The organism is Thermococcus cleftensis (assembly GCF_000265525.1).
GTDB classification, from domain to species: domain Archaea; phylum Methanobacteriota_B; class Thermococci; order Thermococcales; family Thermococcaceae; genus Thermococcus; species Thermococcus cleftensis.
Genome location: NC_018015.1, coordinates 215,242 through 324,455, shown reverse-complemented (window position 1 = coordinate 324,455; position 109,214 = coordinate 215,242). Strand labels below are relative to the sequence as shown.

Below are 109,214 nucleotides of genomic sequence, written 5' to 3'. Positions count from 1 at the left end.
CGAGGAGAAGATCTTCAAGCTCAAGGATTTGATGTACACCGAAACCGCCAGGAGGATTGCCGAGGAGAGACACGTCTTTACCCTTGAATTCATTGAGAGGATAAGGCGCGAGATAGAGGGCGAAATCTGAACCCTTTTCCGGCTTTTTAATTCCATAATAACCTTTTTAAAGGACTTCCAGAATTAAGGGTTAGCCCCTTTAAGGTCATTCTCAGGCGAGGAGGTGAGAAGATGAAGGCGCCAATCTGTGAGGTGTGCTTGAAGACCGACGACATTCTGTGTCCGGCTGACGAGAAAAAGCTCCAAGAGGGGATTATCTCCGAACTGGACGTTAAGGTCGCGAGGCTTCTCTACAGGCTCATCGGGGACGTTGATATGGAGTTCAAGAAGGCCGTTGAGGCCGGCGATCTCATAGTCATCGTTGTTGGTGAGGGCGACGTCCCCGTAACAATCGGCAAAGGCGGAAAGAACATCAAGGCCCTCATGAGGGAGCTTGGAAAGAGGATACGTGTTATCGAGGCCGTTGAGGTCAAAGGTACCGAGGACATCAAGAAGCTCGCCACCGACCTCCTCTACCCGGCGGGAGTCTTTGGCGTGAACATCGTTTACAAGCCCGGAGGGGGAACCTACTACAAGGTTCTCGTCCTTGGCAGGGACAGGAAGAAGCTCCCGGAGAAGGCTGAGGTGCTGGAGAGCATACTCTCCCAGATAACCGGATCCGAGGTAAAGATAAACTTTATTTGAACTTCCTTTTCTCTCCTACAGGTTTCACAACCGGAGGTAGATGGTATGTATCGGACGCACTACTCGAGCGAGATAACTGAGGAGCTGAACGGCCAGAAGGTTAAGGTGGCCGGCTGGGTATGGGAAATCAAGGATTTGGGCGGAATAAAGTTCCTCTGGCTCAGGGACAGGGAAGGCATAGTCCAGATAACCGCCCCCAAGAAGAAGGTCGAGCCGGAGCTCTTCAAGCTCATTCCGAAGCTCAACGCCGAGGACGTAGTGGCGGTTGAGGGAACTGTGAACTTCACGCCCAAGGCAAAGCTCGGCTTCGAGATTCTCCCTGAGAGGCTCGAAATCCTCAGCAGGGCCGAGAGCCCGCTCCCCCTTGACCCTACCGGCAAGGTAAAGGCCGAGCTCGACACGAGGCTCGACAACCGCTTCATAGACGTTAGAAGGCCGGAAGTGATGGCGATTTTCAAGATACGCTCAAGCGTCTTCAAGGCAATCAGGGATTTCTTCCACGAGAACGGCTTCATCGAAATCCACACGCCCAAGATTATAGCGACTGCCACCGAGGGCGGAACCGAGCTCTTCCCCATGAAGTACTTCGAGAAGGACGCTTTCCTTGCCCAGAGCCCCCAGCTCTACAAGCAAATCATGATGGCTTCAGGTTTGGACAGGGTCTACGAGATAGCCCCAATCTTCCGCGCCGAGGAGCACAACACCACCAGACACCTCAACGAGGCCTGGAGCGTCGATGCGGAGATGGCGTTCATCGAGAACGAGGAAGAGGTGATGAGCCTCCTTGAGAGGCTGGTGGCCCACGCTATAAACTACGTCCGCGAGCACAACGCGAAGGAACTGGAGAACCTCAACTTCGAGCTTGAGGAGCCGAAGCTCCCGTTCCCGAGGCTGAGCTATGACAAGGCACTTGAGATTCTCGCCGATTTGGGCAAGGAAATCCCCTGGGGAGAGGACATAGACACCGAAGGGGAAAGGCTCCTCGGGAAGTACATGATGGAGAACGAGAACGCTCCACTTTACTTCCTCTACAGGTACCCGAGCGAGGCAAAGCCGTTCTATATAATGAAGTACAAGGATAGGCCAGAAATCTGCAGGGCCTTTGATCTCGAATACAGGGGCGTTGAGATAACCTCCGGCGGTCAGAGGGAGCACCGCTACGATGTTCTCGTCGAGCAGATAAAGGAGAAGGGGCTCAATCCAGATAACTTCGAGTTCTACCTCAAGGCCTTCCGCTACGGCATGCCGCCGCACGGGGGCTTCGGCCTCGGCGCTGAGAGGCTGATAAAGCAGATGCTCGACCTTCCAAACATCAGGGAAGTTATACTCTTCCCGAGGGACAGGAAGAGGCTCACACCGTAACGCCTTTATACCACCTTTTCCTTTTGGTGATTAGCTAACTACTCTTTGGAGGCTGGAGGCATGAAAAAGGCCATTGCTTTAATCCTACTGGGGCTGATGGTTTTCTCACTGACACCGATGGCACGCCCAGTGATGTCAGCTGCCGTGCCCGAGAGCGCCAGCATAACCGGTGACGTTTACCTTGGCCTGGGAGACAAGGCAATTCTCGGACCTTTCGAGATTCAGTTCGTCGATGTCACGCCAAACTGGAGCAAGATTTATCTCCTTGTCAACGGGCCTCAGGGGCCGCTCAGGTACGTCCTGAGCCTCAACGGTTACCTCCTCTACCCGTCGAGTGCGAACGTTTACTTGAACGTGAGTCTCCTTTGGATTAGATACGATACCAAGTCAGTCCTCCTCGAGATAAAATCACCCCTCCAGAAGATTCTCTCCGACCAAAACATGGTCGTTGGAAACACCATTACCTTACCCGAGGGGTTCCCCCAGATAAAGATAAAACTGACCTCTGTTTCGGGCGATACGGCCACTTTCACCGTCACCATGCCCTACGGGAAGACCTACACGCTGACCGTGAACAAGGGTTCGGCGGCTTCCGTCGGCTACCAGCTTGACAGTTCACACTCCTATTCCAACTACCTCACCGTGGAGGTCACCAACACCGTCACTAACGGTGCTACCGTGAACATCTACATTCCCAAGGTCGCCTCGACGGACTTCAAGATAGTGAAGGAGGGCGAGGAGAACCCGCCGGAACCGCCGCAGGAGGAGACGGTGCTGGTTTACAACGGTCTCCTCTACGTGAACGAGAAGCTCCCCGTGAAGGTTGAGAACACCACTTACTACGTTAAGCTTGTCTCTGCGATTCCAGACGTTGCCAAGGTTGAGGTTCTGGAGGGCAGCGAGAGCCTCGGCACGATGCTCCTAGAGGTTGGAGACGTTCCAAAGGACGTTCCGGGAACGCCCCTTAAGCTCTCCGTCCAGAACGTCGAGCCGGACTACAAGAGGGCCACGATTAGGGTCTACGCTCCACTTGGAACCCAGGTGACCCCGATACTCCGTCAGGCCAACATCGTGGCGACGATCGATGCGATACCCAAGGAGATAATGCTGGACGACAACCTGGTGGTCACCATCAACGTCAAGAACCTGGGAAGGGGCGACGCCTACGACGTGAGCGTCGCCGCGCCGATACCGAACGACTTCGAGCTCATCAGCATGACCAAGACCTGGAACCTCAAGACCTTCCCGGCCTTCACCAACATGCCGGCGCTCATCTACGTCCTCAAGCCCACCAAGGTCGGCGAGTTCGACATTGGAAAGGCCGTCGTTACCTTCTACGACGACCAGAGCCTTGAGACGGGCAAGAAGAAAACCGTGTACTCCGCTCCCCTGACCGGCATCAAGGTCTACAACGTGCCCACCATCGAGGTCACTGCCCAGGCCTACAACGGCACCTGGAGTAACTACGTGACCGCCAAAGTCGGTGATGAGGTTAAAGTTAAGTTCACCCTTAGCGCCTCCGAGGGTAACCCCGACTTCGAGTTCGTGAAGAACGCCACCCTGCTCCTTGACCTCCCGGCAAGCGTCGATGGTCAGGGTCTGGTTGAGCTCGGCACGATAAGGGCCGGCGAGACCAAGACAGTCCAGCTCGACCTCACCGTCCTCAAGGAGAACCTTACCAACATTGGGGCCACCCTCGTCTACCTCGACCCGCTCGGCGGTCAGCACAGGCTCAACCTCGGAAACCTCGTCACCATAAACAGTGTTCCGCCGAGGATAATCAAGGAGGAGGTCAAGGTCTGGCCTACCCCCGAAGAGCTTCCGGAATACGTGAACAAGACCCTGGCCGGAATGGAGAACCCGATCCCGCTGGCCGAGAAGCTCGCCAACATCTCCGCCTACTACCTTCCCAAGGAAGAGAAGAGCAACCCCTGGCTGCCCCTGGCGATAATCTTCCTGCTGGCCGCGGTGATAGCGGGAGGACTGGCCTATAAGTACCGCGATGAGGCGGAGAAGCTCAGGGAGAAGCTTGAGAGGAAGAAGCAGAGGCGCCCGGGAGGACTGCCCAAGAAGGAGGGCGAAGAAACCGAGACCGGCCAGGGAATGGCCGAGCTCTGATTCTCCCTTTTTCTGCTTCCTTAACTTTATAAACCGACCCCTCAGAGTTTCTCCGGTGTGGGTCATGTTCAGGTACAAGCAGGTCATAGTCTCGCGGAAGGATCTCAAGCTCAGCAAGGGCAAGTTCGCCGTTCAAGTGGCTCACGGGGCGGTGACGGCCGCTTTAAAGGCCCAGAAAGAGAAGCCAGAGTGGTTCAGGGCCTGGTTCAATGAGGGCCAGAAGAAGGTCGTGGTGAAGGCGGAGAACCTCGAGGAGCTCTTCCAGCTCAAGGAGAAGGCTGAGAAGCTCGGCCTTCCAACAGCGCTGATACGCGACGCTGGCTTAACCGAGATTCCGCCGGGGACGGTGACAGTTTTAGCAATCGGTCCCGGTCCGGAGGAACTGCTGGATAAGGTTACTGGCCACCTCAAGCTGGTGTGAGAGATGAACTACCGCGAGTTCTTCTCCCTGCTCCGCCATCTGAGCGAGAAGCCTGGGATAGGCGGGCGGATAAAGGCCCTCCCCGAGGACTTTGTCGTAATAGAAGAGCCTTTGCCCTCGATCTTCGAGGGCAAGAGACATGCCATATTCCTCCTCAAGAAGCGCAACTGGGACACGATGACTGCCGTAAAGGAGATAGCGAAGCGTGCCGGAATAAGCCATCGCGAGATAGGCTTCGCCGGGACCAAGGACAGGCACGCGGTAACGTACCAGTACGTAAGCGTCCCCGCTGAGGCCAGGGAAAAGGTGGAATCGCTCCGGATCAGGGATATCGAGCTGACCTTTGTAGGCTACGGCCGCTTCATCAAGCTCGGCCACCTGCTCGGGAACCGGTTCAGGATAATCGTCCGAGACGTTGGCGAGGGAGCCTTTGAGAGGACGAAGGAGATAGTCCGCGAGCTCCGCGAGAAGGGGGGCTTCCCGAACTACTTCGGCTACCAGCGCTTCGGAGAGAGAAGGGTGGTGAACCACCTAGTCGGGAAGCTCCTCCTCCAGGGGGAGTTTGAGGAAGCGGCGAGGCTCTTCCTCGGCTATGCGGACGGGAGTATGGAGGGCGACGAGGCCAGGAAAACCTTCTGGGAAACCGGGGACGTGGACAGGGCTTTGGAGGAGTTCCCGCGCTTTCTGAGGTACGAGAGGACTCTGCTCCACACCTACAAAAAAACGGGGAGCTGGAAAAAGGCTTTTCTCTCGCTCCCGCTCCCGATAATGCGCATCTTCATTCACTCCTACCAGAGCTACCTCTTCAACCTCTACCTGTCGAGGAGAATAGAGGAGCTTCCCCTGAACGAGGCCCTCGTCGGGGACGTCGTGGTCCAAATGAAGGGCGGAATCCCCTACCGCGACAGAACCTACCGCGTCACCGAGACCAACAGGGATTTCGTCAATGAGAAGGTACGGAAGGGGCAGGCGATGGTTTCAGGCCCGCTCTTCGGCTTCTCCATGAGGAAAGCAAAGGGTCTCCCGGGAGAGCTTGAGAGGGAAATCCTCGAGGAGGAAGGGATTGGCCTTGAAGCCTTCAGGAGACTGCCGAGGCCGATGGCCGAACCCGGCGGGAGGAGGGAGCTTTTGATAAGGCCCCTTGGCTTAACCTACGGCTACATTCCCGGCACGGGCATGTGCTTCCGCTTCTTCCTGCCGAAGGGGGTTTACGCGACGAGTGTCCTGAGGGAGATAATGAAGGACCATTAATGGGTAGAAATCCTTATAATCGCTCCTTCCTTCCCGTTTCTGGGTGAGAGAATGATAAAGGCGATATCACTTGACATAGACGGCACGATAACCTATCGCGACAGGACGCTCAGCATCGATGCCTTGAAAGCTATAAGGCTCGCGGAGAGGCTTGGTGTTCCGGTGATGCTCGTAACGGGGAACTCCGTTCCTTTCGCCGAGGCGGCCGCGGTTTTCATCGGCACGAGCGGGCCGGTCATAGCCGAAGACGGTGGAGCACTTTCGCTCAAGGGTGAGGGGACGATGAGGAAGCGCGTTTTCCTCACGGATATGGACGAGGAGTGGATACTCTGGAGCGAGCTGAAGAAGCGCTATCCTGAGGCCGAGCTCAGCTACTCGACGATGGAGCGGAAAGCCGGCCTCGTGCTGAGGAGAACGGTTCCGGTCGAGGTTGTAAGAGAGATTATCGAGGAGCTTGGGCTTAACCTAATAGCCGTCGATTCGGGCTTCGCAATCCACGTCAAGAAGCCCTGGATAAACAAGGGGACTGGGATTGAGAAGGCCTGCGAGTTTTTAGGGATAAAGCCGAGCGAGGTGGCGCACGTCGGCGATGGGGAGAACGACCTCGACGCCTTCCGCGTCGTCGGTTACCGTGTTGCCATAGCCCAGGCCCCCGAGAGCGTGAAAAGAGAGGCCGACTACGTAACCCGGAAGCCCTACGGCGACGGCGGTGCCGAGGCTATAATTCACATTCTCCGGAAGTTCGGCTACCTCGGTGAGGGCGATGAGGATCCGCTTGGCGACCCTTGAAGACGTTAGAGGTATTGTTGAGCTCCATACCGCCGGAGAGAATTTGAAGGGCAGTCTCTACGAGCGCTACACGAAGGGTGGCCCGTGGACGAGCGTTGAGACCCTAGCGGTTCACATCAACAACCTTCTCCTCGACGACCAGCTCGTTGCTGTTGCCGAGCTTGACGGGAAAATCGTTGGTGAAGTTGAGGTCCTTTTCTCGGAGGAGCCCGTTTTGGGAAGGCAGATGAGGATAGCCCACGTTGACGTCATCGAAGTTCACCCCGATTACAGGGGTAGGGGAATAGGAAGGGCCCTAGTGGAGTTCGTCGAGGACGTTGCCCGGGAGAGGGGTGCGGAGATGCTGACGGTTCAGCCCGACGATGAAGCCAAGGGCTTTTACGAGAGGCTCGGCTTCAACGTTGAGCTCTTTGATGGAACCATAGTGTGGGTTCATGCAAAGGGCATGGGACGGACGGAGGTTCTTGAATTCAGCTGGCAGAACGTTAAAAACCTTGAACTGGTTGCAGGACGCTTCCAGAGCTCCTACAGCGTGTTCTTCTCAGCATTCGGGGACAACATCGCTGGCATTCACTACACGGTCGAAGCAGGAAAGAGCGGGGACTCCTACTACGCCCTCAGAAACCTTCCCGGCAGGGAGGGGGTTGCACTTCTCCTGTGGGGGAGGATTGAAGACGTTAAACCCGTCCTCGGGCGGGCAAAGGTCCTTGGCTTTGAGGGGGTTTTAACCGTCCTCCAGCGCGGAACTAGGAGCTTTGGGGTGGAAAAGGTTGGGGAAGTTAAAATAATGGGAAAGCCCCTCACCTGAGGAACTCCAGAGCTAGGGCAACCTCCATGGCCGTTCCGAGGTAAAGCACGTCCTCGTCCACGTCAAAGCGCGGGTGGTGGTGCGGGTGAATTATCCCCTTCTCCTCGTTGCGGATCCCGAGCGTTAGGAAAGCCCCGGGAACTTTCTGGAGGTAGAAGGCAAAATCTTCCGCACCCATCGTCGGTTCAACACCTCCGTGCCTAATGCCATACTTCTCGGCGACTCTTCTGGCAAACCTTGCCATCTCAGCGTCGTTAATCGTCGGTGGGACGAGCTCCTCTATTGAGAGCTCGTAGGAGGCACCGTGGGCCATGGCGACGCCCCTGAATATCTCCCGTATGCGCCTCTGGATAAGATCCCCTATCTCAGGCTTGAAGAATCTTATCGTACCCTTCATCTCGACTTCCTCAGGAATCACGTTGAAGGCCGTTCCAGCGTGCACCGCCGTGACGCTGACCACTCCTGTCTCGATCGGGGAAACGTTCCTGCTCACTATCGTCTGAAGGGCCAGTATCGTCTCCGCTGATATGGGAATTGGGTCAACCGTCTGGTGGGGGGAAGCCCCGTGTCCGCCCCTGCCCGTTATCCTGGCGGAGAATATTCCAGCCCCCGCCATGAACGGCCCTTCCTGGATTCCAATTATTCCGCTCGGGAGGTCTATCCACACGTGGAAGCCGAAGATTGCGTCAACGCCTTCCAAAGCGCCACCCTCAATCATCTTAACCGCTCCGTTGCCACCTTCCTCCGCCGGCTGGAAGATGAGCCTTACCCTGCCGTTGAACTCCTCGGCGTGCTCGGCTATTATTTTTGCCGCCCCGAGGAGCATCGCAGTGTGGGCGTCATGACCGCAGGCGTGCATCTTTCCGGGAATTCTGGACTTGTAGGGAACGTCGTTCTCCTCCTGAATCGGCAGGGCGTCCATGTCGGCGCGGAGGGCTATCGTCTTCTCGCCCTCCCCGATGTCCGCTATGATGCCCGTCCCGACGCGCTTTACCCTGTAGCCCCACTCACGCAGGTGTTCCTCTACAATCTTCGACGTCCTCTCCTCCTCGTACTTTAGCTCAGGATACATGTGGAAGTCCCTTCTCCAGGAGATAATCTGCTCCTTAATCTTCAGAGCCTCTTCGACGGGATTCATGCCAATCACCGTTTCGGTATTCACAGAACACCATATTAGCTTTTCGATGGGTATCTGAAAGATATCCCAACCGCAAAATTTATAAACCCCCCCAGATAGGTGATTACGGCGTCGATGGGAGTGGGCCGGTAGCTCAGCCTGGTATGAGCGCCGCCTTGGCAAGGCGGAGGCCCCGGGTTCAAATCCCGGCCGGTCCACCAACATTTGGGCTGGGCCCGTGGTCTAGACTGGTTATGACGCCACCCTGACAAGGTGGAGGTCCGGGGTTCGAATCCCCGCGGGCCCACCATAAGAAACTTTTCTCGCGGAAAGATTCATCAAAGTTTGTAGCTTCTTCCTGCACAGCTTAATTCCAGGTGATTTTTAGCGAGGGGGTTTGCTTCTCTACCGCTCCGTTGGAGTGCTTTAAGAGTTCGAACCGTGTTTTAGGGCTTGTGGAACGGCAGTCTGGTAGGGTAAGCCATATCAACCGCACCTTGTGGGGAAGAATCACAAGCTCTGATAAAGCGTTGCTTTGAAAAGTTTCTCAGTGAAGCTTTCCCAAAAGCTTCCGAGGTAAGGTTTATAAGCGACCCCTCCAACGATGGCTGAGGCGAGACCGGTGGGGCGGGAGATAACGGAGGAAAAGCTCCAGAAGTACTTTAGAATCACCGAAGAGGCCTTGAAGGTCCTTGAAATAGCCGTTCACGAGAAGAGTCTTCTGAGGAGCGTTGCGGAGGATTTTCTGACGATGGCGAGGAGCTATTTCAACGATGCCCGATACTACTACGAGAAAGGTGACTACGTTACCGCCTTCGCCGCTTTGAACTACGCTCACGGCTTCATAGACGCTGGTGTGAGGCTTGGAGTCTTCAAGGGAGAGGACGACAGGCTTTTTGCCTTCGGCTGAGGTGGGAGCCATGGGAGACTACGTTGTCGTTTTGGAAGCGCCGATAATCGTGAGGGACGTTGAGACGAGCGAGGACGCGATAAACGTCGCGGTGAGCAAGGTCGCCAAGGCACTCAATAAGGAGAAGCTCGACTTCGTGAGGGTTGAGATAGGCTACTCCCAGTGTCCCGTCTGCGGCGCCCACTTCGAGAGCGCCTTTGTCATAGGCTCTGTCGGCCTGGTCGGAATGTACCTTACTATCAAGGTCTACAACGCCCAGACCATCGAGCACGCCGAGAGGATAGCCAAGGCCGTCATCGGAAAGGCCCTCAAGAAGGTTCCCCTCAAGGTCTACGAGATTCGCGAGCTGACCGAGGAGGAAGAGGGGGACGGTCTGGAGCTGGAGGAGTGATCAGATTCCCCTCCGGTTTCTTCTTCTTGAAAAGTCTCCGGTACACCAACAGTGCGCTCAGCTGTTTTATCATGGTACTGAGGTTGGTGTCAGCGCCTTCCAAGGTTTTGGCCAGGGTGTTCTATCCATCTCTATGCAGGTTACCCGTAGTTAATCATTAAGTGGTGTGTGGGTCCTATCTAGTATTCCTTTCAGCCTCGACAAAGCTTTTAAGCACTCATCAATCAACCAGCAACATAACCCGTGGAGGTTTTGCCATGGCAAAGTTCATATTCGTCACCGGTGGTGTGGTGAGCGGTCTCGGGAAGGGCATAACCAGCGCCTCACTGGGAATGCTGATGAAGGCCAGGGGCTTCAGAACGACGAACATCAAAATCGACCCCTATCTAAACTACGACGCGGGAACGATGAACCCCTACCAGCACGGAGAGGTGTTTGTCCTCGACGACGGCGGCGAGGTGGACCTCGACCTCGGCAACTACGAGCGGTTCCTCAACACGAGCCTCAGCTTTGACCACAACATAACGACGGGCAAAGTTTACTCCGCCGTCATCGAGAAGGAGAGGAAGGGGGAATACCTCGGCGCCACCGTCCAGGTTATCCCCCACATAACCAACGAGATAAAAGAGCGCATAAGGAGAATAGCGAGGGACTACGATGTCGTGGTGGTGGAGATAGGAGGAACGGTGGGAGACATCGAGAGCATGCCCTTCCTCGAGGCGGCGAGGCAGATGCAGATCGAGGAGGGCAGGGAGAACGTCGCCTTCGTCCACGTCACCTACGTGCCGAAGCTCCGCGTTGTCGGCGAGCAGAAGACGAAGCCAACCCAGCACAGCGTCAAGGAGCTGCGCTCCCTCGGGATCCAGCCAGATGCCATAGTTGCCCGCTCGGAGGAACCGCTCGAGGAGAGCGCGAGGAGGAAGATAAGCCTCTTCACCAACGTCCCCGACGAGGCTGTAATCAGCGCCTACGACGTCGAGGACACCTACGAGGTTCCGCTGATGCTCGAGAAAGAGGGCCTCGCGAGGTACCTCACGAGAAGACTCGGCCTTCCGGAGAGAGAGCCGGAGCTCGATGAGTGGCGTGGGCTAGTCGAGAAGTACAAGGCCCTGACCGACACGGTGGAGATAGCCGTGGTCGGTAAGTACGTTAAACTGGCTGACTCCTACCTCAGCATAAAGGAAGCCCTGAAGCACTCGAGCGTGGCAAACGACGTCAAGGTGAAAATCAGGTGGGTTGAGGCGGAGGACGTCGAGAAGAAGGGGGTTAAACTCCTCGAGGGCGTGGACGGCATAATCGTGCCTGGTGGGTTCGGCGCGAGGGGAACCGAGGGCAAGATGATGGCAATACGCTACGCCAGGGAGAACGATATCCCGTTCCTGGGGATCTGCTTCGGCTTCCAGCTGACCGTTGTGGAGTTCGCCAGGAACGTCCTCGGCCTGGAAGGCGCCCACTCAACCGAGATAGACCCGCAGACACCTTACCCCGTCGTCGATTTGATGCCGGAGCAGAGGGACCTGGACAGGCTCGGCGGAACGATGAGGCTCGGGGCATATCCAGTCCACATCAAGCCCAATACTCTTGCCAGGAAGCTCTACGGCAGGGAGATAGTCTACGAGCGCCACCGCCACCGCTGGGAGGTCAATCCTGACTACATAGAGAAGTTTGAGAAGGCCGGCCTCGTCTTCAGCGGCATCGCCGGGGACGACGAGAGGAGAATGGAGATACTCGAGCTACCGGACCACGGCTACTTCATAGCCACCCAGTTCCACCCGGAGTTCAAGTCGAGGCCGATGAGGCCCGCCCCGGTCTTCAATGGACTCGTGGAAGCTGCGAAGAGGAGAAAGTACGGGGGCTAAGCCAGACCCAGGAGCTCCTCGTCCACCTTTTTCAGCTCTTCCATTTTCTGAAGCTCCCTGTAAAAGGCCACGCCTCCGACAGTTAGAAATTCCATCATCAGGGCGTTGAAGGGTGCCTGGAGGAGCTCGGAGGCGTAACTTGCAATCCCCTCTGGAAACACAAGATCCACGGCAAAGCCCACAGAACCGGCGATCATGCTCACTCCTATAACCCCCACCCAGAGGAGCACGCCGAAGGCGATGCTCGAGAGGACGTTTCCGAAGACCATTCCAAAGGCGCTGAATGCCGCGCCTATTCTTCCTTTGTCGGCGTAGAGGGGTATGGCTATTGCCGTCATGCTCGTGGTGATGGCCAGAATCGCCAGGAGGAGCAGAACCCCGATTAGTATCAGCACCGCGCCCCACGGAAGGAAGAGCACCCCCAGAACTGCCGGGATAAGCGCGACCGAGGCGAGTGCAATGGCCACGGCCATGAATATGAGTTCTATTGCAATTACCCCCGGAAGGTGCTTGAGGCCGTCGAGGAGAAGCTCGCCGATGCCGTACTCCTCCCCAGACTCGTGGAGGAGGGCACCCTTCGTGATGGCGTACTGGACGATCGAACCGAGGACGGCGCTGATGGCAATAAGTATCGCGAGGGCTTTACCAAGCTGGACAAGGAAGTCGATTATCTCCCCCTCCACGTCCCCGCCGTACTGCTCTATTATCACGTCCCCGCTGGTGGTCTGGTTCGGGGTGATTTCAAAGGACGGTTCACTCGGCAGCAGGTAAGCCGCCACCGGTGCCAGGAGGAGTGAGAATATCAGCGCGGGAATGTAGAGTTTCTTGGCCTCCACCATGAGCGAAAAGGTCCTTACGAACGCGTCTATTGCCCCCATTCCACCACCCATTGGAGTAATGGGTGGAGGCCTTTTAAATTTTTTGAGCCCGCGAGCCAGAAAAGCTTATAAACGAACCTCCGAAAGTGGCGATAGGTTGTAAACGAGAATATCAATCTCATGAGGTGAGAAGAATGGCTATCTGGCAGGGAAGGTCACTCAAGAAGCCTTCAGGTGGAAGGATTATCCTCGCTAGGAAGAAGAGGAAGAGGGAGCTCGGAAGGGAGCCGGCCTTTACCAAGGTCGGCGAGGACAGGGAAAAGAAGAAGATAATCAGGACCTACGGCGGAAACAGGAAGGTTCGCCTCATCGAGGCCCTCTACGCCAACGTCTTCGACGGTGGTAAGGGCAAGAAGGTCAAGATACTCAACGTCGTCGAGAACCCGGCCAACAGGCAGTACGTCAGGAGGAATATCATCACCAAGGGTGCCATCATCGAGACCGAGGCAGGAAAGGCCATCGTCACCAGCAGGCCCGGCCAGGACGGAGTTGTAAACGCCGTCCTTATCAAGGAGGAGAGTGCCTGAACTCTTTTCCCTTAAACTTTACTTGATTCCTGGCGTCTTTTCTGAAAGGTGACTTTGGGGGCAGATACCGATCTGTCGAGAAGCTTTACGAACTTTGAAGTCTCAAACTTGCCTGTCTGCGGAAGCCCCATGAAGGGCGGGTTCGAGGAACCCGTTTCAAGGGTTATCCTGATGAGAAACCCTCAAACCTTCCCGTCCTTAGCGAGGGGTTAAGTCGAATCCTCGTCCCTCACGGCGGGGAGGAGGTCAGCGGGGTGCCACCTTTGCGGTAGTTTCAATAAGCGACTACTTCAATCTCGGCCTTTGGGGTCCCTTCTCCTCGGTGCGATCTTTGCACCTGTTGAGTACCTCCTCGGCCCAAAGCGGGGAAGGGGGCGATAGCGGAGCTCGAGGAAAAGTTCGTGGAGAAAACGATAAGGGCATCGGAAAAGAAAGGGTTCGTGGGGAGGGTTTCCCTCTAGCGCCCCAGCTCCTTGTGGGCCTTGGCGAGGTGCTTGGCAGCTATAGCCGCAAGGAGCGAGAGTTCCCCGGCCAGGACGGCTCCCGCAACGATCTCGGCGAACTTTTTGGCGTTCGTTCCTGCCGGTTCGCCACCACCGGCGACGCCCATTATGCTTAGCGCCTCCCTCTGGGTCGGGACGCGCGTTCCCCCGCCAACCGTTCCAATCTCAAGGCTCGGCATGGTGATGCTTATGTAAAGGTTCCCCTCGGGAGTCACCTCAGCAAGGGTTATACCGTGCGAGCCCTCTGTAATCTGCGCCTCGTCCTGGCCTGTGGCGAGGAATATGGCGCCGACGATGTTGGCGAAGTGGGCGTTGAAGCCGTAGGAGCCTGCCTGGGCGGAGCCGACGAGGTTCTTGCGGTAGTTCACCTCGGCAATGAGCTCCGGGGTGGTCTTGAGTTTCTTCTCGACTATCTCACGCGGGATTATCGCCTCGGCTATCACCGTCTTTCCGCGCCCGTTGATGAAGTTCATTGCGTTGGGCTTCTTGTCCACACACATGTTGCCGGAGAGGGCGAGGTATTTGACATCGGGGAACTCCTCCTCGATGACCTTCATTATCTCCTCGCTGGAGATGGTCACCATGTTCATTCCCATCGCATCGCCTGTTTCAAACTCGAAGCGGAGGTAGAGGTTGTTGCCGACTATGAAGGGTTTAACGTCCCTAAGCTTTCCGTGCCTCGTTACCTTGCTGACGGCCTTCTCCTGGAGGTAGTCGATGTTGGCCTTAACCCACTCTGCAACTTCCCTGGCCCTTCTCGCGTCCGGGCACTTGAGGAGCGGTGCACGGGTCATCTTGTCGTCGATTATGGTTGTCTTCACCCCACCCGCCTCTGTCAAGGCGGAGCAGCCGCGGTTAACGCTTGCGACGAGGGCTCCCTCCGTGGTGGCAAGGGGTATGTAGAACTCGCCCTTCGCGTACTCCCCGTTGATTTTGAGCGGCCCGGCAACCCCCATCGGTATCTGGACGACGCCTATCATGTTCTCGATGTTCCTTCCTATAACCTGCTCGGGGTCTATGCTGTAGTGTCCAATGTGCTCCAGCTTAATGCCGAGCTTCTTCTCTAGGGCCTTCCTCCTTACCTCCGTTGCGGTTCTCTTGTCGGTGTACTTCTCAACCTGGTGGAGCTTTATCTCCCCACTTGCAACTTTTTCAACGAGCTTTTCCGCGTCCATTTTAACACCTCCAAAATCAGCCGAACAGCCACTCCTCGATAACCTCCCCCGTCTCCTGAAAGGCTATGGCGGCATCGCTGCGGGGGGCGTACTTGACGACGGGAATTCCAACGTTGATGGACTCGGGAACGTTGTAGTCGAAGGGGATCCAGCCAAGGACGGGAACATCAAGGTCCTCCTCAACAGCCTCGATGATTTTGTCCACCACGTCCGAGGACTCGCGGACCTTGTTGAGAATCACCCCGATGTTGAGATTGTACCTTTCTCCCAGTGCCTTGAGCTTTTCAATCTCGTTCTTAACCATAGTCTCGAAGGAGTAAATCGGTGAGCGCTCAATCTCGACGACTATTATCTGATAGTTCGCCACTTCAAACGTCGGCAAGGTGTCAAAAGGTATCCCCGTGGGCGAATCCACGAAAACGACCCCGAACTTGTACTTAACCCTCTCCAGTATGTCCACGAGCTTTCGGGGGGAGATGCCGAGGACGTCCTGAAGCTGAGTGCTCCCGGGCATCACGTGAACGCCAGTCTGCGGGTGCCTGTAAATCGCCCACTCGGGGTCCAGGTCGGGGTTTTTGAGGAGGGAGTGAAGCGTGTACTTGACGGTGTCAAGGGCAAAGTGAAAGCCGAGGTTGGGGAGGTACAGATCACCATCAACGGCCAGAACACGGTATTCCCGCATGGCAAGAAAGGTGCTCAGGTTCGCGGTGGTAGTGGTCTTCCCCGCGCCTCCCCTGCCCGTTACGACCACGAGCGCCATCTCCAGACCCCCAAGAGACATACTCAAAGGAAGATATAAGGTTTCCGATTGTGAAGGGGAAAACCAAACCCCAGAAACCCCGCAAAAGGTTTATATCGTCCCCGTTCAGATATCCATTGTAAAGTTAAGGAGATGATTGCCATGACCGAGAAGATGCCGGCCATCATGAAAACCAAGCCCGCTTACGGCGCCGAGCTCGTTGAGGTCGATGTACCCAAGCCCGGGCCGGGTGAGGTTCTCATCAAGGTTCTCGCGACGAGCATATGCGGAACCGATTTGCACATCTACGAATGGAACGAGTGGGCGCAGAGCAGGATCAAGCCGCCCCAGATTATGGGTCACGAGGTCGCGGGAGAGGTGGTCGAGGTCGGCCCCGGCGTCGATACACTGGAGGAGGGTGACTACATAAGCGTCGAGACCCACATCGTCTGCGGCAAGTGCTACGCCTGCAAGCACAACCGCTACCACGTCTGCCAGAACACCAAGATCTTCGGCGTAGATATGGACGGTGTCTTCGCAGAGTACGCCATAGTTCCCGCCCAGAACGCCTGGAAGAACCCGAAGGACATGCCGCCGGAGTACGCGGCCCTCCAGGAGCCCCTCGGCAATGCAGTCGATACCGTCTTAGCTGGCCCGATAGCCGGAAGGAGCACGCTCATAACCGGAGCCGGCCCGCTCGGACTCCTTGGAATCACCGTCGCCAAGGCCTCTGGCGCTTATCCGGTCATAGTCTCCGAGCCGAGCGAGTTCAGGAGGAAGCTCGCGAAGAAGGTTGGAGCGGACTACGTCATCAACCCCTTCGAGGAGGACCCGGTCAAGGCGGTCATGGACATAACCGACGGCGCCGGTGTTGAGGTTTTCCTCGAGTTCAGCGGGGCACCGAAGGCCCTCGAGCAGGGCCTCAAAGCCACAACCCCAGGAGGGAGGGTCTCACTGCTCGGCCTCTTCCCGCGCGACGTCTCCCTCGACTTCAACAACCTCATGATCTTCAAGGCCCTTGAAATACACGGCATAACCGGAAGGCACCTCTGGGAGACCTGGTACACCGTTTCGAGCCTGATTCAGAGCGGAAAGCTCAACCTCGACCCGATAATCACCCACAAGTACAAGGGCTTCGACAAGTTCGAGGAAGCCTTCGAGCTGATGCGTGCCGGAAAGACCGGCAAGGTCGTCTTCTTCCCGCACAAGGGCTGATTCCCCTTCTCCCATTTTCACCGCAATTCTTAAGTAACTCGCCTCAGACTCAACCAGGGAGGTGGCACCATGGAGCTAAGCTACCAGGAGAAGCTCACGCTCATCAAGCTCGGTGAACTCAAAAAGACCAGATTCGAGGAGCTCGTCAAGGCAGCCAACATCGAGCAGGTAGCGGTTATGAGGGCAGTCCTCGGCCTGCAGGCGAAAGGCCTTGCAAAGCTCCACGAGAGGAGCGAGCGCGTTGTTAGAATCACCGAGACCGGAAGGAGATACGGGAAGATAGGCCTTCCCGAGTGGAGGGCGTTGGGGATTCTCCGCGAGAGGGGAAAGGTCACGCTCGACGACCTTAAGACTGTTCTCAGCGAGGACGAGCTCAAGCCGATAGTCGGCCTCCTCAGGAAGGAGGGCTGGGCGAATGTTAAGAAAGAGGACGGGAAGCTCGTCCTAGAGATCACGGAGAAAGGCCTTAATGCAGAGGAAAGGCCCATAGACAGGGCATTGAAGCTCTTGGCTGAGAAGGAGGCCCTCCCAGTTAAGGAGATTGAGAAGCTAGTCCCGGTTAAGGAGCTGAAGAGGCGGAAGATAGGCGAGGAGGAGACGGTTACCGAGAGGGAAGTCGAGATAACCCCGGCCGGAGAGGAGCTCGTGAGGAAGGGCATCGAGCTGAAGAGGGAAGTTTCAGTTCTAACGCCCGAGCTCATCAAGTCCGGCAAGTGGAAGGAAGTCGAGTTCAGGAAGTTCGACATAAGGGCCCCTGTCAGGAGGATCTACCCCGGCAAGAAGCAGCCCTACAGGGCCTTCCTCGACAAGATCCGGAGAAGGCTCATCGAGATGGGCTTCATCGAGATGACGGTCGAGAGCCTCATAGAAACCCAGTTCTGGAACTTCGATGCGCTCTTCCAGCCCCAGAACCACCCGGCGAGGGAGTGGACCGACACCTACCAGCTCAGGTACCCGAAGAGCGGAAGCCTTCCTGAGAAAGAGCTCGTCGAAATGGTAAAGACGGCCCACGAGCGCGGTTTGGCCGGTTCGCGTGGCTGGGGCTACGTCTGGTCGCCGGAGAGGGCGATGCTCCTGATGCCGAGGGCCCATGGAACTGCCCTGGACGCGAGACAGCTGGCAAAGGGCGTCGAGATTCCCGGGAAGTACTTCACGATCCAGCGCGTTTTCCGTCCGGACGTCCTCGACAGGACGCACCTCATAGAGTTCAACCAGATTGACGGCTTCGTCGTCGGCGAGGAGCTGAACTTCAGGCACCTCCTCGGGATCCTCAAGCGCTTCGCGGTGGAGATAGCGGGAGCGAAAAAAGTCAAGTTCCTGCCCGACTACTATCCGTTCACGGAGCCGAGCGTCCAGATGAGCGCCTATCACCCCGAGCTCGGCTGGGTCGAGTTTGGCGGCGCCGGAATCTTCCGCGAGGAGATGACGAAGGCTCTTGGCATAGACGTCCCGGTCATAGCGTGGGGAATAGGAATAGACAGGCTGGCGATGTTCAAGCTCGGAATAGACGACATTCGCTACCTCTTCAGCTACGACCTCAGGTGGCTCAGGGAGGCTAAGCTGGTGTGGTGATGCAAAATGCCAAAGGTCGTTATAGAAATCCCCCCTGGGGTGAGGAGGGACTTCATAGAGCTTCAGGTTAGGAGGGCCATTGAGGCCGAGGTTGCGAGGCTCGCCTTCGTGGAAGACGTTGCAAAGAGGCTTAACCTCGATGAGGAAGACCTCGAGGAAATCGAGGCACTGAGGGAAGAGGCATGGCGGGAATTCAAGAGGGAGCTGGGACTGGGATAATCGTTGATACGAACGTGATCATATCGGCGCTGCTACCCAGGAGCTCCCGTTTGAGGGAGTTCCTGCTCACGACCGAGATTCCGCTCCATGCCCCCGACTACCTGCTCGTGGAGCTTAAAAAGTACTGGCCGGTAATCGAAAAGAAGGCCGTGAAAAGGGGCGTTAGCAGCGCCGAGCTGGCCCATTTCAGGGAGGAGATACTATCACGCATCATTTTTCACCCCCTAAGCGAGTACCGACCCTTCCTGAAGCGGGCCTACGAGATCTGCAGAGGATTCGATGAAAAGGACACGCCGTTCGTTGCACTCGCCCTGGCCCTGTCACTTCCAATTGTGACGAACGATGGTGGAATACTCGATAACAGGGGGCAATACGAGGCCCTGCCAATTGAAGACCTGTTGAGGTGATAGCATGCCGAAGTTCGATGTGTCAAAGCGGGATTTGGAGAGGCTCATCGGGAAGAGCTTCACCGTCGAGGAGTGGGAGGACCTATTCCTCTACGCGAAATGCGAGCTGGACGACGTCTGGGAGGAGGGCGGTGAGGTTTACTTCAAGGCCGACTCAAAGGACACCAACAGGCCCGACCTGTGGAGCGCCGAGGGGATAGCGAGGCAGATACGCTGGGCACTTGGGTTCGATAAGGGCCTGCCGAGGTATGAAGTCGGGAAAAGCGGTGTCACCGTTTACGTTGACGAGAAACTGAAGGATATCCGCCCCTACGGTGTCTATGCAATAGTTGAGGGCCTGCACCTCGACGAGGAGGCGCTGAAGCAGATGATCAACCTTCAGGAAAAGGTGGCCCTCACCTTCGGGAGGAGAAGGAGGGAAGTGGCAATAGGCATCTTCGACTTCGACAAGGTCAAACCTCCTATCTACTACCGCGCCGCCGAGAAGAGCGAGAAGTTCGTCCCCCTCGGCTTTGACGAGGAGCTCACGCTTGAGGAAATCCTCGAGAAGCACGAGAAGGGGAAGGAGTACGGTCACCTCATCAGGGACAAGCCCTACTACCCGCTCCTCGTGGACAGCGAGGGAAAAGTCCTCTCGATGCCGCCGATCATCAACTCGGAAACCACCGGAAGGGTGACGACCGAAACCAGAAACGTCTTCGTCGACGTTACCGGCTGGGACCTGAACAAGGTCATGCTGGCTCTCAACGTCGTCGTTACAGCTTTGGCCGAGCGCGGAGGAAAGATAAAGAGCGTTAGGGTGGTCTATCCGGACTTTGAAATCGAGACGCCGGATTTGACACCAAAGCCCTTCGAGGTCGAGCTGGACTACATAAGGAAGCTGACAGGAATAGAGCTGAGCGACGGGGAGATCAAGGAGCTACTCGAGAGGATGATGTACGATGTGAAGCTCGAGGGGGGTAAGGCCAAGCTCCTCTATCCTGCCTTCCGCGACGACATAATGCACGCTCGCGACGTTCTTGAAGATGTCCTCATCGCCTACGACTACAACGAGATAGAGCCGGAGGAACCAAAGCTGGCCGTTCAGGGCAGGGGCGACAAGTTCGTCGAGTTCGAGGACGCGGTCAGGGAGCTGATGGTCGGCTTCGGCCTGCAGGAGGTCATGACCTTCAACCTGACCAACAGGGAGGCCCAGTATGACAGAATGAACCTCGAATACGGCAGGAACCACTTCAACAATCCGCCGGCGGAGCTTGTGGAGATTGAGAACCCGATAAGCCCCAAGTGGTCGGCCCTCAGGAACTGGCTCCTGCCGAGCCTTCTCGACTTCCTGAGCCAGAACACCCACGAGGAGTACCCGCAGAGGCTCTTCGAGGTCGGGAAGGCGACGCTAATTGACGAGAGCAGAGAAACCAAAACCGTCAGCGAGAGCAAGCTGGCCGTTGTTATGGCCCAGCCGAGGGTGACCTTCACCGATGCGAAGGAGATCCTGGACAGCGTGATGCGCCACCTTGGGTTTGCCTACGAGCTCGAAGAGGCCGAGCACCCGAGCTTTATTCCTGGCAGGGTCGGGAAGATAATCGTCAACGGAGAAACCATCGGCGTCATAGGCGAAGTGCACCCCGCGGTCCTCGAAAAATGGGGAATCGAGATGCCGGTGGCGGGCTTTGAGCTGTTCCTGAGGCCCCTTTACACGGAGCCGTACCTTTAATCCTCTTTTGCCCTTTTCTCCAGCCCGATGAACATCAGCTCGAAGTTTATCACACTCAATATAACCTCAACGTCAAAGACTTTCTCCATATACTCACCCCGGTTCCAGTTCTCTCTGCCTCTTTATCAATCTTGTGGACTTTTTTTCGTATTCCTTCCAAATTTTTGGCTTGCAAATGTAAAGAAAATTGGAGGATTTTCAGGAGCAAGGCTTTTTATACCCCCCGCCAAAATTGCAACCATGAAGCTCGCCCTCAGGGTAGCCTACGACGGGACGGCTTTCTACGGCTTTCAGAGGCAACCGGGAGTGAGAACGGTAGAGGGGGAGCTGATAAGGGCTTTGACCAAGCTCCGGATAATTGAAAATCCCGAGGAGAACGACTTCAAGGGTGCCTCGCGGACGGACAGGGGTGTCTCGGCCTTCTTCAACGTCGTCTCCTTTGTTCCCGGCGAGCGGGCCGATCTGGCCAAGCCAGAGGTCCTCAACCACCACCTGAGGGACGTCTGGGTTCTCGGCGTTGCGGAGGTTCCGGATGAGTTTCACCCGCGTTTCTGGGCGCGGGGAAAGACGTACCGCTACTATCTGGTGGACGAGGGCTTTGACCTGGAGACGATGCTCGAGTGTGCCAAGCTGTTCGAAGGGACTCACGACTTCTCGGCCTTCGCGAAGCTCGAACCCGGCAGGGACCCTGTAAGGACGATAAGCTCAATCGTCATGACCCAGAGAGGGGGTTATTACGTGGTTGAAATCTCGGGCGAGAGCTTCCTCTGGGAGATGGTGCGTAGAATCGTGAACGCCCTCCGCTTCTGCGGTTTGGGATTGCTTGAGGTAGGAGAAGTTAAGAGCATGCTGGAGGGAATCTACACGAAAAAAATCCCGCCCGCCCCGGCTGAAGGTCTGGTCCTGTGGCATATAGACTATCCTGGCATTGAGTTCACGGGAGATGGGAGGGGAATTAAAAAAGCGCGGAGGGATCTCTTCGAGCGCTACTCAAGAGCTCTGACGAGGGCGGCGCTTTTTGGCGACGCTCTGCTCGAGCTTTGAGGCCATCTCTCGGTCGTAGTACCTGCCGTAGTACTGCTTCAGCGCCTTCTGCCTCTCGATGAAGTGGGTGAAGAGCAGCGGATCGTCGTCCTGAACATCGACTATGACTGCCTTCATTCCACTCTTGGGCCTCAGAGCACGGCCTATCGTCTGAATCGTCATTATGTCACTCTTTCCGCCGCCCGCGAGGATTATTGCCGAAATTTCAGGTATGTCCACCCCTTCCTTGAGGAGCGTCGAAATCAGGACAGGGATTTCACCGTTCTTGAAGGCTTCCAGGACTTCCCAGCGGTTCTGACTCTTTGAGCTGAGGAACTCTGCCTTCACTCCCTCCTTTTCGAGCATTTCCTTCAGAATCTTGCCGTGTTCGATGCGCTTGACGTCTATCAGGACGCGGTGGCCCTTCCTGGCCAGCTCGACGGCTTTCTCCACAACCACCCTGTTCCTCTCGTCGTTGTTCATAATCATATCCTCGTAGAGCTCCTTGTAGCGCTCGCTGAAAGAGGGCATGCTTGACTCGTATGTTATTATCTCGAAGCGCGGCTTCGCGAGGAACTTCTCCCTTATCAGGTCCTCGGCGCGGACCTCGAATATCGTCGGCCCGACGACGGCCTCGATCTTTATCTCCTCCCCCCTAACCCTTCTCCAGGGAGTTGCCGAAAGGCCGAAGCGATAAACTTGAGGGAGGCTTATTCCAAGCTGGTAGAACTTTTCGGCGGCCGAGGTCCGATGACACTCGTCAAACATGACGATGGCATAGTCGTTCTCCAGCCTCTCAACGCCCCTCGAGAGCAGCGTCTGTATCATCGCCACCGTGACGTTCCCCTCTTCCCATCTGTTGTCGCCGACGATTCCTGGCTCTAAACCGAGGACCTCCCTCACCTTCTCTGCCCACTGGTAGAGCAGCTCCTTTGTGTGGACAACTATCAGCGCGGAAAGGTCAAGCTCGTGAATTATCCTGAGTCCCACTACGGTCTTTCCGCTGCCAACAGGAAGAGCCAGGACCCCCATCTTCTCTCTGAGGGCCTTTCTAACGGCCCGTTCCTGATACTTCCTCAGCTTATACTCCTCGTTCCAGACCGAGTTGAGCTTAACTCCCCTAACTCTGCGTTCGTCTTTGATTCTGACCCTGTAGCCCTTGCAGTTGAGGAACTTCTTCACCCTCGGGAGAAGGCCAACGGGAAAGGTCTTCTCGTAGGGGTCGTATAAGCTCTCTGGCTTCTCCCACTTTCCGAAGTCCCTCTTGTATGTGAGAAGGTCGTATATCTTGAAGTACACCTGGGGATCTGCCTTCTCGATTCTGGCCAGTGCAGAGCCATCAGGAATGCGGAGGACCACCATGGACATGACCAATCGTCCGAGGTTTGGAAAAAGACTTTATAGGCCTTTTGGAACATGGAACTAGGGTGATGGAATGCTGAAGGAAATCCTGGGGAGATTTGAGGATACCGTTGTTGTCAAAGAACCCGTGTCCAAGGAACTTGAAATAACGCGCTACCTTCTGAAGCACAGGAACAGGCCCGTCCTGTTTGAGAACGTGAACGGCTGGACCGTTGCGGGCAACATCTGGAGCACGCGGGAAAGGATAGCGGGTTTCCTCAACACAAGCAGGGAGGAACTCATTCACCTGATTGCGGAGGCGATGGAAAATCCCTCACCATACAGGACCGTTGAAAACGCCCCCTTCATGAAAAACCCGACGGAGGATTTCTCGCTCCTCGAGCTTCCGATTCCGAAGTACTACCCGAAGGACGGCGGGCCATACTTCACTTCGGCGATGGTCATAGCGAAGGACGAGAACGGCTTCACCAATATGTCCTTCCACAGGATGATGGTCAGGGACGAGAAGACTGTCGCAATCAGGCTCGTCCCCAGGCACCTCTACGCGATGTGGAGGGACAAGGCGGAACACGGAGAGGAGCTTGAGGTGAGGATAGTCGTCGGGAACCCGGTTCACCTCCTCCTTACCGGAGCCACGAGCGTAGCCTACGGCGTCAGCGAGCTTGAGATAGCGTCAAAGCTGAGCGAGCTCGCCTTCGGAAGGCCCATCGATGTCGTCGAACTCGGTGGAATCCCTGTTCCGGTCGAGAGTGAGTTCGTGTTTGAGGCCAGAATCACGCCGGAGCTCGTTGATGAAGGCCCCTTCGTGGACATAACCGGTACATACGACTACGTCAGAAAGCAGCCGCTGGTGGTCTTCGAGAAGATGTACCATGTGGACGAGCCGGTCTTCCACGCCCTTCTCCCGGGTGGCTACGAGCACTACATGCTCATGGGCCTGCCGAAGGAGCCACAGATTTACGCCAGCGTCAAGAGGGTCGTCCCCAAGGTTCACGGCGTAAGGCTGACCGAAGGCGGTGCAATGTGGCTCCACGCCGTTGTCAGCATAACCAAGCAGCACGACGGCGACGGGAAGAACGCGATTTTGGCGGCTTTCGCCGGCCACCCGAGCCTGAAGCACGTGGTAGTTGTCGATGAAGACGTCAACATATACGACGACAGGGAGGTGGAGTGGGCGATAGCGACGCGCTTCCAGGCCGATAAGGACCTCGTGATAGTCCCAAACGCGAGGGGAAGCTCCCTCGATCCCTCCGCGGAGAAGAGCCTCACCGCGAAGTGGGGCATCGACGCCACCAAGCCACTTGACAGGAAGGAGGAGTTCGAGAGGGCTAGGCTTTAACCCCCTCTCCCTTTCCAAGAACCCTCAGCCGCTCCAGAACCTCGGCTTTCTCGTAGAGGTACCACAGCACTAGAAAGCTCACCCCCGTGGAGAGGTAGGGGTTGACGATGTAGAGCGGGCTGAGGAGCGCGAAGACGGCGTAGCCGAGCAGGAAGGCGAGGAGTGAGTGGGCGACCCTCCCAACTCCGAGCTTGTATGCGGCATACAGGCCGATAACGGCTATCGGAACCTCCCACGGGACAAGTATGAACTTGCCCCATAGGTGCCAGCCCGTTCTGGGAAGTCCATACCAGACGCCATCGGGGAGAAATGGAATCCCGCCCGTGAAGAAATCCGCTATGAGATGAAACCCGTTGCCAATGATGCCGAGGGGACCAAAGGGGAGCACGTAGAGAAAGGACACCATCCCGTGGTTGAAGAAGGTTCTCGTGAAGTCTCCCGTCATAAGGAGCATCTGTATGAAGCTGTAATCCGGGGCGGAGTTGGCAATCACGAAGAGACCGAGGAGCTTCCTGTCCCAGTCCCTCCATGCTCCCACCATGTAAGCTACGAAGATGTGCATGGGCAGTAGCATTTAACCACCAAACATGTTTGGATTGAGAACATAAAAAGTTTGCTGAACAAAAATGAATAACACAAGGTCGAACTCACCCCACCATCTCGAGGAATATCTCCTCGAGGCTTGGCTCCTTGACCTGCATTGTTAGAATCTTCGCGCCCTGGTTCGCCACAAAGTCATGAAGCTCCTCCCTGATGTCCTCAGGGGCGACAACGCGGTACTTATTCTCACCGAGCGGACTCACATTCCACTCCACCGAACTCCAGTCCACGGGCTTGTTAGTCTCAATGATGATAGTGTACCCCGCCTTTCTCAGGAACTCCCGCTTGATGTTCTCCAGACTGTCCTCGACACGGAGCTTGCCCTTCACTATTACCCCAACCGTGTCGCAAACCTCCTCCACGTGCGCGAGAATATGACTGGAGAAGAACACCGTCTTTCCAGCCTTCCTCTGCTCTCTAATAATCTCCTTGAACTCAGCAATACCCCTCGGATCCAACCCAGTCATCGGCTCGTCAAGAATCAAAAGCTCCGGGTCGTTGATGAGCGCCTGGGCCAAAAGGAGTCTCTGCCGCATGCCCTTCGAAAACTTCCCAACCTTCCTCTTTCTCGCTTCCTTCAAACCAACAAGCTCGAGGAGTTCATTGATGCGCTTCCCCTTCTCGGTTTTTGGTATTTTGAAAGCGTCAGCGATGATGTCCAGCGTCTGCTCGGGAGTCAGAAAATCCCAGAGCGTGGCGTGCTCCGGCATGTAGCCTATTCTCTTCTTTGCCTCAACGAGCTGGTTCTCGTCAAACTTGCCGCCCCTGAAGACCTCCTCGCCAAACAGTTCAATCCTCCCTTCCTGAGGAAAGATTAGACCGAGGGTGCTGAGGATTGTCGTGCTCTTGCCAGCACCGTTTGGGCCGAGGAAGCCGTAAACTTGACCCGGCTTCACTTCAAGGTTAAGACCGTCCAAAGCCCTAACGTCCTTGTAAACCTTAACGAGATTCTCAATCCTGAGCATTGACATCACCTCAGATCCATGCGGAGGAAGCGGTAGAAAGCGAGGGCGAGATAGACGAGCGTAAGGCTCACCAGTATCCCCAGGTTTGTGAGGTTCTCCCGTATGGCACCGCCTATTCCGATGTACTCTACCTGTGGGTTGTCCACGCTGCCAGTAATCTTGGTGGCGTCGCTCACGATGACGTCTATCTGGGTTGTCGGGACGTAGAAAAGATACTTGGTCTGGTACTCCTTGGTCTTTTCCCGGTAGGCGTCCCAGTCGGGGTGGTCGCTTATTATGGTATCCTTGGCGGCCATGAACTGGACTATGGCCGGCATTATCATGAAGAAGACGAACATCACCACGAGGGCCACGCCAAGGGCCGTGCTGGAGGACTTCACGGTGGTGGAGATTATGTAACCGAGGGCTATTAACTGCATCATTGCCAGGAGCAATAAGGCGTTGAGCAGGAGTGAGTCAGTGACGAGCTGGCCGCCGAGGGGGGCGCCCAGCCAGACAAGTCCAGCTATTCCCACCAGGGTCGTGAGGAGGAGTGCCATTAACACGACCACCGTGTGAGCGAGGAACTTGCCGCCGATGTAGCTCAACCTCGTTATCGGCTTGCTCATTGCAACGCGGAGCGTTCCCTTCTCTATCTCGCTGTTTATTGCCGTGGCACCCATCAGAAGGGCAAGGATTGCAATGAAAAATCCGCCGAGTCCGTTGATGTTGCTGATGAGGACTGAGACGGCCTGTTGAACAGTTTCAATCTCCCTGCCACTCGACTTCTGAAGGTAGAACCCAGGTATGTAGAGGAGCATCATCACACCGAGTATTACCCACAGTTTCTTAGTTCGAAGGCTCTGCTTAAACTCAAGCTGAAATCCCCAGAGCATAGCTTATACCCCCCAAGTTTAGACTAACAACAGGAGTATAAAAGTTTTGCTTTCGAGGTTGAATTGACAGTTCCCCCCAAAGGGGGAGAGGACAAAGCCTGCCATTCACCCGATGCATCGAATTCCGAGGTATGATCTGCCGGGGGAATATTTAAGCCCTTTGGGTGGGGGGATAATCAGAGGGAAGCCAGTCTCAAAACGTCCTCCCACTTCGTGCAGTGCTTTTTCAGCCGCGTGAGAACCTCATCGTGTCCCCCCAGAACCGGCCAGAGTATTGAATCGATGTGCAGCGGTGGAATACCGGTTTCCTCCGCGATTCCCCTCCAGAAGCTCACAGGGGGCTCGTTCGTGAAGCGCTTCGTGTAGGCGTTTATCCTCACGTCGTCGGGTATCTCGATGCCCATTGGGTAGGGAACGAATTTCCCAAAGGCTATCCTGCCGGCGTAGCCGAACATCTTGACGGCGAAGACGATAGTCTTGGCACTTTTCCTCGAGCCAAGCGTTTTCGCGAGCTCGTCGCGCAGGCGTTCCATGCCACTGAAGTAGTAGTTTCCAAGGTCTTCCAGGGAGAGGGAATCGAGGAAGGGCTCGATTCTCTTCAGTCTTTTGACCTTCCCTGTAACAAGTCTCCGGTTGGTTCTGGAGTTCGGCAGAAATCGGGAGTATGCTTCCGATATGCCCCTTCCCGGCGGATTTTCCGAAAAGTGCTTAGAGAACTCCCACCACCACATCTCGCCCTTCGCCGTCAGCTGATAGCTCACGAGGGAGTTTGCAATGACGAGCTTGATGAAGAGCTCATCGTTTTTCAGGTTCCCGTGGAGGTTTCTCAGCGCATCGAACTGGAGGTCAACCCGCTCCTCGATGGTTCTGGCGCAGTCGAGGCCGAGTTCGCTTAGAATCTCCCGGAGGGCCTTCACCTTTTCCTCGTCGGCCCGGTACCTCACCCTGATGAACCTGTCGAGGGTCACGTTAACCACCCACGGACCTTATCAACCTTTCAAGGAACGCGCTCTCCCCGATTATCTCCGCGCCGGCGTTGTTCGGAAGGCCGAGCTCGACCTTCGCCTTTATCCCGTGCTCCCTGAGGTAGTCTCGGGCCTCGGCGCTGAGCCTCTCGAAGTCACTCCGGAGGATCAGCCCGTAAACCGTTGGCCCCCAGGAGCTCTGGCCGTGGCCGTAGGTTTTCTCCGCCAGAAAGTCGAGTACCAGCTTAACGTCCTCCCTGAACTCCCCGCCCTGGTACGGTTCGAAGTGCTTTCCCACGAGCCGCTGTATCGCGGAGAGGTGTTCACCGAAGGTTTTTACGTCCCTCTCCTTCAAAGCGGGCAGGAGGCCAAGCAGTATTCTGTGGCTTATCTCCCTAGCGACGTCTGTCCTTCCGGCAAGACTCGCCATCACGGGCTTTTCCTCCTCCTCGTCGAGACCCGGCTTGAGCTCCGGAATAATCAGCAGAAAGGCCCACTCCTCTGGAAAGTCCGTGCGGAGTATCAGGGGAGGAATGCCGTCCCTGACGCCGCCGTCCATGACAAACCCGCCATAGGCGAAGGAATAGATTCCAGCACCGCCGTTCCTCCCCCTTCCAAGAACCTTGGCGAGCTCTTCGATTGGGACGTTAATGTTGTTAAGTCTTGCTATGGCAGTGCCGACCGCCAGGCTAAGCTGGGTCGTGGAGCCGAGGCCAACATGCCTAGGAATGGCTTTTCTGACCTCAACCAGGTAATTGACCCCGGTCTCGTAGGCGGAGTTCATTCTCTTGACCGCGAACTCGATGGTCTTCCTGTCCTCTCCCTCCGCAACTATCTCCAAGGAGTCGCTCTCGATGATTTTGACCTCGTAGCCACCCTCGAGCGCAAGGCCGAGGCTCCCAAAGCGCCGCCCGAAGGTGGCGGCCGGGTCTATGAGACCGAGGTGAAGCCTCCTCGGGGTTCGGATTATCACGAGCACCACCCGAAGACGTTTCCTTTGACCTCTTTTTAACCATTGATGGCCCTGCAAAAACTTTTAAGGATTCAGTGAATTACACCACACGGTGATAACATGGCGGAAGGCGACGACGCACTGGGGGTTATCCTGTACCTCACAACAATCTTCACGGGACTTATCGGGATAATAACCATAGCACCCCTCGTGGCCGAGCTGTACCTGTTCCACGTTCTTGACAGGCTCGACGCCAATGTGACCGACAAGGCCGTCCTGGCCGGTTTCAGCGCAATCAACGGCCTCCTCGCGGTTACGGTTCACTCCGGCGACCCGAACATCGACCCGATCCTGCCCACGGTCATAACCGCACTAACCTTTTTATTTCTGGCAATCAAGCTCGAGTCGGGTGCTGGCTATGAAGTTCGCGGGAGTTGATTTGAGTGAACCCAGAATAATGGGCGTCATCAACGTTTCACCGGAGAGTTTCTACAAGGGGAGCGTCAGAAACGACGAGGAAAAGCTCATCGAGACCGCGGTGAAGATGGTCAAGGACGGGGCGTCCTTCATAGACATCGGTGCCAAATCGACCGCCCCCTACCTTGAGACCCAGATTCCCGTTGAGGAGGAGGTAAAGAGAGCCGTCTGGGCGGTTAAAGCTATCCGGGACCATGTGGACGTGCCGATAAGCATAGACACCACGAACGCCAGGGTTGCAGAGGAAGCACTCAAAGCCGGGGCAGACATCGTAAACGACGTTACCGGGCTCAAAGGCGACCCGAGAATGGCGGAAATAGCCAAGGACCACGGGGCTCCTGTAATAGTCTGCGCCCACGGAGAGGTGAGGAATCTCAGCGACCCCGTTCACACGGTGATGGACCTCCTCAAGGAAAGCCTCGTCATAGCTGAAAAGTACGGGATTGAGGAGATCGCCATCGACCCCGCGATAGGATTCCTCCGCCCGGAGTGGCCGCCGTGGTACGAGTGGGACTCCAGGGTTCTGGCCAACCTGAACGTCCTCAAGACCTTCGGAAGGCCAATCCTCGTAGGCGTCTCGAGGAAATCATTCATCGGGGCCATAACCGGCAGAAAAGACCCTGCGGAGAGATTAGCTGGCAGCCTCTCGGCGACGGCCATAGCCGTCTTCAACGGCGCCCACATAATCAGAACCCACGACGTGAGGGAAACGCTGGACACTGTCAAGATGGCGGCCTTCATCAAGAGGTTCAGGCCATAGTCGCTTCCCTCGTCTTCTTCCACTCCTCCAGGAGGGTGCTGAGGAGCGAAAGGGCAACGGGTCCGATTATTATCCCCACGAAGCCAAAGGCTATGTAGCCCCCGAAGATGCCGACGAGACTTATCAGCGCATTGACACCAGTTTCTCTTTCCCCCAGCCGTGACCTCAGGAGGTAATCGGGGAGGGGGGACACGAATGCCGCACCATAAATGGCAAGACCCACCGCCGAGATCCAGTTTCCGATAGTGAAGAGATAGACAGAGCCGGCCAGCCAGGTTATCCAGCCACCCAGGACCGGAAGGAGCTCGAAGATTATCGTAAATATACCCACCGCTATGGCCCCGCCGGCATCTGCCACGGCAAAGATGTAGAACCCCACCGCTATGGCCGCGCCCTTGAGGACGCTCACGGCAAGCCAGCCCCTCAGAATGCTGTGGAGCGTCCTCCCAGCGCTCTCCAGGAGTTTGATGGCAAGCTCCCGGTTGTCCCTGGGGAGTAAAGCGTAGACCTCCTCCCTTATTGCCCGGGTATTGACGAGGATTCCGTAGAAGGCGAAGACCATGACGATGGCCTGGAGGGAAAGCTTGGGCAGGGAATAGGTGTATCCGAGGACGTACTCCTCGAAGCGCCTCGGTATGTCCTCAGCCAGGCGCTGGATAAGCTCGTAGAGAGCGAGGGGCAGGTGGAAATCGAGGAGCCACTGGAAGAAGGCGTTGATGTAGTACGCCAGGGACTGCTTGACGTCGTTTATCCAGAGGGCAAAGCCGATGATGAAGAGGAAGGTCAGAACTGTTAGAACCCCGGTTATGGTAAAGGCAGAAATCCTGTTACCGACCCGTCTCGCCAGCCTTTCGTGGAAGGGATAGAGAATGTATGCGAGGGTAACTGCAAGGATAAGGGGCGAAAGGATAGGGCTAACCGTCTCCCACACGAGGTAGAGGACGAGAACTGAAATCACTATCCAGACGGCGGCCTCAATCTCCATCGAGCATCCCCAGGTACTTCAGTATCAGCTCCCGCGCGCTGGGCTTGCTGAAGATTATCAGGTATCCTCTCTCGTCGAGGAGGAAGTTCTTTCCCAAGGCTAATAAACCTTTCTTGAGCTTGTGAACCTCTGCCCTCTCGAGGTTTATGCTCTCAACGATTTCTTCAGGGGCCTTCGTTTCCCTCAGAGCTTTTTCCAGCCTGTCGAGGACGGCCCTGTTGAGGAACTTTATGGGGTTCGGCCTGAAGTCCCCGGCGGCTATCTCGGAAGGGTCCATATAGATGCCCCAGAACTCCTTGGCGCACTCGAAGGGGTACACGTAGTCCTCCCCGTAGTCCGACAGATACAGCTCCCGTATTACGGCGAGGAGAAGCCTTCTAGCATCACCTCCGTAGAACTCCACCCTCAGCTTGAATCTCCCGTCCTCGAAACCGTTCTCAAACACCTCCAGCCTCTCCTCGCAGAGCACGCTATCACCCCCTCAGGGCTTTAGGTAAGCGTTCACGTATCGAGGATCGAGCAGGAGGGCGGTGCTTCCAAAGATCCCAAAGTTAGAAGCCCCTCCGCTCCCATAAATAACCACGCGTGGTTTGGTCACGTTGAGCTCCTCGGAGAGGACGGCAATAGCTCTATCGATGTCGCCGGTCTCGTCCACCAGCGAGCCGGTAACGTTCATCGCGAACCACGTTCTCCCGGTAGCGTAAAGCCGGGTCTCGTTGAGCGGCATTCCCCTGCCGTCGCTCACGACCTGAAGGAAGGCCTGGAAGTATGTGTCTATGCTGTCCGCGATCATCTCGCGCTCGTCGTCGCTCAAACCGCGCCACTCGGCTCCCATGTCCTTGTAAGGCCCCGTTTTGAACACGTCCACCTTTATGCCGTTCATCTCGTAGTTCTTCTGGAGGTCGTAGTGGACGTAGATAACCCCAATGCTCCCGACCTCTGCCAGGGGATCGGCGACTATCTTCTCGGCGGCAACAGCTATGTAGTAGCCGCCAGAAGCCGCTATGCCGCCGGTGTAAGCAACGACCGGCTTGATGAGGTTAAGCTTCTTGACCGTGGAGTATATTTCCCTGACAGGCCCTATGTAGCCGCCGGGGCTCTCTATCCAGAGAACCACACCGCCTATAGAGTCATTCTCGGCTACCTTCCTCAGAAGGGGCACCACCTGGAGGGCCGTGTAGTCGTCTATCAGCCCGAATATAGGAACCACGGCGATGGTCGTGTTCCCCTCCGGCCGGTTAAGCTCCCTCAGCTGTGCCTTCAGAAACTCGACCTGGCGCTGGAGTTCGTCTATCTGAAGCAGGTAGGAGGTCTCGTTGCATGTGGAGTTGAGAGACGTCTCCACGACGACGGGGGTTACGTTTGACGGCGTGTACGACTTCAGCTCGGAGGCCTGCATGTACAACAGAACGACCGCCACGCTTGAGACTGCCAGCAGGAGGACGAGAACTGCCGAAACGTACTTCCATATGTTTTCCCTCATTCCCTCACCCGGAGAAATTTTGGGCCGGGACTTTTAAACCCTGCCCTCGCTAAGCTTTTATATCCGGCACTCTACTCTCCTCTTAGGTGATATCATGGAGATAGGAGTGACAGTTTACCCGCACTTCGTCACGAAGGACAAGACCCTCGCCTCAGTTCTGGCGGACGTCAAGATAAAGAACTACGACTTCGTCTCGATATTCCCCCACACCTTAGGCCTCATAAAGAACGGCGTCGTGGTTGAGAAGAAGCTCCGGAACGTCGAGACCACGCTCAGGGGCGTTGGCATAGACTACATCGTAAGAATGCCGACCTCCGTCAATCTGCGCGACCACATCTACTACACCAGGCACTTCCGCGTCGCGAGGGCAATAGCGGACGTTGCCATAAAGCTCGGCGCCAAGGTAATAGTCATGCAGAGCGGTAGAACTGGAAGGTTGGACCTTGAAATAGAGGCCATTCAACAGCTTGCCGACATGGTTCACCCCTTTGACATAAAGATAGCCCTCGAGAACACCTTCAGCGTCAAGGACACCCTCTACGTCGTCGAGAACGTGAACAGGGAGAACGTCGGCTTTGCCCTCGACGTGGCCCACGCCTTCCTCAGCGCCCAGGGCGACGCGGACAAGCTGCTGGAAGATGTGAAGCTTGGCACTGACAAGACGATAATCCTCATGATACACGACAACTTCGGAAAGCTCTTCCCGCAGGTTGAGCCCGAAGATGCCCTCGCCTACGGTGTCGGCGACCTTCACCTCCTGCCGGGGGAGGGCAACATACCCTTTGGAAAGGTGCTGAGGCTCTTCGGCGAGGTTCCCCTCCTCCTCAAGGTCAAGAACCCGGAGAAGTTCGCGAAGGTTCCAACGAAGCAGGGGTTGATAGAGCTTCTGACGAGCCTGTGATTTTCCGTTTTTTGCGTACTATTTTTAGTGGTGTGCAAAATGTGTATAGGAAAGTCCTTTAAGTTCTAACTTTAGTTAGTACTGCGGTGAAATCTCGATGAGGAGGGCGGTAGGAGTACTGTTGGTAATCCTCCTGCTGGGGTCGATGGTGACGGCGGCGGGAAGTACAGCCCAAGCCACCAGCCTCGAAACCCAGAACGACCCGTACGAGAAATTCTGGGAGATACTCAACAAGGAAGCCGAACTCGTGGTTCAGTTCAACGCCACCAGGAACACCACCCTCGCCCAGGAGTTGATTCAAAACTCTCGCCTTGGTGCTGAAAATGCCGCCAATATTTCAGCCTTAATCTGGCAGGCTCTGGAGGAACTGAAGGCTTCTGGTGTAAAGACGTACTACACTGCCGAAGAGTTAAGGGAAATGGCTCGGAACATCAGCCGGAATGGCCTCCCCCAGGAGACTGTAGAGGCTTTGAAGGCTCAAGGCTGGAGTGACGAGCAGATTCAAGCTTTGGAAGAGTACATTGTTAGAAATGCAGACGAGATTAACGAGGACTTCAACATGACGGCCTTTCTCGAGGAGTTTTCCATGGCCTTCATTGATGTTGCCTTCAAGTACAACGAGTACGAAACCTGGACACTAGAAAAATGGAAATGGACCCAGCCCACCGGAATCACTGGAGGGGACAACAGAACTTTAATACACCCACTGTTACTGAGGGGGTGGGTTGAGTTCTACCGCTCATACGTTGAAGGTGACTACAAGAGAATGAGGGACTCCATCATTCCGCTGAGAGAGTCGATGTACGAACTCATAACTTACTCCTCGAACAGTCCAAAGCAGGTGGAGCTGGCGTTCTTCAACGGTGAGAGCATAACAATCACGACCGGAAACCTGAGGGGAGTCCTTTGGGGCCATGATGGATCGATGGCATTCAGAATTGAGCAGGAACATTTTGACCGAGATGGATTTGAAATAAACCTTACGACGTATTATTGGCCGGGCGCTCTGGAGGCGTACAAACTAACTTCCGACGTACTGGTGCTTGTGAATGCGATGAAGCAGGGCAACAATAACCCTAAACTCCCGAAGATGCTCAATCAGAAGGTGGCGGAGCTTAAGGACGCCCTCGAGGTCACCGTTGTATCCCGCGAGGTCATAACCAACCCAGACTACAAGAAATTGCCCCCAAGTGACCCTATAACCCCGATCGACCCGATAAATCCGGAACCTCTCAAAAACTCCATCAAGGGCGTTGATGGTGGAACGCTTACTCCTACGGAGTCCTCTTCAAACCAGATCCCCGTCATTCCGGCAGATGAGATAATGAAAATTGCCTCGGATCCGGGTTCCTTAGAGGGCATACTGAAGGTTGATGACATCGAGGTAAAACCACTAACAAGCGGTCCAAACTACGTTAATTACCGTGTTATCGTCCACATGCACACGGAAAACAACGCTGTCAAAAATGTTAAGATTAATCTCCATGACTATTCAACGGGCCGTTCTGACTCAGAAACCATCTCGCAGATTGATCCATACATTGATTATAATTGGGAGAGCAAAACCTTCAGTACGTCTATTAGAAACGAAAACGGAAAGTTAACCGCGACGGGGGAAATCGAGATAACGTACACCCCAGAATGTGATAAATCCCCACTTGGTTCTAGAGAAGATGCACCCATATTATCAAGCTGCAGTGCTAGAACGATCACAGAGCAGTACTCCGCAACCTTTGACCTCAGCTCGTCAGTGGACTGGAACTTGGTCGGGATTAAGATAGAAACGTCCAGTGATGACATTACGGAAGGGGACAGTGTAACTTACAAGGTCGTAGTCGAGAATAAGAACAATGTGGCACTGAATGGAGTGGATTACTCCGTCGTCATTCCTTATTCCGATTCGGGTTCGTGGAAGTATTCAGGAACGGTCGATGTTCCGGCAAATGAAGAGGTTACCATTATTAAGAAGACGGTAACTTACGAGGAAGCTGGCACTTACGTTGCCAGCGCGTCAATCAAATGGGACGGGAACTCCAAGAGTGTCAAGAAGAGCGTTACGGTGAATTCAGAAACTATAAGTATGAACGTTGATTTTTCACCAAATAATCCTACTGAGGGGGATAGTGTGGAATTCGATGTGAGCCTCAAGAATCCCACCTCAACGTCCAGAACCGTAACGGTAAAGCTTTTCATCGATGGGGTTGAAAAATCAAGCAGGACTGTTACTCTTCATGGTGGAGATTCTATGATAGTCACATTAACATGGACCGCTCAGGCTGGAGAGCACGACTGGAGGATCGAGGCCTGGGAAGACGGGAAGCTGGAGGATTCAAGGAGCGGGACAATTCGTGTTATCTCAGAGAGTGATCCATGTCCTGAGGGAGAATACTGGACTGCATGGCTGGAGGTTAGTCCGACTGAGATGGTGGGAGAAGGCAAAGTGCATGTAAAGGTAATGGCATCATACTGCAGTGCTCTTCCGGATGTGGGTGGGGACACAATAGACTTGCTGTATCTTGGGGGAAGCGTGTACTTGGACGGCAAGGAAATACACTCATTTGACACGAATGCCAACGGAAATTACTTGTTAGTTGGTAGGACGAGGGTTATAGATGAGTTTGATTGGCCTGTGAGTGTGGGGAATCACAATATCACATTGAAAATCAAAAACATCAGTGGCCTTTTAGATTACATTAAAACCAAAACTGACAGTGTCAGTGTTAGAGTTTCACCCCTCGAGTATTCTCTAGAACTGACCGAAATCTCCTGCAGTGGTCTCAACTTTAACTTTAAAGCCAGCAGACTTTATACTCAGGGAAGCTACGTCTCATCACTGGAATGTACACTCAAATTCAGGAATGTCAACGATGTGCCAGTACATATTACAGAGTTAAGCACTGAAATTTCAGTTAGTCCACCTGATTTAGAAGAGGCGGTTCCAGATCATACAACAGTCTCAGTAAACGAGGATGTAAAACCCGGTGAATTCATAACGATACAAATACAGGACAGGACCGTCACAACAGATCGCCAAATGCTCCTCAGAGTTGATGGAACCACCGCCACGTTGTACTTGGACTACACGGTGGAAGGCATGATTAACGGAGTCAGCAAAATAGTAGTGAAAGGAATTGCAGAGAGTACATTACGCCTCAGCGTCAATCAGGGTATTGTATATGCAGACGTCACTGCAGACTTGTTATTACTCATAGAAGGCCCCAAAGTCTCTAGTAAACTCACAAAGTGGTTCCCAGTAATAGATAAGATACCTGGAGGAGATGCAATATTGAGCTTCATTAGCGGACAGCCCATAAAAAATTTCATCTTATCAAAAATTTCAGAGCATCAGGGGTGATTTCCTATGGGACTAACCTGCAGAGATAGATTTCAAATTTATAAAGTGGGGGTGGCTCTTGCAGTAACGTTATCGGCAACTCTCGGTTATCTATTCTTTTTTTCTCACAGTGTAATCACTTCTATTGAGCTGACTACCCCATATTTGTTAATCCTGGGATTATACAGCCTCGATGCCGTGAGATTCATTATTAGAAATTGCATTCTCGGGTATCAAGTTTCAAAAAAAGAGCTTGAAGAAATCATAATCTCAACACAACAGCGCTTAGAGCTAAAGTACCTCAGTGCCCCAATATTATTCTATGCCTGGCTTGCATTTGTTATGTATATCCTCTCCCGGAACCCACTAGCGATATTGCTAGTACCCCTATGGACCGTTGATCTGTACATAACCATGAGAACAGCATTATCCTGTGCGAAGGAGTGTCTAATGACAATTGAAAATAATATCCGATAGTGTTAAACCGATGAACGGATGGTTGGATCAGATTCTTAAATCCTTATTCGGAGGATGAGGGCTATGAAGAGTGAACGGTACATCTCTCGTCGGGGCATACTAGCACTTCTCGTATTGTGGGTAGTTACTATTTGCTCCATGCCACTTTTTGTTTTTTAAACTGGGGGCTTGACCCGGAGAAAATTGAAGGCATTATTATCATCACAGTTGTGTTCGGAATCTTTTTTGTATTCTATGAGATAACTATCGTGGAGTTTATTATTAGATACTGCGTTACCGGGAGAAAGCCTGATAAAAAAAGCCTCTCACGGGTACTTGGCTCCATTAGTAGGGCAACTGATATAAGAAACTTCTGGTCCATAGCGTTATTGTATGTATTTTTCAGCCTGCCCATGATATACAAAGATACAAAATTTGCCATTAGTGCCATCCTGTGGATAGCATCGACATATCTTACGGCGTATTTTGCCAAACTCTAGTGTCTGTGAGGAATTTCACAACATGACAGACTAGTGCTTTGGATTCCTAAGTATTGAGTTAAGCTCATTAAGAAGGACATAGTTTCCCTAATAGACAAAATGGGAAGGGTGAGTATTGTGAAAGCATTAAAACAGGGGATACATGCCATAACTCAACGAATGAATCTAAAACATCTGATGATCCTATGGACTGTGACTGTACTTTCCAATATCGTTTTCTCTTTGCATGTGCTTAACGACTATTCAGAGGCGATTTCCAGTGCTCTTAAATTTTCTTTTGCTTACTTTCTCCTTTTGGCAATATACAATCCATACTCTATCGAAGCATGTATCAAAAACTGCATACTTGGATATATCCCATCGGATCAAAATATTCGAAAGGTCATTAATGCTATTGAATGGGCAGTTAACCCCAGAAAGTTCATTGCACTAGCTACATTTTACACATTCTTTGGAGCATTTATCGCGTACAGACAGCCAGTATTTTGGATAGTCATAATTTTGTGGAATATCTCTGCCTATTTCACTCAACATGCGGTTAAAAACTGCCTAAAAGAAAAATATCCTAATCGATACAAGATAGCTATCAACCAAAAGAGTTGATACTCCACATTACCTAAAACTGAAAATAAGATTGGACTCAGGTGAGTATATGAACCTTGAAGGCATTATCACGGCAAGGTACACAGGAAGCAAATACTGGAACAGCGATGCAAATGCCGGCATTATGAAAGGAACCGCAATGGCATTCTCACCGTTATTATTGTCAGGATTGGCCACTTTTTCAGAGATAGCAACCGTAGAATCGTCAACAGGAGTAGAACTTGCACTTGCAGGAAAGGCTAAAGTTGCATTTGAAGCCACCTTTGGAATATATGGCAAGCTTGTAGGAGGAAGCATCGGGATGTATAATTTAGCTGAAATTGTTGCAACGAATAAGTCAGCGAAGGAGAAAGCCAAAAAAGTGGCTGAATATTTCCTAAAGCCTCTGTTCCTTCCAGGGGGTTGATAACATGTCAGGAGAGTATCTGCTAATGGTGCTCCCGTGGGTTTTCTATTTTTTCCTAATGTACTCCTTCCGCTACAGGCTCCTTGAAGAGCTAGAGGAAATCAATCACCGACTAATACAGCTCGAAGACCGCTTTAGGAGGGGGAACCCATGATTAATTACCTTCCACTCTGGAATTCAATCGTTGCACTTGTGTACGCGGTAGTCACGGGAGGAATACTCTTAAAAGCGCGCCCTGGTGCCTTTGAATCGGTCTTCATGACCCTCTACAGCATTTCAGCGATTGCAACTTCCTGGATATCCTTTGGTTACTCACTGCTTCTCTTAGTGCCACTTTTGACCTACGGGGGTCTGACCTATTCAGAGGAGACAGGCTTAGAACTCCTCAGGGAGAGGATTAAAATGCTGGAGGGGGAGTTATGAGGGCCTACCGGGTGATTCTTGTTATTTTAGGAGTGTTACTCCTCCCGGAGATATTGAGAACTGGGGTTTACGGGGGACTTTTTGCTCTAGTTTTGGGTTTTATGCTACCGTGGGCATTTGCCTGGGCGCTCTTCGACGACGTTGATGAACTGAAGTCAAACATTAACAGGCGAGTTCAATCATTAGAACAGGCGATAAAAACTAGAGACTATGATTAATGTTGTAAAAAACTGCAGAACCTTTGAGGGTGGAAAACTGAAAGCATTAAGGGTTGGAGGATTGAGGTTTGGGAAGACGGGAAGCTGGAGGATTCGAGGAGCGGCGAGATAACAATACAAGATCCTCCGACTTCGACTTGTTTGAGCGGTGTCCCCCTGGAGGGTCACTTGGAGGTTTATCCCAAGTGGGTTGAGGCGGGGGACAGCGTGAGTGTCTATATTACCGTCACTAATTTGGACCCGAACTGTGCGCATGGACCTTTCAACATTGAGCTGGTCGATGATTCAGGAGCAAAGTGGTGGCCGGAGAACGACACGGAGTACGGGGATAGCATGAGAGGCTATGAGATCACAAACGGGGTACTAAAAATCTACGCTGGTAAAACACTGAGTGAGTGGTCTAAACCAAAACCAGTCACACAGAATACTGTCTTATACCTGAAAATAAGTGGAAAGGTAAAAATGGACAGCAAAACCGTTGCGGCAGACTACATACTCAGCGGGACGGCAGCAATTGTAGATCCAAATACAGCAATTAGCTTTCAGCTGGGCTCAATAAGGATTTCAGGCATACGACTTAGCTCAAAGCTAAGTTTTGATCCTTTGGCATTCCTTTGGAATGCGTTCATCAAACCTGGAATATTAGAACACACTTGAGGGGTGAGTTCATGACCCTGTGCTCGAAATACCGGTATTTGCTCCTGTTCCTCTTTGCTTTTATTGGTGTGGAATCTTGGAAATACGGTATTAAGAGCGGGATTAACTCTCTTGTTGGAATAGTCCTTGGCCTAATCATTGTATTCACAGTAGCGCCATCGGTCAGAAAGCTTGGTAGGCGCGTTTATAAGGGCATTTACTGCAGGTTAGGCTTTGATATTGTGTATGAGTTCTTGCTTGGAAAGAGTGGAAAAGTAAAGCAATTTTTCTCAATTTTTATCCTAATTTCAACTCCACTCTTTATGCTCAATGCATATTCTTCAACCCAATTTTGGCTCTTTATTGTGCCCATGAGTGCAATAACAACTATGATTGTTTACTGTTCGTTCCAAGAGACGAACACTGGAGCGGGGTGAGGGGTGAAGTGAAGCCCACGAGCAATACAATTGCAAGTATGGAGTGCAAACCTACGGTTATCCCCTGGGACGGTTCAACCACTTGTACTGCTCACTTTGATCTGAAGAGTACTGACACGGTTACGTTGAACCTAGAAGAGGTTGACTTTGGGGGTAAGAAAGTGTGGCCGAACGGGCCAAAAAGCGTCACTGTTAACAAGCAAACTGTGACCCTAACTCCAACCAACATGCAGGAGGACCTGACAATAACTATCGACATAGATGATAGCTTGGCAAATTACTACTTCGGAAAGCCTATTTATAAGACATATATTGACGAGTTTGCTGGTCATTCATACTTAATTGAGGCAAAGTTTAGCGAACTGAATTATCCAGTTTCAGATGTGATAACGGTTATTCCCTATAACGGAGATGAAACAGATAATGCTATAAACCACGGATTGACTCTCATAGAGATTGGTGGTTTTGTCAGGACAGCTATATCCTCAGATCCTGTAGGTATATTAATAACCCTTGGCGTTTATGGAGTAACACATGAAAATGACATTCAGTGGATACTCGAGGAGATTATTGGAAATGAGCACTTTCCACAGGAACAGGATAACAACAATGTTGTTGGAGGGTGATGGGGCATGTTCGACGTATCAATTTTCATCTTTTTGACTCTTGTTTTCGTGGTTAGTTATTTTTTCGGTGGCGTCCTAGGCAGTATCTCCGGTTTAGTTGCATGGCTTTCTTTCATAGCGTCATTGGAGTATAGAACTTATCTCGGTATTCAAGTATCATATATGTCAATTCTCCTCTGGTTGATGGCATTGGGATTGGCAATATGGTATAAATTGTTTCCGGAGAAAAGGATTAATAATCTAAGTGCAATTCTTCTTTCATATCTTCCTCTGGTGGGCGTGTTTTTTATAATGAGTGCTGATAAATTCGCTCAATATACTGGGCTTCTCTACATTTTGTTGATTCTGGTTCTGCCCTATGAGAGGATTTCCCGGAGTTTCTCCCTGAACAACTGGAATAAAGTCTTTATGTTAGCAACGGGACTTCAAATTGTGGTTGTTGCTTTTATAATCCGATCTTTATATGTATTCTCCTATACCTTGGTGCTCTGGTGGTGGTATAAACTCACAGTGGGAGAGAACACAAAGCAGTGAAGGCATTGCAGGAGGGATGAACGGTGGACATTTTCCTCTTTATTTCTATTATCTTGTGGGTTATCCTTGGGATAGGAGCTCTTATCTCAGACCAAAAATCAATAATTGGAACCGGTGTTGTGGTTGTATCAATTATATATCTCGCCAAGGTTAGCCATGGAAACAATGATATTCTGGCCTTCATTGCAGTATTCCTTCTTTGGCTGTCTCTCTCGCTGTTAAGCCTCGCTTGGTCTTTGAGAGGAATAAATAGAAAAGAAGTTGAATCGGCCTGTTCCTTCGCTTCCTTGGGGTATCTCCCAATCTTGACAGTATTGCTTCTGAAGTATGGAGCAATAGCCTTTGTGGGAATTTTCCTGTGGTTGGGCTTGTGGTACGGTTTTCGCATTGTATGCCACCACGAAAAAACGAGGATAGTCCTAGTGTATCTTCCTGCAGTTTTAGTGGCAGTCCTCTTTCGCACGCCCCTCGCGATACCCTATGGAATCCTACTCTGGTGGCTTCATGAAGATGTTGAAAAACTCTGGTGCATGCGTGAAAATGCGCGCGGAGCTAAAATTGGTTAAGAATGCCATCAACAATCACGACTGCAAATCTAGCAAAAAAGAAGAACAAGGGAGTGAGAGAAGAGTGAAAACCGGCGGTTTCATCGGCATGCTCGGCCAGTATCTAATTGAAGATGATAGGTATGGAGATGATGTTCAATGACCATGTCTAAAGAGGGAATTTTCAAACTTTCTGTAGCCATATTTTTGTTTTATTTTGTCCTCCTGTTTTATATAACGGAGTCTGTAGTATGGGCTGGCATTCTAGCAACCATTGCCACATCACCCATAGTAATACTTTGGGGATTTTTTTAACTGGCTGGGAACGATAAAACAAGGGGATAATCAGTACAGAGAACTACATCATTGGGAACTCCACCGGAGATTGAATACCTGACCCCCGAAGAGCTGGAAACGAGACTACAGCATCGGAAAAAGCGGAGAGATCCTAAGAACGAAGAGTCCGTGGCAAATAGAATTGAAAGTCAAGAAAATCCCCTCAAACCACGCGCAGGTACGAACGAATAGTTTACTGGGATTACAGCCCTGGAGGTTGAATGTATGAACAGCGGTGACTGGGGCATACTGGTGCTTGAAATCCTTTGGTTTTTATCATTTTCCTTGTAGCCACGACGATAACTGCAAAGTACCTTGTCGGCAATCCCCAGAGGCAGAAAATCCTGCTGATAACCGCCCCAATCCTAAGCCTAGTACTCTCATTGTTTGCCATAGTGGCGTATTACCCGCCGGAGCAACCGGGCATTCTTCTGCTGGAAATTGGAGCCACATACGTCATCTACAGGATTTTCACCCGATTTGACCAGATCCTAAGATGGGGAGGAACCCTGTACAGAACTTTCGAAATCGCAATTCCCCTGCTGGCGTTAAGCACGTTCAGGACTCTACAACTGTTCGTTGTGAACGCGGCGTTTACAGTGGTTACGTTACTGCTCCTGGAAACCACGAGACGAAAACTGGAAGCCAAATATATACCAGCGGAAACAATATTGGGGGCATGGGACTTCAAAGAAAAACGTCATTAACCGGGTTAAATTATCGGTCGGGGTGTTCCATCACAACCCCAACCTCCCCCCTATCACCCTGAAAACCTCCGCGAAGGCTCTCCCTATCGCCTCCTTTTTTCTCGAAAAGTGCGTGACGTCCTCGGTGAAGTTCTCCCTCAAGATCTCGACGGCTTCCTCCACCGTTATCTTCCCCTCGAGCCACGCGTAGGCGAAAATGGCCTCCGCTATGTCGCCCTTTCCGTGCTTGTCGGTTCTCGGCGGAACCACGTGCCTCAGCCCTGCCAGCTCCAGGGCTATCGTGAGCGACGCGTTCGGAACCCTCTCCCCTGTGGGCCTGCCCAGATACTCGCTCAAGGCGAGTGAGAAGACGAAGTTAACCAGCGAGTCGCCGAGCTTCGCAAGCCCCCTGTCGGTGAAGTCCCTCTCGTACCTCAAGCTCTCACCCCAGACTTCTCCGAGAGCCAGGCTTTAAGGTTTTTGAGGTACGGAAGGGTGCTCCCCAGAACGAGGGTGTAGAGAAGGAGGGTCAGACCAAAGGAATAGACGACGTATGGAGCGTCTCCCCCAACTCCAATCGTGAAGTGGCCCACGAGCCTGACGACGTCCCAGTTGGGATTCCGCAGGTGAACGTGAAACCAGAACTCACTCGGCTGGAGGATCGGCCAGATTCCTGCGTAGAAGGCGGTAAAGAGTGAGACCAGGCCAATCCGTCCACGGGTGGTGAAGGATAGGAGAACCAGAAAAGCGACGAGGGGGAGGAGGTACTGGGGATTAACGCGCCAGTAGGTGGCAGTAAAGGCTGCGTAAGCAAGCGAGACGGAAACTATCAAGTTTCTCTCAAAGGAATGTCTCACAAGGGTGAGGAAAAGGAGCAACAAGGCTGGAACGTACCAATGCCTGATGAACGGCAGGGAATCGATTCCGTAAACCTCGTGAAGGTACGTGGCCAGGCTGACGAAGCCGTTCATACTGTACGCCATCGGAAGAGTGTAGCCGATGTCAATTCCCCTCATCAGATCTGGAAGGGAGCGAAGGCTGAGGGGGCAAAGCAGTAGCATGGGAAGAAATGGAACGATGGCCCCTGCGAAAAGGAGCGCGGCTTTTTTGAGCCCTTCCACCCCTTGTAGAATGTAGTCCCACAAAGAAACGATGGCTGGAAACAGAAGGGTGTGCTTAACTGCAAGGGAAAATCCCTGGAGAAAGGCGGAGGCGTTCTTCCTGTTCCCCAGATAGAGGGAGAGAAGGAACGGGGCCAGGGCCAGGGCGTCGAACATGCCGTAAACAGCTGAAACATGGATAACGATGGGGTTGAGGTAGTAGACCGCGCTTCCAAGGACTGCCTTTCTTTCGCTCGTTTCCCTGAGGAGGAGATAGATGAGAAAAGCAACTGCGGTGTCAGCGGCTATGAACACCAGCTTGACCGAGAAGGCCCACGTGGGGTCCACGTAGACGTGGTAAACGCCATCGCTCCAAAAGGACTCAACGCCACCCCCAACCAGAATCCTGACCCCGGCCAGCAGATAGGCCAAAACCGGACCGTAGACGTAGGGCCACGGGTAGGGCCAGCCCTTCCCGGCGTAGGCGAACGAATCCGCGTAAGAATAAAAACATGCACCGTGTTCGAGCATCGTCCCTGCGAAGCCGTAGAACTGGGGCAGGTCGCTGCCGGCCGAGTAGGGGGCCAGGAGGAGACGAATCGCGAGGCCCGTGATGATGACCGCCAGCAAACCGTAACCGCGACGTTTCAAGATTCCACCCCTCGTCGAGCAGACGTTCCAACTCTGAGTTAGAAGAACTGGAAATTTAAGGGTTTCGGAAGACACCGTTAGGAGGACACAAATCGAAGAAAGCTCGGCAACAAAGGGAAGAAAAATCACTCGCCCACCGCGTTCTTCCAGGCGTCGAGAACGGCCCTGGCACGGTCGAATATCTTTTGAGCCGCCTCCTCAAGGGCCTTCTCGGGAGTTACTTTTCCGTCGGTGACGACCCTGAACCTCGGCTTCCTCGCCATGAGTATGGGGTGCTCGATGGTGTAGCCTGCAAAGGTCACGTGCTCGTTCTCGTGGAGCACCTCGTTGAGCAGGTTGGCGAAGGTGTGATCCTCCCCCTCAAGGTAGAACTCAAGGACGTTTTCCTCACGCTTGATGACCTCAATCTTCATTTTCCTCACCCTCTAAGTGCTTGAGCAGTATCTCCAGCGCCTGCTCCTTGTTCTTCACCAGTTCGTATTTAAACTTATCCTCCTTCCACTCGGCGAGGCCGAGTTCGACGAGCATATCCATAACCTCGCTGGGGTCCATGTTCTTAGCGGCCGCCACCGGAAGGACGACCTCCCTTATCTGCCTTGTCGTCTGGAGGGATACATCGGCGAGGTAATCCCCGAGGGTTCGGACGAGCGCCACTATCTCTTCCCACGGCATGGACGTTATCAGCTCGCCCTCCCTAACTTCAACGGTCTCCCCGAGCAGTTCCAGCGTCCTCACGAGTATGGGAGTCGAAACGCTCGCCCCGGCCTCGCGGAGAAGGTCGTCAATGACGTAGCGGTAGAGGCCACGTTTGTCTGGATAGAGCTTGGCCCTGACGCGGTGGTGGATCTCCCGTATCTTCCTTATCGCCTCCCTTATCTCGTCCTTCGTTCCCTGGACGTTGATCTTGAGGTCGTTGAGCTTGCCGTGGACGTAGATGAAGGCAGGAAGGCGGAGCCGCTGGAGTTCCTTGAGGAACTCCTCCTTCTCCCTGTCGTCCCGAACGTGAATCGTTATGACCTTCTTAGCCCTCGCCATGGTCACACCCTCATCTTCCGGTAGAGAGTGGAGAGCTTTCTCGTCTCGACGCTTCCACACCTCGGGCAGATCAGCCTGTCACCGCGCCTGACGAGTGGAGTTCTGCAGCGGGAGCAGAGGGCGTAAACAACACCGAGGTCCGGCCCCTTGGTCGAGAGCTGTATGGGGCTCTTCTCGGTGGCGATGACCCTCGCCCTAACGACGTCTCCCACCTTGAACTCGGAGGTCATGCTCTCAACGTAGCCGTCCCTAACTTGAGAGATGTGAATTCCAGCCAGTTTTGAAGTGGCTATCTCCCTGTCGTCGTCCCTGCCCTCGATTTTAACCAGCTGGACTATCGCCGCCTGGGGCTTTACCTCGATGACGTTCGCTATGACGATGTCGCCCACCTTGGGGAGAGGGGGTGTGTCAGTAACGGGCTCTATGCTTATTTCCATTCTGTCCTGGTCGATTACAACCTTCCCCGCCCGGACGGCGTAGAGCTCGCCGTTCTCCTCTTTAACCCCCTCACCTGGGAAGTACTCCTCTATCACGCCCAGGTAGTCACCGGGAAGAACTAGGTCACCGCTCTTGACTCCTTTCTTCTCGTCCATTCTCCCACCTCCATGAAAGTTCCAGTCAGGATTTTTTAAGCCTTTGCTATCTCTAGGAGAATTTATAAAGGCCTGGGAAAAAGTTTTAAAGTTGTTACATCATACTAATATCTAGGTGAAAGATAATGCCACAGATTGAGGGTATTTTGGAAGTAAAAATTGATGGACATACCATACTCAAGGTGCCAAGAAACTCTTACGATGAATACGCTGTCCTGGAATATGCAGTAGACCTAGAGAAAAGGGCCTGCAAGATTGTCGTGAGGTACTTCAAGAAAAAGGGAATTTCCGGCGCAGTACTAGGCAAGTTTTCGTTGATCGGCTATATTGGAACCGTGATCCCAAATATGTTCAATGCATACAATGTCTCCTTAATGGGCAATCAGATTGAGATCACGGGGCATGGGACCATCGTAATTGTAGACGAAGAGAGAGGTTCCCAAAAAGAAATTCCAGCCAATACAATCACAATAAAGAGACATAGATCCTCCAAGGATTTCACTCAATTCTATAACGTACTGCAGAAATGCTAACAACAAAGCTAGTAGCCTACTAATTATCTCTTTTACCAAATGTTTTTCACAACATGAAGAAAACCTTAATAATGCCAAGCCACACCTTCTCAGTGGTGGTTAAAGATGAGAATGCTTCTGATACACTCGGACTACCTTGAGTACGAGGTCAAGGACAAGGCACTGAAGAACCCGGAGCCGATAAGCGAGGAGCAGAGGAAGGGTAGGCTCGATGAGGTTCTGGCGGTTTTCATGAGCGTTGAGAAAATCGACGAGACCAACCCCGACGAGGTCGTCGAGAAGGCTGTCGAGGAGATAAAGAGCGTTGCAGAGCAAGTCAAGGCCGAGAGGATATTCGTCTATCCCTTCGCCCACCTCAGCAGTGAGCTGGCAAAGCCCGACGTGGCACTGAAGGTTCTTCAGAGGATTGAGGAGAGGCTTAGAGAGGAGGGCTTTGAGGTCAAGCGCGCGCCCTTCGGCTACTACAAGGCGTTCAGGCTGAGCTGCAAGGGCCACCCGCTCGCTGAACTCAGCAGGACGATAGTGCCGAGCGGCGAGGCGGTCAGCAGGGAGGAGCGCAACATAGCCCTTGAGAAGGAGGAGGAGCTGAAGAGCTACTGGTACGTGCTCACCCCCGAGGGTGAGCTCGTTGAGGTGGACAAGTTCGACTTCACCGGCCATGAAAACCTCAGGAAGTTCGCCAACTACGAGATAGCCAAGAACAGGATAGCCGACAGGGAGCCGCCGCACGTTAAGCTCATGCTCGAGCACGAGCTCGTCGATTACGAACCGGGAAGCGACGGCGGTAATCTACGCTACTACCCGAAGGGGAGGCTCATCAAGGGGCTCCTCGAGCAGTACGTCACCGAGAAGGTCATAGAGTACGGCGCGATGGAGGTCGAGACGCCGATAATGTACGACTTCGAGCACCCTGCGCTCGAGAAGTACCTCAACCGCTTCCCGGCGAGGCAGTACGTCGTAAAGAGCGGCGACAAGAAGTTCTTCCTCCGCTTCGCTGCCTGCTTCGGCCAGTTCCTCATAAAGAAGGACGCCACCATAAGCTACCGCAACCTGCCGCTCAGAATGTACGAGCTTACCCGCTACTCCTTCAGGCGCGAGAAGAGCGGCGAGCTTTCAGGCCTGAGAAGGCTCAGGGCCTTCACGATGCCCGATATGCACACCGTAGCTAAGGACCTCAAACAGGCGATGGACGAGTTCAAGAAGCAGTACAAGCTCAGCATGGAGGTTCTCAGGGGAGTTGGTCTCACCCCGGACGACTACGAGGTCGCCATAAGGTTCACCCGCGACTTCTGGAATGAAAACAGGGACTTCATCGTCGAGCTGGCAAAGATAATCGGCAAGCCCGTCCTGATAGAGATGTGGGACCAGAGGTTCTTCTACTTCATACTCAAGTTCGAGTTCAACTTCGTGGACAACCTCGACAAGGCAGCAGCCCTGAGCACCGTTCAGATAGATGTGGAGAACGCCGAGCGCTTCGGCATAACCTACTACGACGAGGAGGGCAAAGAGAGAACCCCGCTCATACTCCACTGCTCGCCGAGCGGAGCCATCGAGAGGGTTATGTACGCAATCCTCGAGAAGCAGGCCAAGCTCCAGGCCAGGGGAGTTAAACCTTCCTTCCCGCTCTGGCTCAGCCCGATACAGGTCAGGGTTATTCCTGTCAGTGACGAAGTCCTCGACTACGCGCTCTACGTCGCGGGCAAGCTCGAGGGGGCCAGGATCAGGGTCGATGTGGACGACACCAACGACAGGCTCAACAAGAAGATAAGGAAGGCCGAGAAGGAGTGGGTTCCATACATAATCGTCGTCGGAAGGAACGAGAAGGAGCAGAACACCGTGACCGTCAGGAGGAGGAGCGACGGAAGGCAGGTCGAAATGCAGCTCGAGGACCTAATCAAGGAGATAAGGAGCCAGACCGAGGGCTTCCCCTACAGGCCGAGGCCCCTGCCATTGCTCCTGAGCAAGCGCCCCAAGTTCAGGGGCTGATCTTCTTCATCTTCAGTTTTTCCGTTCCCCTCATCTTCGTAACCCGGAAGGTGTAGGCGGTCGGTTCGAAGTCCTCGAAGGGTGCGGAGATGACGTAGAGGTACTCCCTCAGCCCGTCCTCCTCGAGGCTTGATCTTGCCAGAATGACGTAGTCGCTCACCCCTGCCACCCAGGCTACGAACTTCTCGGAGACAACGTCCCTGTTTATCGGAAGAACCAGTATAGAGTCGGGAAGCTGAACGCTTCGAGAGGCCAGCGTCTGGTTCAGGAGCTTCAGGGTGTTCTCCTCCCCCAGCATGAGGGCCGCGCCGTCCAGGGTGTAGACCAGCCGAAACGCAGGCCTTCTGGAGAGGGCTTCTTTAAGGTGGGTCTCGTATATGTGGCTTATCTTGGGGTTAAGGGTTTCCGGCTCGACCTTGTCAAGGTAGAAGACGTTCGGGAGGCTTATCCTTGAACCGTATCGGGTTCCAAAGAGGTCTATTATCGCCAAGTCCCCCCTCTCGAGGGCCCTCTCAACGTCCAGCCCAACGGTGGAGGCCCTCTTGATCAGACTCGTCAGCGGGCCGGTGTAGTTCGACACGACTCCGAAGTAGCCAACCTCCAGCTCCCTGTTAAGGAGCAGAAGGGGTATTCTCCACGCCGAGGAATAAGCGTCGTAGATTATGGCCGCGATGGAGCCCGGAAGGTGGTCGCGGTTGAAGATGTCGAGAACGTTCATTTCCATGCTCCCACCCCAAAAGGGGGTGAGGGTGTCACTCCCCGGCAGGTCTGCCGGCAAGTATCTCATCGAGGAAGTCCCTTGCCTCCTCACTGAACCGGTCGAGCTTGACCTCCTTACCGTACTTGTCGTAGACCTTGCCTTCCCGGAAGTTTATCTCGAAGACCTCGTAGCGCTCCTCGCTCTTTTCGTGGTGCTTCACACCGTGTCCCTTGAGGTGCCTCTCAAGGCTCTCCACATCAACGTACTTGCCGCAGGCTTCGCACTTGTAGAACTGCCAGAACACGTAGTCCTGACCGGCGAGCATGTTGTTCTTTATGTGGTTGATGAGCGCGCCCCCAAGGTACTCGTAGAAGTCCTCCTGAATGAGGCTTTCTCCGTCCTCCACGACCTTAAAGCCGCTCCACACGATGTGGTCGTTGATGTCCGCGAGAGTGGCCTTAATGTAGCGGTAAGTTAGTATGAAGGCCCCGTTGTGGACGTAGAACACGCTCTTGTCTGGAACGGCTATTATCCGTATCCCGTTAGCCCCGTTTTCGGCGAGCTTCTCGGCGTGCTCCTTGTTGTCTGCGACGTCTATGGTGATTCGGACGTTGCTCTTCTTGTGTATTCCGATTATCCTGTCACCGGTTATCTCCCAGTGATAATCGTCCAGGTACCTCACCTGAGCGTAGACCCTCTTTATTCTGGGACTCAGTTCCCCGTACTCCATTATTCACCACCGTGCTGAAGTAGAAGCCAACGTTAATAAGCTTTAGCGGAAAATTTTAAAAAGGGTCTTTCCGGGAGGAGAGGGTTCCAATTTGGAAAAGCTACCTTCCAAAACGCCTCTGCCTCTTCTGGTACTCGCGGATAATCCTGAGGAAGTCTATCTTCCTGAACTCCGGGAAGTAAACATCAACGAAGAAGAGCTCGCTGTAGGCTATCTGGTAGAGGAGGAAGTTGCTTATCCTCTCCTCTCCGCCGGTTCTTATGACTATGTCCGGATCTGGCATATTGGGATAGTAGAGGTACTCTTTTATCAGCTCCTCGTCGATGTCCTCGGGCTTGAGCTTTCCGGCCAGGGCGTCCTTCACGATGTCCCTCACCGCATCGGCTATCTCGCTCCTTCCCCCGTAGGCAAGGGCTATGTTGAGGGTGTAGTTGGTGTACTTCCTCGTTGCTCTCTCGGCCTCCTCGGCGGCTTTCCTTACATTCTCAGGCAGCAGCTCCTTCCTTCCTAGGACGTTCACCCTTATGCCGTACTTGTGAACCCTCTCGTCCGTCAGGAGTTCCCTGAACTTCTCCTCGAAGAGGTTCATGAGGGCGTTCACTTCCTCAGGTGTTCTCCGGAAGTTCTCGGTGGAGAAGGCGTAGACGGTGAGGGTTCTTATGCCCAGCTCGCGGCACCACTCGAGTATCTCCTCCAGCTTTTGAGAGCCGAAGAGGTGGCCATACCAGGGGGGCTTCTCGAGCTTCCGTGCCCATCTCCTGTTGCCGTCCATTATTATTGCCACGTGACTGGGAATGCGGCCTCCCTTAACCTTCTCCAGGAGGTAGTTCTCGTACATATCGTATGCGGGCTTGAAAATGATGTGGGGAATATGGGAAACAAGACGGGAAAGCATCGAGCATCACTCAATCTTCTTCCTTGACTTAAGGTGCTTCTCCGCCAGCTCGACGTAGATTTCGGCGTTCTTCTTCGTCCACTCAATCTCTTCCTCGCTGAGCTGCCTGACGACCTTTCCAGGAACACCTACAACGAGGCTGTAGTCGGGGATCTCCTTGCCGGGCGGAACGAGGGCGCCGGCGCCTATGACGACGTGCTTGCCTATCTTTGCCCCGTCAAGTATGACGGCACCCATTCCTATGATGGTGTAGTCGTCGATGGTGGCGCCGTGGACGACGGCGTTGTGACCAATGGTGACGTACTTCCCTATTATCGTTGGCTGACCGTGGGAGGTGTGTATGCTGACGTTGTCCTGGACGTTTGAGTAGGGACCGACGTAAATCTGCTCTATATCTCCCCTCAGAACCGCGCTCGGCCACACGCTCGTCTTCTCCTCGAGGACGACGTCCCCTATGACGGAGGCGCTCTCATCGACGAAGGCAGTCTCGTGAATTTTAGGCCGCTTCCCATCGAGCTCGTAAACCGCCATGAGCATCACCGGGCTTTACTCCTCGACATAACTTATAAACCTAACCGGGCAAGATGGTTCGAGGGAGTGCAATGAGGTACAGAAGAGGAGCGAGCGCCGAGAGAGAACTCATAAAGATGCTTGAAAAGGCCGGCTTCGCCGTGGTTCGCTCGGCGGGCAGTAAAAAGGTGGATATAATAGCGGGCAACGGAAGGGTCTACCTCTGCATAGAGGTCAAGAGCACCCACGGGGAGAAGCTCTACTTCAGCCAGGAGGACTATGAGAAGCTGACTGCCTTTGCCGAGCGCTTCGGTGGAAAGGCCGTCATAGCGGTCAAGTTCATCAACAACGGCTGGAGGTTCTTCTATCCAGAGAACCTGGAGAAGGGAGGCAAAAACTATAAGGTAAGCCTTCAGACAAGGAACTACCTAACATTCGATGAGGTGGTCGGCAGGCAGAGGTCCCTTGAAGGGGTGATAAAAGGTGAAGGCTAGAGCCGCGCTCGTTATTCTCCTGCTCATCTCGGTTGTTCCAATCCTGCCCCGCGCCAGCGCGGTAGCCCTCTCAATCACGCCGCTCAACGACGACTTTTCCGGTGTTCCAGGAGACACGATAATAATTCCATTCCAGCTGGAGAACCTTGGGAACCAGACTCTGGAGAACGTCAGCGTCTACGTCACCGGACCGGCGGAGGGGTTCCTGTACCAGAGCAAGGTCGTGAGGGATCCGATAGGCCCAAATGAAACCTACAGGGATACCCTGTCGGTCAAGATACTCAACGCCGCTCCGGGAAAGTACAACCTCACCCTGGTCGCCAGGGTGGGGCAGGTTTACTCTGAGGCACAGGTCACGGTGACCGTGAAGACGCTCGTGGACTACGAGCTGGGGATAGAGGTCGGGAAGGAGTACCCCTACGGAAGCAACGTGAGCGTCATTCTCAAGATGGTGTCGAAGGCCAACGGGGTCATAATAGGGAGGATAGGTTACACAATAACCCGCAACGGGGAGACGGTGGAAGAATTCGCGACCACGACATACCTCAACCCCGGTGAGAGCTGGATCAAGAACGTCACGCTGACCAAGCCCCAGGTCGGTGAGTACAGCGTCAGGCTCTGGGCCTACTTCGGCGGTAAGGCAAAGAGCACCACGGCAACGTTTAGGGTGTTTCAGAGGAACCTGAGCTACGAGGCCTACTTCCGAAACGGGGCAATACACGTCTTCGTCCACGACGAGAGCGGAAACGGCGTTCCCGGAATCTCCGTGAGGATAAACGGGATACCGTTCACGACCGACGAATCGGGCACCCTCTCGTACCTCACCAGCGAGCCAGGGACTTACGAGATCGTCCTCAACCTCGACGGCAGGATCGTCACGACCTTCGTGGAGGTTAGAAAGCTCTTCATAAGCTACGAGCAGAGGAACGAGACCCTGCTGGTCAGGGTGGTTGATTCCACCGGAAGACCCGTGCCCAACATAACGGTAGAGGCATCGGGACCGCTCGGCCAGGATTACGCCATCACCAATTCCTCCGGACTGGCGGCCATAAACCTGGAGAAAACCGGTTACGGGACCATAATGCTGAACGCCGAAAGCAGCGAGTACGTTGAGGCGTCCGTGAACGCCAGAACCTCGGAACCGCCGAAGCCGACCCCAACGACATCAAGCCCCAGCCCAAGCCCGACCACAACCACCGCTCCCTCAACCACCCCAACCCCACCGAAACCGCCGAAGGACTACGGTCCCCTCGCGGCCATATTGGTTGCCTCTGGCATACTGCTGGCCGGAACTTCGTACCTGGCCTTTTTCAGGCCCCTCGTCCAGGAGGAAACCCTCGACCGCTACTACTTCGTCAAGGTCAGGGCGCCCAGACTCAAGTCCCTTGAGAACTTCCACTTCGAGAGGGGAGTCACAGCGGTTGAGGTCAGGGCGACGAAGGGGAAGGCGGAGATAAGGGACGGAAGCGTGGTTTGGGAGATAGAGCACCTCGAGCCCGGCGAGGAGGCCTACCTCCAGGTCGTCCTCGGCTAATCCTTTGCCTTTTTCGTTTCGCAAACCTTATTAAGGTGCCCGAACACATTTAGACGGAAATCTAAAGGAGGCGAAAGCCATGGTGAACATCGAGCTGCTTAGGAAGATCGTTGAGGCTCCGGGAGTTTCTGGGTACGAGTTCCTCGGGATTAGGGACGTCGTCATCGAGGAACTTAAAGACCACGTGGACGAGATTAAAGTGGACAAGCTCGGCAACGTCATAGCGCACAAGAAGGGAAGCGGGCCGAGGATAATGATAGCGGCCCACATGGACAAGATAGGCGTCATGGTGAACCACATAGACAAGAACGGCTACCTCCACGTCGTCCCCGTTGGCGGCGTTGACCCGAGAACCCTCGTGGCACAGAGGATTCGCTTCTTCACCGAGAAGGGCGAGCGCTTTGGAGTGGTCGGTCACATACCGCCCCACCTCCAGAAGCCAGAGGACAGGAAAAAACCAGCGGACTGGGACACCATCGTTGTAGACGTTGGCGCCGACAGCAAGGAGGAGGCTGAAGAGCTCGGCTTCCGCGTTGGCACGGTTGGAGAGTTCGCCCCTGCCTTCGTCCAGCTCACCGAGAACAGGATAGCCACTCCTTACCTCGACGACAGGGTTTGCCTCTACGCGATGATAGAGGCGGCTAAAGCGGTCGAGGACCACGAGGCTGATATATACTTCGTTGCGAGCGTTCAGGAGGAGGTCGGGCTGAGAGGCGCTCGCGTCGCGAGCTACGCCATAGACCCGGAGATAGGCATAGCTATGGACGTCACCTTCGCCAAGCAGGTCGGCGACAAGGGCAAAATCGTTCCTAAGCTCGGCGGTGGGCCGGTCATGGACGTCGGGCCGAACATCAACCCCAAGGTTCGCGCCTTCGCCGACGAGGTTGCCAAGAAGTACGGAATAGAGCTCCAGGTCGAGGCCAGCCCGAGGCCTACCGGAACCGACGCCAACATAATGCAGATAAACCGCGAGGGCGTCGCAACGGCAGTCCTCAGCATACCGATACGCTACATGCACAGCCAGGTCGAGACAGCTGACATCAGGGACATAGACAAGACCATCGAGTTCGCCAAGCACTTCCTCGAGGAGCTTCGCGAGATGGACCTCACCCCGTGAGCTACTTTTTCTCTCATCTTGCACTTTTTCTTCCGGAACGGGAGCAGGTTAGACCACGGGAAAAGTTTATACTCCAAACCCCCAAAATTATACTGGTGTAAGGCGTGGACGGCGAGAAAGTTTTGGAGAGCGTGGAGCTGATAAGGAAGTCCCTGCCCCCTACCCTCGAGGAGTTCCGGGCGATGGGGTTGGCAAAGGACGGGATTTACAAGAGACTCGAATTTGCCACCGGTCTCGTTCTTGTCGGGCTTTACGAGCTGGCCGAGGAGCAGGGCATCAGGGCCCTTTCCTACGACGATGCCGTGAGGGGCCTGGCAGAGAGGTCGATACTTCCCGAGCACATCGCCGAGAAGGCGATATTCCTGGTCAGGCTGAGGGAGGTTCTGATGTACGACTACGACCTGATAAACGACGAGATAGCCTTCAGGGATATGGGGGAGTACCTGGAGTTCATCGAGGAAGTTCTAGCGTTCCTTTCCCACGGGAGGTGATCGCGTGATCGAGATAGAGGTCAAAGGATACGCCAACGATGAAATCTTCGAGAGGGTCAGGGAAAGCTTCGAGATGATAAGGAGGGAATACCACGAGGACACCTACTTCCAGCACCCCTGCAGGGACTTTTCCGAGACAGACGAGGCCCTCCGCATAAGGATCAGACGCTTCAACGGCCACTTCGAGGCCTTCATAACCTACAAGGGACCCAAGATAGACCCAGACTCGAAGACCAGGAAGGAGATAGAGGTACCCATCAGCGATCCCGACAAGCACACGGAGATACTGACCAGCCTGGGCTTTCGGGAGGTTTTAACCGTCGAGAAGGTCAGGGAGAAGTACTACGTGGACAAGGGCATCGTCATAGCCCTTGACGAGGTTGAGGGCCTGGGGAAGTTCGTGGAGATAGAGGCCCTCGCCGAGGACGAGAAAAGTGTTGTCGAGACCGTTGAGCGGCTGAAGGAGATACTCCGCGAGCTTGGAGTGAAGCGCTTTGAGAGGCGCTCGTACCTCGAACTCCTGCTCGAAGGGAGGTGAAATGGGTAAGCTTGATGAGTTCTTCAAATCCCGCAGCCGGGAGAAAAAGCGCTCGGAGCTTGAGGTACTCGAGGAGATAGAGGCGTACCTCAAGGAGGGCGGTATAGGCGAGGCAATAGAGCTGACGAAGGAGCTAGAGAAGGAGCCAAACCTTTTCCTCGCCCTCAGAATGATAGTACGCTCCATAGTCGAGACCCTCGACGAGACGGAAAAGACCGAGGCGCTGAGGGAGACTGACCTCGAAGCACTCAGGGAAATGGTCAGAAACCTCGTCCCGGCCGTGAACGGACTCTCCGTCCAACGGCACCGTGCGATTCTCCTCTCGGAAATCGCCCTTCTCTTCTACCGTCTTGGGGACGAGCTCAACGGGGACTTAGCACTTAAAACCGCGATAAACCTGGCCGAGAACGACGCCAGTGTGCTTAGGGATATCATAATGGAGCTCGTAAGGCGGGGTCTGCTGGCGAAAGCGGGCTATGCTATGAAGATGGTCAGGAACCCAGAAAAGCTCGACGTGGTGCTGGTTCACCTGGTCGAGACGTTTTATCGAGCCGGGGACGAAAAGAGGGCCAGACTGCTGCTCGAGCACGTCTCAAGCCCCTTCCACAGGGCGATGGCTCTCTATTATATGGCCTCGATTGAGGGGGAGAGGGATCGGGAGAAAGCGCTGAAACTAGTAGAGGAGGCGTTTAAAGAGGCCGCGAGGGTCAAGGATCCAGATGCGAGGTTTGAGCTGTCCCTGAAGCTCTACGGCCTGAAGCACGAGCTCCTGGGGGAGGGCTTCAGCGTGAGGGACGTGCTAGCCTGGAGAGAAGCTCCTCAGGAGTGAGTGCGGGCCTATCGAGGAGGCCCCTTTTTCTGAGCTCGTGGGAGACCTCAAGTGAGGCTGGAAGCTTGACGCCAAGCCCCTTCAGAGTTTCAGCCTCCTCGGCAATCTCCTCAGGACGACCCTCAAGGATTATCCTTCCCCCGTCCATCACCAGCACCCTGTCGGCGTAGCGGAGGACGTAGTCGGTGTGGTGCTCGACGAGAACCACCGTTATGCCGTGCTCCCTGTTGAGGAGCGAAATCAAGCCAAGGACTTCTTTCTTACCCACGGGGTCGAGCTGGCTCGTCGGCTCGTCCAGGACTATTATTGACGGCTCCATGGCCAGGACAGCCGCTATCGCCAGCCTCTGCTGCTGCCCCCCGCTCAGGTTTGGGGGAAACTCCTTCTCAAGTCCCTTGAGACCAGTAACCTCAAGAACCCAGCGGAGGCGCCTCAGTATCTCGTTCCTGTCGAGGCCTAGGTTCTCGAGGCCGAAGGCTATCTCTTCCTCAACCGTCATGTTGAAGAGCTGGCTCTCCGGGTTCTGAAGGACGAGACCGACGACGGTGGAGAGATGGGGCACGGGCGTCTCCCTCGTGCTGTGCTCCTCCCCCGTCCGGGGGTCGCGGATTATAACGTCCCCCTCGAAGTCGCCCTTTATGGAGTTGGGGATTATCCCGTTGAGGGTGAGGCAGAGGGTGGACTTGCCGCTCCCGCTCGGGCCGATTATGCCGAGCATCTCGCCCTTTTTGACCTCAAAGCTGACGTCCCTGAGGGAGTAATCTTTGGCCCTCCTATACCTGAAGCTCAGCCCTTCGACGCTGATTACCTTCATTTCCTCTTCACCACCCTTGGGACGAGGAAGAAGGCGCTTATTATGAAGACCAGAGTGGAGAATATCTCAAGCCTGCCTATCCACATGTGGAGTATGAGGAGGATCTTCATGTCCACCGGCATGCTGGCGGAGGTTATGCCTACGCTCAGGCCCACGTTGCCCTGGGCCGATGCAACCTCAAAGAAGGAATCCACGAAGCTGGTGCCCATTCTTATCATCGTGTACACGGTTCCCACGAGAAGGAAGGCTATGTATGTCATGGTGAAGCTCATTACCTCCTGAACGTCCTCCTCGGTGAAGACGTAGCTGCCGACCTTCCTCCTTATGACCGCCCCCCTCGGCAGTATGGCCTGCTGAAGGGTCCACTTTAGGCTCTCGTACATCAGGGTGACGCGAATGAGCTTTATACCACCGGCCGTACTTCCCGCACCGCCACCTATGACCATGAGTATTCCTATTATCAGCTTGCCCAGCTCTGGATACTTGCTGAGGTCCGCTATGCCAAAACCGGTACAGGTTATCGCCGAGACGGAGTGGAAGACCGACTGGCGGAGGGAGTCTCCGAGGGTATCCCCCACCTGATAGAGGCTGTAGGCCGTTATCGCGACCGCGGGAACGAGGAAGAGGAACATGTACCTGACCTGAATGTCCTCGAAGAAGGGCTTCAGATGCCTGCTCACGAACATCTTGTAGTGCACTGTAAAGTTCACCGCGCCCAGTATCATCAGGAATATAGTCACTGCCTCGATGGCCGTGCTGTTGAAGTAGCCTATGCTGAGGTCGTGGGTGCTCATACCGCCGGTTCCGAGGCCGGTCATCGCGTGGGTCAGAGCATCGAAGAGGGGCATTCCGTTGATGTAGTAGAGGTAAACGCCCACCAGGGTAAGACCAAGGTATATCTTAAAAATGACTTTGGAGGTATTGACGAGGTTGGGCACTATCCTCTCGCTCCTGGCCTCCGCCCGGTAGAGCCTTGCCGCCGCGACTCCGGGGCGAATGAGAACCGTGAGAGCGACCAGGACGATGCCTATTCCACCCAGCCACTGCATCCAGGCGCGCCAGAAGAGGAGTATGTGGGGGTAGCTCTCGAGGTTCGTCATCATGGTGAGGCCTGTTCCAGTCCATGCACTCATGCTCTCGAAGTACGAGTCAATGAAAGACATGTCGGCTATGAACATGAAGGGGACGACGCTTATGGCAGAGGCGAAAAGCCAAGTAAAGGCAGCCGATACCATGGCCTGCCTCAGGTTAACGTCCTCGATTTTACCAATGTGTCTCGCCAGCCAGGCGCCGAGGAGAACGCTGAAGGTTCCAGGGATCGCGAAGTAGACCACGTACTTTACCTCTTCGGGATAAAACCAGGCTATGAGCACGGGAAGAAGGTAGGCGATGCCAACGCCCTGGAGAATTGACCCTATGAGGTTCTTGACCACGAAGAGATCGTCGGAGATATTGATGTGCTTGCCTAGCTCTAGCATAGGCCCACCGTAAGCTTAGGGTCTGCACCAAATAAAAGGTTTTCCCGTGGAAAGGTTTAAGGGCCGGTTTGCTCCGCCAGTTATGGTGGTAAAAAGTGGAAGAGAGGGAGGCGCTGATAAAGGCCGGCGAAATCGCTAGGCAGGTTAAGAAGGAGGTCGAAGACCTCATAAAACCTGGGGCAAGGCTCTACGACATTGCGGAGTTCGTGGAGAAGCGAATCGTCGAGCTGGGTGGAAAGCCAGCCTTTCCCTGCAACCTCTCAATAAACGAAATTGCCGCCCACTACACGCCGTACAGGGGGGACGAGACGGTTCTCCGGGAAGGCGACTACCTCAAGATAGACCTCGGTGTTCACGTCAATGGCTACATAGCCGACACCGCCGTTACCTACCGCGTGGGCATGGAGCCAGACGAGCTGATGGAAGCGGCTAAAGAGGCCCTTGAGAACGCCATAGCCACCGTCCGGGCGGGGGTAAGGATAAGTGAACTCGGAAAGGCCATCGAAGAGACCATCAGAGGGAAAGGTTTTAACCCGATAGTGAACCTGAGCGGCCACAAGATAGAGCGCTACAAGCTCCACGCGGGGATAAGCATACCGAACATCTACCGCCCCGCGGACAGTTACGAGCTAAAGGAGGGCGACGTCATAGCCATCGAACCCTTCGCAACCACCGGGGCCGGCCAGGTCATAGAGGTTCCTCCGGCACTCATATTCATGTACGTCCGCGATAGGCCCGTGAGAATGGCCCAGGCAAGAAGGCTGCTCGTGCACATAAAGAGGGAGTACAAAACGCTTCCTTTCGCCTACCGCTGGCTTCAGGACTTTATGCCTGAGGGGCAACTGAAGTTAGCGCTGGCCCAGCTCGACAAGGTGGGAGCGGTGTACAGCTATCCAATCCTACGCGAGGTTCGGGGAGGACTGGTCAGCCAGTTCGAGCACACCGTCATAGTCGAGAAGGACGGGGCATACATAACAACGTGATCTCTCTTTCTCTTTTATCAGCCTCAGAAAATGGTACCGTATCTCAAGTCCCGCGCTTCTACGTGGAGTTTTGGAGAGGGTGGGGAAGGGTAGGAACCCCTCGCGGGCTCGGCAGTTTGAATGGCGCCGGGGCAGGGATTTGAACCCTGGTGCGCAGAGCGCACGGGATCTCGAGTCCCGCGCCTTCCCAGGCTAGGCTACCCCGGCGCGGTCTTTGGTTCGCGCACCGGTTTTATAAATCTTTCCGCGAAAAATTTATTAAGCCAAGGTTACTAAAACTTCCTGGGTTGAAAAGGTTTAAATTGATGGGTGCCCTATTAAAATTGAAGGAGGTGACAGCATGGTCGGTATTCTTGTGCAGGAAGTTATGACCGACAGGTTCCAGAAAATCGACATCGACGCCCCCCTTTCTGAGGCCATCGGCATCTTCGAGAAGGAGGACCCTGACCTAATTCTGGTCTTCGATGGGAACCTGTACAAGGGAGTCCTGACCCAGGACCTTATAATACGCTCCCACCTCAAGTGGGATCCTACCAAGGCCAAGGTTAAGGACGTTTACAAGCCCGCACCCGTTATCAAGCCTAACGAGGACCTTAGCAAGGCTGCCAAGCTTATGATGGAGGTTGATCTCCGCTCCCTCCCCGTCGGGGAGAGCAAGGCTGAAATCATCGGTGTCATAAACGACGTGGCCCTCCTGGAGAGGGTCGCCGAGGGGGAGTTCGGGAAGAAGAAAGTCGAGGAGTTCATGACCAAGGACGTCATAACGCTAAAGCCCGGGGACACCGTCGCGAAGGCCCTGGCAACGATGCGCGACCACGCGATATCGAGGATACCCATAGTGAACGAGGAGGGCAAGCTCGAGGGTCTCGTCACGCTCCACGACCTGATAATCCGCTTCATCAAGCCCCGCTTCAGGGCCCAGGCCGGTGAGGTGGCGGGCGAGAAGATACCGCCCTTCAGCATGCCCCTCAGGGACGTTATGATAAGGGGCGTCATAACGATCCTGCCGGACGCAAGCGTCAGGGAAGCCGTCGCGACGATGAAGGACAACGACATAGACGGCCTCGTGGTGGTAAACGAGAACAACAAGGTAGTCGGGATCCTCACGGTCAAGGACCTGCTCCTGCCAATCTCGAAGATGACCGAGAAGGAGGCCCGCTTCTACCTGCAGCTCGGCGGCGACGCGGCCATACTCAGCGACTTCACGAGGGGGAGGATAATCGAGGACGTCAGGCGCTTCGTAGATGGATACGAGGACCTTCTCGGCCAGGAGGGCATAATCTACCTCCACATACGGCGCTTCCCCGAGAAGTTCAGGGGCGTGCACCTCTACCAGGCCAGGATGCGCGTTGTCACGGACAGGGGTGTATTCGTGGCCACCGGGGAGACCTGGGGGGCCATACAGGCGGTCCACGACGCCCTGAGGGCTATAGAGAGGCAGGTCCTTCAGAAGGCTGAACTGGAGAAGGACACCCGCTACTACAAGAGGTTCATAGAAAAACTGGGACTGGGGTGAACTCACCCCATATTGAATTCCCTTTCCAAAATTTTCAGCTGGTGCCTTTCTAACGCTCCTGGATCCACCACTAGGATCATTGTTCCCCCACTCAGTATCACCCGGTCCTTCAAATTGAGGAGAAACTTCAAGACGTTATCAAAGCCGTTCTCGATTATAAGGTACTCCACAGCCTCAACCATCACAACCCGGTATCCCCTGTTGAGAGCACCGGCTATGAGATCCGTCAGTATTCCTATCTTCGTGGGCGCTATCGCATAAACCATGGGTGACTGAGACAGTTCACCTTCGGTTACTCGGGTGATCCAGAAGACAAGTGAATCCCTGTGGACTGTGGTTTTAATAGAGTCCAGACCCCTCCTTGTTACAAGGACTAGGTCTGGGATCTCCTCAAGCCTGCCAATGGCCCTAGAGGCCGTTGTTATTGAGGGATACATAAAAACTCCCCTTGGAATTTCAACGTTTCCCGCGGGCTTTATTGATATTTTAGGCCACACAATAAAGTTCAATGCCCCCACTGCCATGATTCCCCTGAAGATGGTTCCCAGGAGGAATCCGTACGGGACAAACCACTCCCACGTGGCAGTAACGGGATAGGTGGCATTTAAGAGTCCCAGGAGAACCATTCCCAGGGGGAAAAGAACCTGCCAGGAACTCCTTGACACCACGTGTCTGTAAAGTGTTAATCCCATGTAGATATAGCCGACTGCATAGATCATAAGGGGGCCAAGGGTTTTAATGGTAAAGCTGCCGTCCATGGGACTGGCGTTGGTAATTACTATCCACAGGTAGGCAACCATACCCGCCAGCAGGGAGATCGCAGAGATCCTCATTCTCCTCTCCGGAGAAGTTGGGGCCAGATGAGCGGCGGCCAATATGAGAAGGACTCCCTGGAGGGAAGTGTTTACCATATCCAGTACAAACGCCGCTGGCTGGAGGAGATTCAACCCTAACGGCTTCAGGAGAAGCTCCTCTGTGCTGAACGCCGCCAGCAGGAATGATGCAGTAATTATAAGCCAGCCCCCGCTGCTTTCCTTCTTTGATTTATATGCGGCTACGAGCAAGAGTATTAGCCGGGAAACAAGGTTAATGGCGTAGACCACGTTCAAAGCTTTCGTACCTCCTTATCCTGCTTGACAACCACCAGGCTGCGTGGCGGGACGTTCACGTCCACCACGACTCCCGGCCCTATGAACGATCCGCTCCCTATCTTCCTGCCAGGGTATATGCTGACGTTGATACCAACCTTCACGTTGTGCCCTATTATCGCACCGAGCTTGTGCCTGCCGCTGTCCTCAAGCTTACCCTTGATTTCGACCTTTACGTTGCCCCTGTCGTGCCTCAGGTTGGCGGTGATGGTTCCAGCCCCCAGGTTGGTGTTCTCGCCGATTATTGAATCGCCGACGTAGTTGAGGTGGGGTGCGTTGCTGTTGTCCATTATGATGGAGTTCTTAATCTCCACGGCGTTGCCGACGTGGCAGTTGTCGCCTATGCTCGTGTGGGGCCTTATGAAGCAGTTCGGGCCGATTCTCGAGTTCTTTCCAATCTTCACCGGTCCGACTATGTAGGCCCCACTCCTCACCACCGTACCCTCTCCTATCTCAACGGGGGGCACTATCGTTGCCCCCTCCTCCACGATGCCCCTTATCTCGTGCCTCAGCTTGTTCTTCAGGAGGTACTCGTTGAGCTCGAGCAGGTTCCACGGCCTGCCGACGTCGTTCCAGTAGCCGGGGTAGACGGCGTAGGTTACCTTTCTCCCGGCCTCGATCATGAGGTTGAGGGTGTCGGTTATCTCGTACTCCCCCCTGGCGCTTAGGGGGGTCCTTTCTATGAACTCAAACACCTCCGGCTTGAAAATGTAGACACCCAGGTTAGCGTAGCCAGAAACCTTCCCGGGCTTTTCCCTGACCGCCGTCACCCTGTTGCCGTCCACCTCTATCCTGCCGAAGTGGCTCAAGTCGTCGAACTCCTTGACAAGAACCGCTGCGTCCGCCTTCTCTCGCCTGAAGGCGCTTATCAGCTCCTTGACACCATCGATTTCAAAGTATATGTCGCCGTTGGCCGCTATGAACTCCTCGTTGCCGACCTGCTCCCTGGCGGACTCGATGGCCTTCGCCGTGCCCTCGCCGGGCAGTTGCTCCACGTAGGTTATTGGTTTCCCGTTGAACTCGTCGCCAATAACCCTAATCAGCCTCTCCTTTTGATAGCGGACAATGATTATGAACTCGTCCACGAAGGGGTCGAGGTTTTCAAGAACGTACTCGATTATCGGCCTGTTGGCGACCTTAAGTACGACCTTAGGCCTGTCGTCGGTAAGCGGACGAAGCCTTTCACCCTTTCCGGCAGCGAGGATTACACCCTTCACGCAATCACCCCCATCAGATAGACGGCTATGGCAATCAACCCAAACAGGACCAGGAACGTCCGTCTGTCCGTATCTTCGGCCAGCTTTATGAGAAGCTTCATAGTGATTATGCTGACTGCAAATGCTGACAGGAACGCCGTGAAGAAAAAGGCCACTGAAAGGCCCGGTTCCCCGTTCCCGACAAAGGCGAGCTTGAGGACGATGTAAACCGGGGCCACGAGGAAGCTCAGCTCGAGGGCCTTCTTTAAGCTGACACCCGTGCTCGCCAAGCCGAGCATCACCAGACCGCTCCTGGAAAGCCCACCGACAACCGCAACTCCCTGGGCTACGCCCGATAAAACCGAATCCACAAGGGTTGCTTCGTCCTCACGCTCCCTCATAATGCCCGCCACCTTCTCAAATGGCACCTTTTCTCCCGTGAAGAGGCCAAGGAGAACCAGTAAAAGGCCCACTAACGCGTTCACCATATCCGAACCGGCCGGGCTGATTTCATTGGAAAAGGTCCGAAGGAGGGGGTAACCGATGAGGAGTGTGAAGAGGGAGGCGTAGACGAAGTACAGCATGTCAGAATCGAAGCGCTTTCTGAGCGCGTTGCCCGAACCCAAGGCGATGTAGTCCCTAAAGTAGAAGAAGACTGCGAAGGTGGTACCAAGGTACGCTGGGACGAGGTAGCTGGAATGGTCCGGGGTCACTGAGTCAAGTATAGAGCCGATCACCTGTCCTTCCAGCCCCACAGGTAGCCAAGAGGTGAGAGCGATGACGATTCCTGAAATCAGCGGTGCAACATAATCCACAGGGGATACCATGGCAATCACGAAAGGATTTAAACGGCCCGAAACATAAACTTTTCGAGGGATCTTAGATGAGGCTAACCGTGCTCTACGAAAACCACTCAGGATTCAGGAAGGGACTCCTCGGCTCCCATGGATTCTCCGTCCTGGTGGAGCACGACGCCGTTAAAGTTCTCGTGGACACCGGGACGGAGGGACGGGTTCTACTGAACAACATGGAGAAGCTTGGGATAGCGCCGGACGAGATGGACTACGTTTTCATAACGCACGGCCACTACGACCACACGGGCGGGCTGAAGGAGTTTCTGAGGGCGCGGGGGAGACGAATAGGGGTAATAGGCCACCCGGAGATGTTTAGGCGAAGAATAGCGCTGAAGCCCCACCCAAGGCAGATTGGAATACCTTTCACCAGGGAAGAGCTGGAGGAACTCGGGGCAGAGTTCGTCCTGAAAAGCGAGCCGTTCGAGTTCGCGCCTGGCCTCTGGAGCTCCGGGGAAATTCCCAGGCTCGAGTGGGACAGGGCTGTGGGCTATGTTGAAAGGGGCGGTGAGCTGCGGAAGGACAGGGTGCCGGACGATATCGCGCTTATAATAGACCTCGGCGAAAGCGTGGCAGTTGTTACGGGCTGCGGCCACTCCGGCATTTTGAACATCACCAGACACGCCTCCACGATTACTGGAAAGCCAATCAAAGCCCTCGTTGGAGGATTTCATCTCATCGGTGCAGATAGAAAACTGCTGGACGACGTTGTGGAGAACCTGGACGTCGAAAAGCTCTACGCTGGCCACTGCACGGGCATCGATTCCTACGCCTACTTAAAGGCAAAACTTGGTGGAAAGATAGAACCACTCCACGTCGGCAAGACCATCGAGCTTTAGCGAACCTTTAAATACCCGGCTGAAAAGCTAAGCACCGCGAGAGAAAGGAGAGGTGAGAGAGATGAGGAACCCGTTTGAAAAGATGCCAACAGTCCTTACCGCTGATGAACTCATCGATAAGGCCTTCCGGAGGGCCGAAAGGGCCGCTTCAGCATTCACACCCAAGGGGAGTGCAAGGGCCAAGGCGAGGCAGAGGGAGGAGCTGAGGGTAAGGACTGTCTCCAACGTGATACGCGACAACCTGAGAAAGATACTCGATAGGACCCCTGGTGTCTCAACGCTTCCGAGGTTCTACCAGGATTTGGTGGACACCCTCGTGGACAGGGACCAGTTCCACCGTTCCCTGGCTCACGTGAACTGGGCGATAAAGACGATACGCAACCTTGAACAGCGCTACGTCGAGAAGATAAGGTACGAGCGAGACCCGGAAGAGATAGCCAGGCTGAGGAGGCAGTTCTACGGCCGTGTTGCGGACGTACTCAGGGACATATCCGACGATCTCGAGTACCTCAACCAGGCCAGGAACGTGCTGAAGGATTTGCCGGTCGTTGATCTGGAGCTTCCGACCGTCGTCATAGCCGGACACCCCAACGTTGGAAAGAGCACGCTTTTGAGGGCATTGACCAACGCGAGGCCCGAAGTGGCGAGCTACCCCTTCACCACCAAGGGTATAAACGTCGGCCAGTTCGAGGAGCACTACCTAAAGTACCAGGTCATAGACACCCCCGGCCTTCTCGACAGGCCGCTGAGCGAGAGAAACGAGGTCGAGAGGCAGGCGATTCTGGCCTTGAAGCACCTTGGAAAGGTCATCGTCTACATCTTCGACCCCAGCGAGTATTGCGGCTTCCCGATAGAGGAACAGATGCATCTTTTCGAGGAGATACACAAAGAGTTCGGGGAGTTCCCCTTCATTGTGGTCCTCAACAAGGTGGACATAGCGGACGAGGAAAAGGTTAAGCAGGTGGAGGACTTTGTAAGGGCCAGGGGGCTGGAACCGCTGAGAATTTCAGCGCTGACCGGTGAAGGCCTCGATGAACTCAAGAAGCGCGTCATAGAGCTTGTAAAACCGATGGTCGAGGAGCAGGCGAGGAGGATAATGGAGAGGGAACTGAGGAAATACCGGGAGGAGCTGGAACTTTGAGTTCGCCTTCTCTTCTCCCCCTCTGAAGGGGAGTATAGGGCAGCCTTTTAAAGGGTTGATGAAAAGGTGGACTGGGAATGATGAGATATTTCCCTCACTCTGAAAGGTGAAGAGGAGCCGATGCTCTGACCCATTTTATTCCTCCTACTCCCGCATCAACGCAGTTTTCTTCGGCTGTTTGTGAAAGGTTAAAAAGAAAATGCCAAGAATTCACGTGGTCACCAAATCCTGAATCTTCTTCCTCACGAGCGAGCTGACGAGCTTTCCGTCGGCCCTCCCGCGGAGCCTCGCCATCGCTCTTCCCATTACCATTCCCATTGCACCCATTCCCTTGGCCCTGATGACCTCGATGTTCTGCTGGATTACCTCATCGATTATCCTCTCGACCTCCTCCTCGCTGAGGAGCGTCAGGCCCTTCTCCTCAGCGACCTGGGCGGCGCTCTTCTCCGGGTTCTTCGCAAGCTCCTTGAATATCTCCTCGAAGGCCTCCTTGGCTATCTTCCCGTTGAGGTACAGCTCGAAGGCCTCCCTGATGTGCTCGTCGGTTATGTTCTCGATTGGAACCTCCTTCCTGAGGCCCTTGAGAACGACCACGAGTATCGAAGCCGCCAGCGAGGGCTTGACGCCCTTCTTCACGAGTTCCTCGAAGAGTTCATCGCGCTCGTCGCTGACCAGCGTTTCGGCCAGGCTTCTGTCTATCTTGTAATCCCTCACGTAGCGTTCGATCCTTTCCTGCGGAAGTTCGGGCAGGTTTGAAAGGATTTCCCCCTTCATCTCACGCGTTATCAGTATCGGCGGTATGTCGGTTTCCGGGTACATTCTCGCCTTGCCCGGGAGCGGGCGCATGTACTGGGTGTTTCCGTCGGGCAGGGCCCTCCTCGTCTCCTCGGGAACGCCCTCGATGGCTTCCCTGGCGCGCGTTATGACTTCACGCAGGGCCTTCTTGGCGGTTTCCTCCTCTGCAGCAACGAGAACGAACGCGTCTTCCTCGCCGAGGCCAAGTTTCTCGATAACCGCATTAACCTCTAATTCTGTAATTCCATAGTTCGGTAATTCGTCAATGTGGAAGATGCCCCTGACGTACTTCTTGGCCCTGTCGGCCATCTCGGTGCCGAGCCTTCTTCCCGGCTGGATTTCCCTGCCTATGAGCCCGCGGAACTTCGGAAGCTTAACCGCGAGAACCTTACCCCCCCTCTTTATCGTCCCGGCTATTATCTTCGAGCCGGTGTTCTGGAAGACATCGGTGACGTCGTGGAACTCCTCCTTTATATCCTCGGGCTTTGCTCCCCTTGCCCTAAGCTCGTCCCTGATTTTGAGGAGGTTGAGCTGCCTCTCCACTTCCCTCTCGATGATGAGCGGTATCATGTCCAGCTCCTGGACACCCTTGATCTCGACCCTGGCCCCACCCTTGATGGAGACGTTGAGGTCCTGCCTTATCGTTCCGAGGCCGCGCTTCACCTTCCTCGTCGCCCTGAGCGCGTCGCCTATGTACTTGGCCACGACCTTCGCCTGCTCGGGGTGGTGTATGTCCGGGGTGGTGCTTATCTCGACGAGCGGGATCCCGAGGCGGTCGAGGCGGTAGATTACCTCCTTGTCCTTCCTCTCGACTATCCTGCAGGCGTCCTCCTCAAGGCATATCGTCGGAATGCCAACGCTCCCCCACGGCGTATCGACCCTTCCGTTCATGGCTATTATCGCGGTCCTCTGGAAGCCGGAGACGTTGGAGCCGTCTATGACTATCTTGCGCATGAAGTGAACCTCATCAACGGGAGTGGCGTTCAGGAGGTAGCCTATCTGGAGGGAGACCTTGAGTGCCTCCTCGTCGGGCATGTGGGGCGGTTCCTCGTCCATGTAGACGAGGTCGGTGAGTTCGTAGTTGCCCTCATAGATGTACGTCCTCCCCTTCTTGAACTCCTCGAGAGCCGCCGGGTCTATCTCTCCCAGCTCGCTTATCGTGGGCCTGAGTCTCCTCCTGAAAGTGAAGTCAACCTCGTCGCTGAACTCGCCCGGTACGGGTGAGAACAGCTTCTTGGTGTCGAGCTGCCTGTGTATCTCGAGACCAACCTTGAGGCCGAGTTCCTGATAGTTGAACTTGTCAGCCATCGTCATCACCTCAGGAAGGTATCGAACCTCGTGTAGGGGGTTATCTCGCCGGCGTAGTTCGTCAGCATCATCTCGCGCACTTCCCTGGGGTCGTCGGTGTGGCCGAGGACCCACATCAGCTTGACGTAGGCCGTCTCCGGTAGCATGTCCTCGCACGGAATGACTCCAGCCTTGAGAAGCCTCCTTCCTGTGGAATAGACGTTCAGGTTCACCCTGCCATAGAGGCACTGGCTCGTCATGCAGACAGTGACGCCTTCCTCGGTGGCGCGCCTTATCGAGTCTATCACATAGGTTGGCACGTGGCCGAGACCCGTTCCCTCTATGACTATGCCTTTGTAGCCCTTGTCCACGAAGAAGTCTATTATCTCAGCGCTCATTCCAGGGAATGCCTTGATGAGGGCTACCTTCTCCTCCATCTCGTCGTCCACCCAGACCTCGCTTTCGGTTCTATGCCGGTAATCCTTCCGCAGGAACTCTATCTCGCCTTCTGGCCATATCTTGGCTATAGGGATATCATTTACGCTCCTAAAGGCGTCTCTCCTGCTGGTGTGCATCTTCCGTACCTTGGTCCCGCGGTGGGCCAGGCAGTAGGTGTCTCCGGTCTCGCCGTGCATTACCACTGCGACTTCTCCGAAGTCCGCGGTTGCTATTCTCACAGAGCAGGTCAGGTTCATCGCGGCATCGCTGCTCGGCCTGTCCGAGCTCCTCTGGGCGCCGACCAGGATAACAGGCTTGCCGAGGTCCCTGAGCATGAAGCTCAATGCCGAGGCGGTGTACGCCATAGTGTCCGTTCCGTGCGCTATTACAACGCCGTCCTCACCGCTGTTCAGCATTCCAGCGACCTCGTGGGCTATCCTTATCCAGTACTCCGGCTTCATGTCCTCGCTGAGAATATTCATGAGTAGTCTGGGGGTTATGTTGGCGATCTCGAATATCTCCGGAACCGCCTTGGCCAGCTCCTCCGCAGTGAAAGCCGGGTGAACCGCTCCGGTCTTGTAATCTATCCTGCTCGCTATCGTCCCGCCGGTTCCGATTATGGTGACGTTGGGGAGGCCCGGCTTCTTGGGGAAGACCTCCTCGAACTTGACCTTTTCCAGCGGTCTGGCCTTCTCGATTATCTCGATCTCCTGAATCTGGTCCACGAGGATTCCTATGTTGTAGCCGTTGTCGAGCTTCAGCGTGAGCGTTTCACCGCTGGAGAGCTCGTAGGGGTTCATCACGACGCCCTCGTAGACACTCGTGTTACCGTTCTCCTTTTCGATTATCCGGACGTAATCTCCGACTTCAAGGCCTTTCTCCTCCATAAACCTCTCGACTTTGCGCATAGCTCTCCCTCCGCCCTAAACTGGAGGTCACCAAATATAAACCTTCGGGCTGAACAGGTGACGAAAATTTCCCCAACTTGGCTAAAAATTTTGTCGGAATGGCAATTATCTGTGTTCAATCTTAAACCTCGGCTCCTCGATCCACTCACTCTTGCAACGGGGACAGCGGGAGGGAACGTTTATTTCGGGCCTAAAAACGAATCCGCACTTCCGACACTCGGCAGGTTTGATGAGAAGCACCTTGCCCTCGCGCTTGAGGATTTTCTGTACGACCTTCAGGTCTTCTATGATGGCCCTCCTTGCCCCCCTGCCCTTAAGCTCTAGCGCCAGTGCCAGCTCCCCAGGAGAATAATCTCTTTCCTCCAAAAGCTTTATTATCCTCTGCCTTCGAGTCATCATCGCGAGACCATTCGAGTTCGCGGGATATAAATCTTAGGGTGAGAGCATGATAACCGAAGATGCTGAAAGGGTTCTGGAATCTCACAACCTCTGCGACCACTGCCTCGGCAGGCTCTTTGCTAAGCTCGGAAAGGGGACGAACGAGGAGCGTGGAAGGGCGATAAGGTTCGTCATCAACATGGAGCGCTCCGCTAAAGGATTACCTCCCGTTGATGAACCCGCGGAGTGTGAGCTCTGTTGGAACGTTTTTGAAAGGGTTCCAGAGCTTGTTGAGAGAATGAGAGAGGCCAGCGAGGGTTTTGAGTTCGAGACCTTCTTCGTCGGCTCGCGCTTTCCAGAGGAGATAAGGGAGAGGGAAAAGGCCATCTGGGAGGAGTTTGGAATCGAAACAGCCGAGCCGATTAACAGGGAGTTCAACAGGGAACTCGGCAAGGCCTTCGGCAGGGTGATGGGTAAGGACACCGCGAAGAACCCGGACGTCGTTTTCATCGTCGAGCCGTTCTCCGGAAAAGTTGAACTTCAAATCAATCCCGTATACGTCTACGGCCGCTACAGAAAGCTCGTCAGGGGGATTCCCCAGACACCCCTTCCCGATTTCGAAGACAGCGTCGCCTCGATAATCTGTCGTGCCTTTTCACGGGTCAGTGGAGGAAAGTGTATCTTTAAGGGTGCCGGCAGGGAAGACGTCGATGTTAGAACCCTGGGCAATGGCAGGCCCTTCATAGTCGAGATGAAGAGGCCAAAGAAAAGAAGATTCGACCTCGATGTGGTGGCCAGGGAGATAAACGCGAGCGGCAAGGTTGAGGTTTTGGGGTTGAGATTCGTCTCGCCAAAGGAAGCTGGAGAGGTTCTCACAAGGAACCATCGGAAGGAGTACCTCGCACTGGTTCTGGTTGAGGAAGGCGTAACTCCGGAAGAGGCAGAGGAAGTGGCAAGGAAGCTGACCGGTCTTGAAATACATCAGAGAACTCCCTGGCGAGTGAGGAATGCCCGGGCGGACAAGGTGAGGGTTAAAAAGGTCCACGAGGCAGAGGCCAGGTGGATTGACGATAGGCACTTTGAGTTGCGGCTGGTCACTGACGGCGGGCTGTACATAAAGGAGCTAGTTTCCGGCGATAGGGGAAGGACGAGGCCGAGCGTGAGCGAGCTACTTGGAAAGCCGGCCTGGTGCGAGAGGCTCGACGTCCTGAATGTTCTCGACCACTGAAAACTTTATAAACGGTTCGAGCCGATTGGATAGCGGAGCCATAACAGGCTTAGTTCGTACGCCGAAGAGGCGCGAAAACGTGAACGGTTTGACGTGTTGATTGCGCGATGAGTAAAACCCCGCGAGGTGATTGGAATGGTTAAGAAGGCCCACAGCTTCAGGAGGAAGACCCGTGGAAAGCTCAGCAAGAAGCCGAGGAGAAGAGGCCTGCCTCCGCTCACCAGGTTCCTCCAGGAGTTTGAGGTCGGGCAGAAGGTCCACATCGTTATAGAGCCCAGCTACCACAGGGGCATGCCTGACCCGAGGTTCCACGGAAGAACCGGAACCGTCGTCGGCAAGAGAGGCGATGCCTACATCGTCCAGGTAAGGGACGGCGGCAAGGTTAAGACCTTCTTCATACACCCGGTTCACCTCAGGGCCCAGAAGGGATGAACATGATAGGCAGGAAGAAGCTCGGGGAGCGCTATTTAACGATAGCCGAAACCAAAGAGCTCCTCGAGAGGCGAAAGGCCGAGGGCATGGAAGAAAACCCTGAGGAGCCGATGTTCTACGAGGCCAGGGTTAGCCTTGAGCACGCCGAGCGCTTCGCCAAGCTCAAGCCCGAGCAGGCCCTTGAGCTGAAGGGGAAGCTCATGGAACTCTTCGACTGGATAGACGAGAGGCTGGCCGTGAAAATCATCGACCTCATGCCCGAGGACTACTTCGACATTCGCGTCATCTTCGCCAAGGAGGACTACATGCCCTCGCCAGAGGAGGCGGCCGAGATAGTTAAACTCCTCGACGACTACCGTCCCGAGGAGTGAATTCCCTTTCCTTTTCTCTAGACAAAGTATAAAAACTCCGGGCTGGTATACTTTCTGGGGGAGAGACAATGGATAGGTACCGGAGACACTCTTACCGGGAAAGCCTCGACAAGAAGAGGCGGAACGTTGAGTATGAGGAGTACGCGTACGTGCTTGACTATTTGCCCGAGGGATACACCGATCTGAGAACCGGGAGGCGAACTGGTAAGCCCGTCGCCCAGGTTATAGGTGAAAAGGCTTTCACACTGCTCGAGGTTGCCCCAAAGGAGGATCTGATGCTCTACGAGAGGGTGTTCATAGGTAAGGGCCAGAGGGACAAGATACTCATGATAAACAAGAAGATTCACTACGACGACCTAACCGCCACCGCCAAGGCGGAGCTCCCCTACGTGGTGGAGGAGATAGTCAAGAACAACGAGGAGCGCTTCGTTCAGTTCTTCAACGTGGCACCGCCCATAACCAACAGGCTCCACAGCCTCGAGCTCCTGCCGGGGATAGGGAAGAAGCACATGTGGGAGATACTCGACGAGCGCAAGAAGGAGCCCTTCAAGAGCTTCGAGGACCTCCGCCACCGAGTTAAGGGCCTCCCCGATCCGGCCAAGATGATAGCGAAGCGCATCGTGGACGAGATAGAGGGCAAGGACCGTTACAGGCTCTTCGTGGGTTCAAGGAGGATATTCCGCGTATGAGGGAGCGCCTCTTCTCTTTAATTTCCAAGTACAACCTGCGGGCCAACCGCGACCTGGGTCAGAACTTTCTGGTAGTCCCGGACATAATCGAGAGGAACGTCGAGAGGGCCGGGCTGAACGAGAGGGACGTCGTCTTGGAGGTTGGTCCAGGTCTCGGCGTCCTCACCGACGCTTTAGCGAGGCGCGCCGGGAAGGTCTACGCCATCGAAAAGGATCACCGGCTGGTCGAGATTCTCCGGAGCGAGTACGACTGGGAGAACGTCGAGATAATAGAAGGAGATGCACTTAGGGTTGAGTTCCCCAGGTTCAACAAGATAGTCTCCAACCTCCCATACCAGATTTCCTCCCCAATAACCTTCCGCTTTCTAAAGCATGATTTTGAAAGGGCCGTTCTCATATACCAGCTCGAGTTCGCCCAGAGAATGGTTGCGGAGCCGGGTGATAAGAACTACTCTCGCCTTTCTCTGATGGTACGGGCAAAAGCTTACGCTGAACTAGTGGAGAGAATCGGCAGGGGTGCCTTCTGGCCGAAACCAAAAGTTGATTCTGCCGTCGTCGTCCTGGAGCCAAAGCCCCCGGGGGAGCAGGTGGAGCTGAACGAAAACCTCGTAAAGGCCCTTTTCCAGCACAGGAGAAGCACCGTCCTGGCCGCACTCAAGAAGTCTCATCACATGCTCGGCCTGAGCAGGGAAGACTTTAGAAAGGTTAGAAGTGTTCTCTCCTCGATGCCTCACTCCGACAGGAGGGTCTTTCAGTTGGCTCCGGAGGACGTTCTGGAGATTCAGGAGTACCTCGAGTCAGTCGGTGTCCTCTGAGTACTCAGAGCTTTCTCCGAAGAGAACTGTGTAGAGGCTCCTGAGCTTCGTGTAGTGGCCGTTCTCTATCTTCGCCAGCCACAGCAGTGTGGCCTTCGCGTCCTCGCCCTCCGCTTTCTCCGCAAGGTGCCGATACACGTCGTGGGCCAGCTTTTCAGTGCCCATCAGGTACTCCAGAATCTCCCTGAGATTTCCGTGGTACACCAAGTCCTTCAACCGTTCCTCGGACAACTCAACTTCCAGGGGCGGCAGGTTCACCTTTGGGGGTTTTTCCCCGGGGAACATCTCCTTGAACATCTTCAGCAGCGCCTCCGCATGCCCGAGGCTTTCTTTGTAAAGCTCGTAGAACAGCTTAGAAACGCGTTCGTCCCAGTTTACCTCCCTGCTCATCTGGTACAGCTTGTGGTACATCTCCGCTTCTTGCACTTCCTGGTCCATCCAGTATGCCATCAGCTCCTTGTAATTCAGCTTTCCAATTTCCTTCAGGATTTTCTTGAAGCGGGTTTTTTCAACCTCCCGGTAGCGGACCGCACCCATAGTTCACACCGGTTGTTATTACGGTGATTGGGCGTTTATACCTTTCGTCATCGATTGATTTTTAAGCGGTTTTCTGGACTCCCAACCATGATAGTCGCCATCATCGACGGGTACACCGACGAGCCCGCGGGCTTGGGGGTACCGCCCTATATGGGAATCTACCCCCGCTACGCCTACGGCGCGATAAAGAAGGCTAGAAAAGATGCCCGCATCTTTTACCTGACGATAGACGACCTGAGGGCCACCTTCGAGGGCGAGAAAGGTGTGGCAACGAGGAACAAGACCCCTAACTTCCCCAAAACGCGTGAAATACTTGAGAAGGCCAGCCTCATCGTTTACATCGGCGGCCTCCACACGCCTGGTAAGTACCTGTCCGCCGTTCCGTCCCAGGTCGAAGAGGTCGCGAGGTTTCTCAGGCCCTTTGGAGGGATCAAGGTTCTCGGAGGACCGGCGTTCATGGGTTCCGCCCACGCCGGGGGAACCAGGATAACCTCCCGCGAGCTCCTCCTTGCCCAGTCGGTTTTTGACCACGTCGTTTACGGTGATCTGGAGGCGTTCCTATTCGACTACCTGAGGAACCCTAAAGACGCCGACCCTTTCAGGTTCAGGGATTATAGTGAATTACGCGATTATGCAATTCTTGGGGCCGAGGTCGTGAGGCAGTTCCCGGATTTCCCGGACTTCGTCATCGTCGAGATTGAGACCCAGCGCGGTTGCCCCAAGGCGATGGGAATAGGCGGTTGCTCCTTCTGCACAGAGCCAGTTCGCTATAAAACCGTTGAAGACAGGCCAATAGAAGATGTCGTTGCCGAGGTTAAGGCCCTCTACGGGCTGGGCGTCAGGCACTTCAGGGTTGGGAGGCAGAGCTGTATATTCTCCTACATGGCGAAACCGAACGGTCGCGTTCCCGTTCCAAACCCCGAGGCAATAGAGAAGCTCTTCGCCGGAATCCGCTCGGTCGCGCCTGACGTGAAGACGCTCCACGTGGACAACGCCAATCCAGCTGTCATAGCGAACTACCCAGAGGAGAGCCTCAGGATAGCGAAGACCCTCATAAAGTATGGGACGCCGGGCAACGTGGTGGCGTTTGGCCTTGAGAGTGCCGACCCGAAGGTGGCAAAGCTCAACAACCTGAACGCAACTGCCGAGGAAACGTACGAGGCGGTGAAGCTTCTCAACGAGGTCGGCGCGAGAAGGGGCCCCAACGGAATGCCCTGGCTCCTGCCGGGGATAAACATAATCTTTGGCCTTCCGGGTGAGACGAAGAAGAGCTACGAGCTGACCTTCCAGTTCCTCAAGAAACTCCTCGACGATGGGCTGATGGTGAGGAGGATAAACATTCGCCAGGTCGTCGTCTTCCCCGGCACTCCACTCTGGCACATGAGGAACAGGGTCAAGACCGAAAAGCACGGGAAGCTCATTCAGCACTACCGGTACAAGATAAGGCACGAGATAGACCTGCCGATGCTGAAGCGCGTCGTTCCCGTCGGGACGGTTCTCATAGACGTTCGCGCGGAAGTTTTCGACAACGGTCTGACCTACGGGAGGCAGATCGGGAGCTATCCCCTCATCGTCGGCATTCCAAAGGAAGTTCCCCTCAACAGGTTCTACAACGTCCTCATCGTGGATCATGGCTTCAGGAGCATAACCGGGATTCCGATTCCGGTAGATATCAACCGCGAGAGTCCCAAGCTTCTTCAGTACCTCCCCGGAATCGGCAAGAAGACCGCGGTGAAGATACTTTCAAAGAGGCCGTTCAAGAACAAGGACGAGTTTTTCAGCGTGGTTGGGGAGGATAAAAGGGAAATGCTTGGGGGAATTATCCGCCTGTGATGTTGATGGTCTTTGTCTCGTTTCCTTCCGGCCACTTGAAGCTTATTATGTTCTCTATGAGCACTACCTCCGCCCTGAGGGTCTCGTCGGTGGTTCCCTCGATGACGAGAACTCCCCTGCGGGGGGTGAATATTCTGTTCTCCTTCGCTCCCTCCGCGGGCCCGATCAGGAGAACCGCCAGGTGCTCCTCGTTTCCAATCTTGCCCCTGCCGAGGTCTACCTTGGTCCAGAAGTTCAGATAGGTTTTTCTGTACCCCAGCTGGGTCTGATTGAAGGCGTACTGCTTGGCCGTGACGTTGTCGTAGCCCATGTTGATGCCCTTCAAGTAGTAGTTGGCCGCAAAGATGCTCGCCACGACTCCGGATATCTCCGAAACCGCGAGCGTCCTGTACCTGCAGTCACCCACGTAGAGCTGGGGGTTGTCCTTGCAGTTGATGACCGATGGATCGCCCATGACGATGGTGAACTGCCTGTAAACGCTCCTCAGGGTCAGGTTGAGATCAACCCCTGGGCTGCCGGTTATGTAGCTGTCCACCGTGACGTTGAAGAGCTTTGAACCCGGAGGGAGCTTCTCGCCGCTTTCCAGAAGCTGCCTGTACTCCTCTGCAGTCAAGGTGTAAAACTGGGCCGACGGCGTGTACACGACCACGTACTCTGCCGAAGTCTTCGGCGTCCCAGGGTTGATAAGTCCGTTGAAGCTGTGATACGAATATGCAACGTAGCTGATTGGAGCGATGATGACCAGAAGGACTATCAGAACTGCGGCAAGTCTTCTGTTATCCAATGCTAAAACCCCCAGAAGAGAGAATTAAAAGGGAAGGAAAAGGCCTTCAGAGGCCAGCAAGGTACTCCATGAGGGCCTCGGCGGCAACCCTGGTCTCGTTCCTGGTGGCACCGGCGACGATGACGACGTCGTAGCCGCCAAGGGCGTCCTCGATGTACTCGATCTCACCGGGGCTGTTGTACCAGTCGACCTTGCTGATGTTGTTCTCGACGAGGTACTTGGTGAGGCTGTTGGCGACCGGACCGCCGACGAGTATGAGGTTGGCTCCCGGATCCTCCATGCTGACCTCGTAGTCCATGACGGTTATCGGGGCGGTGACAGGCTTGATGTTTATCTTCTCGGCGGTGGCGTGGATCTCGCTGACGACGTACTCGGTGTCAAGGACCTGGTCGCCGACCTTGAGCTCCTTCTCAACAACGGCGCCCTCCTTCTCCTTGAGGCAGATGTAAGCGTAGGCAACGACGCGGTCAACGTTGTCGATGGTGCCGTTGCCGTTGATGTCGTAGCCGACGTCTGCCTCGTTGAGGGTCTTCATCTCGAACTTGTACCAGAGGTCGTAGGTGCCGAAGATGTCGACCGGGTTGCCCTCGAGCTCAGCCTTGTTGGTGAGGGTGATGTTGGTGATGTAAGTACCGTCGGTGTTGATGGTCATCTCCCACTCCTTGCCGTCGTAGGTGATGGTCCTGCCGCTCTCGTAGGTGTCCACATCGACCTGGGCCTCGATGGCGGCGATGAGGTGGCCATCGATACCGACGAAGGTGTCCCTGAGGGTCAGTATGACGGCACCGTCGCCGAAGACATCAACGGGGGTGTCCTTCTCGAGGATTATCTGGTCGCTCTCGGTGCCGGTGACGGCGTTCTTGACGGTGACGAGGGCCCTCTGGTCGATGATGCTTATGTCGAGGACGGTGACGACCCAGTCGGTGCCCTCAATGGCCTGCGGCTGGCCGACCTGGTACCAGGCCTGACCCTTGTCGAGACCGGCGGTGAAGGTGTCGTTTCCGACGCTGAGGACGTAGTAGGTCTCACCGAAGACGGTGAAGGTCTCGCCAGCGCTGACACCCGGCTTGTAGAGGGTTCCACCGGTGCCCTGGAGGGTGTCGCCAATGTACCAGCTGGTGACGTTCTCGTACTCGGCCGGAACGCCCCACTCCGGGTAGGCGGGCCTGACTTCCTGCTCTTCAGTCACGGTGTAGTTGTAGAGGACGTAGTCAACGAAGACGGTGACGTTGCCCGGGGTGACGAGGAGGTCAGCGCTCTTGGGCGGCATGCTTCCGTCCCAGTCGCTCGGGTCCTTGGACTTGAGCTGTATGTTCTTGAGGGTGACGTGCCAGTCGATGAGCTGCTCGTCGCCGATCTTGTCCTTGTCAGCTATGGTGGTGGTGACCTGGAAGTTGCTCATCCAGTCGCTGTAGGAAACGTCGTATCCGCCGGCACCGTTGTACCAGTAGTCGCCCGGAAGCTCCTCATACTTGGTGGCCCAGGCGGTCTGGTTCCTTATGGTGCTGGCGTTGTAAGCGTAGATGGTCCAGCTGTCGATGGTCTCGGGCGGGTACTCGGCCTTGATCTTGACGTAGTCGCCCTGGACGTCAACCTGCTCCTCGGTGTAGAGCAGGCTTCCAAGGGCAACGGCTATGTCAGCGGCGCTTGCAACGTCCATAGCAGCAGCGGTACTTCCAACGACGATTTTAACGTTCGGGGTTCCATCGGCGTTAACGAAGAAGTCCTTCGGTATGTTCGGGACGGTCGGCTGAGCGCTGGCAAAGCCCATGGTGGCTCCAACCATAGCGGCACCAACAGCGAGCGCCGCGATCTTCTTAACTTTCATCTCCCAACACCTCCTTGGTTTTGGGCTTACGCCCTGAGATGGTCTAATATGTGTTGTCAATGACTTTCTACCGACTTCGGGTATATATACTTTTCGCTTTCAGACCCTTTCTCCGCTTAAAAGAAGCTCGCTCATTGCCGTAAAAATGAAAGGGAGCTTAATTAAATGCCTATACCTTTTTCGCCTTTTGCCGATAATATCACGGGTTCAGCTTGAACTCGGTGTTCTTCCTTTCCATTATCTGCCTCTTGACGGGCCTCGTGACCAGTTCGTTCACGAAGCCGCCGAGGTCGGTGAGGGCGTTCTGGAGTTCGTTGGCCGTGATGTCTATTATCTCCGGCTCGATGATTGAAATCGCAACTGGTGCGTACTTTCCGGTGAGCTGGAACAGCGTCTCGAATGGAGAGAGTAGCTCCGCCGCGAGAAGCCCCTTGAACTTCCCGTCCTCCGTCTCGCCCTGCACGACCAGCTTGTTTATCCTGCAGCCCTCGAGCGAGAGGGCCTTGGCCATGGTTTCCCTTATTCCCTCCTCACTCTCCCCGAAGACCTCTATGACCATGCGGTAGAGGACATTCCTGTCCTCGACTATCAGCTCCTCTATCTCCTCCCGCTCGTACCCGATTCTTGGAACCGGGACGTCGTCAAGCTTGGGATAAACGGCAAGGCCACCGAACTGCTTCATCAGCTTTCCCAGGAACAGGGACACCTCTCCGAGAATCTTCATGAGCTCCTGGGACTCCACCTCGATCTTGCCAGGTCCGAGAACCTCCACCATGGCCGGGGAGTAGCGGAGGACGAGCCTCACGATGCTGGCAAGATCGCCCGCCAGCTCTGCCTCTATGACACTGGAATACTTTAGGAGCTCCTCGTTTTCGTTTTCGAGCACGTCCTCGACCAGAACGCGTCTGACCCTAACGTCCTTCTCTCCCTTGAGGTTCTCTGCGGTTTCCCTCATAGCCCTTTCTAAAACTTTCTTGTCGCTTCCCAGGCCTTCGATGTAGAAAATAACCTCAATCTCCTCCAATTTCATCACCACGTTCTTTCATATCGCTTTTTCGTGTACGTCCCAACGACCGGGATACGTTCACCGCAGTACTTACATCTTCCGTCGTCCGTGATGCTGTACTCGGTAATCTCGAAACCCCAGCGGACTATTAAAGGTTTGCCGCACTTCGGGCAGTATGTGTTTTCCCCCTCATGTCCCGGCACGTTGCCGATGTAGACGAACTTTAATCCTTCTTCCCTGGCAACGCGGTAGGCCATCTCGACGGTCTCAACCGGCGTTGGCGGCAGGTGGGAGAGCTTGTAGTGGGGGAAGAAGCGCGAGAAGTGAACCGGTGTGTCGTCTCCGAGTTCCTCCACCACCCAGCGCGCGAAAGCTCTGATTTCCTCCTCCCCGTCGTTGAGCGTCGGGATTATTAGGTAGGTCAGCTCGACGTGGATTCCAAAGTCTTTCTTCGCTATAACAGCGGTTCTCCTGCTCGGCTCGCCGCTCGGGACGCTCGCTATCTTCATGTAGAAGGTGTCATCGAACGCCTTGATGTCGATGTTCATGGCATCTATGTACGGCGCCAGCTCCCTGAAGGGCTCTTCATTTATATAGCCGTTGGTTATGAGGAGGTTGTAAATCCCCTCCCTTTTAGCGAGCTTTGCTGTGTCGAGGACGAACTCGTACCAGATGACCGGCTCGTTGTAGGTGTAGGCTATGCTCTCGCAGGAGTAGCGCTTTGCCATCGCCACGACCATCTCGGGCGTCATGTCGTGGAGATAGGGAAAGCTCTCGTCGGCCTGGCTTATCTCCCAGTTCTGGCAGTGCTTGCAGTGCATGTTGCAGCCGACGGTGCTTATCGAGAGGGCGCACGAACCGGGCCAGAAGTGGAATAAAGGTTTCTTCTCAACAGGGTCCGCCCCGATGGCCGATACCTTTCCGTAGTTAAGGGTGTAGAGCTTGCCCCCGATGTTCTTCCTTATCCTGCAGGAGCCCCTCTTCCCATCGCTGATGATGCAGTTGAGCGGACAGAGCTTACACCTCACCTTGCCCCCTTCAAGGGGCTCCCAGTAAAGGGCCTCACGCATGGTTCTCACCTAGAATATGACTAAGCTTAACCACGTTTAAGCTTTCCGTATTCCCCGTAGAACTCCCGCATTGTGTAGAACCTTGCACCCTCCTTTCTATAGTGGTCGATGAGCGTTCCGAGGAGCTCTATGGCCCTATCCCCAGTGTTAAACCTGCAGTCCCACCTTATCTTTTCCCTCTGCATCGGGACGAACTCCCACGGGTGGGCGAAGTAAACCTTCGGCTCCTTTAGGTGGAGGTGGATAATCCTCTGAAACCTCCAGGGGAGCCTTATGACGGAGCTTGTAGTCGACGCGGGCACCTCAAGGACGTTCCCGAAGAACTTCACTCCAGAGCGGTAGCCCTTGTAGGTCGCCTTGGAGGAATCAACGAGGACTCCGTTCTCCTCGAGGACGCGGTAGTACTCGTTCGGGAACTGGAGGTTCGGAGCGCGGAAGGAGACGACCTCCCCGAACTCGCGGAGAACCTTGAAGGACTTCTCGATTGCTCTCTTCCCTTCTTCAAAGCTCAGCTTGTCGAGTCTCTCATGGTTGTAGTTGTGGCTTCCAAGCTCGTGGCCTTCGTCGATTACACGCCTGACCAGCTCGGGAAAGCGCTTCGCCATCTCCGCGGTGAAGAAGAAGGTCGCCTTTATCCTCTTCTCCGCCATCAGGTCTAGGAGCTTCGGCAGCCCCTCCTCCATTCCCCTCGTGGTTGTTAGGTAAGGCGGGCAGTCATGTTCAACGTCAAAGGTTATCGCTACTTTCATCACGACAGCCTCCTCATAAGCTTGTATGCCAGGTAAAGCCTGTCCGCTTCCTCGCCCATCTCGATCGTCATTCTGTAAATCCGAAGGAGCCTCCTCAACACGACTTCCCACGAGAAATCCCTTTCGGCCCTTTCTCTCGCGCACGCTCCCATCTCCACCAAAAGTTCGGGCTCCTCAAAGACCTTCGCGAGGTTTTCTGCCATTTCCTCCTCGCTGACAGCCAGAAGGCCAGTGATGCCTTGAACCACCATGTCTGATAGCCCGCTCTCGTTTCTTCCAATGACGGGATTGCCCGTTGCCATTGCCTCGAGACCTACCACCGGGAAGGCCTCCAATATTCCGGGCATGAGAACGAGGTCGGCCGCCCAGTAGAGGGGCAACAACCTTCCCCTCTCCATAAAGTCGTAGAGCTCCGCTATCTCCCCGAGCCCCGTTCTCCTGAGGTTCTCCTCAAGGACGGGCCTCATGGGACCGTTGCCTATCATCACCAGTCGGACCTTTCTCTCGGACATTCCGCTTTTCTCCAGCGCTTTCTTCACCATCACGGGAATCCTGTGGGCCTGCTTCCTCTCGGTCATTCTCCCGAGGTACAGGATCACTATCTCATCGCCGACACCCAACTCTCTCCTCGCCTTCTCCCGCTCCTCCGGCTCCGGCGGGCGCCACTTTCTAACATCTATGCCGTTGGGAACGACCACCACCGGCCGGCCGTTGAGGTCCTTTCCGAGCAGCTTTCTGGTGTCCTCGGCAACCGGACTGCTGACGGCCACGAAGGTGTCCACCTTCTTCAGGTGGTGTCTCACGAAGGCCCTAACGAGCTTGCCTAGGGGAGGTTCACCGAAGAAGGAGTGGTTGGTGGCGACGACCGGAACGCCCCTTATCCCGCGTGATATCTTGGAGACAGCCACCGCGAGGGGGGAGTAGATGCTGTGGACGTGGGTCAAGTCGAAGTTTGTTCTCTTGTAAAGCTCATTTATCCGCCAGAACTGACCGAAGCCGACGCTCACGTGGTACTTCCGAAAGTACAGCGACGCGGGAAACCTGTCCACGGGATAGGGAAAGCTGTCGATGTAGGGCTTCATGTACCTGTAGTCGTGGGTTATTATGTGGGGCTGGTGGCCGAGGTTCATGAGATTCCGGGCAAGCTCGTCGATGTGCGACTCGATTCCGCCGACCTTGGGGTAGAACCAGTCGCTTGCTATTGCGATTTTAAGGCTTTCCATATTTCAACCCCTCCGGAGGAGAGCAGGACCGCGAAGCCCACGATGCTGCTGGCAACGTATGAAACGAAGCGCTCTAAGAGGGTTATGGAGACGGCGAGGGCCGTTGGAATGCCGAAGTACGTTAGCGTTCCGATTAACCCGCCCTCGATTATCCCCACGCCACCTGGGGTGAAGGCGACGAGGCCGAAGAGCAGGTTGGCTATTGAGATAAGTGCTATGAAGCTCCAGGTTAAGTTCAGGCCGAAGGCGAGGGTTATGAGCTTCAGCCTGGCAACGTCGAGGAGCCAGACGGCTGAGCTTAATGCTATGGCAATGATGTTGAGGTTGTGCATACCCCTGAGGGAGGAAATTCTGTCCATTTCCTCCTCCGTTATGGGGGTGCGGAACAGGCGGAGGGAGAGCCTGACGAAGGCGTCCCACTTGATCCAGATGAGCGCTATTCCCCCCACCACAAAAAGGAGGAATGGCAGGGGTTCGTCCGAGGAGAAGTAGCTCATTCCCAGGAGGAAGAGGGCAAAGACAGGTATCGTTTCGAGTATCCTCTCGTAGATTATGCTGACGGCCGAGACTCCAGCTGGAATGTTGGCCCTCTTTGAGACCCAGGCCATTCTGAGGAGCTCTCCTCCACTCCTGCTCATGGGAGTAACGTTGTTCATGAAGATTGACGCCAGTATTGCCTTGACCAGCTCCCACAGGGGCGCGTCCCTCCCGACGCCCCTCAGAACGAGCTTCCACCTGATTCCGTAAATGACCACGCTGACGTAGTATGTAAGGAAAGCTAAGAAAAGGTACCTTAGCGAGGCCGCGCTCACCACCGAAAAGTACTGCTCCGCGGAAGCGGTGAGACTCTCGAGCATAGTCAAGACCTAACCATAGTCGGTCGAGGGTTTTAAAACGTTATCGGAACACACCTCTATACGTCCCATTTTCTCCCCTGCTGAGGTGTTCCCAGCCGAGAACGGGCATCTCCTGTCTTTTTCCTTCCGTGGTAATGTAGACTCCCGCTCCGCTGAAAACCCTTCCTATGACCGTGCACTCGAAATCCAGGCTCTCAGCGAGCTCTGGCCTTATTGTGAAGGTTAGTTCGAATTCCTCCCCACTGGCAAGGGCGAGAGAGAGCGGTTCAGCCCCAATTACCTCCGCGGCTTCCAGCACCTCCCTCCTCACGGGGATCCTCTCAGCCTCAACCTCTATTCCAACACCGCTCATTTCAGCTATGACGTGAAGCTCCTTGCTCAGGCCGTCGCTCACGTCTATGGCTGAGGTGGCAACCCCGCTGAGGGCCGTTCCCTCCTCCACCCTGGCCCTTGGTTCTAGGAGCTTCTCGTAGAGGGCATTCCTAACTCTGGCTTTAACTTTAAGCTCATGCTTCCAGACGAGAAGTCCAGCCAAAGCCCTGCCGAGGTCACCGGTAACGCAGACTAAATCCCCTGGCCTCGCCCCGCTCCTCGTGAGCAGTCTCCTCGTTCTTCCGAGGGCGATTCCGTCTATTATCAAATCATCAGCCTCGTTGGTGTCGGCACTGAGAACCGGAATGCCGTAGAACTCGAGGGCCTTTCCTATTCCCCTCGCGACGCCTTCCAGGTACTCCACATTAACGTCCCCGGGAACGCCGAGGGAGAAGAGAAAACCGATAGGCCTGGCACCCATTGCCGCTACATCGCTCACGTTCATCGTGACGGCCTTAAAGCCGACCTGCTCCGGCGTCATTATCCCCGGCACGTCGGTCTTTCTGACCAGCATGTCGTTCGTTGCTACCAGCCATTCGTCGCCGAGCTTGATTGCCCCAGCGTCGTCGCCCAGGGGCAGATTTCCCTGCCTCTTGAGGTGCCTGAGGAAGAGATTTATAATCTCGGATTCCCTCATTTGAACTCACCCGGCATTCTTCAGGAACTCGGTTATGCTCCTCTGTCTCGGCTTCCCCTCCTCCGGGACGGAAACCTCAACGCTTTCAAGCTCCTCGACGCTCGCCTTCCTTATCTCCTCCGGGAGCTTTATCTCGCCGTACTTCCCCCCACCGCCGGGGATAACGATAAGCTTGCCTTCCCTGTATGCCCACACCGCTTTGGCAACTTCCTCGTGGACTTCAGCCAGGCTTTCCAGCGGCACATCGACGAGAACCCTTATCTCGCTCCCGAACTCCCTCAAAAAGCGCTCCCAGATTAGCCTTACCGCCTTTGTCTCCACGCCTTTGCCTATCACCATCGCTATTATCTCTGCGAGTGGGGCTAAACGGAGGTAAGGCGGCCTGTCCTTCGGCCTCTCGTCGGTGTCCGCCAGTTCAAGGATCCTGTCGCGGACACCCTTCTTTATCCTGCCGCCACACTTCGGACACTTCCACCTGAAGGCCCTTGCCTCCTCCGGGGAATACTTCGCGTAGCAGCGGGAGCAGGCGGTCAAATGGTACTTTCCTAAGCGGGGGTCGAGGCCAGCGTTGAGGACTATCTTTCTTCCCCCTCTCCGGAGAATCGCCTTCCGGATCTCCTCGAAGGTGGCATCTCTGACCTCGAAGCGGTTGAACTCCCTCCCGAGGCGGTGGGGCATCGGCGAGTGCGCGTCGCTGTTGCTGAGGTATGTTAGGGAGTGATGGGCCTTTATCCTGTCGGCCATCTCGCTGTCGGCGGAGAGGCCAAGCTCAAGGAACTGGATTTTTGCCCCATCATAGGCCTCCTTAAGGCTGTCGTACTCCTTGTAGAGGCTCGTCCATGGCGTGAATGCGTGGGCAGGGCCTATTAGAACGCCGAGCTCGTTGGCCAGGTCTGCTATCTCGGCCGCCGGGAGGTTGAGGTGGGGTCTTCCTTCGGTGTCGATGTCATGGGAGTGCTTCCTCAGCTCCTCCCTCATCTCCCGGACCGTGGAGATGCTCGGAAAGATTAGAACGTGGTGCACCCTCTTGCCGTCCTCAACCTCGGCCGTGAGGAGGAAGCGGATTCCGTTCCTCTCGTAGGTTCCCTCGTCCACCCTTTCCGCGTTCCTCAGCAGTTCTTCCTCCCACTTCGGATTGAGTATGTCACCGGTCCCTACTATGCCGAGTCCCTTGAAGCGCGCGTTTTCGGCCAAGTTGGCTATGGTCATTGCCTTCGAGACCGCCTTCGAATAGCGCGAGTGAATGTGAAGGTCCGCATCAACCAGCATGGAACCACCTCAGTCTATGTACATTCCCTCCAGCCCGCGGTAGTAGGCGCGGTATATGTCCCTTTTGGTTATCACACCAACCAGCTTCCTGCTTTCCGGACTCTCCACGACTGGGAGAAGGTTCTGGTCGTAGGCCATTAGCTTCTCCAGTGCCTCCTCGGCCGTTTCGGTGGGGTATGTGATTCCGTAGGCCCTGCGGAGGAAGCGCCTCACCTTCATTCTCTTCAGCGAGGAGGACTTCTTCAGTATGTCCTTGACGCCGATTATGCCCACGACCCGTCCCTTGGAATCGACCACCGGGAAGCAGTCGTGGCCGGTTTCGCCTATTAAATGCTCCACCTCGAAGAGCGTCATCTCCGGGGTGACGTAGACCGGCTCGCGGGTCATTATCTCGCCCACGGATATAGTTTCTAGGATTACGGGCTTCCCTGTCTTGACGCGGTAGCCCTTTCTGATGAGCTTGAGGGTGTAGATGGACTCTCCCCCGAGGAAGAACCTGGCCGTCAGGAAACCCATCGTTGCGGACGTCATGACGGCAGGAAGAACCGCGTAGCTCCTCGTCAGCTCCGTGACCATCAGTATCTGGGTCAGCGGGGCCTGCGTCATTCCGCTGAAGAAGGCCGCCATTCCCGCCAGAGCATAAACGGCCGGATTGGCACCGAGGGAGGGGAAGAGGGAGCTCACGATGGCGCCAAAGGCGGCCCCGAACATCGTCCCTATGTAGAGGCTCGGGGCGAAGACGCCGCCGCTCTGGCCGGAGCCGACGGTCAGCGCGGTGGCGAGCATCTTTACCAGCCCGAGGGTTACGAGCAGACCCACCGCCAGCTCCCCGTAGAAGGCCATTCTCATTCCCTCGTAGCCTATGCCGAAGATCCCGTAGGCGGGGAAGAGCATTCCAAGCAGGCCGACGCCGAGGCCTCCTATGACGGGCTTGATAGTCTCTGGAATCCCCGAGCCGGAGAAGCCGTCCGCCACGCGGTAGAGGAAGCGGGCGTAGAATGCCGCCAGGGTTCCAAGGATTAAGCCGGTCATGAAGAAGAAGGGAAGCTCGGGGAGTGTGTGGGCAATTCCTCCGGGTATGTCGATCTCCACGGCCCTCTCAAGAACCGCCATCGTCACGGCGTTTCCAGTGACGGCGGCGATGAAGATGGGAACGAGGTTTATCGAGAAGGCCCCCATGTAGACTACCTCGAGCGCGAACATTGCCCCGGCCAGCGGGGTGTTGAAAGTTCCCGCTATTCCCGCCGCGAGGCCGCAGGTGACGAGGAGCTTCCTCATCTCGCGCGAGAGGTTGAACCACCTTGCCAGGATTGACGTCAGCGACGCGCCGATGAAGCCTATCGGTCCCTCCCTCCCAACGCTTCCGCCGGAGCCTATCGTTACTGCCGTCGCTATCGTCTTCAGAACCGCGAACTTGCCCGGAATGTTGCCGCCCTTGAATATCACCGCCTCGATGACTTCGGGAACCCCGTTGCCCCGGATTTCGGGGCACCTGGCGATGAAGAGGGAAACCACGAGCGCCCCCAGGGTGGGGAGTAGAACGTACCCGACGTTGAGGCCGGCCAGTTCGTAGGAGACCACCGGGAGGAGTTTTCCGAAGAACAGCTCGTGGACGATGCCTATGGCGATCCTGAAGGCTATGGCCCCGATGCCACCGACTATGCCGGCCAGTATGGAGAAAACTATCACCACGCCCCACTTCCTGAGGTACGCTCCCGTTTCGGAGGCCATCACATGAAATTAGCTTGGGGAATAAAAAGCTTAAGCTTTTATACCCCTGGCCCGAAGACCGGTTGGTGGAAGATTATGAAGGTTGAAGGTTTCATAGCATCTCTCAGGAATGCCGAGACAATCGGCGAGCTTTTCAAGATACTGGACGAGAAGGGCCCCCTCGTTGAGCTGGACGGCCAGAGGTTTCTGATAGTGGTTGAGGGCGACTTTGAGGGGAGGCCCTTCTGGACAGAGATAAACGGCGAGAAGGCCAATCAGGCCCTCGGCGATGCGATGCTCAACTCCTCGAGCTTCCCCTTCAAGTGCAAGAGGCCCTACACCGGCGGAAACGTCATATTCGTGAACTTCGACGACATCGAGGTTGAGAGATTCCTCGTTGCCTACCGCGACCCGGATTACGGGGTCTTCTACCTTGTCGAGAACGGCGAAGCCAAGGAGATAACGAAAAAGGAGTACGAGGATCTCAAGGCCGAGATGCCTGAGTTCAAAATAAAGTCCATGAGCGAGGAGCAGATGGAGGTTATGGGGGCATTCTTCGGTTGAAAACTAGCCGGAGCCCTTAACTTCCCTTATCCTCCTCTTGGTTTCCTGGATTCTCTCTACCTTCTGGGCCGCTTTCGTGCTTCTCTTCTCTTCAATCTCCTGCCTGAACGCCCACTTGAGGAGCGGCGGCGTTATCAGCACTGAGACGGTTATGAATATCAGCGTCGCCGCTATGAACTCCGGGGCGTGCTCCGGGCTTATCGCCCCCCCGTGTATCGCCACCATCAAATCGACGAGTGCAACCTCCGTCCTCGGCACCGAGCCTATGCCCATCTGGAGCGACATCATGAAGTTCTCCCGGGTGAAGAGGAAATCCCTTCCGCGCCCCCATGCGGTTATCCACGCTCCGATTCCCCTTCCGAACACCTTTCCAAAGACGGCAACGACAGTTAAAACTCCCGCCAGGATCAGTGCGTCGGCGTTTTCAAAAACGGTCAGGTTTAGCATCGCCCCCGTGTGCACGAAGAAGAACGGTATCAGCAGGCCGTAGCCTATGGCCCTCACGTCGTCCATGAGCCTCTTTCCCTCAGGAAGCCTCGAAAGGACGAGGCCCATCATGAAGGCGCCCTCTATGGCAGCGGCAAACCAGCCCTCCGCCAGAGCCGCAAAAAGGAAGGTCATTCCGAGGACCATTCCGAGGATTCCCTTCTCAACGTGGAGCCTCTCGGCGAACCTTATGTAATAATCAACCAGGAACCACCATATCACCCCGGTTATCACGAAAAACGCTACTATCTTGGCGCTCAGCTCTATCAAGCTCCCGCTCCCAACGGCGAATATCACGAGCGCTATACCAAGGAAATCGTCCATGACGCTCGCGCTAAGCGAAGCCGCTCCCACCTCGCTCTTGAGCACGCCTAAATCCATCATCACCCTGACGGTTAGGCCTATGCTCGTTGCTGTGAGCAGAACGCCGCCGGCGAAGGCTTCCCTGCTGTCGTAGCCAAGCTCCATGAGGGCAAACCAGCCGAGAACAAGGGGAACGAAGACACCTAGAATCGTCGAGACCGTTGCCGTCAGACCTGTCTTCTTCAGCTGTTCAAGGTCGGCGTCGAGGGCGCCGAGGAAGAGCAGGAATATTATGCCCAGCTTTGCCAGGAAGTTGGAGACGACCGTCAGGTCCGTGGTGAAGCCCTCGCCGCTGACGATGGGCAGGTACTGGGGCGCAACTATGCCGAAGTAGACGAGGTTGCCGAGAAGCATTCCCATGAGAAGCTCTCCGAGAACTCCTGGAAGCTCAAAGCGCTCTATTATGCTGTCTCCGATCTTTGCCAGAATCAGTGAGATGCCGATGGCGAACAGCAGCCACGTCACGGTTTCCATTGTGCACCACCCACCCGGAGCAGTCTCAGCAGCTCGTCTATCAGTATGCGGAGGCTCACCTCACCTACGAGCTTCTTCCCCTCGACGACGGCCAGAACCTGTGTCCTGTACTTTCTCATCTTCACGAGGGCTTCAAGAACCGTGGCGTTTTCCTCTATCGTCAGTGCATGCCTCTCGGCGATGTCCTCGGCCCTTGCCGCGCCGCCGAGCATGGATTTCATGGTCTTGCTCGTTATCCCCAGCTTGAACTTGTGGGCCCCGGGTGGCAGGAGGACGTCGATGACGTCTATATAACGGATAAACCCAACCAGCTCCATACTATCCCTGTCCTTCACAACCCAAACGTGGTGCCTCGTGCGGAGTACCTTGAGGACGCTGAGGAGATCTGCATCTGCGGTGACCACGGGCATGCTCTCGAGCCTGGGCATGATGTCGGTCAGTTTAAGCGAGTGAAACCTCTCAAGGGCCGCTTCGATGTCCATCGTCACCACCACTTCCAACTGATGAAAAAAGTTCTATTTAAGGATTTGCGGGGCGCAAGGAGCACAGGGGACACGGTTAGAACATTGTACCAGTGTTCTTCAGGGACTTGAATTTTGGACTACGGGCGGCAGGTTCGTTTTCCATACTTCCCAATCATCGACTCATACTTCATCTTCAAGGGCGAGACTTTCAAAGGAAGGCCGCTATGGCAGAGATAACTATATAAGCTTGAGTTGCTAAACTTCACGTTGTGAATAAGGGGGTTGCCCTATGAAAGCCTGGGAAAAAGCCGTTATCCTTGCAGCAAGAACGCTCGTCTTCTTTGGTCTCATAAGTACATTGATGTACGGCAAATTCGACCAGATCATAGCCGCTGCTGCGGGCTTCGTGGCCCTCTTCGTCCCGAGCATCGTTCGCAGGATCTATCCGCACCCCAGCAGAAGGATCTGGCCCTGGATAAGTCCCTTCTACAACGATGGAATTTACACTCTCTTCTCGATCTTCATGGCGGCCCATATAACCTTCCTCAACGTGCCCTTTGTTCACCTTGACCTCTACAACCAGGTCTGGGGCTACGCCGACGTTCCCAGCCACTACCTTGGGGGCCTGGTCACGTGGGTTATATTCAATGAGGTCGTTCTGGAGTCCTCAAGAACCTACAACCTAAACTGGAGCCACCGGAGGATCATCGGCATAAGTTTCTTTGCCCTCCTTCTGGTTGGTGTTGTCTGGGAGTTTTTTGAGGTGGCCATGCAGCCCGCGATGCCCTGGCTCTACGAGAGTCTGAGAAATAAAACCCAGGACGTTGTGATGGAGGTTCTTGGATTCCTGACTGGAATCTTGCTAGTTTACCGCCTTGAATACCCGTACTCCATGATCAAACCATTTCCGAACGGCCCGGAGCTCAAGAAATCTTCCGTCGGCACGCTATCAAGTCCGGAAAAACTCAGGGGGTGACTACACCCCCATCATTCCTATGAAATAGAACAAGAGCTTTGCGGCGGTTAGTGAGGTCGGATTCCCAAGGTTTTCCCCTGCCACCTCCATTATGTCAAAACCTGCTATCTTCTTGTTTTCTGCCAGCCATTCAAGGGCCTTTATCACGTCCCAGAAGCCCAGGCCGCCGGCTTCTGGTGTTCCTGTTGATGGAACCAGGGACAGATCAAATACATCTATGTCCACGGACAGGTAAACCGGCTCGGGGAGGGGCTTGACAAGCTCGATGAAGGCGTCAAAGCTGTAGTCCCTCGCGTGAACCCAGGGAATCCCCTTTTCCTGGGCGTAAGAGACTTCCTCCCTGGTTCCGCTCCGGATTCCGAACATCGCCTCCTTGACCCCGAGCTCCGATATTCTCCTCGCCACGCATGCGTGGTTGTAGGGATTGTCCTCGTAGCTCTCGCGGAGATCCAGATGGGCGTCGAAGACGACGTAGCTGGCAGGTTTTAGTGCTTCCACAGCCCCGAGGGTTTGGGAGTGCTCGCCGCCGAGGAGCACCGGCAGGGCGTCGGGGTTTATGCGCTTCAGCTCCTCGATGGTCTCCCGCACTCTGTCCGCGGTTCTCCTCGGATCCCCGGCGACAACGGCAACGTCCCCTATGTCTGCTATGGGGAGTTCGGCTATATCCACGTCGTAGTCAAGCACGTAGCTCTCGAGGTTGAGGGTGGCGTGCCTGATAAGGGTTGGCCCGAACCTCGCGCCGGCCTTGAAGCTGGTCGTGCCGTCAAATGGAACGCCGAGGATTACGAATCTCGCTCTTTCAGGCCCGACGAGAGGAAATTCCAGTTTAAGCGTCTCGTAGGTGTAGAGGAAATCCATGAGGGCACCTCCTGGAAGAATTGGAGCGCCTGCTTAAAAGGTTAGGGGAAACAGAAGAGCCAGAGGCTCACTCGCCCTTGAGCTTCATGATCTTGATCCTGCCGAGGGTCTCCCAGTACTCGACGTTGATGCCCTCCCTGAGCTGGTCCTTGATCTCGTCGGCGACGCCGGTCTCGATCGGTATGTCGTAGAGCTCGTAGGTTTCCATGTCCATGATCTGGACGGTGTCGGGGGTCATGGCGATGATCTGGGCGGTTCTCTTGTCGATGATCGGGACATCGACCTCGGCGCTGGTGGGCTTGACAATGCTCCTGACCTTGCCGTCGAAGATTCCAACGGCCTCGATTCTGGCCTTGGCGGAGCCGTGCTTTCCGGGCGAGGAAACGGTTATGTTGGCTATCCTGCAGGGCTCGCCGTCGATGAGTATGTACCTTCCCGGCTTGAGCTTGCTAACCTGAACCTTGGTCTTGTCTCCCATTTTTCAGACCTCCTAATAAGCGTTCTAAAACCGATTGGGAAGGGTCTTTAAAAAATTTTTGAAACGGGAAAACTCAGCGGCGGGACTTCAGGAGCATGTTGTTCATGAGAACCGGCACTAGGAGAACCAGGCCGAGGAGGGCACCTATCTTCACCGGCATCTTGGGAGCCGTCAGGGAGTAGTAGAGCACCGCCATGCCGCTGACGAAGAGCACGACCATCACTGCCGCGATTATCGCCTTGTTGTGGGTCAGTTCTGAAGAGAGCAGAGGGTAGCCTTCAACCGCGGCTATGAGGGCGGCCACTGCGAATGGAACGACGACGAACATTGTTCTAATGTCCCCTATGACCATCGAGCCCGCGATTATGGCTCCCAGGAGTGCAACGAAGCCCAGGCTCTGCCCCCTGCCGAGCTGCATGACCTCCGATAGCATCTGGCTTCCCATCTCGATGAGGACTATTATGGTGGTCAGACCCGCGAGGTAGAGGGAGAGCATCAGCAGGGCTATGAGGGTGGTGTCGTTGGGCACGTTGCCCCTCAGTATCTCGGGAATCGAGTAAAACACCTCGATGGAATCCATTGGGCTCTTCTCGCTGTTGGTGGCGTAGTCCTTTAGGTCGTTGAACTTCAGGAAGAGCTTCATAGACTCGTCCGCTGGAATGTCTGGATTCTGGAAGGCCTCGCCGTACGCCTGGTAAGCGGCGCCTATGGAGTAGGCGACCGTGAAGGCCGCCGCGAAGCTCAGGATTATCTGGAGTACGAACACCGCCGCGAGAACTTTCTTAAGGTCGAGCTCCTCGGGGGTGAAGCTGCCTATGACGTAGTAAACTCCAGTTCCAAGGCCGAAGGAGATGAAGACTGAGACGATCATAAAGAGGATTCCCTTTGTGGTGAGAGGCAGGTCAAGGGAAGTTATCGCTGACACGGCGCGCTCCATGTACTGAACGGCCTGCGGGTCGGTAACGGTGTCAAGCGCCTGTCCCCTGATGAGAACCGCAGAGACTATGGCGAAGAGGACGAAGAGGATTGATATGATCGATATGAACTCTAGGGTTCTGCCCTTGGCCATCACCAGCAGAAACACCGAGAGCAGAACGGTTCCCACTGCGATAACCGGCACGTAAATCGAACCCACTCCGGCGAGGAGGGCAATCCCGTATGCGGAATAGTAGGTCGTGACGCCCAGCATTATCATCAGGAACATCAGCAGGGTGAATATCAGTGCTGGTGTTCTAGCTATCTTGAAGAACAGCTCGTAGATTAGGTAGCGGGTTTTTTTGGTGCTCTCTGCCTCACTGTAAATGAGGAACATCGCCACCAGCATCGGGACGAGGGAGATTAGAAATCCCTTAAGTCCAAAGGTTATGTAGTACTTCGGTAGAACCAGGAAGTTCCATATTCCCAAGATGTATCCGGTTATCAAAAACGCCATCAGGAAGCTTATTTTTCGCATGAACCGGCACCTCCGATATCGCTTTTTCCGTATTGATCTAGAGCGGCAGAAAAGTAAACAGCGGCAAAATATAAAAACATTGTGTAGTCCTTTGGCCAGGATCAGAGAACCCAGTGCTCAAAGTTGATGATTATCTCGTTCACAATTGTCCATGCCATCAACGGGACATTGTAAAGGCTTATCTTCTCCCATGGTGTTTCACTTCTAAAGTCACCGTGGGGGAAACCCCCGACTATGACGAGGGGATTCTCGAGGTCTGCAAGAATCTTTCCGAACTCCGGTGGTTTTACCAGCCTGCCCCTCTCGTGCATCACGAAGACGCCGTCCGGCTTTATCTCCTCCACCAGCTTCCCGAGGCTCTTCCTTTCCAGCCTCAGAAGCTCCAGCTCCTCGGGCACGGCACCTTTCTTGAACAGGCTCTCCATCAGTCCGACGAACCTGTTGTAGTTCCTTGGAATCCTCGTCTCTGGTTTGATGTGAATAACCTCATCGTTTCTCGTGTGCACGTAGACCCTCAGCTTGTCCTCCTTGTTGGCTATGCTCTCGAGGGCGTTCAACAGGCAGATGTGGACTATGTCTGGCCTTCCGCGCCTCTCCCCGTCGTCCAACTTCTTCAGCGCGGAGTGATGATAGGTGCTGTCCAGGAGCACCTCCTCAGGCTTTTTGCCCCTCCTCCTGGCATAATTGACGATGGCCGGGTGGTCCCTTATTGCCCTCGGAACAAGCTCAAGCTCTGCCTCAGCTATCACCAGATGGAGCATTCTCCCACCTCTCCAGCTTTATTCCCCTCTCCTCAAGCTCACCGGTTATCCTTGTGAAGGTGTCTATGCGCATTCCGAGTATCTCGGGGGGAATGACGCCGAATATGCAGCCACTTTCTGCGACTATCCTAGCCACCGCGGCTGCAGTAAAGCCGGTAACGCGGGCCATCGACGTGAATCCGTCCCTTTCCTCGTCGTAGAGGAGGTATCCTATCTCTTTCTCCTCCCCGTCCAGCGTTCCCCTTCCGAGGACCTGCATTATCGAAAAGTCGGGGCTCTCGTAGCTCATCAGGGGCGCTATGACCTCGAGCGTCTTATCGACGTGTTCCGGCCTGAAGAAGCCCAGCTCCCTCAGAATCCTCATCTTCTCCAGGTGTCCCGGCCAGCGGAGGGTCCACTCCTCAAGCTTCCCGGCTCTAACGCTCTCCAGCAGACTCCTCAGCCCGTCGCTGAGAAAGGCCTCGAACTCGAAGCCGCCCACCTTTACCTCCCGAATTTCCTCGAATGGGTCCACGGCCTTAACCTCACCGTCCCGGATTGCCCTCGCCGGGCGGGTGTACTCTTCGATTAAATCTTTAGGTGACCATGTGATTCTGTAATAAAGTGGTGGCTTTGGCTCCTTCGGGAGCCCCCCGACGTATATGTAGCCCTCCCTCAGCTCGTCCATCTCCTGCCAGATGCGCCCCATCAGGATATGGCTGAGCCCCGGAGCAAAGCCCGCATCGAAGATGACCGTAACCCCTGCCTCCTCGGCCGCGTCCCTGAGATCCAGGGGGTTTTCGGGCATGAATGAGACATCGACCATATCGACGCCGGCCCGTATTGCCGCCCTGACGGCCCGGTAGCCAAACCTCCCCGGAAGCGCCCCGATCACCAGCTCGAAGCCTCTCATGACCTCCACGAGCTCGTCAAAGTCCGTCGCGTTCACCTTTACCGGGGTGGCGAACTCAGAAATCGCCTTCAGCCTCTCCTCGCTCACATCGCCCACGTGAACCTCGAACTCCTCCCTCAAGTCCCAGGCTATGGCCCTCCCGACGTTTCCAGCACCGAGAACGAGAACCTTCATGCTAACCCCCAGAAGTAACTTAGAGAAGGTATATATAAGCCCTGCCCCAACTTATTTCAATGCCGATAAGACTCCCCCTCTTCAGGAAGAAGGTGCTCGACCTGCTCGCCTCCTCTGACGAGACCAAGGTGATGCACGTCAGCGACACACCGGAGAGCGTCTACCGCTTCATCGGTGAGGTTATTGAGAAAACCCAGCCGGATCACATAGTTCACACCGGCGATCTGGCGGACAACATAAAGCTGGAGAGGAGGCCGGAATTAAAGCCCCTCTACATCGGGGCCGTCCGAAAGCTGGCTAGGGTTCTCAAGTCCTCGGGCGCAAAGCTTTACGTCGTTCCGGGAAACGAGGACGATTACGAAACCGTCAATGAGTTCTTTGGCGAATCCGTGGTCGATCCTGGAACCGTCGTCGAGATAGAGGGGACAAAGCTTGCCCTCGGTCACACGTGGAAGGACGTCGTGAACCTCAATGCCGACTTCAGACTCTACGGCCACAACTTCAAGCTCATTGAGAGGGGCCTGAATGGTGTTCTCGGCGTCAATTTCATTCTTCTTCCGAGCAGGAGGACGTACCGTGTGAAGTACCCTGGCGGGACGGACTTTGACAGGGGATACAAAATGTGGAGGGGGCTGTGATGAGGATACTCCGCTTCGGTCCCTCGATCCTCTTCCTCAGGACTCCCCACGCGGAAGCCGTCCGCGGAGCCCTGGCGGAGATGTTTGGAGTGGAGGAGATGCCAACCGACGAGGCCATAAAGATGAGCAGTGAGTTCGAGACGATAGTCTTCGTTACTGAGGAGTGGAAGAAGGAAACGATTCCACCGGAGACGGCTTTTCTTATCGGCTTCCACGCCCCGGTCGTCCTGAGCGGAATAATCAACGCGGGCCTGCCGGTTGAGAAGGTTCACGTCGAGAGCACGCTGATCTTCATAAGGGTACCCAGCAGGGTGGAGGAGGGCCTGAAGCTTCTCTCCGAAAAGTACGGCGGAGTGATAATGGATATACGAACCGCCCTCGATGAGGGCGAGACCGGGGACACGATAATCGGCGTGACCCGGAAGAAGCTCAACTCTCCGATCGGGCCGGAGGACATCGATGGTGCCGTCCTCGTCCGCAGGGACTTCCTGAGCGTCTACCGCGAGCTGAGCATCGACCTTCCCGTTCTGCTTCTTAAGCTGATGCCCGAGTGGAACGAGATTACGATTAAAATCTACGACACTGACAAGCGCTATGAGGAGAACATAGAGCGTCTCATGATGGTGATCGAGGACCTCGACCTCGGTTTCGTCGTCGGCGAGGGCTGGGACTGGGACTACCCGCGGCCCTTCATGCGCGTTCCCGTCTACAAGCTCAAGCTCCTGACGTGGGAGGACCCGGTGCGCGTCAAGTTCCTCCTGAAGGGGCTGGAGTACAGGGGCTACAAGCGCCTCTGCGACATCGACGTCTTCGTAGAGGGCAAGAAGATTCACTGGACGTCCCTCGGGAAGTACGACTCAAAGTTCGAGCTGGCCAAGGCCGCCCGTGAGGAGCTGGAGAAGAATCTCAGCGGGGACGTCCTGGAGAGACTGCACAGGATAGAGGAAGTCCTAGTAAGTGAAGCCAGGGATTAGAGCTTTTTAATCTTCGCCACGAAGAAGCCGCTCGTGCCGTGTCTGTCCGGGTAGAAGCGCCTCGCCTTTTTGATTTCTTCACTCAGCTCAACGCCGAAGGGCTTCGTTAAAGCCGGCTCGCCGTGGCGGAGGGGCAGGAGCTCAACGTCGAAGTTATCAAGAACCCACTGGATTACGAACTCGTTCTCCTCCGGCTCGAGGGAGCACGTGGAGTAGACGAGAACCCCTCCCCTTTTCAGGACTTCGAGGGCCTTCTCGATGAGCTTCATCTGCAGTCCCTGGCAGAACTTGACGTCGTCCATCGTCCTGTTTGCCTTTCGCTCGGGGTTCTTGTGTATCGTCCCGGAGCCGGTGCAGGGGGCATCGAGAAGAATTTTATCGAATTCGACGCCGAGTTCATCTATGTGGAGCGAGGATTTGTGGAAGAGCACGGCGTTGGTGACGCCGAGGCGGGAGAGGTTCAGGCGCGTCTCTTTGAGCCTCTCCTCGCCGACGTCGAAGGCGTAGATTATGCCCCTGTTCTCCATCAGCTGGGCCATGTGGCTCGTCTTCCCACCTGGGGCGGCGGCCATGTCCGCGACGGTTTCACCGGGTCCGGGTTCAAGGGCGACGGGCGGATACATCGAGCTCGCCTCCTGAATGTAGAGCAGTCCGCTCAGGTATTCGGGGGTCGAGGTTATCGAGAACGGCTCGCGCGTGAGACAGAAACCTTCCCTGGCCCAGGGGACGCGCCTGAACTGGAAGCCCTTCTTATTGAGGAGCTTGGTGAGCCTTGGAACCTCGATGCGGAGCGTGTTCACGCGGAAACACCTTGGCAGGGGCCTCTCCATCGCCTCCGCTATCGCTAAGGCTCTCTCGCCCCAGAGCTCGTAATAGCGCTCCGCGAAGGTCTTTGAGTAGCCGAGGGAAAACAACCTTTCAAGCATGATGGGGAGTAGGGAGAGGGGTTTAAAATACTTCGTTTTGTGAAAGCCAATTTTCACAAAACGGCCATTTTATGAAAGTGCACTTTCATAGATTGCACCATTTATGAAAACCGGCTTTCACAACGGGGGGTTTGAGTGGTGTGTGGCCACATCTGACATTGAGTATGGGAGGTATTCCACCCCCCAAGCATCACGTTTTGAAGTCCTCCAAATCCCAAACCTGCCAGCCCTCCGCTCTCAACTCTGCCTTCTCCTCAACGTCCTTCACCACAAGACCGTAGCTTTTCTCCCAATCATCGAGACCGACGAGCTTACTCTTTCTCTTCAGGTCTTTGAGAATCCCCCGCGCTTTCCTCTCGCTCAGGTCTTTCCACTTGACCTCCACGAACAGAACCCTTTTCTCACGCTCGTTCAGGGCGACGAGGTCAATCTCCTCACCCTTGTGCCACCAGCGGCCGAATCTGGTATAAGTGGGGATCTCCTGCCCTTTAATCAGCCGAATTATGAACTCTCTTGCCACTTTCTCGAAGGTTTTCCCGAGGTACGCGTTGAAATTCCTGCGGAAGTCCTCTATCGCCGGCTCCGGGTTCAATGCCTCTATCTCCTCGTAGTGGGGGCTGACGAAGCGGTAGTAGAACCTGAAGTACTCGTCTTCAATGACGTAGATTCCCCTCTTGGCGGTTTTCTTGGTCACGGGTGTCTCCCTCTTCACGATGCCGAGGTCGGACAGAACCCGCAGGTAAGCCGGCAGGTCCTTCGGCTCCATCATAACATAGCTCGCTATCTCACTTAATCGCGTCTTCCCTAGGGCTATCGCTTCTATTATCTGGCCGTAGGTCGTTGGGCTTCTCAGCTCCTCCATCAGAAGAAGCCTCCCTTCGTTGAAGAGGAACGCCGTTGGTTCGAAGAAGTTCTGGATTATCTCCTCATCGCTTCCCTCCCGTATCAGCTCCATGTACCTCGGAACACCCCATGTGACACCGTAGATGCGAACGAGTTTTTCAAAGTCTCCCCCGTACCACTCCACCATGTCGAAAAAGCGGAACGGCTTTACCTTCATTATCCCCCCTGCCCTCCCATACAGGGGGGCCTTGTAACTCAAAACCTCTCGTTCCATCATTCCAACGCTTGAACCTGAAAGAACGAGCATAATCTCGGAATTCTCAAGCGTTAAGTCCACTATGCGCTGAAACACAGAGACTATTGGCTTGTATGCTTCAATGAGGTAGGGAAACTCGTCGATTACCACCACGAGCTTTCCTTGCTTCACCAGAAATTCAAAGGCTTCCCCAAAATCTTTGAACTTTAGGGGCAGATTGAACAGTTTGCTGACCTCTACAGAAAACCTCTCAACGTCCTTCTCATAGCCCCTCTGTGAGCATAGGAAGTAGATGCCCCATTTGTCCTCAAGAAACTTTCTGAGGAGTGCCGTCTTGCCAACCCGCCTCCTCCCGTAGACGATGAACAGATTCACACCCTTTTGATACGCCTTTTCGAGTGCCTCAAGTTCCCCTTTCCTGTCCACGAATTTACGGATCATGATTATAATAAACACGATTCGAATATTTAAGACTTCCGGGGGCATTTTGAAATATCTCGCCCAGCAACAGAAAAGGAAAGAAAGGCCCTCAAACCTTTATCCCACCCATGACGAGGGCCATAACAGCTTTCTGAGCGTGCAAGCGGTTCTCGGCCTCGTCGAAGACGACGCTGTTCGGTGAGTCGACGACGTCATCGGTGACCTCCTCGCCGCGGTGGGCCGGGAGGCAGTGCATGAAGATGTAGTCAGGCTTCGCGTGCTTGACGAGCTCCCTGTTCACCTGGAACGGCTGGAATATCTTCCTCCTCTCCTCGGCCTCGGCCTCCTGTCCCATCGAGGCCCAGACGTCGGTGTAGATGACGTCTGCATCTTTGACGGCCTTGACCGGGTCGTGCAGGAGCTCGAAGCTTCCGCCGCTCTCGGCCGCGTTCTGCTCGGCCCACTTGATGACGCGCTTGTCCGGCTCGTAGCCCTCGGGCGTGGCAACGACGACGTTCGCTCCAAGCTTGGTTCCGGCTATCATGAGGGAGTGGGCGACGTTGTTTCCATCTCCAACGTAGACTATCTTAAGCCCCTGAATCCTGCCCTTCTTCTCGAGTATGGTCTGATAATCCGCTAAAGCCTGGCACGGGTGGGAGAAGTCCGAGAGGCCGTTGATGACCGGGACGCTCGCGTACTTGGCGAGGTCCTCAACGTCCTTGTGGTCAAAAACTCTCGCCATTATTCCGTCCACGTACCTGCTGAGGACGCGGGCGGTATCTGCTATCGTCTCACCGCGCCTGAGCTGAAGGTCGTTGGCGTTGAGGTAGAGACCGTAGCCTCCGAGCTGGTATATGCCGACCTCGAAGGATATCCTCGTCCTGGTTGAGGGCTTCTGGAAGATCATGGCGAGGGTTTTTCCCTCAAGAACACGGTGCGGCTTGCCGATTTTGTTCCAAATCTTCATCATCTCGGCCGTCTTGAGAATGGTCTCAATCTCCTCCCTCGTGAAGTCCTGAAGGCAGAGAACGTCCCTTCCGGCGAGGCTAACCACCATGTGCATCACCGTTCAGAGCTGGACGGCGAATTTAATAACCCTTTCGTCGGATAAACCTGTACTCAGCTGAAATCTTTTGAGGGTCCAGGGGTGCTTACTTTCCAAACGTAATGCCTGCGCTTCATCTTCCCGGGACTTCAGGTATTTCCGGGTAAACGCTTCGTGATTTTGTTGGAGGGCGTGAAAAACTTTTTATAATATAAATGTCGCATTCAGTTTTGAGGTGAATTTTCCATGACAGATTTGAAAAATGCCAAACTCCTTGGTGGCATAGGTGCTATCCTGACCGTCGTCGGTATTGGCTTCATAGGCTTTATCCTGAAGCTCCTGGCGGTCAAGAACATCGCCGAGGCCACCGGGAGGGAGGAGATATTCAGTAAGTACCTCTGGGCCGCTATTCTGGCCATAATAGCTAGCCTTGTCTGGTTTGGGACGATATTCGGCTCGATTATGGGCATGAACAGCTCCCCCGAGATGGGCCTGGGAATGATGGGCATCGGGGGACTCGTGGCGGCGCTGCTTATGATAGCAGGAATGTGGTTTCTGAAGCAGAGTTATGACATGATCTCCGAAGAGACCGGCGTTAAGACCTTCCACACGGTCGGCCTGCTCTACATCGTCGGCGCCGTGCTGTCGATAATCGTGATAGGCCTCCTCCTCATCGTGGTTGCGGCGATACTCGAGATAATAGCCTTCTTCTCGCTCCCTGACTCAGTGGAGCAGGAGAGCGGGCCCCTTGAGGTTCCTGAAGAGGTTTATTGAACCTCTTTCAATTATGTTCATGAGGCAACGTTTATAACCTTCAATGTCCACTATCTATGGTGAGTCAGATGGCCAGTCTAAAAACCGCAAGGACATGGGGTGGATTCGGGGCAGTTCTCAGCATGTTCTACTTTACCTACTTCCTGGGCTTCATCATGAAGCTCTTTGCAGTCAAGGAGATATCGGTGTACCTCAAGAAGGAGCAGGTTATGAAGGACTACTTGTGGGCAGCTATGCTGAACATCATCGGAAACCTGATAATGCTCGGGGCATTCTACAGCGCCTGGGACCAGATGCAGGACGTCATCGGCAACCCCGAGGAGATCAACGCCATATTCAGGAGCCTCAACTGGTGGTTCTTCCTCGGCGCGCTCATAATGCTCATAGGCGTCTGGTTCCTGAGGAGGAGCTACGACACGATAGCGTCCGAGACGGGCGTCAAGACCTTCAGCACCGCGGGGCTCCTTTACCTCTGGGGAACGGTGTTCATATTCTTCTTTATAGGCTACCTGCTGATTGTCGCAGCGGCGGTTCTCGAGGCCATGGCGTTCTTTGGGCTTCCCGAGGAGCTTCCAGAGGGGTCAGAAGAGGTGCAGAGCGATTCTGCCCAGTGAAGTCTCGTTTCAATTTTCCTTATTCTCTGGAAGTAAACCTAATAAACTAGGAACTCTTTCTCCTCCGGTGGCGGTCATGGGCAGTGGAATCAAGGTCAGGCTCGTCAATTATACGAAAAAACCCCTGGAAACTGTCACTTGGTCAGCGCTTATAAGCTACTGGGACGGCTGGGAGAGCGAGACCTTCGAGAGAATTGCCGAGAAGGACGTCGAGATGCACCTGCCGAGGGTTCTCGGCTACGGCCACGAGTCAATCTTGGAGCACGCGGTTCTGACGTTCTCAATTGAGGGCTGTTCTCGCGTGTGTTCCCATCAGCTCGTGCGACACAGGATAGCGAGTTACACCCAGCAGAGCCAGCGTTATATCAAGCTCAACGCTGACGACGTTGAGGAAACCTTCATAATCCCTGAGAGCGTGAAGAAAAGGCCTGAGATCTATGAGAAGTGGAAGGAGCTGATGAGAAATGCGATAGAGCTATACGAGGAAAGCTATAAGGCAGGTGTCCATCAGGAAGATGCGCGTTTCATTCTGCCCCAGGCGGTGAGAACTAAGCTTGTCGTGACGATGAACCTCCGTGAACTCAAGCACTTCTTTGGCCTCCGTGCCTGCGAACGGGCGCAGTGGGAGATTCGCGAGGTCGCCTGGAAGATGCTGGAGGAGATAGCTAAAAACGACGACCTGAGGCCCATAATTAAGTGGGCAAGGCTCGGGCCCAGATGCGTCCAGCTGGGCTACTGTCCCGAGGGAGAGCTGATGCCTCCTGGCTGCTGGAAGAGAACCCGGGAAAAGTGGAAATCCCTCGTGGAGAGTTCCAAACCAACGGTTTAGGAAACCCTTTTTATGCCTTCCTCCAATAATCCTCCGGTGGATAGAGATGAAAACAAAGAGCTGGGAGATTGAACTTCCCTACCCCTGGGAGAGCCTGCAGGTAGTCCTCAGCGAGCCCGAGAAAACCCTCCCTTTCTTCCCGTACTTCGAAAGCATCAGCGGGACGAAGGTTCGCTTTAAAGTGCCCCGCTTCATCTTCAACTTCGGCTACGAGTTTGACCTGGCCGTTGGGTTTCAGGAGGGGCGCGCTGTTTACACCTTCACTGGGGACAAGGGAATACTGACGATAACTTTTGAGATGGAGGGGAAAAGGCTAAGGGTAACCGCGAGCTGGGCTGGATTTGGAGAGGCGTTCATGGGGAAACCCTTGGAGAACTTTGCCAGAGGTATAGCCGAGGCGATAAGGGACTTCTGCAGCGCGCAGGCCAGCTGTCCCGTTGCCAAGATATCCGGAAACGAAGGCGTAGTGGAGCACATAACACCAGAAACCGCCCCTGCCCTGATAAAGAGAGTTTCCTGGGAGTTGGAAGGGAGGGACTTCCTTCTGGAGGGCAAGGCCGAGGACGGTACCCGTCTGTCCGCGGAGGTCAGGGGAGGAAAGCTCGTCAGGCTGGTGGTGGAGGATCCCTCCGGCAGAAGGAGCGTCATAGAGTCGGACGTCCCAGTTCTGGAGCTCGATGGGGAGGTGTTCAGGGGACTCCCCCTCGAAAAAAGGTTTGAGATAAAGGTCAGGGAGCTTTAGCCGCCCCCTCACCGGTTATTTCATCTATTGCCCTCTTAAGCTCGTCGTAGGCTTCTTCCAGTGACTCCGGGATAACCTTGGTGTCCGCTATCACCGGCATGAAGTTGGTGTCTCCGTTCCAGCGCGGGACGATGTGGAGGTGCACGTGGTCGTCTATTCCAGCGCCGGCGACCCTACCGAGGTTCACGCCAAGGTTGAAGCCGTGAGGACTCATAACCTTCTTTATGGCCCTGATCATCAGCTGGGTGAGCTTCATTATCTCGAGGAGTTCCTCCTCCGTGAGTTCCTCCCAGTTGGCGACGTGCCGGTAGGGAGCCACCATGACGTGGCCGGGGTTGTACGGGTAGTTGTTCATTATCACGAAGCTGTACTTCCCGCGGTAGAGAATCAGCCTCTCCCTGTCCCTGTTCTCCCGCGGGAAGTCGCAGAATATACAACCGTCGTGCTTGGGTGAGCGTATGTACTCGATTCTCCACGGTGCCCAGAGGACCTTCATCTTCTCACCTCAGGATAGGGGAAACGGGGCAGGTTAAAAGCTTTTTCGAATGCCCAACGCCCAAAGCCGCCCAACAAAGCTTTTTAACCTCCACCCTCTACTCACCCCGGGTGATAGGTATGAAGAAGAGGAAGGGACTTCTTATAATCCTAGACGGCCTCGGCGACAGGCCGATAGAGGAGTTCGGGGGGAAGACCCCGCTGGAGTACGCAGACACCCCGAACATGGACAGGCTCGCTAAGATAGGAATCCTCGGCCAGCAGGACCCGATAAAGCCCGGACAGCCTGCCGGGAGTGACACAGCTCACCTGAGCATCTTCGGCTACGATCCGTACGAGGTCTACCGCGGCAGGGGCTACCTCGAGGCGATGGGAGTGGGCCTTGACCTGAGTGAGGACGACCTAGCTTTCCGCGTGAACTTTGCGACCATAGAGAACGGAGTCATCACCGACAGGAGAGCTGGCAGAATAAGCACCGAAGAGGCCCACGAGCTTGCGAAGGCAGTTCAGGAGAACGTTAAGCTCCCGGTTGATTTCATCTTCGTTGGCGCCACCGGCCACAGGGCAGTTCTTGTGCTCAAAGGCATGGCTTCCGGTTATCGCGTCGGGGAGAACGATCCCCACGAGGCCGGAAAACCACCGCACAAGTTCACCTGGGAGGACGAAGAGAGCAGGAAAGTTGCCGAAATCCTTGAGGAGTTCGTCCAGAAGGCCCACGAGGTTCTTGAAAAGCACCCGGTCAATGAGAAGCGCAGGAAGGAGGGCAAGCAGGTAGCTAACTACCTGCTCATTCGCGGTGCTGGGACCTACCCCGGAATCCCGATGAAGTTTACCGAGCAGTGGAAAGTTAAGGCCGCTGCCGTTATAGCCGTCTCTCTCGTCAAAGGAGTCGCGAGGGCGATAGGTTTCGACGTGTATACTCCAGAGGGCGCGACTGGGGAATACAACACCGATGAGATGGCCAAGGCAAGGAAAGTAATCGAGCTTTTGAATGACTACGACTTCGTCTTCCTCCACTTCAAGCCGACAGATGCAGCAGGTCACGACAACAATCCAAGGCTCAAGGCAGAGATGATCGAGAAGGCGGACAGAATGATAGGCTACATCATCGATCACATCAACCTTGAGGACGTTGTCATAGCGATAACGGGCGACCACTCAACGCCATGTGAGGTCATGAACCACAGTGGCGATCCTGTTCCGGTTCTCATAGCTGGCGGGGGAATCAGGACAGACTACACCGAGAGCTTTGGTGAGCGCGAGTGCATGCGCGGTGGCCTCGGAAGGATCAAGGGCCACGATATCGTGCCCATTATGATGGATCTGATGAACAGGAGTGAGAAGTTCGGGGCCTAAGTTGGTCCGCCCTTAGTTCCTTTTTTCTCCATGATGTAGATGAACATCAGGAGGAGGGTCAGGGCAAAGACCCATATCACCGGGGCGTAGAGGCCCGCGTCGATTCTGCCCTGCCTCAGTAGAAGTGCCAGTATTCCAACGATTATGAGGTATGCGCCCACCTCTATTGTAAAAATCATTGAAATCTTATCCCTCTGTGCCAGCCTTTTGCTCCTGAGTTCCACAATCAGGTAAACGATCCCCATGGCAATCGCTAGATATGAAGCGATTTCTCCCCCTGAGATCATTACACCCACCAGGCGTATACTAGACATTCGGCTTAAAAAGGGTTCTCAACCGAAAAATTTATAAAGCCAGCACACATATGTAATATTGAACTTACACATGGAGGAGGTTGAGAACATGAGAAAAATGTGGTTTGGACTTGGGCTTATTGCCCTGTTGATAGGAATGTCCCTGGGGGCGGTCTCGGCGTGGCGTGGACAGCCAGGACCGAACCCATACACCCAACAGGGCGCCGTCCAGACGGCCCCGATGATCAACAGCACGCTCACGAGCTACTACTCTGACCTGAGCCAGGAAGAGATAGATGGGCTGCTCTACATGCGAGAGGAGGAGAAGCTCGCCAGAGACGTCTACCTGACGCTCTACGAGATCTATGGGCTCCAGATATTCTACAACATAGCCCAGAGCGAGCAGACTCACACCGATACCGTGCTGAGCCTGATAGAGAAGTACAACCTGACAGATCCTGCCAGCGACGAGATTGGGGTCTTCACCAACCCCGACCTTCAGGCCCTCTACGACCAGCTGGTTGAGATGGGGAGCCAGAGCGTCGTTGATGCCCTCAAGGTTGGCGCGCTGATAGAGGAGACCGACATCGTCGATCTCCAGGAGAGGATAGCCCAGACCGACAATGAGGACATTAAGCAGGTCTACGAGAGCCTCATGGCCGGCAGCGAGAACCACCTCAGGGCCTTCGTGAGCCAGCTTGAGGCCTACGGCGTGACCTACGAGCCCCAGGTCGTCAGCGAGGACTACTACCAGAGCGTCATAAACTCCGCTCCCGCCCACGGTTTTGGGGGCCCGATGTGGACAACCCAGCCCGCGCAGGATACTGGGATAGTCACCGGCATAATGAACGCATTCAGGCACGCCTGGGGCTGGATGAACGGACTCGCCCAGAGGGTTGGTATACCCATCTGACGTTTTTCCTTTCTAACTTTCTCTAACTTTTCGGGAGGCGAACCTTATGGAAGTCAAGTCCCGGGTCTGGCACTTCGTTGAGTATGGTGAGTTTCCGCTCGAGGAGATAGACGTTGAAGAGGTAAGGGAAGATGCCCTGACCCTGCTCGGACGCGTTAAGGTGGAGCGCTACGAGACTTCGAAGGGAACGGTGCTCAAGCTGCTCGACGAGTACGGCAACTACATCGGCAAGGTGGTCGGCTGTGAGCTCTCCAGTGTCACCATAGGAAGCGCCTATCAGACGCCCTTCGGAGTCAAGGTCACCCTGGACTGTGGGGATAAAATCGTCGGCTGGCTCTACCTGGGGGTGTGAAGATGCCGAGGGGATTCGGTCCTGCACTGGGCCCCATGCACGGAAGGCGCGGCTGGGGATTCGGCTGGTGGGGCCTCGGGATATTTGCCGTCTTCATCATGTTCGCAAAACTTGCATTCCTCCTGCTCCCGTTCCTGCTCCTGGGAGCGTTGCTGTATGCAATAATGAAGAGATGAGGTGATTGAGATGAAAAAGAACTGCAACTTTAAATGCCCACCGGAGGTGGGAGAATGAGAGCCTCGGCCCTCGTCAGGGGTGTCATCGACCTCCTGCTGACGGTCGTGTTCGCTATTGTGCTGGTGACCGGAATAGGACTGTACCTTGCACCCAGCGGCAGAATCGCCGATACCATCGGCTGGACCTTCCTGGGCATGGACAAGGACACACTCACCAACGTTCACACCTACTTCGGCTTCGCCATGGCGGGCTTGGTGTCAATACACCTGGCAATAGGCCTGAAGAGCATGTGGGTGATGCTGAAGTCAGCTTTCAGGGGATCCAGGTTCAAGGTGGCCGCGGCCTTCGTGATTCCACTGCTCCTGCTCGCCGCTGGCTACCAGGCCTTTGCAACGTACGTCGTGGAGGAAGAGGAGGAGAGCACCGACTACACTTACGAGGACTATTCCTACGAGGACAACACCACTGTGTACATAACGGGCACGATGATGAAGTACTACACCTTTGAGCAGCTCGCCCAGGAGTTCAACGTCCCGGTTACTGATCTGCTGGAACAGCTAAAGGAGCGTGGGATAGAAGCTAGCGCCAACGACACCCTAGCCGAAATAGAGTATGAATATGACCTTGACAGGGAGGAGTTCAAGGCGATGCTCGAGGAGATAATAACCGAGCTGAGGGGTGAAGAGGGGTGAAGAAGCTGGGCATCCTGGTAGCTGGCCTGCTCCTACTCGCGGTATTGGGTGCTGGTTGTATAACGGGAGACTCAACGATGGAAACTACGACGGTTTCCCCCAGCGGAGGACCTCCCGAGGACAGGGGGTACGGTGGAATTCCTGGGGAAGGCTACTCGGAAGTTCCCAACGTCTCGGCGATGCCCTATCAAGAGCTGAGCCAAGACGAAATTGACGCCATACTCTACATGCGAGAGGAGGAGAAGCTCGCCAGAGACGTCTACCTCGTGCTGTACAATAAGACTGGACTTCCGGTGTTCCAGAACATAGCGAAGAGCGAACAGACCCACATGGATATGGTGCTCTCGCTCATAGAGAAGTACAACCTCACCGACCCGGTGGAGGGAATGGGGGTCGGGGAGTTCAAAAGTACCGAGATGCAAAACCTCTACGAAGAGCTGGTCTCCAAGGGAAGTGTGAACGAGGTTGAGGCCCTCAAGGTCGGCGCGCTGATAGAGGAGATAGACATCAAGGACCTTGAGGAGTGGCTGAAGAGAACCGACAACGAGGACGTAAAGGCGGTCTTCGAGAGCCTCATGGCCGGCAGCGAGAACCACCTCAGGGCCTTCACGAGGCTGCTAGAGAACCGGTACGACGTAACCTATTCCCCCCAGGTTCTGAGCCAGGAGGAGTACCTCAGCATAGTGGGCCGCTGAGACCGGAAACCTTTTTATCCCTTCCTTTCCTGATTTTTATTTGGTGCTTCAATTATACAGTGGTCAAGAGTGATAGCCATGGTACAGACGATCGAGGAGCTCGTTAAGGTGGGCGAAGCCCTCGGCAATCCTGTAAGGGTCAGGATACTCAAGATGCTCTGCGAAAAGGAGTGGTA

General features: G+C 54.9%; 121 protein-coding genes and 3 tRNA genes (2 of these 124 only partly in view). 69 read left to right on the top strand and 55 right to left on the bottom strand.

Features of this window, described 5'->3' with window-relative positions:
- From CL1_RS01830 to CL1_RS01795, 8 genes are all read left to right on the top strand, one after another.
- On the top strand, positions 1–130 hold the 3' end of the coding sequence (locus CL1_RS01830) for an HD domain-containing protein (protein ID WP_014788212.1). The gene continues 491 nt to the left of window position 1, outside the view; the window shows 130 of its 621 coding nt (coding positions 492–621); the start codon falls outside the window, past its left edge; the stop codon is at positions 128–130.
- Between the two features lie 101 nt (positions 131–231).
- Positions 232–744: a KH domain-containing protein gene (locus CL1_RS01825; protein ID WP_014788211.1), complete on the top strand. Its 513-nt coding sequence runs from the start codon at positions 232–234 to the stop codon at positions 742–744.
- 45 nt (positions 745–789) lie between these two features.
- Complete coding sequence (aspS, locus tag CL1_RS01820; protein ID WP_014788210.1) at positions 790–2,106, top strand: aspartate--tRNA(Asn) ligase; 1,317 nt, start codon at positions 790–792, stop codon at positions 2,104–2,106.
- Positions 2,107–2,238: 132 nt separating this feature from the next.
- Positions 2,239–4,224: a COG1361 family protein gene (locus CL1_RS01815; RefSeq protein ID WP_237266261.1), complete on the top strand. Its 1,986-nt coding sequence runs from the start codon at positions 2,239–2,241 to the stop codon at positions 4,222–4,224.
- A 64-nt stretch (positions 4,225–4,288) separates the two neighbouring features.
- Positions 4,289–4,645, top strand: coding sequence for a peptidyl-tRNA hydrolase Pth2 (pth2, locus tag CL1_RS01810; protein ID WP_014788208.1), 357 nt, complete (start codon positions 4,289–4,291; stop codon positions 4,643–4,645).
- Between the two features lie 3 nt (positions 4,646–4,648).
- Positions 4,649–5,896, top strand: a complete 1,248-nt coding sequence (truD, locus tag CL1_RS01805; RefSeq protein ID WP_014788207.1) for a tRNA pseudouridine(13) synthase TruD — start codon at positions 4,649–4,651, stop codon at positions 5,894–5,896.
- 51 nt (positions 5,897–5,947) lie between these two features.
- Entirely contained in the window at positions 5,948–6,685 is a 738-nt protein-coding gene (locus tag CL1_RS01800; RefSeq protein WP_014788206.1) for a phosphoglycolate phosphatase, read from the top strand.
- The gene (locus tag CL1_RS01795; protein ID WP_014788205.1) at positions 6,660–7,493 is read left to right on the top strand and encodes a GNAT family N-acetyltransferase; all 834 of its coding nucleotides are present in this window, start codon (positions 6,660–6,662) and stop codon (positions 7,491–7,493) included. The genes CL1_RS01800 and CL1_RS01795 overlap by 26 nt, the downstream gene beginning before the upstream one ends.
- Here the strand turns inward: CL1_RS01795 and CL1_RS01790 are convergent.
- Positions 7,486–8,631: a M20 metallopeptidase family protein gene (locus CL1_RS01790; RefSeq protein WP_014788204.1), complete on the bottom strand. Its 1,146-nt coding sequence runs from the start codon at positions 8,629–8,631 to the stop codon at positions 7,486–7,488. The genes CL1_RS01795 and CL1_RS01790 overlap by 8 nt on opposite strands.
- A gap of 122 nt (positions 8,632–8,753) precedes the next feature.
- On the opposite strand from CL1_RS01790, the gene CL1_RS01785 reads away from it, so the two are divergent.
- The 5 genes from CL1_RS01785 (at position 8,754) to pyrG (ending at position 11,770) form a co-directional block, all read left to right on the top strand.
- A tRNA-Ala gene (locus CL1_RS01785) sits at positions 8,754–8,831 on the top strand.
- A gap of 11 nt (positions 8,832–8,842) precedes the next feature.
- Positions 8,843–8,920: transfer RNA gene (locus CL1_RS01780), tRNA-Val, on the top strand.
- A gap of 312 nt (positions 8,921–9,232) precedes the next feature.
- A complete protein-coding gene (locus tag CL1_RS01775; protein WP_014788203.1) occupies positions 9,233–9,520 on the top strand; it encodes a DUF357 domain-containing protein in 288 nt (95 codons plus the stop codon).
- A 10-nt stretch (positions 9,521–9,530) separates the two neighbouring features.
- The gene (locus CL1_RS01770; protein ID WP_014788202.1) at positions 9,531–9,911 is read left to right on the top strand and encodes a DUF555 domain-containing protein; all 381 of its coding nucleotides are present in this window, start codon (positions 9,531–9,533) and stop codon (positions 9,909–9,911) included.
- A 257-nt stretch (positions 9,912–10,168) separates the two neighbouring features.
- The gene (gene pyrG, locus CL1_RS01765; RefSeq protein WP_014788201.1) at positions 10,169–11,770 is read left to right on the top strand and encodes a glutamine hydrolyzing CTP synthase; all 1,602 of its coding nucleotides are present in this window, start codon (positions 10,169–10,171) and stop codon (positions 11,768–11,770) included.
- On the opposite strand, the gene CL1_RS01760 is transcribed toward pyrG, so the two are convergent.
- Positions 11,767–12,648 carry a hypothetical protein gene (locus CL1_RS01760; RefSeq protein WP_014788200.1) on the bottom strand — a complete coding sequence of 294 codons (882 nt, stop codon included), beginning with the start codon at positions 12,646–12,648 and terminating at the stop codon, positions 11,767–11,769. The genes pyrG and CL1_RS01760 overlap by 4 nt on opposite strands.
- A 134-nt stretch (positions 12,649–12,782) precedes the next feature.
- Between CL1_RS01760 and CL1_RS01755 the strand changes: the two genes are divergently transcribed.
- Positions 12,783–13,175: a 30S ribosomal protein S8e gene (locus CL1_RS01755; protein ID WP_014788199.1), complete on the top strand. Its 393-nt coding sequence runs from the start codon at positions 12,783–12,785 to the stop codon at positions 13,173–13,175.
- 457 nt (positions 13,176–13,632) lie between these two features.
- Here CL1_RS01755 and hmgA read toward each other — a convergent pair whose 3' ends face one another.
- Positions 13,633–14,853 carry a hydroxymethylglutaryl-CoA reductase (NADPH) gene (hmgA, locus tag CL1_RS01750; protein WP_014788197.1) on the bottom strand — a complete coding sequence of 407 codons (1,221 nt, stop codon included), beginning with the start codon at positions 14,851–14,853 and terminating at the stop codon, positions 13,633–13,635.
- 16 nt (positions 14,854–14,869) lie between these two features.
- On the bottom strand, positions 14,870–15,613 hold the full coding sequence (locus tag CL1_RS01745; protein WP_014788196.1) for a MinD/ParA family ATP-binding protein: 744 nt from the start codon (positions 15,611–15,613) through the stop codon (positions 14,870–14,872).
- Between the two features lie 141 nt (positions 15,614–15,754).
- On the opposite strand from CL1_RS01745, the gene tdh reads away from it, so the two are divergent.
- The 6 genes from tdh to truA all read left to right on the top strand — a co-directional run bounded on the left by tdh (position 15,755) and on the right by truA (position 21,760).
- Positions 15,755–16,807: an L-threonine 3-dehydrogenase gene (gene tdh / locus CL1_RS01740; RefSeq protein WP_014788195.1), complete on the top strand. Its 1,053-nt coding sequence runs from the start codon at positions 15,755–15,757 to the stop codon at positions 16,805–16,807.
- A 69-nt stretch (positions 16,808–16,876) separates the two neighbouring features.
- On the top strand, positions 16,877–18,379 hold the full coding sequence (gene pheS, locus CL1_RS01735; protein WP_014788194.1) for a phenylalanine--tRNA ligase subunit alpha: 1,503 nt from the start codon (positions 16,877–16,879) through the stop codon (positions 18,377–18,379).
- A gap of 6 nt (positions 18,380–18,385) precedes the next feature.
- On the top strand, positions 18,386–18,598 hold the full coding sequence (locus tag CL1_RS01730) for a hypothetical protein (RefSeq protein WP_014788193.1): 213 nt from the start codon (positions 18,386–18,388) through the stop codon (positions 18,596–18,598).
- On the top strand, positions 18,562–19,005 hold the full coding sequence (locus CL1_RS01725; protein ID WP_048151762.1) for a PIN domain-containing protein: 444 nt from the start codon (positions 18,562–18,564) through the stop codon (positions 19,003–19,005). Before CL1_RS01730 ends, CL1_RS01725 begins: the two co-directional genes overlap by 37 nt.
- A gap of 4 nt (positions 19,006–19,009) precedes the next feature.
- Positions 19,010–20,716, top strand: coding sequence for a phenylalanine--tRNA ligase subunit beta (pheT, locus tag CL1_RS01720; RefSeq protein WP_014788191.1), 1,707 nt, complete (start codon positions 19,010–19,012; stop codon positions 20,714–20,716).
- A gap of 240 nt (positions 20,717–20,956) precedes the next feature.
- The gene (truA, locus tag CL1_RS01715) at positions 20,957–21,760 is read left to right on the top strand and encodes a tRNA pseudouridine(38-40) synthase TruA (RefSeq protein WP_014788190.1); all 804 of its coding nucleotides are present in this window, start codon (positions 20,957–20,959) and stop codon (positions 21,758–21,760) included.
- On the opposite strand, the gene CL1_RS01710 is transcribed toward truA, so the two are convergent.
- Entirely contained in the window at positions 21,707–23,101 is a 1,395-nt protein-coding gene (locus tag CL1_RS01710) for a DEAD/DEAH box helicase (protein WP_014788189.1), read from the bottom strand. The two genes, truA and CL1_RS01710, sit on opposite strands and share 54 nt — an antisense overlap.
- A gap of 73 nt (positions 23,102–23,174) precedes the next feature.
- On the opposite strand from CL1_RS01710, the gene CL1_RS01705 reads away from it, so the two are divergent.
- Positions 23,175–24,440, top strand: a complete 1,266-nt coding sequence (locus CL1_RS01705; RefSeq protein WP_014788188.1) for a UbiD family decarboxylase — start codon at positions 23,175–23,177, stop codon at positions 24,438–24,440.
- On the opposite strand, the gene CL1_RS01700 is transcribed toward CL1_RS01705, so the two are convergent.
- The 5 genes from CL1_RS01700 to CL1_RS01680 form a co-directional block, all read right to left on the bottom strand.
- A complete protein-coding gene (locus tag CL1_RS01700; RefSeq protein WP_014788187.1) occupies positions 24,430–25,014 on the bottom strand; it encodes a hypothetical protein in 585 nt (194 codons plus the stop codon). The two genes, CL1_RS01705 and CL1_RS01700, sit on opposite strands and share 11 nt — an antisense overlap.
- 73 nt (positions 25,015–25,087) lie before the next feature.
- Positions 25,088–26,005, bottom strand: coding sequence for an ABC transporter ATP-binding protein (locus tag CL1_RS01695; RefSeq protein ID WP_014788186.1), 918 nt, complete (start codon positions 26,003–26,005; stop codon positions 25,088–25,090).
- A 5-nt stretch (positions 26,006–26,010) separates the two neighbouring features.
- On the bottom strand, positions 26,011–26,880 hold the full coding sequence (locus CL1_RS01690; RefSeq protein ID WP_014788185.1) for an ABC transporter permease subunit: 870 nt from the start codon (positions 26,878–26,880) through the stop codon (positions 26,011–26,013).
- Between the two features lie 176 nt (positions 26,881–27,056).
- Positions 27,057–27,848 (bottom strand): N-glycosylase/DNA lyase, encoded by a 792-nt coding sequence (locus CL1_RS01685; protein WP_014788184.1) that lies wholly within the window; start codon positions 27,846–27,848, stop codon positions 27,057–27,059.
- Position 27,849: 1 nt separating this feature from the next.
- Complete coding sequence (locus CL1_RS01680) at positions 27,850–28,818, bottom strand: beta-ribofuranosylaminobenzene 5'-phosphate synthase family protein (RefSeq protein ID WP_014788183.1); 969 nt, start codon at positions 28,816–28,818, stop codon at positions 27,850–27,852.
- 99 nt (positions 28,819–28,917) lie between these two features.
- Here CL1_RS01680 and CL1_RS01675 point away from each other — a divergent pair, with 99 nt between their 5' ends.
- Together CL1_RS01675 and folP are read left to right on the top strand one after the other, a co-directional pair.
- Entirely contained in the window at positions 28,918–29,235 is a 318-nt protein-coding gene (locus CL1_RS01675) for a hypothetical protein (protein ID WP_014788182.1), read from the top strand.
- The gene (gene folP / locus CL1_RS01670; RefSeq protein ID WP_014788181.1) at positions 29,216–30,034 is read left to right on the top strand and encodes a dihydropteroate synthase; all 819 of its coding nucleotides are present in this window, start codon (positions 29,216–29,218) and stop codon (positions 30,032–30,034) included. The genes CL1_RS01675 and folP overlap by 20 nt, the downstream gene beginning before the upstream one ends.
- Here folP and CL1_RS01665 read toward each other — a convergent pair.
- The 3 genes from CL1_RS01665 to sppA are packed head-to-tail and all read right to left on the bottom strand — an operon-like array spanning position 30,024 to position 32,502.
- Positions 30,024–31,019 carry an AI-2E family transporter gene (locus tag CL1_RS01665; protein ID WP_014788180.1) on the bottom strand — a complete coding sequence of 332 codons (996 nt, stop codon included), beginning with the start codon at positions 31,017–31,019 and terminating at the stop codon, positions 30,024–30,026. The two genes, folP and CL1_RS01665, sit on opposite strands and share 11 nt — an antisense overlap.
- The gene (locus CL1_RS01660) at positions 31,009–31,488 is read right to left on the bottom strand and encodes a PH1570 family protein (protein WP_048151757.1); all 480 of its coding nucleotides are present in this window, start codon (positions 31,486–31,488) and stop codon (positions 31,009–31,011) included. Before CL1_RS01660 ends, CL1_RS01665 begins: the two co-directional genes overlap by 11 nt.
- A 12-nt stretch (positions 31,489–31,500) precedes the next feature.
- Positions 31,501–32,502, bottom strand: coding sequence for a signal peptide peptidase SppA (gene sppA, locus CL1_RS01655; protein ID WP_014788178.1), 1,002 nt, complete (start codon positions 32,500–32,502; stop codon positions 31,501–31,503).
- A 94-nt stretch (positions 32,503–32,596) separates the two neighbouring features.
- On the opposite strand from sppA, the gene CL1_RS01650 reads away from it, so the two are divergent.
- From CL1_RS01650 to CL1_RS01595, 11 genes are all read left to right on the top strand, one after another.
- A complete protein-coding gene (locus CL1_RS01650) occupies positions 32,597–33,403 on the top strand; it encodes a sugar phosphate isomerase/epimerase family protein (RefSeq protein ID WP_014788177.1) in 807 nt (268 codons plus the stop codon).
- A 97-nt stretch (positions 33,404–33,500) separates the two neighbouring features.
- Entirely contained in the window at positions 33,501–36,758 is a 3,258-nt protein-coding gene (locus CL1_RS01645; protein ID WP_048151755.1) for a COG1470 family protein, read from the top strand.
- A gap of 6 nt (positions 36,759–36,764) precedes the next feature.
- Positions 36,765–37,214: a hypothetical protein gene (locus CL1_RS01640; RefSeq protein WP_014788175.1), complete on the top strand. Its 450-nt coding sequence runs from the start codon at positions 36,765–36,767 to the stop codon at positions 37,212–37,214.
- A 578-nt stretch (positions 37,215–37,792) separates the two neighbouring features.
- Entirely contained in the window at positions 37,793–38,296 is a 504-nt protein-coding gene (locus tag CL1_RS01630; protein ID WP_148267261.1) for a hypothetical protein, read from the top strand.
- A 49-nt stretch (positions 38,297–38,345) separates the two neighbouring features.
- Positions 38,346–38,702, top strand: coding sequence for a hypothetical protein (locus CL1_RS01625; protein WP_014788172.1), 357 nt, complete (start codon positions 38,346–38,348; stop codon positions 38,700–38,702).
- Positions 38,703–38,852: 150 nt separating this feature from the next.
- Positions 38,853–39,125, top strand: coding sequence for a hypothetical protein (locus CL1_RS01620; RefSeq protein WP_048151748.1), 273 nt, complete (start codon positions 38,853–38,855; stop codon positions 39,123–39,125).
- Positions 39,122–39,343 carry a hypothetical protein gene (locus CL1_RS01615; protein ID WP_048151742.1) on the top strand — a complete coding sequence of 74 codons (222 nt, stop codon included), beginning with the start codon at positions 39,122–39,124 and terminating at the stop codon, positions 39,341–39,343. Before CL1_RS01620 ends, CL1_RS01615 begins: the two co-directional genes overlap by 4 nt.
- Positions 39,344–39,511: 168 nt before the next feature.
- Positions 39,512–40,000, top strand: coding sequence for a hypothetical protein (locus CL1_RS01610; RefSeq protein WP_048151739.1), 489 nt, complete (start codon positions 39,512–39,514; stop codon positions 39,998–40,000).
- A gap of 11 nt (positions 40,001–40,011) precedes the next feature.
- Complete coding sequence (locus tag CL1_RS01605) at positions 40,012–40,416, top strand: hypothetical protein (RefSeq protein ID WP_014788170.1); 405 nt, start codon at positions 40,012–40,014, stop codon at positions 40,414–40,416.
- Positions 40,417–40,424: 8 nt separating this feature from the next.
- The gene (locus tag CL1_RS01600; RefSeq protein WP_048151737.1) at positions 40,425–41,042 is read left to right on the top strand and encodes a hypothetical protein; all 618 of its coding nucleotides are present in this window, start codon (positions 40,425–40,427) and stop codon (positions 41,040–41,042) included.
- A gap of 6 nt (positions 41,043–41,048) precedes the next feature.
- Entirely contained in the window at positions 41,049–41,576 is a 528-nt protein-coding gene (locus CL1_RS01595; protein WP_014788168.1) for a hypothetical protein, read from the top strand.
- Here CL1_RS01595 and CL1_RS10720 read toward each other — a convergent pair.
- Entirely contained in the window at positions 41,548–41,964 is a 417-nt protein-coding gene (locus CL1_RS10720) for a hypothetical protein (protein WP_187287173.1), read from the bottom strand. The genes CL1_RS01595 and CL1_RS10720 overlap by 29 nt on opposite strands.
- A 116-nt stretch (positions 41,965–42,080) precedes the next feature.
- Between CL1_RS10720 and CL1_RS10625 the strand changes: the two genes are divergently transcribed.
- Positions 42,081–42,284: a hypothetical protein gene (locus tag CL1_RS10625; RefSeq protein WP_148267260.1), complete on the top strand. Its 204-nt coding sequence runs from the start codon at positions 42,081–42,083 to the stop codon at positions 42,282–42,284.
- Positions 42,285–42,723: 439 nt separating this feature from the next.
- Entirely contained in the window at positions 42,724–43,164 is a 441-nt protein-coding gene (locus CL1_RS01585; RefSeq protein ID WP_014788166.1) for a hypothetical protein, read from the top strand.
- A gap of 30 nt (positions 43,165–43,194) precedes the next feature.
- Here the strand turns inward: CL1_RS01585 and CL1_RS01580 are convergent, their stop codons facing one another.
- The 5 genes from CL1_RS01580 to CL1_RS01560 all read right to left on the bottom strand — a co-directional run bounded on the left by CL1_RS01580 (position 43,195) and on the right by CL1_RS01560 (position 46,522).
- Complete coding sequence (locus CL1_RS01580) at positions 43,195–43,581, bottom strand: ribonuclease III family protein (protein ID WP_014788165.1); 387 nt, start codon at positions 43,579–43,581, stop codon at positions 43,195–43,197.
- Complete coding sequence (locus CL1_RS01575; protein WP_014788164.1) at positions 43,578–44,894, bottom strand: hypothetical protein; 1,317 nt, start codon at positions 44,892–44,894, stop codon at positions 43,578–43,580. The genes CL1_RS01580 and CL1_RS01575 overlap by 4 nt, the downstream gene beginning before the upstream one ends.
- 125 nt (positions 44,895–45,019) lie before the next feature.
- Positions 45,020–45,307 (bottom strand): DNA-directed RNA polymerase subunit L, encoded by a 288-nt coding sequence (locus CL1_RS01570; protein WP_014788163.1) that lies wholly within the window; start codon positions 45,305–45,307, stop codon positions 45,020–45,022.
- A complete protein-coding gene (locus CL1_RS01565) occupies positions 45,297–45,929 on the bottom strand; it encodes a DUF2067 family protein (protein ID WP_014788162.1) in 633 nt (210 codons plus the stop codon). The genes CL1_RS01570 and CL1_RS01565 overlap by 11 nt, the downstream gene beginning before the upstream one ends.
- Positions 45,930–45,931: 2 nt before the next feature.
- Entirely contained in the window at positions 45,932–46,522 is a 591-nt protein-coding gene (locus CL1_RS01560; RefSeq protein WP_014788161.1) for an exosome complex RNA-binding protein Csl4, read from the bottom strand.
- A gap of 125 nt (positions 46,523–46,647) precedes the next feature.
- Between CL1_RS01560 and CL1_RS01555 the strand changes: the two genes are divergently transcribed.
- Both CL1_RS01555 and CL1_RS01550 read left to right on the top strand, forming a co-directional pair.
- Positions 46,648–47,055 (top strand): hypothetical protein, encoded by a 408-nt coding sequence (locus CL1_RS01555; RefSeq protein ID WP_014788160.1) that lies wholly within the window; start codon positions 46,648–46,650, stop codon positions 47,053–47,055.
- Positions 47,056–47,160: 105 nt separating this feature from the next.
- Positions 47,161–49,041 (top strand): threonine--tRNA ligase, encoded by a 1,881-nt coding sequence (locus CL1_RS01550; RefSeq protein WP_014788159.1) that lies wholly within the window; start codon positions 47,161–47,163, stop codon positions 49,039–49,041.
- Here CL1_RS01550 and CL1_RS01545 read toward each other — a convergent pair.
- The 4 genes from CL1_RS01545 to CL1_RS01530 all read right to left on the bottom strand — a co-directional run bounded on the left by CL1_RS01545 (position 49,031) and on the right by CL1_RS01530 (position 51,897).
- On the bottom strand, positions 49,031–49,765 hold the full coding sequence (locus tag CL1_RS01545; protein ID WP_048151734.1) for a hypothetical protein: 735 nt from the start codon (positions 49,763–49,765) through the stop codon (positions 49,031–49,033). The genes CL1_RS01550 and CL1_RS01545 overlap by 11 nt on opposite strands.
- Positions 49,766–49,793: 28 nt before the next feature.
- Positions 49,794–50,471 (bottom strand): hypothetical protein, encoded by a 678-nt coding sequence (locus CL1_RS01540; protein WP_014788157.1) that lies wholly within the window; start codon positions 50,469–50,471, stop codon positions 49,794–49,796.
- A gap of 100 nt (positions 50,472–50,571) precedes the next feature.
- Positions 50,572–51,366, bottom strand: coding sequence for a polyprenyl diphosphate synthase (gene uppS / locus CL1_RS01535; protein WP_014788156.1), 795 nt, complete (start codon positions 51,364–51,366; stop codon positions 50,572–50,574).
- Positions 51,367–51,372: 6 nt separating this feature from the next.
- The gene (locus tag CL1_RS01530; protein WP_048151731.1) at positions 51,373–51,897 is read right to left on the bottom strand and encodes a gamma carbonic anhydrase family protein; all 525 of its coding nucleotides are present in this window, start codon (positions 51,895–51,897) and stop codon (positions 51,373–51,375) included.
- 71 nt (positions 51,898–51,968) lie between these two features.
- Here CL1_RS01530 and hjc point away from each other — a divergent pair, with 71 nt between their 5' ends.
- The 6 genes from hjc (at position 51,969) to CL1_RS01500 (ending at position 56,879) form a co-directional block, all read left to right on the top strand.
- Entirely contained in the window at positions 51,969–52,370 is a 402-nt protein-coding gene (gene hjc / locus CL1_RS01525) for a Holliday junction resolvase Hjc (protein WP_014788154.1), read from the top strand.
- A complete protein-coding gene (locus tag CL1_RS01520; protein ID WP_014788153.1) occupies positions 52,360–53,904 on the top strand; it encodes a COG1470 family protein in 1,545 nt (514 codons plus the stop codon). Before hjc ends, CL1_RS01520 begins: the two co-directional genes overlap by 11 nt.
- A gap of 79 nt (positions 53,905–53,983) precedes the next feature.
- Positions 53,984–55,021, top strand: coding sequence for a lysyl aminopeptidase (locus CL1_RS01515; protein ID WP_014788152.1), 1,038 nt, complete (start codon positions 53,984–53,986; stop codon positions 55,019–55,021).
- 104 nt (positions 55,022–55,125) lie between these two features.
- Positions 55,126–55,512, top strand: a complete 387-nt coding sequence (locus CL1_RS01510; RefSeq protein WP_014788151.1) for a HepT-like ribonuclease domain-containing protein — start codon at positions 55,126–55,128, stop codon at positions 55,510–55,512.
- Positions 55,513–55,516: 4 nt separating this feature from the next.
- Positions 55,517–56,050: a class IV adenylate cyclase gene (gene cyaB, locus CL1_RS01505; RefSeq protein WP_014788150.1), complete on the top strand. Its 534-nt coding sequence runs from the start codon at positions 55,517–55,519 to the stop codon at positions 56,048–56,050.
- Between the two features lies 1 nt (position 56,051).
- Positions 56,052–56,879: a hypothetical protein gene (locus tag CL1_RS01500; RefSeq protein ID WP_014788149.1), complete on the top strand. Its 828-nt coding sequence runs from the start codon at positions 56,052–56,054 to the stop codon at positions 56,877–56,879.
- Here the strand turns inward: CL1_RS01500 and CL1_RS01495 are convergent.
- Positions 56,833–57,693, bottom strand: coding sequence for an ATP-binding cassette domain-containing protein (locus tag CL1_RS01495; RefSeq protein ID WP_014788148.1), 861 nt, complete (start codon positions 57,691–57,693; stop codon positions 56,833–56,835). The genes CL1_RS01500 and CL1_RS01495 overlap by 47 nt on opposite strands.
- Positions 57,690–59,171: a TrkH family potassium uptake protein gene (locus CL1_RS01490; RefSeq protein WP_014788147.1), complete on the bottom strand. Its 1,482-nt coding sequence runs from the start codon at positions 59,169–59,171 to the stop codon at positions 57,690–57,692. Before CL1_RS01490 ends, CL1_RS01495 begins: the two co-directional genes overlap by 4 nt.
- A gap of 95 nt (positions 59,172–59,266) precedes the next feature.
- Here CL1_RS01490 and map point away from each other — a divergent pair, with 95 nt between their 5' ends.
- A complete protein-coding gene (gene map, locus CL1_RS01485; protein WP_014788146.1) occupies positions 59,267–60,154 on the top strand; it encodes a type II methionyl aminopeptidase in 888 nt (295 codons plus the stop codon).
- A gap of 121 nt (positions 60,155–60,275) precedes the next feature.
- Here the strand turns inward: map and CL1_RS01480 are convergent.
- Positions 60,276–60,361 (bottom strand) — tRNA-Ser (locus CL1_RS01480).
- A gap of 133 nt (positions 60,362–60,494) precedes the next feature.
- On the opposite strand from CL1_RS01480, the gene CL1_RS01475 reads away from it, so the two are divergent.
- Complete coding sequence (locus CL1_RS01475; RefSeq protein ID WP_014788145.1) at positions 60,495–61,670, top strand: CBS domain-containing protein; 1,176 nt, start codon at positions 60,495–60,497, stop codon at positions 61,668–61,670.
- A 2-nt stretch (positions 61,671–61,672) separates the two neighbouring features.
- Here CL1_RS01475 and CL1_RS01470 read toward each other — a convergent pair whose 3' ends face one another.
- From CL1_RS01470 to CL1_RS01460, 3 genes are read right to left on the bottom strand one after another with little or no spacing between them, the layout of a single operon-like run.
- Complete coding sequence (locus CL1_RS01470; RefSeq protein ID WP_014788144.1) at positions 61,673–62,773, bottom strand: DUF835 domain-containing protein; 1,101 nt, start codon at positions 62,771–62,773, stop codon at positions 61,673–61,675.
- A 2-nt stretch (positions 62,774–62,775) separates the two neighbouring features.
- Positions 62,776–64,035, bottom strand: coding sequence for a bifunctional sugar-1-phosphate nucleotidylyltransferase/acetyltransferase (gene glmU, locus CL1_RS01465; protein ID WP_014788143.1), 1,260 nt, complete (start codon positions 64,033–64,035; stop codon positions 62,776–62,778).
- Complete coding sequence (locus CL1_RS01460) at positions 64,032–64,841, bottom strand: undecaprenyl-diphosphate phosphatase (protein ID WP_014788142.1); 810 nt, start codon at positions 64,839–64,841, stop codon at positions 64,032–64,034. Before CL1_RS01460 ends, glmU begins: the two co-directional genes overlap by 4 nt.
- 56 nt (positions 64,842–64,897) lie before the next feature.
- On the opposite strand from CL1_RS01460, the gene CL1_RS01455 reads away from it, so the two are divergent.
- Both CL1_RS01455 and CL1_RS01450 read left to right on the top strand, forming a co-directional pair.
- Positions 64,898–65,704, top strand: coding sequence for an MBL fold metallo-hydrolase (locus CL1_RS01455; protein WP_014788141.1), 807 nt, complete (start codon positions 64,898–64,900; stop codon positions 65,702–65,704).
- Between the two features lie 61 nt (positions 65,705–65,765).
- Positions 65,766–66,845, top strand: a complete 1,080-nt coding sequence (locus CL1_RS01450) for an NOG1 family protein (protein WP_014788140.1) — start codon at positions 65,766–65,768, stop codon at positions 66,843–66,845.
- A 210-nt stretch (positions 66,846–67,055) separates the two neighbouring features.
- Here the strand turns inward: CL1_RS01450 and gatE are convergent, their stop codons facing one another.
- From gatE to CL1_RS01435, 3 genes are all read right to left on the bottom strand, one after another.
- Positions 67,056–68,948: a Glu-tRNA(Gln) amidotransferase subunit GatE gene (gatE, locus tag CL1_RS01445; RefSeq protein WP_014788139.1), complete on the bottom strand. Its 1,893-nt coding sequence runs from the start codon at positions 68,946–68,948 to the stop codon at positions 67,056–67,058.
- Between the two features lie 5 nt (positions 68,949–68,953).
- The gene (gene gatD / locus CL1_RS01440; protein WP_014788138.1) at positions 68,954–70,273 is read right to left on the bottom strand and encodes a Glu-tRNA(Gln) amidotransferase subunit GatD; all 1,320 of its coding nucleotides are present in this window, start codon (positions 70,271–70,273) and stop codon (positions 68,954–68,956) included.
- Between the two features lie 105 nt (positions 70,274–70,378).
- Positions 70,379–70,672: a transcriptional regulator gene (locus CL1_RS01435; protein WP_048151726.1), complete on the bottom strand. Its 294-nt coding sequence runs from the start codon at positions 70,670–70,672 to the stop codon at positions 70,379–70,381.
- A 46-nt stretch (positions 70,673–70,718) separates the two neighbouring features.
- Here CL1_RS01435 and CL1_RS01430 point away from each other — a divergent pair, with 46 nt between their 5' ends.
- From CL1_RS01430 to rsmA, 5 genes are all read left to right on the top strand, one after another.
- Positions 70,719–71,879 (top strand): tRNA pseudouridine(54/55) synthase Pus10, encoded by a 1,161-nt coding sequence (locus CL1_RS01430; RefSeq protein WP_014788137.1) that lies wholly within the window; start codon positions 70,719–70,721, stop codon positions 71,877–71,879.
- A gap of 135 nt (positions 71,880–72,014) precedes the next feature.
- Positions 72,015–72,311, top strand: a complete 297-nt coding sequence (locus tag CL1_RS01425) for a 50S ribosomal protein L21e (RefSeq protein ID WP_014788136.1) — start codon at positions 72,015–72,017, stop codon at positions 72,309–72,311.
- 2 nt (positions 72,312–72,313) lie between these two features.
- Positions 72,314–72,682, top strand: a complete 369-nt coding sequence (locus CL1_RS01420) for an RNA polymerase Rpb4 family protein (protein WP_014788135.1) — start codon at positions 72,314–72,316, stop codon at positions 72,680–72,682.
- 68 nt (positions 72,683–72,750) lie between these two features.
- Positions 72,751–73,371 (top strand): DUF655 domain-containing protein, encoded by a 621-nt coding sequence (locus tag CL1_RS01415; RefSeq protein WP_048151723.1) that lies wholly within the window; start codon positions 72,751–72,753, stop codon positions 73,369–73,371.
- Positions 73,368–74,186 carry a 16S rRNA (adenine(1518)-N(6)/adenine(1519)-N(6))-dimethyltransferase RsmA gene (gene rsmA, locus CL1_RS01410; protein ID WP_014788133.1) on the top strand — a complete coding sequence of 273 codons (819 nt, stop codon included), beginning with the start codon at positions 73,368–73,370 and terminating at the stop codon, positions 74,184–74,186. The genes CL1_RS01415 and rsmA overlap by 4 nt, the downstream gene beginning before the upstream one ends.
- Here rsmA and CL1_RS01405 read toward each other — a convergent pair.
- A complete protein-coding gene (locus CL1_RS01405; protein WP_014788132.1) occupies positions 74,169–74,723 on the bottom strand; it encodes a ferritin-like domain-containing protein in 555 nt (184 codons plus the stop codon). The two genes, rsmA and CL1_RS01405, sit on opposite strands and share 18 nt — an antisense overlap.
- An 87-nt stretch (positions 74,724–74,810) precedes the next feature.
- Here CL1_RS01405 and CL1_RS01400 point away from each other — a divergent pair, with 87 nt between their 5' ends.
- Positions 74,811–76,556, top strand: coding sequence for a radical SAM protein (locus CL1_RS01400; protein WP_014788131.1), 1,746 nt, complete (start codon positions 74,811–74,813; stop codon positions 76,554–76,556).
- Here the strand turns inward: CL1_RS01400 and CL1_RS01395 are convergent.
- From CL1_RS01395 to CL1_RS01350, 10 genes are all read right to left on the bottom strand, one after another.
- Positions 76,543–77,340: a hypothetical protein gene (locus tag CL1_RS01395; protein ID WP_014788130.1), complete on the bottom strand. Its 798-nt coding sequence runs from the start codon at positions 77,338–77,340 to the stop codon at positions 76,543–76,545. The two genes, CL1_RS01400 and CL1_RS01395, sit on opposite strands and share 14 nt — an antisense overlap.
- A 46-nt stretch (positions 77,341–77,386) precedes the next feature.
- Complete coding sequence (locus CL1_RS01390; RefSeq protein ID WP_014788129.1) at positions 77,387–79,168, bottom strand: S-layer protein; 1,782 nt, start codon at positions 79,166–79,168, stop codon at positions 77,387–77,389.
- Positions 79,169–79,367: 199 nt separating this feature from the next.
- Positions 79,368–80,192 (bottom strand): hypothetical protein, encoded by an 825-nt coding sequence (locus CL1_RS01385; protein ID WP_014788128.1) that lies wholly within the window; start codon positions 80,190–80,192, stop codon positions 79,368–79,370.
- A 5-nt stretch (positions 80,193–80,197) separates the two neighbouring features.
- Positions 80,198–81,244: an AmmeMemoRadiSam system radical SAM enzyme gene (gene amrS / locus CL1_RS01380; protein WP_014788127.1), complete on the bottom strand. Its 1,047-nt coding sequence runs from the start codon at positions 81,242–81,244 to the stop codon at positions 80,198–80,200.
- 26 nt (positions 81,245–81,270) lie between these two features.
- Complete coding sequence (locus CL1_RS01375; protein WP_014788126.1) at positions 81,271–81,993, bottom strand: polysaccharide deacetylase family protein; 723 nt, start codon at positions 81,991–81,993, stop codon at positions 81,271–81,273.
- On the bottom strand, positions 81,993–83,216 hold the full coding sequence (locus CL1_RS01370; protein ID WP_014788125.1) for a glycosyltransferase family 4 protein: 1,224 nt from the start codon (positions 83,214–83,216) through the stop codon (positions 81,993–81,995). The genes CL1_RS01375 and CL1_RS01370 overlap by 1 nt, the downstream gene beginning before the upstream one ends.
- The gene (locus CL1_RS01365; protein WP_048151717.1) at positions 83,192–84,073 is read right to left on the bottom strand and encodes a lysylphosphatidylglycerol synthase transmembrane domain-containing protein; all 882 of its coding nucleotides are present in this window, start codon (positions 84,071–84,073) and stop codon (positions 83,192–83,194) included. Before CL1_RS01365 ends, CL1_RS01370 begins: the two co-directional genes overlap by 25 nt.
- 40 nt (positions 84,074–84,113) lie before the next feature.
- On the bottom strand, positions 84,114–85,082 hold the full coding sequence (locus tag CL1_RS01360; protein ID WP_014788123.1) for a thiamine-phosphate kinase: 969 nt from the start codon (positions 85,080–85,082) through the stop codon (positions 84,114–84,116).
- A 6-nt stretch (positions 85,083–85,088) separates the two neighbouring features.
- The gene (locus tag CL1_RS01355; protein WP_014788122.1) at positions 85,089–86,351 is read right to left on the bottom strand and encodes a TIGR00375 family protein; all 1,263 of its coding nucleotides are present in this window, start codon (positions 86,349–86,351) and stop codon (positions 85,089–85,091) included.
- Between the two features lie 9 nt (positions 86,352–86,360).
- Positions 86,361–88,082: a chloride channel protein gene (locus CL1_RS01350; RefSeq protein WP_014788121.1), complete on the bottom strand. Its 1,722-nt coding sequence runs from the start codon at positions 88,080–88,082 to the stop codon at positions 86,361–86,363.
- A 75-nt stretch (positions 88,083–88,157) separates the two neighbouring features.
- On the opposite strand from CL1_RS01350, the gene CL1_RS01345 reads away from it, so the two are divergent.
- Positions 88,158–88,625 (top strand): hypothetical protein, encoded by a 468-nt coding sequence (locus CL1_RS01345; RefSeq protein WP_014788120.1) that lies wholly within the window; start codon positions 88,158–88,160, stop codon positions 88,623–88,625.
- Positions 88,626–88,628: 3 nt separating this feature from the next.
- Here the strand turns inward: CL1_RS01345 and CL1_RS01340 are convergent, their stop codons facing one another.
- Together CL1_RS01340 and CL1_RS01335 are read right to left on the bottom strand one after the other, a co-directional pair.
- Positions 88,629–89,948, bottom strand: a complete 1,320-nt coding sequence (locus CL1_RS01340) for a cation:proton antiporter (RefSeq protein WP_014788119.1) — start codon at positions 89,946–89,948, stop codon at positions 88,629–88,631.
- Positions 89,936–90,430 (bottom strand): CBS domain-containing protein, encoded by a 495-nt coding sequence (locus CL1_RS01335; RefSeq protein ID WP_014788118.1) that lies wholly within the window; start codon positions 90,428–90,430, stop codon positions 89,936–89,938. The genes CL1_RS01340 and CL1_RS01335 overlap by 13 nt, the downstream gene beginning before the upstream one ends.
- Before the next feature lie 271 nt (positions 90,431–90,701).
- Between CL1_RS01335 and CL1_RS01330 the strand changes: the two genes are divergently transcribed.
- Entirely contained in the window at positions 90,702–91,388 is a 687-nt protein-coding gene (locus tag CL1_RS01330; protein WP_014788117.1) for a hypothetical protein, read from the top strand.
- Here CL1_RS01330 and speB read toward each other — a convergent pair whose 3' ends face one another.
- The 5 genes from speB to CL1_RS01305 all read right to left on the bottom strand — a co-directional run bounded on the left by speB (position 91,389) and on the right by CL1_RS01305 (position 96,004).
- Entirely contained in the window at positions 91,389–92,246 is an 858-nt protein-coding gene (gene speB, locus CL1_RS01325) for an agmatinase (protein WP_014788116.1), read from the bottom strand.
- A gap of 67 nt (positions 92,247–92,313) precedes the next feature.
- Positions 92,314–92,724 carry a translation initiation factor IF-5A gene (locus CL1_RS01320; protein WP_014788115.1) on the bottom strand — a complete coding sequence of 137 codons (411 nt, stop codon included), beginning with the start codon at positions 92,722–92,724 and terminating at the stop codon, positions 92,314–92,316.
- Positions 92,725–92,797: 73 nt separating this feature from the next.
- A complete protein-coding gene (locus CL1_RS01315) occupies positions 92,798–94,177 on the bottom strand; it encodes a sodium-dependent transporter (protein ID WP_014788114.1) in 1,380 nt (459 codons plus the stop codon).
- Between the two features lie 101 nt (positions 94,178–94,278).
- Positions 94,279–94,938, bottom strand: a complete 660-nt coding sequence (locus CL1_RS01310; RefSeq protein ID WP_014788113.1) for a 16S rRNA methyltransferase — start codon at positions 94,936–94,938, stop codon at positions 94,279–94,281.
- A complete protein-coding gene (locus tag CL1_RS01305; protein ID WP_014788112.1) occupies positions 94,916–96,004 on the bottom strand; it encodes a saccharopine dehydrogenase family protein in 1,089 nt (362 codons plus the stop codon). Before CL1_RS01305 ends, CL1_RS01310 begins: the two co-directional genes overlap by 23 nt.
- A gap of 59 nt (positions 96,005–96,063) precedes the next feature.
- Here CL1_RS01305 and CL1_RS01300 point away from each other — a divergent pair, with 59 nt between their 5' ends.
- Both CL1_RS01300 and CL1_RS01295 read left to right on the top strand, forming a co-directional pair.
- Complete coding sequence (locus tag CL1_RS01300; protein WP_014788111.1) at positions 96,064–96,642, top strand: metallophosphoesterase family protein; 579 nt, start codon at positions 96,064–96,066, stop codon at positions 96,640–96,642.
- Complete coding sequence (locus CL1_RS01295; protein ID WP_014788110.1) at positions 96,642–97,616, top strand: hypothetical protein; 975 nt, start codon at positions 96,642–96,644, stop codon at positions 97,614–97,616. Before CL1_RS01300 ends, CL1_RS01295 begins: the two co-directional genes overlap by 1 nt.
- Here the strand turns inward: CL1_RS01295 and CL1_RS01290 are convergent.
- From CL1_RS01290 to argF, 3 genes are all read right to left on the bottom strand, one after another.
- Positions 97,613–98,542 carry an NOL1/NOP2/sun family putative RNA methylase gene (locus CL1_RS01290; protein ID WP_014788109.1) on the bottom strand — a complete coding sequence of 310 codons (930 nt, stop codon included), beginning with the start codon at positions 98,540–98,542 and terminating at the stop codon, positions 97,613–97,615. The genes CL1_RS01295 and CL1_RS01290 overlap by 4 nt on opposite strands.
- A gap of 190 nt (positions 98,543–98,732) precedes the next feature.
- Entirely contained in the window at positions 98,733–100,082 is a 1,350-nt protein-coding gene (locus CL1_RS01285; protein ID WP_048151713.1) for an ATP-binding protein, read from the bottom strand.
- Positions 100,083–100,170: 88 nt separating this feature from the next.
- Entirely contained in the window at positions 100,171–101,118 is a 948-nt protein-coding gene (gene argF / locus CL1_RS01280) for an ornithine carbamoyltransferase (RefSeq protein ID WP_048151711.1), read from the bottom strand.
- Positions 101,119–101,352: 234 nt separating this feature from the next.
- On the opposite strand from argF, the gene CL1_RS01275 reads away from it, so the two are divergent.
- From CL1_RS01275 to CL1_RS01260, 4 genes are all read left to right on the top strand, one after another.
- Positions 101,353–101,880: a DUF996 domain-containing protein gene (locus tag CL1_RS01275; protein ID WP_014788106.1), complete on the top strand. Its 528-nt coding sequence runs from the start codon at positions 101,353–101,355 to the stop codon at positions 101,878–101,880.
- A gap of 68 nt (positions 101,881–101,948) precedes the next feature.
- Positions 101,949–102,494 carry a DUF996 domain-containing protein gene (locus CL1_RS01270; protein WP_014788105.1) on the top strand — a complete coding sequence of 182 codons (546 nt, stop codon included), beginning with the start codon at positions 101,949–101,951 and terminating at the stop codon, positions 102,492–102,494.
- 76 nt (positions 102,495–102,570) lie between these two features.
- Entirely contained in the window at positions 102,571–103,323 is a 753-nt protein-coding gene (thyX, locus tag CL1_RS01265; protein ID WP_014788104.1) for an FAD-dependent thymidylate synthase, read from the top strand.
- A 46-nt stretch (positions 103,324–103,369) separates the two neighbouring features.
- Positions 103,370–104,065: a hypothetical protein gene (locus CL1_RS01260; RefSeq protein ID WP_014788103.1), complete on the top strand. Its 696-nt coding sequence runs from the start codon at positions 103,370–103,372 to the stop codon at positions 104,063–104,065.
- Here CL1_RS01260 and CL1_RS01255 read toward each other — a convergent pair.
- Positions 104,052–104,561 (bottom strand): HIT family protein, encoded by a 510-nt coding sequence (locus CL1_RS01255; RefSeq protein WP_014788102.1) that lies wholly within the window; start codon positions 104,559–104,561, stop codon positions 104,052–104,054. The genes CL1_RS01260 and CL1_RS01255 overlap by 14 nt on opposite strands.
- Before the next feature lie 119 nt (positions 104,562–104,680).
- On the opposite strand from CL1_RS01255, the gene CL1_RS01250 reads away from it, so the two are divergent.
- On the top strand, positions 104,681–105,916 hold the full coding sequence (locus tag CL1_RS01250) for a 2,3-bisphosphoglycerate-independent phosphoglycerate mutase (protein WP_014788101.1): 1,236 nt from the start codon (positions 104,681–104,683) through the stop codon (positions 105,914–105,916).
- Here the strand turns inward: CL1_RS01250 and CL1_RS01245 are convergent.
- The gene (locus tag CL1_RS01245) at positions 105,913–106,203 is read right to left on the bottom strand and encodes a hypothetical protein (protein WP_014788100.1); all 291 of its coding nucleotides are present in this window, start codon (positions 106,201–106,203) and stop codon (positions 105,913–105,915) included. The two genes, CL1_RS01250 and CL1_RS01245, sit on opposite strands and share 4 nt — an antisense overlap.
- Positions 106,204–106,318: 115 nt before the next feature.
- Here CL1_RS01245 and CL1_RS01240 point away from each other — a divergent pair, with 115 nt between their 5' ends.
- From CL1_RS01240 to CL1_RS01220, 6 genes are all read left to right on the top strand, one after another.
- Positions 106,319–107,122, top strand: coding sequence for a DUF2202 domain-containing protein (locus tag CL1_RS01240; protein WP_014788099.1), 804 nt, complete (start codon positions 106,319–106,321; stop codon positions 107,120–107,122).
- Positions 107,123–107,168: 46 nt separating this feature from the next.
- Positions 107,169–107,474: a hypothetical protein gene (locus CL1_RS01235; protein ID WP_014788098.1), complete on the top strand. Its 306-nt coding sequence runs from the start codon at positions 107,169–107,171 to the stop codon at positions 107,472–107,474.
- A 2-nt stretch (positions 107,475–107,476) separates the two neighbouring features.
- On the top strand, positions 107,477–107,650 hold the full coding sequence (locus CL1_RS10715) for a hypothetical protein (protein WP_187287171.1): 174 nt from the start codon (positions 107,477–107,479) through the stop codon (positions 107,648–107,650).
- Between the two features lie 54 nt (positions 107,651–107,704).
- A complete protein-coding gene (locus tag CL1_RS01230; RefSeq protein WP_014788097.1) occupies positions 107,705–108,343 on the top strand; it encodes a translation initiation factor IF-2 N-terminal domain-containing protein in 639 nt (212 codons plus the stop codon).
- Positions 108,340–109,038 carry a DUF2202 domain-containing protein gene (locus CL1_RS01225; protein WP_014788096.1) on the top strand — a complete coding sequence of 233 codons (699 nt, stop codon included), beginning with the start codon at positions 108,340–108,342 and terminating at the stop codon, positions 109,036–109,038. Before CL1_RS01230 ends, CL1_RS01225 begins: the two co-directional genes overlap by 4 nt.
- 78 nt (positions 109,039–109,116) lie before the next feature.
- Positions 109,117–109,214, top strand: the 5' portion of a protein-coding gene (locus tag CL1_RS01220; RefSeq protein ID WP_014788095.1) for an ArsR/SmtB family transcription factor. 199 nt of this gene lie beyond the right edge of the window; only the first 98 of its 297 coding nucleotides appear in the window; the start codon lies at positions 109,117–109,119; its stop codon lies beyond the right edge, outside the window.

What these genes read in the sequence shown, in the direction of transcription:
- CL1_RS01825 (WP_014788211.1), top strand. Translation starts at nt 232, where the DNA reads ATGAAGGCGCCAATCTGTGAGGTGTGCTTGAAGACCGACGACATTCTG.
- aspS (WP_014788210.1), top strand. Translation starts at nt 790, where the DNA reads ATGTATCGGACGCACTACTCGAGCGAGATAACTGAGGAGCTGAACGGC.
- CL1_RS01815 (WP_237266261.1), top strand. Translation starts at nt 2,239, where the DNA reads ATGTCAGCTGCCGTGCCCGAGAGCGCCAGCATAACCGGTGACGTTTAC.
- pth2 (WP_014788208.1), top strand. Translation starts at nt 4,289, where the DNA reads ATGTTCAGGTACAAGCAGGTCATAGTCTCGCGGAAGGATCTCAAGCTC.
- truD (WP_014788207.1), top strand. Translation starts at nt 4,649, where the DNA reads ATGAACTACCGCGAGTTCTTCTCCCTGCTCCGCCATCTGAGCGAGAAG.
- CL1_RS01800 (WP_014788206.1), top strand. Translation starts at nt 5,948, where the DNA reads ATGATAAAGGCGATATCACTTGACATAGACGGCACGATAACCTATCGC.
- CL1_RS01795 (WP_014788205.1), top strand. Translation starts at nt 6,660, where the DNA reads ATGAGGATCCGCTTGGCGACCCTTGAAGACGTTAGAGGTATTGTTGAG.
- CL1_RS01790 (WP_014788204.1), bottom strand. Translation starts at nt 8,631, where the DNA reads ATGAATCCCGTCGAAGAGGCTCTGAAGATTAAGGAGCAGATTATCTCC.
- CL1_RS01770 (WP_014788202.1), top strand. Translation starts at nt 9,531, where the DNA reads ATGGGAGACTACGTTGTCGTTTTGGAAGCGCCGATAATCGTGAGGGAC.
- pyrG (WP_014788201.1), top strand. Translation starts at nt 10,169, where the DNA reads ATGGCAAAGTTCATATTCGTCACCGGTGGTGTGGTGAGCGGTCTCGGG.
- CL1_RS01760 (WP_014788200.1), bottom strand. Translation starts at nt 12,648, where the DNA reads ATGGGGGCAATAGACGCGTTCGTAAGGACCTTTTCGCTCATGGTGGAG.
- CL1_RS01755 (WP_014788199.1), top strand. Translation starts at nt 12,783, where the DNA reads ATGGCTATCTGGCAGGGAAGGTCACTCAAGAAGCCTTCAGGTGGAAGG.
- hmgA (WP_014788197.1), bottom strand. Translation starts at nt 14,853, where the DNA reads ATGGACGCGGAAAAGCTCGTTGAAAAAGTTGCAAGTGGGGAGATAAAG.
- CL1_RS01745 (WP_014788196.1), bottom strand. Translation starts at nt 15,613, where the DNA reads ATGGCGCTCGTGGTCGTAACGGGCAGGGGAGGCGCGGGGAAGACCACT.
- tdh (WP_014788195.1), top strand. Translation starts at nt 15,755, where the DNA reads ATGACCGAGAAGATGCCGGCCATCATGAAAACCAAGCCCGCTTACGGC.
- pheS (WP_014788194.1), top strand. Translation starts at nt 16,877, where the DNA reads ATGGAGCTAAGCTACCAGGAGAAGCTCACGCTCATCAAGCTCGGTGAA.
- CL1_RS01730 (WP_014788193.1), top strand. Translation starts at nt 18,386, where the DNA reads ATGCCAAAGGTCGTTATAGAAATCCCCCCTGGGGTGAGGAGGGACTTC.
- CL1_RS01725 (WP_048151762.1), top strand. Translation starts at nt 18,562, where the DNA reads ATGGCGGGAATTCAAGAGGGAGCTGGGACTGGGATAATCGTTGATACG.
- pheT (WP_014788191.1), top strand. Translation starts at nt 19,010, where the DNA reads ATGCCGAAGTTCGATGTGTCAAAGCGGGATTTGGAGAGGCTCATCGGG.
- truA (WP_014788190.1), top strand. Translation starts at nt 20,957, where the DNA reads ATGAAGCTCGCCCTCAGGGTAGCCTACGACGGGACGGCTTTCTACGGC.
- CL1_RS01710 (WP_014788189.1), bottom strand. Translation starts at nt 23,101, where the DNA reads ATGGTGGTCCTCCGCATTCCTGATGGCTCTGCACTGGCCAGAATCGAG.
- CL1_RS01705 (WP_014788188.1), top strand. Translation starts at nt 23,175, where the DNA reads ATGCTGAAGGAAATCCTGGGGAGATTTGAGGATACCGTTGTTGTCAAA.
- CL1_RS01700 (WP_014788187.1), bottom strand. Translation starts at nt 25,014, where the DNA reads ATGCTACTGCCCATGCACATCTTCGTAGCTTACATGGTGGGAGCATGG.
- CL1_RS01695 (WP_014788186.1), bottom strand. Translation starts at nt 26,005, where the DNA reads ATGCTCAGGATTGAGAATCTCGTTAAGGTTTACAAGGACGTTAGGGCT.
- CL1_RS01690 (WP_014788185.1), bottom strand. Translation starts at nt 26,880, where the DNA reads ATGCTCTGGGGATTTCAGCTTGAGTTTAAGCAGAGCCTTCGAACTAAG.
- CL1_RS01675 (WP_014788182.1), top strand. Translation starts at nt 28,918, where the DNA reads ATGGCGGAAGGCGACGACGCACTGGGGGTTATCCTGTACCTCACAACA.
- folP (WP_014788181.1), top strand. Translation starts at nt 29,216, where the DNA reads ATGAAGTTCGCGGGAGTTGATTTGAGTGAACCCAGAATAATGGGCGTC.
- CL1_RS01665 (WP_014788180.1), bottom strand. Translation starts at nt 31,019, where the DNA reads ATGGAGATTGAGGCCGCCGTCTGGATAGTGATTTCAGTTCTCGTCCTC.
- sppA (WP_014788178.1), bottom strand. Translation starts at nt 32,502, where the DNA reads ATGAGGGAAAACATATGGAAGTACGTTTCGGCAGTTCTCGTCCTCCTG.
- CL1_RS01650 (WP_014788177.1), top strand. Translation starts at nt 32,597, where the DNA reads ATGGAGATAGGAGTGACAGTTTACCCGCACTTCGTCACGAAGGACAAG.
- CL1_RS01645 (WP_048151755.1), top strand. Translation starts at nt 33,501, where the DNA reads ATGAGGAGGGCGGTAGGAGTACTGTTGGTAATCCTCCTGCTGGGGTCG.
- CL1_RS01640 (WP_014788175.1), top strand. Translation starts at nt 36,765, where the DNA reads ATGGGACTAACCTGCAGAGATAGATTTCAAATTTATAAAGTGGGGGTG.
- CL1_RS01630 (WP_148267261.1), top strand. Translation starts at nt 37,793, where the DNA reads ATGGGAAGGGTGAGTATTGTGAAAGCATTAAAACAGGGGATACATGCC.
- CL1_RS01625 (WP_014788172.1), top strand. Translation starts at nt 38,346, where the DNA reads ATGAACCTTGAAGGCATTATCACGGCAAGGTACACAGGAAGCAAATAC.
- CL1_RS01620 (WP_048151748.1), top strand. Translation starts at nt 38,853, where the DNA reads ATGATTAATTACCTTCCACTCTGGAATTCAATCGTTGCACTTGTGTAC.
- CL1_RS01615 (WP_048151742.1), top strand. Translation starts at nt 39,122, where the DNA reads ATGAGGGCCTACCGGGTGATTCTTGTTATTTTAGGAGTGTTACTCCTC.
- CL1_RS01605 (WP_014788170.1), top strand. Translation starts at nt 40,012, where the DNA reads ATGACCCTGTGCTCGAAATACCGGTATTTGCTCCTGTTCCTCTTTGCT.
- CL1_RS01595 (WP_014788168.1), top strand. Translation starts at nt 41,049, where the DNA reads ATGTTCGACGTATCAATTTTCATCTTTTTGACTCTTGTTTTCGTGGTT.
- CL1_RS10720 (WP_187287173.1), bottom strand. Translation starts at nt 41,964, where the DNA reads ATGCGAAAACCGTACCACAAGCCCAACCACAGGAAAATTCCCACAAAG.
- CL1_RS10625 (WP_148267260.1), top strand. Translation starts at nt 42,081, where the DNA reads ATGAAGATGTTGAAAAACTCTGGTGCATGCGTGAAAATGCGCGCGGAG.
- CL1_RS01570 (WP_014788163.1), bottom strand. Translation starts at nt 45,307, where the DNA reads ATGAAGATTGAGGTCATCAAGCGTGAGGAAAACGTCCTTGAGTTCTAC.
- CL1_RS01565 (WP_014788162.1), bottom strand. Translation starts at nt 45,929, where the DNA reads ATGGCGAGGGCTAAGAAGGTCATAACGATTCACGTTCGGGACGACAGG.
- CL1_RS01560 (WP_014788161.1), bottom strand. Translation starts at nt 46,522, where the DNA reads ATGGACGAGAAGAAAGGAGTCAAGAGCGGTGACCTAGTTCTTCCCGGT.
- CL1_RS01555 (WP_014788160.1), top strand. Translation starts at nt 46,648, where the DNA reads ATGCCACAGATTGAGGGTATTTTGGAAGTAAAAATTGATGGACATACC.
- CL1_RS01550 (WP_014788159.1), top strand. Translation starts at nt 47,161, where the DNA reads ATGAGAATGCTTCTGATACACTCGGACTACCTTGAGTACGAGGTCAAG.
- CL1_RS01545 (WP_048151734.1), bottom strand. Translation starts at nt 49,765, where the DNA reads ATGGAAATGAACGTTCTCGACATCTTCAACCGCGACCACCTTCCGGGC.
- CL1_RS01540 (WP_014788157.1), bottom strand. Translation starts at nt 50,471, where the DNA reads ATGGAGTACGGGGAACTGAGTCCCAGAATAAAGAGGGTCTACGCTCAG.
- uppS (WP_014788156.1), bottom strand. Translation starts at nt 51,366, where the DNA reads ATGCTTTCCCGTCTTGTTTCCCATATTCCCCACATCATTTTCAAGCCC.
- CL1_RS01530 (WP_048151731.1), bottom strand. Translation starts at nt 51,897, where the DNA reads ATGGCGGTTTACGAGCTCGATGGGAAGCGGCCTAAAATTCACGAGACT.
- hjc (WP_014788154.1), top strand. Translation starts at nt 51,969, where the DNA reads ATGAGGTACAGAAGAGGAGCGAGCGCCGAGAGAGAACTCATAAAGATG.
- CL1_RS01515 (WP_014788152.1), top strand. Translation starts at nt 53,984, where the DNA reads ATGGTGAACATCGAGCTGCTTAGGAAGATCGTTGAGGCTCCGGGAGTT.
- CL1_RS01500 (WP_014788149.1), top strand. Translation starts at nt 56,052, where the DNA reads ATGGGTAAGCTTGATGAGTTCTTCAAATCCCGCAGCCGGGAGAAAAAG.
- CL1_RS01495 (WP_014788148.1), bottom strand. Translation starts at nt 57,693, where the DNA reads ATGAAGGTAATCAGCGTCGAAGGGCTGAGCTTCAGGTATAGGAGGGCC.
- CL1_RS01490 (WP_014788147.1), bottom strand. Translation starts at nt 59,171, where the DNA reads ATGCTAGAGCTAGGCAAGCACATCAATATCTCCGACGATCTCTTCGTG.
- CL1_RS01475 (WP_014788145.1), top strand. Translation starts at nt 60,495, where the DNA reads ATGGTCGGTATTCTTGTGCAGGAAGTTATGACCGACAGGTTCCAGAAA.
- CL1_RS01460 (WP_014788142.1), bottom strand. Translation starts at nt 64,841, where the DNA reads ATGGTATCCCCTGTGGATTATGTTGCACCGCTGATTTCAGGAATCGTC.
- CL1_RS01455 (WP_014788141.1), top strand. Translation starts at nt 64,898, where the DNA reads ATGAGGCTAACCGTGCTCTACGAAAACCACTCAGGATTCAGGAAGGGA.
- CL1_RS01450 (WP_014788140.1), top strand. Translation starts at nt 65,766, where the DNA reads ATGAGGAACCCGTTTGAAAAGATGCCAACAGTCCTTACCGCTGATGAA.
- gatE (WP_014788139.1), bottom strand. Translation starts at nt 68,948, where the DNA reads ATGGCTGACAAGTTCAACTATCAGGAACTCGGCCTCAAGGTTGGTCTC.
- gatD (WP_014788138.1), bottom strand. Translation starts at nt 70,273, where the DNA reads ATGCGCAAAGTCGAGAGGTTTATGGAGGAGAAAGGCCTTGAAGTCGGA.
- CL1_RS01435 (WP_048151726.1), bottom strand. Translation starts at nt 70,672, where the DNA reads ATGATGACTCGAAGGCAGAGGATAATAAAGCTTTTGGAGGAAAGAGAT.
- CL1_RS01430 (WP_014788137.1), top strand. Translation starts at nt 70,719, where the DNA reads ATGATAACCGAAGATGCTGAAAGGGTTCTGGAATCTCACAACCTCTGC.
- CL1_RS01425 (WP_014788136.1), top strand. Translation starts at nt 72,015, where the DNA reads ATGGTTAAGAAGGCCCACAGCTTCAGGAGGAAGACCCGTGGAAAGCTC.
- CL1_RS01420 (WP_014788135.1), top strand. Translation starts at nt 72,314, where the DNA reads ATGATAGGCAGGAAGAAGCTCGGGGAGCGCTATTTAACGATAGCCGAA.
- CL1_RS01415 (WP_048151723.1), top strand. Translation starts at nt 72,751, where the DNA reads ATGGATAGGTACCGGAGACACTCTTACCGGGAAAGCCTCGACAAGAAG.
- rsmA (WP_014788133.1), top strand. Translation starts at nt 73,368, where the DNA reads ATGAGGGAGCGCCTCTTCTCTTTAATTTCCAAGTACAACCTGCGGGCC.
- CL1_RS01405 (WP_014788132.1), bottom strand. Translation starts at nt 74,723, where the DNA reads ATGGGTGCGGTCCGCTACCGGGAGGTTGAAAAAACCCGCTTCAAGAAA.
- CL1_RS01400 (WP_014788131.1), top strand. Translation starts at nt 74,811, where the DNA reads ATGATAGTCGCCATCATCGACGGGTACACCGACGAGCCCGCGGGCTTG.
- CL1_RS01390 (WP_014788129.1), bottom strand. Translation starts at nt 79,168, where the DNA reads ATGAAAGTTAAGAAGATCGCGGCGCTCGCTGTTGGTGCCGCTATGGTT.
- amrS (WP_014788127.1), bottom strand. Translation starts at nt 81,244, where the DNA reads ATGCGTGAGGCCCTTTACTGGGAGCCCCTTGAAGGGGGCAAGGTGAGG.
- CL1_RS01375 (WP_014788126.1), bottom strand. Translation starts at nt 81,993, where the DNA reads ATGAAAGTAGCGATAACCTTTGACGTTGAACATGACTGCCCGCCTTAC.
- CL1_RS01370 (WP_014788125.1), bottom strand. Translation starts at nt 83,216, where the DNA reads ATGGAAAGCCTTAAAATCGCAATAGCAAGCGACTGGTTCTACCCCAAG.
- CL1_RS01365 (WP_048151717.1), bottom strand. Translation starts at nt 84,073, where the DNA reads ATGCTCGAGAGTCTCACCGCTTCCGCGGAGCAGTACTTTTCGGTGGTG.
- CL1_RS01360 (WP_014788123.1), bottom strand. Translation starts at nt 85,082, where the DNA reads ATGAGGGAATCCGAGATTATAAATCTCTTCCTCAGGCACCTCAAGAGG.
- CL1_RS01355 (WP_014788122.1), bottom strand. Translation starts at nt 86,351, where the DNA reads ATGCTGGTTGATGCGGACCTTCACATTCACTCGCGCTATTCGAAGGCG.
- CL1_RS01350 (WP_014788121.1), bottom strand. Translation starts at nt 88,082, where the DNA reads ATGGCCTCCGAAACGGGAGCGTACCTCAGGAAGTGGGGCGTGGTGATA.
- CL1_RS01345 (WP_014788120.1), top strand. Translation starts at nt 88,158, where the DNA reads ATGAAGGTTGAAGGTTTCATAGCATCTCTCAGGAATGCCGAGACAATC.
- CL1_RS01340 (WP_014788119.1), bottom strand. Translation starts at nt 89,948, where the DNA reads ATGGAAACCGTGACGTGGCTGCTGTTCGCCATCGGCATCTCACTGATT.
- CL1_RS01335 (WP_014788118.1), bottom strand. Translation starts at nt 90,430, where the DNA reads ATGGACATCGAAGCGGCCCTTGAGAGGTTTCACTCGCTTAAACTGACC.
- CL1_RS01330 (WP_014788117.1), top strand. Translation starts at nt 90,702, where the DNA reads ATGAAAGCCTGGGAAAAAGCCGTTATCCTTGCAGCAAGAACGCTCGTC.
- speB (WP_014788116.1), bottom strand. Translation starts at nt 92,246, where the DNA reads ATGGATTTCCTCTACACCTACGAGACGCTTAAACTGGAATTTCCTCTC.
- CL1_RS01320 (WP_014788115.1), bottom strand. Translation starts at nt 92,724, where the DNA reads ATGGGAGACAAGACCAAGGTTCAGGTTAGCAAGCTCAAGCCGGGAAGG.
- CL1_RS01315 (WP_014788114.1), bottom strand. Translation starts at nt 94,177, where the DNA reads ATGCGAAAAATAAGCTTCCTGATGGCGTTTTTGATAACCGGATACATC.
- CL1_RS01310 (WP_014788113.1), bottom strand. Translation starts at nt 94,938, where the DNA reads ATGCTCCATCTGGTGATAGCTGAGGCAGAGCTTGAGCTTGTTCCGAGG.
- CL1_RS01305 (WP_014788112.1), bottom strand. Translation starts at nt 96,004, where the DNA reads ATGAAGGTTCTCGTTCTCGGTGCTGGAAACGTCGGGAGGGCCATAGCC.
- CL1_RS01300 (WP_014788111.1), top strand. Translation starts at nt 96,064, where the DNA reads ATGCCGATAAGACTCCCCCTCTTCAGGAAGAAGGTGCTCGACCTGCTC.
- CL1_RS01295 (WP_014788110.1), top strand. Translation starts at nt 96,642, where the DNA reads ATGAGGATACTCCGCTTCGGTCCCTCGATCCTCTTCCTCAGGACTCCC.
- CL1_RS01290 (WP_014788109.1), bottom strand. Translation starts at nt 98,542, where the DNA reads ATGCTTGAAAGGTTGTTTTCCCTCGGCTACTCAAAGACCTTCGCGGAG.
- CL1_RS01285 (WP_048151713.1), bottom strand. Translation starts at nt 100,082, where the DNA reads ATGATCCGTAAATTCGTGGACAGGAAAGGGGAACTTGAGGCACTCGAA.
- argF (WP_048151711.1), bottom strand. Translation starts at nt 101,118, where the DNA reads ATGGTGGTTAGCCTCGCCGGAAGGGACGTTCTCTGCCTTCAGGACTTC.
- CL1_RS01275 (WP_014788106.1), top strand. Translation starts at nt 101,353, where the DNA reads ATGACAGATTTGAAAAATGCCAAACTCCTTGGTGGCATAGGTGCTATC.
- CL1_RS01270 (WP_014788105.1), top strand. Translation starts at nt 101,949, where the DNA reads ATGGCCAGTCTAAAAACCGCAAGGACATGGGGTGGATTCGGGGCAGTT.
- thyX (WP_014788104.1), top strand. Translation starts at nt 102,571, where the DNA reads ATGGGCAGTGGAATCAAGGTCAGGCTCGTCAATTATACGAAAAAACCC.
- CL1_RS01260 (WP_014788103.1), top strand. Translation starts at nt 103,370, where the DNA reads ATGAAAACAAAGAGCTGGGAGATTGAACTTCCCTACCCCTGGGAGAGC.
- CL1_RS01255 (WP_014788102.1), bottom strand. Translation starts at nt 104,561, where the DNA reads ATGAAGGTCCTCTGGGCACCGTGGAGAATCGAGTACATACGCTCACCC.
- CL1_RS01250 (WP_014788101.1), top strand. Translation starts at nt 104,681, where the DNA reads ATGAAGAAGAGGAAGGGACTTCTTATAATCCTAGACGGCCTCGGCGAC.
- CL1_RS01245 (WP_014788100.1), bottom strand. Translation starts at nt 106,203, where the DNA reads ATGATCTCAGGGGGAGAAATCGCTTCATATCTAGCGATTGCCATGGGG.
- CL1_RS01240 (WP_014788099.1), top strand. Translation starts at nt 106,319, where the DNA reads ATGAGAAAAATGTGGTTTGGACTTGGGCTTATTGCCCTGTTGATAGGA.
- CL1_RS01235 (WP_014788098.1), top strand. Translation starts at nt 107,169, where the DNA reads ATGGAAGTCAAGTCCCGGGTCTGGCACTTCGTTGAGTATGGTGAGTTT.
- CL1_RS10715 (WP_187287171.1), top strand. Translation starts at nt 107,477, where the DNA reads ATGCCGAGGGGATTCGGTCCTGCACTGGGCCCCATGCACGGAAGGCGC.
- CL1_RS01230 (WP_014788097.1), top strand. Translation starts at nt 107,705, where the DNA reads ATGAGAGCCTCGGCCCTCGTCAGGGGTGTCATCGACCTCCTGCTGACG.